Origin of the sequence: Janthinobacterium goodfellowi (genome assembly GCF_051380695.1) — a bacterium.
In the GTDB taxonomy this organism is placed as follows: Bacteria; Pseudomonadota; Gammaproteobacteria; order Burkholderiales; family Burkholderiaceae_D; genus Janthinobacterium.
The window spans coordinates 1644022-1741191 of record NZ_JBNYXN010000001.1 but is presented as its reverse complement, the minus strand read 5'-3'; the positions used below and the strand labels follow the sequence as shown (position 1 = coordinate 1741191).

Here is a 97170-nt window from a genome sequence, read left to right as displayed (position 1 = left end):
TTGCCTGCCACCCGTGATCGACAAGGACGTCTTGCTGATGACCGACGGCCACGCTGCCTATCGCGCCTTCGCGCGTGAAGCGGGCATCAGTCATCAGGCCGTCAACTTGCGTGCCGGCATCCGCGTGCAGGGCGCCGCCCACGTGCAGAACGTCAACGCGTATCACAGCCGCTTGCGCGGCTGGCTGCGCATCTTCCATGGCGTGGCCAGCCGTTATCTGCCGAATTACCTGGGGTGGCGCTGGATACTGGACGCCGGGCGCATCCGCTCCCCAGAAACATTATTGAAGGCAACGCTGGGCGAGTTCCCACATTTGACGGTGACATAGCCAACAACAATGCCCGGCGAACCGGGCATTGTTTGCTGCAGTAACTACCTAAAACATCAATGCGCGCTGGCGCCTGCCGCGCCGATGCCCGTTTCCGAACGCATTTGCTGCGCTTCGTAGCCTGCACGGTCGATGCGCGCGCGGGGGCTCTTGTCGAGCACCGAGAACAGCCAGATGCCGACGAAGCCCGCCGTCATCGAGAACAGCGCCGGCGAAGCGTACGGGAACAGCGCTTCGCCATGGCCGAGCACGTCGACCCACACGGACTTCGACACCACCGTCAGCGCCACGGCCGTGATCAAGCCCAGGAAGCCGCCGATGGTGGCGCCCCGCGTGGTGCAATCCTTCCACAGCACCGACATGAACAGCACGGGGAAGTTGGCCGAAGCGGCAATGGCGAAGGCCAGCGAGACCATGAAGGCGATATTCTGCTTTTCAAAGGCGATGCCCAGCACCACGGCGATAATGCCCAGCACGATCGTCGTCACGCGCGACACCTTCAATTCATTGGCGCCCGTGGCCTTGCCCTTCTTGATGACGGTGGCATACAGATCGTGCGACACGGCCGACGCACCCGACAGGGTCAAGCCCGCGACCACGGCCAGGATGGTGGCAAACGCGACCGCCGACATGAAGCCGAGGAAGACGTTGCCGCCCACGGCCTTGGCCAGGTGCACGGCCGCCATGTTGTTACCGCCCAGCAATTTACCGGCCGCATCCTTGAACTCGGGATTGGTGCTTACCAGCACGATGGCGCCAAAGCCGATGATGAAGGTCAGAATGTAGAAATAGGCGATCCAGGTGGTGGCCCAGAACACGGACTTGCGCGCTTCCTTGGCGCTTGGCACCGTGAAGAAACGCATCAGGATGTGCGGCAGGCCGGCCGTACCGAACATCAGCGCCATGCCGAACGAGATGGCCGAGATCGGGTCCTTGATGAAGGAACCGGGGCCCATGATGGCTTCCTTGGTGGCATGCACGTCCACCGACTTGGCGAACAGCGCTTCCGGGCTGAAGTTGAATTGCGCCAGCACGGCCACGGCCATGAAGGTGGCGCCGCCCAGCAGCATCACGGCCTTGATGATCTGTACCCAGGTGGTGGCCGTCATGCCGCCGAACAGCACGTAGATCATCATCAAGGTACCGACCAGCACGACGGCGATCCAGTATTCGAGGCCGAACAGCAGCTTGATCAGCTGGCCCGCGCCCACCATCTGGGCGATCAGGTAGAAGGCCACGACGACGAGGGTACCGGATGCCGAGAAAATGCGGATCGGTGCCTGCTTGAATCGGTAGGCGGCCACGTCGGCAAAGGTGTAGCGGCCCAGGTTGCGCAGGCGTTCGGCCATCAGGAAAGTGATGACGGGCCAGCCGACGAGAAAGCCGATGGCGTAGATCAGGCCATCGTAGCCGTTCAAAAAGACGGCGGCGGAAATGCCGAGAAACGATGCGGCCGACATATAGTCGCCCGCGATGGCCAGGCCGTTCTGAAAGCCCGTGATGCCGCCGCCGGCCGTGTAGAAATCGGAAGCCGACTTGGTCTTCTTGGCCGCCCATTTGGTGACGAACAGGGTGAAGATGACGAAGACGGCGAACATGATGATGGCCGTCCAGTTGGTGGGCTGCTTGACTGCCTGGCCCAGGTCGGCGCCGGCCGCCAGCACGCTGTTGCTGGCGCTCGCCAGCAAGGTCAGGGCTGCCAGGCAGGAAAATGTGCGTTGCATCGATGGGGCGCGATTCATGCCTGCACCCGTGCCTGGATGGCGCTGGTCAGGTCGTCGAATTGCTTGTTGGCGCGGCGCACGTAGATGCCCGTGATCACCACGGTAAACACGATGACGAACAGGCCGATCGGCATGCCCCAGGTCATCACGCCGGCGCCGGTTTTAGCGGCAAGAAATTCCTTGTCGAACGCGATCAGCAGGATGTAACCGTAGTACACCAGCATCATCAGGCCCGTCAGGGCCCAGCCGAAGCGCGAGCGCACCCGGACCAGCCGATGATAGTTGGGATCGCTCTTGAGTTTTTGTACCAGATCGTCATGCATGTGTTGCCTCCGTTATGTGAGCCTGCTCTTTTCTTGTCGAGCTTGCATTCACAATACGGCGCGAGGCTTACCCGCCCCTTACGGCGGCGTTTTTTTCTCGCAGGGACAACACACGGCAGGCAAGGTCAGTTCAGCGCGGCTGCCGGTCCGAAGAATTCATGGTGCGTCTGCTGTTCCGGCACGCCCAGTTCGCGCAGGTATTGCTTGACGGCCCGCATGAACGGCTGCGGCCCCAGGAAATAGGCATCGACGTCGCGCGAGGCGGGCAGCCAGTGACCGAGCCGCTCTTTATTGAGCAAGCCGATGGCGTCCGGGGCGTCTTGCTCGCCGTCATGTTCCGCGTAGCAGTAGTAGCGCTGCAGCTGCGGATGCTGCGCGGCCAGTGCATCGATCTGCGCGCGGAACGCATGCACGCCCTGGTGGCGCGCCGCGTGGATGAAATGCACGGGACGCGTGCCGCGCAGTGCCGCCGTCAGCATGGCCAGCGTGGGCGTGATGCCCACGCCGCCGCTGATCAGCACCAGCGGCTTGTCGCCATCCCTCAGCACGAAGTCGCCCGATGGCGGCGTCAGCTGGACGGTATCACCCGTCTGCACGTGGTCATGGAAGAAATTCGACACCTTGCCGCCCTCTTCGCGCTTGACGCTGATGCGGTAGGTCTGGCCATTGCTGGCGGCCGACAGCGAATACTGGCGGCGCATGGGCACGCCATCGACGGTGGCCAGCACGCCGATGTACTGGCCCGGCGCAAAGTCGAGCACGGGCTGGCCATCGGCGGGCGCCAGCAGGAAGGACGTGATCTCGCCGCTTTCCACCGTCTTGCTGCGCACGGTGAAGTCGCGCGCGCCGCTCCAGCCGCCCGGTGCGGCCGCCTGCGCCTTGTAGATGCGCCCTTCCTCGCCGGCCAAAATATCGGCCAGCTGGCCGTAGGCCGCGCCCCAGGCGTCGATGACGGCGTCGCTGGCCACCTCTTCGCCCAGCACTTCGCGGATCGCCTGCAGCAGGCTGGCGCCCACCAGCGGGTAGTGCTCGGCGCGGATCTGCAGGGCTACGTGCTTGTTGACGATGGTGGCCACCAGGTCGCCCAGCGCTTCCAGCTGGTCGATATGTTTGGCATACATCAGCACGCCATTCGCCAGCGCGCGCTGCTGGTCGCCGCTGTGCTGGTGCGCCTGGTTAAAGTACGGCAGCACTTCGGGATGATCGCGGAACAGGTTCTTGTAGAAATGGCGCGTCAGCGCTTCGCCGCCCTGCTCGAGGATGGGGACGGTGGCCGTGATGATGGCGCGTTGTTCTTGGGTCAGCATGTGGAATTCCTTTAGATAGATGAGCAGGTGGTTTTCAGGCCAGTGATTCAATGGCGGGATAAAGATCGTGATCCTCGCGCCGCATGCGCCGGAACAGCGCGTGCAGCACGGTATTGGCTTCGCTGCGGAAGGCGTCCGGTTCGGCAGCCAGGCGCACGGGCGTATTCCAGCGGCCCGCGAAATCGAGGTAGGCGCCGGCGATGCCGTGCATCTCGTTTTCATACTGGCGCCCCAGCCGGGCCACCGTGGCCACGCCGGACGCCTGCGCGGCCGGGTACAGGTAGCGCTGCTCGACGGCCAGGTGCAGCTTGATCAAGCCGCTCATGGCGACGATCTGTTCGGCGATGGCCTGCGCCTGGGCGGCGACACCGCCGCGCGCCAGCCGGCGCAAGTCGTCGATGGCGGCCAGGATGGCCAGGTGCTGCTGTTTGAATTTGTCGATATTCATGGCGTGTTTCTCTTGTTGAGTGTTCCCAGTGTAGCGGAATTCGCTTAAACATGCAAACTACATGCATCTTTAAAAGCGCCAATGTTTCCCACAGGAATGTACATCGACATGCGCCACTATGTGCGGCACAGAACACAAGCCACAATCGTGCTTGCCTATAATTTATTCATCACAGCGCGCATCCATTCACGGCCGCGCCGCACCCTCCACTTCAGCCAAGGATCAGCATGAAAATCAAAGCGGGCATGGGCCAGGCGCAGCAACTGGCCAGCATCATCAGCCAACACCACACGGAACTGCTGGACGGCTGGATGGCCGGCCTGATCGCCCGCCTGGTGCGGCGCGACAAGATCGCCGAAAACGAACTGCGCCAGCAGGCGTCGCAATTCCTGCCGCTGCTGGCGGGCGCGCTGGAAAGCGGCGACTCGTTCGACATCGAAGGCGGCGCCTGGGACGATACGCGCCAGCTGCTGGCGGAAATATCGCAATCGCGCGTGCGCCAGGGCTATTCGCCGATCGACACGGCCAGCTTCATGTTCTCCCTCAAGGAACCGCTGTTCGCCTACCTGCGCAAGCAAATCACGGCCCAGCCGGATCAGCTGGGCGACGCCATCGTCAGCACCAGCAAATTGTTCGACGAGCTGGGCCTGCTGACCATCGCCATCTACCAAAAGGCGCGCGAACAGGTGATATTGCGCCAGCAGCAGGAATTGCTGGAACTGTCCACGCCCGTGGTGCAGCTGTGGCAAAACGTGCTGGCCCTGCCCCTGATCGGCACCCTCGACAGCGCCCGCACGCAGGTGGTGATGGAAAGCCTGCTGCAAAAGATCGTCGACACGGGCGCCCTGATCGCCATCATCGACATCACGGGCGTGCCCACCGTCGACACCCTGGTGGCGCAGCACCTGCTGAAGACGATCGCCGCGGCGCGCCTGATGGGCGCCGACTGCATCATCAGCGGCATCCGCCCGCAGATCGCGCAAACCATCGTGCACCTCGGCGTCAACCTGGAAGACGTGATGACCAAGGCCACCCTGGCCGACGCCTTCGTCGTGGCCCTGAAACGCACGGGTTCCAGCATCACCTACCAGCAGCAACAACACTGAGGCGCCTATGGAAAGAATCCCCATTTTACGTATGGGCCGGCTGCTGCTGGTGACGATCCAGGTGGACATGCATGACCGCCTGGCGATGACCCTGCAGGACGACCTGACCACCCGCATCGTGACGGACCGCGCCACGGGCGTGCTGATCGACATTTCCGCGCTCGACATCGTCGACTCCTTCATCGGCCGCATGATCAGCAACACGGCGGCGATGGCGAAAATCCTCGACGCGCGCACCGTCGTCGTCGGCATGCAGCCGGCCGTCGCCATCACCCTGGTGGAACTGGGGCTGACCCTGGAAGGCGTGAGCACGGCGCTCAACGTGGAGCTGGGCATCAAGATGCTGGAACGGAGCGGCGCATGCGCATGACGGGGGCGCCGTGCTAGGCGCGCAGGCACAGGAGCGGGCGCAGGCGGGGGCGCAACAGCTGCAGCAGATCCTGCCCCTGCACAGCGACGAGGACGTCGTGCGCTTGCGCAAGCAGGTGCGCGACAGCATGGTCGCCATGGGGTTTGGCCTGATCGAACAGACCAAGATCATCACGGCGGCCAGCGAACTGGCGCGCAACACCCTGCGCTACGGCGGCGGCGGCGAGGCGCGCATCGCGCGCGTCAGCGATGGCGCGCGCCAGGGCCTGGAACTGCGCTTCGTCGACGCGGGGCCGGGCATCGACGATATTCCCCTGGCGCTGACCGATGGCTATACCAGCGGCGGCGGACTGGGACTGGGGCTGGGCGGCGCCAAGCGCCTGGCCGACGCATTTCACATCGACACGGCGCCCGGCGCGGGCACCACCGTCACCATCGCGAAATGGAAGCTGTTTTGAACCACCAGGAACCACAGCCTGACATTCTCAGGCAAAGAAGTTTTCCCATCGGCGAACCGAGCGAGATCGCCGCGGCCCGCCGCGCCGGCAACGAGCTGGCGCGCCGCATCGGCTTCGACGACGTGCGCACGGGCCAGCTGGCCATCATCATCAGCGAGGCGGCCACCAACATCGTCAAGCATGCGCAGCGCGGTGAAATCCTGCTGCGCAAGGTGCTGCGCGGCGGCACCAGCGGCATCGAAGTGCTGGCCATCGACAACGGTCCCGGCATGGCCAATGTGCGCCAGCACATGCAGGATGGCCATTCCACCACGGGCACCTACGGCGTGGGACTGGGCGCGATACGCCGCCTGGGCCAGGAATTCGACCTGTACACGGCGCCCGGCAAGGGCACGGTGCTGATGGTGGTGGTCTGGGGCCCCAACGCCAGCAGCGCCATTCCCGCCCATCCGAACTGGCGCATCGGCGCCGTGTGCCTGCCGGTGGCCTCGGAACAAGTGTGCGGCGACGCCTGGAACGTCGTGTGCGAAGGCCATGAACTGAGCCTGATGGTGGCCGATGGCCTGGGTCACGGCCCGCTGGCGGCGCGCGCGTCGGAGCGCGCCAGCGCGCTGCTGGAACACGACACGCCCGGCCTGCCGCCCCTGCCCACCCCCTTCATCGAACTGGCCCACGGCGCGCTGCGCACCACGCGCGGCGCGGCCATGGCGGTGGCGCACATCGACAGCGCGCGCCGCGAATTGCGCTATGCCGGCGTGGGCAACATCGCCGCCTGCGCCTTCGACGCGCAGCAGCGCCGGCATTTGCTGTCGCATAACGGCATCGTCGGCAGCAATCTGCGCAAGGTGCAGGAATTTTGCTATCCGTGGCAGCTGGGCGCGACCTTGATCATGCACTCGGACGGCTTGCACACGCGCTGGGACCTGGAACAGTATCCGGGCCTGGCGCAATGCCACCCCAGCCTGGTCGCCGCCGTGCTGTACCGCGATTTTGCGCGCGGGCGCGACGACGTCACGGTGGTGGTGCTGCGCGAGCATGAGGAATATCAGGCTGTAACGGCAGAAACAGCAGAAAGGACAGGTGGGGCATGACACAACGCATATTGACAGCCCATATCGGCAGTGAACTCGACGTGGTGGGCGCACGCCAGCGCGCGCGGCAGATCGCCGCCCTGTGCGGCTTCGGCGTGCAGGATCAGGTACGCATCGCCACGGCCGTGTCGGAACTGGCGCGCAACGTCTACAACTACGCGGGCAGCGGCAAGGTGCATTTCGCCATCGATGGCCAGACGGCGCCGCAGGTGCTCAGCATCCGCATCGAGGACCAGGGCCCCGGCATCGCGCAGCTCGACCGCATACTGGCCGGCACCTACCGCTCGCCCACGGGCATGGGCCTGGGCATTCTGGGCGCGCAGCGCCTGATGGACCGCTGCCATATCCACAGCGCGCCCGGCGACGGCACGCAGATCACGCTGCACAAGCTGTTCCCGCGCGACGCGCCCCTGCTCGACGGGCAAAGCATCGGCGCCCTGTCCGGCAGCCTGCAGGCGCTGCCCTCGGATATCACGCTGTCCGAGGTGCAGCAGCAGAACCGCGAACTGCTGAGCACCCTGGCCGAACTGAAGACGCGCCAGGACGATTTGCTGCAGCTGACGCGCGAGCTGGAAGACACCAACCGGGGCGTGGTGGCGCTGTTCGCGGAACTCGATGAAAAGGCCGACCACCTGCGCCGCGCCGACCAGATGAAATCGCGCTTCCTGTCGAACATGAGCCATGAATTCCGCACGCCGCTCAGCTCCATCCGCGCGCTGTCCAAGCTGCTGCTCGACCGCATCGACGGCGAACTGTCGGAGGAACAGGAAAAGCAGGTGCTGTTCATCCTGCAAAGCGCCGTCAGCCTGAGCGACCTGGTGAACGATCTGCTGGACCTGGCCAAGATCGAGGCGGGCAAGGTCGACGTGCACGCCAACAGCTTCCAGGTGGCCGACCTGTTCAGCGCCCTGCGCGGCATGCTGCGGCCGCTGCTGGTGTCCGATACGCTCACGCTCACCTTCATCGATCCCGATCCGGCACTGCACATCCATACGGATGAAGGCAAGCTGTCGCAAATCCTGCGCAACTTCATCTCCAACGCCCTCAAATTCACCGAGGCCGGCGCCATCATCGTCAGCGCCACGCCCTTGCCGGAGCAGGACGCCATCCGCTTTTCCGTCTCCGACACGGGCCTGGGCATCGATGCCGAGGACGTGCAGCTGATCTTCGAGGAATTCAGCCAGGTGGAAAACCACATGCAGCGCAAGGTCAAGGGCACGGGCCTGGGCCTGCCCCTGTGCCGCAACCTGGCCACCCTGCTCAATGGCACGGTGTCCGTGGACAGCACGCCGGGCCACGGTTCGCTGTTTTCCGTGGTCCTGCCCGCCAGCTACCATGCGCCCGAAGGCAGCCTGCCGCCGAGCGCGCCGGCCAACGACAATGGCAACGACCAGCGCATCGGCGTGCTGGTGGTGGAAGACAATCCGCCCGTGCGCCTGCTGTATGAAAAATTCTTGGCCGGCAGCGAGTTTCGCGTCGTCCCCGCGCGCAGCGTGCGCGAGGCGCAGGAACGCTGGGAACAACAGCGCCCGGCCGCCGTCATCCTCGACATCCTGCTGCACGGCGAAACGGCCTGGCACTGGCTGGCCGAGCTGAAAAACGACCCGCTGCGGCGCCAGGTACCCGTCATCGTCGCCACCGAGATCGACGACGTGCGCAAGGGCCTGGCCCTGGGCGCCGACGCCTATTACGTCAAGCCGCTGTCGCGCCAGCAATTGCTGGCGACCCTGCGCGCACTGATCGGCAACCAACATCACCGGCAAGAGCCGGTTCCGCCGCAAGGCACAACCACCTGGGACAATGCGCATGCTACCGGATAACAACAGCGATGCTCTGATCCTGAACGTCGATGACAGCGATGGCGCACGCTACGCCAAATCGCGCATCCTCAAACGCGCCGGCTTCAAGGTCATCGAAGCCTCGAACGGAGGCGACGCGCTGCTGCGCGCGCGCCAGGACCGCCCTAACCTGATCCTGCTCGACGTCAAGCTACCCGACATCAACGGCCTGGAAGTGTGCCGCCAACTGAAGGGCGGCGCCGAGACGAACACCATCCTGGTGCTGCAGACGTCGGCCTCGTGCATCGGCACGGCCGACAAGATCCGCGCCCTCGATGGCGGCGCCGACAATTACCTGGTCGAGCCGATCGAGGCCGATGAACTGATCGCCAACGTCAAGGCGCTGCTGCGCCTGGGCCGGGTCGAGCGCGCGCTGCGCGACGTGGACCGCCGCAAGGATGAATTCCTGGCCACCCTGGCGCACGAATTGCGCAATCCTCTGGGCCCCATCCGCACGGCGCTGGCCCTGTTGTGCAAGCTCGACCCCGTCGTGCCGGCCGCGCAGGACAATGCGCGCCGCACCATCGGCCGCCACACGGACCACCTGGTGCGCCTGGTGGACGACCTGCTCGACGTGTCGCGCATTTCGCAGGGCAAGATCTCGCTGCAATGGGAAAGCGTGAGCCTGGCCAGCGTCATCCGCAGCGCGCTGGAAACGAGTTCGCACAGCGTCGAGGCGCGCGGCCATGCGCTCGACGTGAACCTGCCCAAGGAAGAACTGTGGGTCTGCGGCGACGCCGTGCGCCTGTCGCAGATCGTCGCCAACCTGCTGCTCAACGCGGCCAAGTTCACGGCGCCGGGCGGGCGCATCGCCATTTCCGCCGCGCGCGAAGGCGACAACGTGCGCATCCGCCTGAGCGACAACGGCATCGGCATCGCCGCCGCCAGCATCGACAGCATCTTCGGCCTGTTCGAGCAAAGCGGCCATTCGCCCGACCGGGTGCAGGACGGACTGGGCATCGGCCTGTCGCTGGTGCGCAACCTGGTGACCTTGCACGGCGGCCAGGTCAGCGTGCACAGTCCCGGCGTGGGGCTGGGCAGCACCTTCGAAGTGATCCTGCCCCTCGACGCCAACGTGCCAGCACCCGCCGCCGCGCCGGCGCCCGAGGCGGCCAGCGGCGGCAGCCAGCGCATCCTCGTCGTCGACGACAACTGCGATGCGGCCGACACCCTGGCCGAACTGCTGGAAATGTACGGCCACACGGTGCGCACGGCCTACACGGGCGCGCAGGCGACCGAGCGCACGCTGGAATTCAAGCCCGACATCGTCTTTCTCGACATCGGCCTGCCCGACATGAGCGGCTACGACGTGGCCGGCAAACTGCGTCAGTTGCCGATACCGCAGCAATTCCAGCTCGTGGCGCTGACCGGCTATGGCCAGGAACACGACCGCCAGGCGGCCCTGCAGGCCGGGTTCAACGAGCACTTCGCCAAACCGGTCGATTTCGGCAAGCTGGCCATGCTGGGGCTGCAAATAACACCATGAACGCACCATGAGCGGGCTAGCCGGCTGCCGGTTGCCGAGGCGTCGGCTATAATCGGCGGCCGGCGATGGCGCCGCATCGCATCCGCCGCGCCGGGTCCCCCACCATTGGAACGATCACATGAAAACCCGCACGCCGCTGCTGCGCATCACCATGATACTGGGCGCCCTGCATGCCCTGCTGGGCTGGCTGCTGCTGCCTGCGCTGCCCATCGGCCTGGCCGGCTGGCTGCTGGGCGGCGCCGTCTTGCTGGCCTCGACCATGCTGATGCCGATGACCATCTTCGCCCGCGCCGTCACCAACGATGCGCGCCTGGCCGACCGTTTGAGCTGGGCCGGTTCGCTGTGCATGGGCTTTTTTTCCTCGCTGTTCGTGCTCACCATGCTGCGCGAACTGTTGATGCTGGTTCCCGCCACCCGCCCGCATGCCCAGGCCTCGGCCGTGGCGGCGCTAGCCCTGGCGCTGCTGGCCACCGTCGTCGGCTTCATCAACGCCCGCCGTGTGGCGCGCGTGCGCGAAGTGACGGTACCGATTACCGGCCTGCCGGCCGCCCTGCAGGGTTTTAGCATCGTGCAGCTGAGCGACATCCACGTGGGCGCCACCATCAAGCGCGCCTATGTGGACGCCATCGTCGCGCGCGCCAACGGCCTGCAGGCGGACGTCATCGCCATCACGGGCGACGTGGTCGACGGCACGGTGGCGCAACTGGGCAGCCATACGGCGCCGCTGGGCGAGCTGCGCGCGCGCCATGGCGTCTTCCTCGTCACGGGCAACCACGAATACTATTCGGGCGCCGCGCCGTGGGTGGCAGAATTTCGCCGCCTGGGCTTGCGCGTGCTGATGAACGAGCACACGGTGCTCGAACACGACGGCGCGCGCCTGGCGCTGGCCGGCGTCACCGATTTCAATGCCGGCGCCTTTGATCCGGCGCAGAAAAGCGACCCGCAAGCGGCCATCGCCGGCGCGCCAGCCGATATCCCCCGCATCCTGCTGGCGCACCAGCCGCGCAGCGCGCCCGAGGCCGAAGCGGCCGGCTACGACCTGCAGTTGTCCGGCCACACGCACGGGGGACAATTCTGGCCGTGGAATCTGTTCGTGCCGCTGCAGCAGCCCTACGTGGCGGGCCTGCACCGGCGCGGCCGCCTGTGGATTTACGTCAGCCGCGGCACGGGATACTGGGGGCCGCCGAAACGCATCGGCGCGCCGGCGGAGATTACGCGACTCAGGCTGGTGGCGGCGTAAGCTTCACTCTTCCCAGCTGGCCATCCACGCCTCGAAACGCGCCACCACGGCCGGCGGATTCAAGCGCGCCATCGCGCCTTCCACCGGCTCGCTGTCGCTGACCTCGAACAGCAGCACGCTCCCGTCGCGCTGCGCGCCCGTGCCGAAGTATCCCTCGGCATCGAGCTGCGCCAGCGCCGCGATGCAGGCGTCGAACACGCCGGTGCGGAAGGTCACGAATGCGACGTCGAACGGCAAGCCGCGGTGCGCCTGCAGCAGCAGGCGGTAGGCGCTGTCGAAGTAGGCGCCGCCCTCGTCAAAAGCCCACTCGGCCGGGTTCCACCGCATCTCTTCGCCGTATTCCGAGGCGGCCAGCGCTTCGCGGCTGTTCGCCATGGGGCCGATGGTCATGGCGCTGTCGTCGCTCACCAGCGCGAAAGCGTCGATGTGCTGGTCGCGATGCGCACGGCGCACGCAGTCAAAAGCCAGGCGCGCGGCGTCCGCCACCAGGCTTTGCAGCAGCGCGAAATCGAATGCGGCCGGGTCGATGACGCTTTCGCGCGCCAGCACGTAGCCGTCGGCCAGTGCCGCATGACAGTGGGCCGCGTACGCGGCATGCGCCTGCGCTTCGCTGGCGTAATCGTTGCGCGTCTCTTCGCCCCACGTCATGGCCGCGCCGGCGGCCGTCCACACGGTCGCGCCGAAGACGCGCGCTTCCCGGAAACGGTCCGGCTGATCGCCGTCAAAGGTGTAAAACAGGCTGTAACTGCTATGCATGGGAATTCTCTATCGCTTAATCGGGCCGTATCTGCGCGGCGAAATCGCGCTGGCGGAACTGCTCCAGCAAGAAATCGACGAAGACGCGCGTCTTCGCCGGCAGCAGCTTCTTGCTGGGATAGTACACGGACAGGGGGCCGGAATCGGCATGCCAGCCGGGCAGCAAGCGGATCAACGCGCCGCTGCGCAAATGGGCCAGCGCGTGCGGCATGGGCAGCAGCGCCACGCCGACGCCCAGGATGGCCGCCTGCGCCATCGCTTCCGGATCGTCGAAGATGGCGCGCGGCCGGCATTCGGCCACGCCTTCGCCGCCCGAACCGTCGCGCAATATCCAGCTGCGCAATCGGCCGCTGCCGGCCGAGCGGCGCGCCACGCCATCGAGCTGCGCCAGGTCCGAAGGATGGACGGGCATGGCTTTGCCGCGCATGAAGGCGGGAGACGCCGTGGCGACGACATGGGCGTGACCCAGTTCGCGCGCCACCACGCCGGGCGTGAGCTCGATGCCGCCGCCGATGGCGACATCGAATCCTTCGCCGATCAAGTCCACTTGCCGGTTGTCGAAATGGCAGTCGGGAATGACGCCCGGGTAGCGCGCGATGAAGTCACCCAGCAAGGGCACGACATAGCTGCGCCCGAACGACGGCGCCATGCTGATTTTCAGGATGCCGGCCGGCTGGCCGCCCTCTTCCGCCACGCCGGCGATCGCCTCGCGCAGGGTGGACAGGGCGCCGCCTATCTGCTGCAGGAAACGCTCGCCCCCTTCCGTCAGGGTCAGGCGGCGCGTGCTGCGCTGGAACAACCGCAGTCCCAGGCTCGCTTCCAGCCGCGCCACGTTCTTGCTGACGGCCGCCGGCGTCAGCCCCAGGCGGCGCGCGGCCGCCGAAAAGCTGCCCAGCTCGGCGGAGAGCACAAACGATTGCAAATGATTGAGGGCATCCATGCGCCTATTCTACCCGCCCAGCTGATACTTAGAGTTGAAAGTAATTGTAGCGATTCATGGCTAGCGCGCAGGCAATGAAAGGCAGATACTGAATTCCTCGACTCTTCCTTTAGAAAGCACATCATGCAAACCCAAGCCACCACCAGCACCTCTTTCCCACTGCAAGACAAAATCGCCTTTGTGACGGGCGGCTCGCGCGGCATCGGCGCGGCCATCGTGCGCCGCCTGGCCAGCCAGGGCGCCAATGTCGTCTTCACGTATCAAAGCTCGGCCGCCGAAGCGCAGGCGCTGGCGGCCAAGGTGGAAGCGGCTGGCGGCAAGGCGCTGGGCGTGCAAGCCGATGCGGCCGACGCCGCGGCCCTGACGGCCGCCATCGACAAGGTGGCGGCGCAGTTTGGCCGTGTGGACATCCTCGTCAACAACGCGGGCGTGTTTCTGCCCGGCGCCATCGATGATTTTTCGCTGGCGGACTTCGACAAGACGATTGCCGTCAACGTGCGCGCCGTGTTCGTGGCCATCAAGGCGGCCGTGGCGCACATGCAGACGGGCGGGCGCATCATCAATATCGGCAGCACGAATGCGCACCGCATGCCGTTCGGCGGCGCGGCCGCCTACGCCATGAGCAAATCGGCGCTGAGCGGCCTGACGCAAGGCCTGTCGCGCGACCTGGGGCCGCGCGGCATCACCATCAACAACGTGGAACCGGGCCCCGTCGCCACCGACATGAACCCGCCCACGGGCGACTTCGCCGACCTGATGCACGGCCTGATGGCACTGCCCCGCCACGGCACGGCCGATGAAATCGCCGGCATGGTGGCTTACCTGGCCAGCGACGAAGCGGCCTTCGTCACGGGCGCGGGGCTGAAGATCGACGGCGGTTTTGCCGCCTGATCCAGCCCGAACATCAGCGAACGGTGCGCCGCCACGCCCGCCATGGCGCCGTCGGCCACCGCGAACGCCACGCTGCCGGCCATCCGTCCCGCATCGCCGCAGCAAAAGACGCCGGGCACGCTGCTGGCCTTTAGCTCGTCGGTGCGCACGAACGGCCCCATGGCACCCTCTTCCAGCGCGCAGCCCAGCGTCACAGCCAGGGCACTGGCCAGGCGGGTGCGGGTGGCCACGAACAGGCCGGCCATCGCATGGCGGCTGCCGTCGGCCATGACCACGTCGGCCACGCCGTCGATCCGCGCCACGGGCGTGCGCACCACCGTCACGCCGCGCGCGGCCAGTTGCGCCAGCTGCGCCGCATCGGGTTCGAACGCGCCATTCAGGAAAAAAGTGACCGTGCCCCAGTCGGGCAGCATCAGCGCATGGTGCATCGACAGGGGACCCGTGGCCAGCACGCCGATGGCGCCCTGCTCCAGTTCATAACCGTGGCAATAGGGGCAGTGAAAGACGCTGGCGCCCCAGCGCTCGGACAAACCATCGACGGGCGGCAGCTCGTCGATCACGCCGGTGGCCAGCACCAGGCGGCGGCCGTGAACGACCTTGCCGTCCGCCAGGATCACGTCGAAGCCATCGCCATCGGGGCTGGCCGCCGCCTGCACGGCCGTGCCGTCCAGCCAGGTGACGGTGGCATACGCCAGCAGCTGCGCCTTGCCCTCGGCGGCGATGGCGGCCGTCCCGCTGCCGTCCTGGGTCAGGAAACCGTGGGAATGGCTGGCGTAGCGGTTGCGGCGCTGGCCGCCGTCGATCACCAGCACGCGGCGGCGGGCGCGCGCCAGTTGCGTGGCGGCGGACAGGCCGGCGTAGCTGCCGCCGACGATGATGACGTCAAAGATGTGCATGGGGTGCTCCTGGGTGGATGGCATATTGTTGGCTGAAACGGCCGGCCAGGTCGGCCAGGGTGACGGCGCCGAAGCGCCGGATCAGCAGCGCCTCGGCCTCGTCGAAGGCGCCGGCCAGCGACTGGTTGACCACCTGCTCCACCAGGCAGCCCGGCTGGTCGACGCGGTTGCCCATGGCGAAGATGGTGGGCGAACCCACGGCCACGTAGATGTCTTGCAGGGTCACCCTGTGCAGGTCGCAGACGATACGCCAGCCGCCGCCATGGCCCTTGACCGAGGCCACGTAGCCGCGCTCGCGCAAGCCGGCCATCACGCGCCGCACCAGCACGGGGTTGGTGTCCAGGCAGCCGGAAAGTTCCTCGGACGTCATCGGGCGTCCCGCGTGGGCCATGTGCAGCAGCACATGGAGGATCGATGATAGTTTGCTGTCGCGTCTCATGTAACTCATGATAGTACATAAGTTCCGCATATGCAAACGAGTTGCAATTATGAAGCAAAAAAAGGGCCAGACTTTCCAGTCTGGCCCCGGCCTTTGCTGCGGCTGGACGCTTACGCCGCCTTGCGACGGCGTCCCCGCCACCACAGCAGCAAGGCCAGCAGCACCAGCACGCCGACAATGATGCCGGCGCGGGCCAGGCCGATCAGGTTCGAGGCAGGACCGCCGTTGCGCAGGGTCGTCACCTGCTCCGCCGTCACCTTCACGTCAGGATTGCCGTACATCGTCTGCACGTAATTGCCGAGGGTGACGATCTGCTCGTCCGACAGGGTCTGGCGGAAGGCGGGCATCAAATGTCCCGCAGTATGATTACCCTTGCCATCCTGCCGCTCCACCCCATCGAGGATCGCCATCACCAGGTTGTTGCTGTTGCTGCGGCCCGTCGCCGAGTTGTGGAACAAGGGCGGCAAGCTGCCGTCGAAACTGCCCTCGCCCCTCGCCTGGTGGCAGCTGGCGCACTGCGCATCGTACAGCTGCGCACCCGACATCTTGTTCAAGTCCTGCGGCAGCGGCACGCCGCGGATGGCGGCCAGCTCGTCGCCCGCCTGGCCCCATTGCGTCACCGGTTTCGTATCCGCCTTGTCGCGGATGGCGGGTACGCTCTTGATGTAGTGCGCGATGGCGCTCAGGTCCGCGTCGCTCAGGTGCTTCAGGCTATGGTCGATGGCTTCGGCCATCGGTCCGGCAGCCTGCCCCCGGTGCGCGGTGCGGCCCGTGCGCAGGTAATCGACCAGGTCTTGCTGGCTCCAGCTGCCGATGCCGCTGTTGGCGTCCGAGGTGATGTTCGGCGCAAACCAGGTGCCCAGGTCGGCGCCGCCCAGCTCTTTCGACAGCTGCTCGGCCATCAGCGCGTTGCGCGGCGTGTGGCAGGTGCTGCAGTGGGCCAGCCCTTGCGCCAGGTAGGCGCCGCGGTTCCACTCCATGCTCTTGGCCGCATCGGCCACGAACGGCTTCTTGTCGAGGAAGAGCAGATTCCAGCCCGCCATCGACAGGCGGATGTTGAACGGGAACGGCAAGTCCGTCTGTGTTGCCGGCGCCGTGTCCACCGCCGCCACGCCATGCATGAAGTAGGCGTACAGGGCGGCCGTGTCGTCATCCGTCACCTTGGCGTAGGCCGTGTAGGGCATGGCCGGGTACAGGTGCGCGCCGTCGGCCCGCACGCCATGGCGCACGGCGTCGGAAAACTGCTCGAGCGTGTAGTTGCCGATGCCGTGCGTTGTCGACGGCGTGATGTTGGTGGCATAGACGGCCCCCAGCGGCGTGGCCAGGGCCAGGCCGCCCGCCATCGGCTTGCCGCCAGGGACGCTGTGGCAGGCGATGCAGTCGCCCGCCGTCGCCAGGTAGCGGCCACGTTCGATGGCCTGCACGTCGGCGCCAGGGGCGTTCGCCGCCAGCACGGGCAAGGCCAATGCCAGCAAGGCGGCGCCGGCCGCCATTCTGAAGGTCGACATCATGCTGTTCCTCCCTGTTGTTCGTCGAGGATATGCTTGACGGTGCGCAGTGCCACGGCCAGGCCGTTTTCCGTCGAATTGCAGGTGCCGGACGTGGGCAGCACGCCGGTGCTGCACAGGAACAGGTTGGCATGGTCGAAGGTGCGGCCCCACTGGTCGCACACGGCCTTGGCCGGATCGGAACCCATCGACAGGGTGCCGCAGATGTGCTGGTTGTTGGCGAACACGCCTTCCTTGCTGTGGCGCAGATTGGTGCCGCCCATCAGTTTGGCGATCTGCTCGAAATCCTGCTTCGAGCGCTCGTGGCCCCGTTTCGTGTACTCGTCGATCGCATAATGCGCCTGCGGCTTGGGGATGCCCATGGCATCTTTTTCGCTACTGAGCGCGATGCGGTTTTCCGGGTTCGGCAGCACTTCCAGCACGTTTTTCAGGCTCATTTCGCGCGCCGAGCGGAAACGCAGCTGCTGCTCGAATTCCGCGCCAAACACGCCCTTGCCGATCAACTCCCTGGTCGCGCCATCGACGCGCGAAATGTTCGTGAAATCCAGGCGGTATGGCGAATGCTGGCTGCGGAAGTCGCCGTCGCGCATGGTGTTGATGGAATTGGGGCTTTGCGGGCCCCGGCCCAGCCACAGGTCTTCATCGGCGTCGAAGGTGATCGAGGTGCTCGGGTGGTCCATCAGGTTGCGGCCCACCATGTCGCTGCTGTTGGCCAGGCCGTTCGGGTACTTGTCCGTGGCGGAAACGAGCAGCAAGCGGGGACTTTCGATGCCGTTGGCGGCCAGGATGAAGGTCCTGGCCGTGACCCGGTGACTTTTTTTATCCACGTCGTAGTACAGGGCGGCCGTGATGCGGCCCTGCGCGTCGTGTTCCAGCTTGTAGACATTGGCGTTGCAGACGATCCTGACGCCCGCGTCTTCCGCCTGCTGCGCGGCGATGCCGCCGTGGTATTGCGCGTCGATGGGGCAGATCGGCTGGCAGCTGTTGTTGCCGCAGCAGGCCGGGCGGCCATCGTAGCTGACGCTGTTGCGCGCCACCGTGTTGCCGACCACCTTGAACGACGGGTCGAGGCGCTCGCGGATGCGGCGCATGGCGTACGGCTCCGTCACGGCATCCATCGGGAATGGCTGCTTGCGCGGCGAACCCGTGTTCTCCGCGCCCGAGACGCCCATGATCTCTTCCGCTTCCTGGTAGAACGGCTCCAGGTCTTCATAGCTGATGGGCCAGTCGACGCCCACGCCATACAAGGTGTGGATGCGGAAGTCGTTCGGCACGTTGCGCCAGGCCTGCGCGGCCCAGTGCCACGAGGTGCCGCCGAACTGACGGATGTATTCGGCCGGATACGGGTACGGGCCCGCCTGCACCAGGTAGCCGTTATCCTTCGGCTGGTAGATCGGGTGCGGCGCCGTGGCCACCGACGGATAGGGCGACATCCAGTCGCTGCGGCGCGTCGTGTTGCGGAAACGGGCGACGATTTCGCCGCGCGACACGCGCGGGCCCGCTTCCAGGATCAGTACCGAGGCGCCGGCCAGCGCCAGTTTGCGCGCGGCCAGCGAGCCGATGATGCCGGAGCCGATGACGAGGTAATCGGCGGAGAGTTCTTCAGCCATGATGGCTCCTTAAATTGGTTTTCTGGCCCAGCTGCCGTAGGCGCCGTAGGAATACGTGGGGGGCTTGAGCACGTCGGCCACGACGGCCGCGTTCAGCGCCTGCTCGTAGGCGACGCAGACGGCCGCCTCGCCCGTGCCGACGATGCCCAGGTACCAGGCACTGGCGATCTGGCGCGGCAGGGCCGCCAGCGGCGACTGGGCCGGGTCGAGCGCATCGAGCGCTTCCTGCAGGCCGGCCGCCTGCAAGCCCTGCGCATTGATCAGGGCCAGCAGCGCGCGCACCTTGGCGGGGAAGGCGGCATCCTGCGCCACCAGCGCCTCATACAGGCGCCTGGCCAGCACGGGATCGAGCACCTGGCGCCCGACCAGCATGGCCGACACGCCCAGGAAGGCGCCCTGCTCCGCATTGGCGACCGGTTCGGCCAGCGCCCAGGGAATCAGCGCCGCGGCCGAAGCCGACAGCAAGCCGGCCAGCACCATGCGGCGGCCGGGATTCAGGGGGCCGCGGCCCTCCTTGTTGTGTGTAGCGTCCAATTGAAGCTCCCGTGAGTTCAGCAACCGTTCAGAAAGAATGCTTGAGACCGACCATCACCACCGTCTGGCCGCCGTTCGACGACGGCGTGCCGTTTTGCGAATCGCCGACCGAGGCGACGGCGTCGACGATGGCGCCGTTCTGGCCCAGGGTCTGGCCGCGCGCCAGCTGGCGCGCTTCGATCAGGTAGATCGCCGTGCGCTTGGACAGCGCGTAATTCTGTTCGAACGACAGCTGGCGGTAGCGCGCGCGGTCCGACACGCCGTTGGCGCGGCTGGCGAAGGTGTCGCTGTAGCCGGCGGACAGGAACCACTGCGGCGTCCACTGGTAGCTGGCGATCAGGCCGGCCGTGTTGAAGATGGCCGTGTCGCGGAACGTGGAATGGCTGCCCGCCTGGTATTGCACGTTGCTGGCGTTGGCGCCCACCATCCACTTGCCCATCGTGTAGCGCGCGCTGGCGGCGATGAACTCGATGCTGTCCGCCGAGGCGTAGCCCTGGTTGATGGCCGAGATGCCGAAGCTGGCCGAGGCCTTGTCGCTCCAGCCAGTACCGTTCTGGCCATTTTTCAGTTTCAGGTAGCCGAGCGCGAATTCGGCCGGCGAGGTGCTGTACTTGACGGCGGCGCTGAAGCTGCTGCCCGCGGCATTGCCGTCGGCCGCTTCGCCGAAGCCGTATTGCGCGCTCGCTTGCAGGCCGCGCCAGGCGGGCATGCTGTAGGTCACGGAATTGCTGATGCGCACGGTCGTATCGAGGCCGTCGATATCGCCCGGGTGCGCGCCGGTGGCGCCCGTCAAGACGTTGCTCGACGCCAGCGAACCGACGAGCAGGTAGTACGGCGTGTACTGGCGGCCCGCCGTCACGCTGCCGTAGGCTGCCGATTGCAGGCCCACGTAAGCCTGGCGGTTGAACAGGGCGCTGGCCGAACTTTGCGCGCCCGTATCGCTTTCAAAGCCGTTTTCCAGCAGGAACAGCGCCTTCAGGTCGCCGCCCAGGTCTTCCACGCCCTGGAAACCGATCTTGCTGGCGGACAAATTGCCGCTGCGCATATAGGTATTCGAATTGCCGCCCTGGTTGCTCGCGTACGCGGTGGCAGCGTCGACCACGCCATAGATGGTGACATTGCTTTGGGCGCAAACGTTTGCGCCGATAAGTGAAAAGGCGGCCAGCGCCGCAGCGCGCATGCATGTATGGTTCATTTTTTTCCTGACTTTCCTGTTTTATTGTACGCCCGGCAAGTACCGCCACCACGATGGCGGGTACAGGCTGTGGCGCCGCGTTGCCGCCCCATCAGCGATGGGGGTTCCGCTGTTCTTCTTGATCTGGATCAAGTGAGGCAAATTATACGCTTATTTACTCACATATAAGTGATTTACAGTAAGCCGTAGTCTTATAGCAAAACATTGATTGGTCTTATAGCAAAACTGACAGGTGCGCGGGCACAAGCCCGGCAGGCCGCGGCAATGTGCGGAACAGGCATGGCAAAAGCAGCGGCGGCGCGTGTCGAAAAACACGCGTCCGATGGATGCTCAGGCAAGGAAAAGTTCGGGGTTCAGCGCAGGATGGCGGGCGCCACCGGCAGGGTTTCGAGGGCAATAAACGCTTCCAGGGTGCGGCGCATGTCTTCGAACACCTGCTTGCCGTAGGCCGCTTCCAGGTGTTCATATTGCAAGTCGATCAGTTTACCCATCTGCAGCAGCAGGCTGGCGCCCGCTTCCGACAGGTGCACCTTGCGACGGCGCTGGTCGCCTTCGAACTTGCTGCGTCCGATCAGGCCGATCTCTTCCATGCGCGCCAGGATGCCGCTCATGCTGGGACTGGAAATCTGGCAGATCTCGCACAGCTCGCGCGGTTCCAGGGTGGGGCTTTCGTTGAGTGCGCGCATGATGCGCCACTGCTGCTCCGTCACGCCGAAGTGATTGAGGATGGGGCGGAAATGCTGGAGCAGGCTGTCGCGCGCCTTCAGCAGCAGTTGCGGCATGTTCGGATAACGGATCGGTAGCTGCAAGCGGAACTCCCTGAATGGCCGGCAAATGAGCGTCATTATACGGCCCGCCCAGGGCAAACGGCGGACTGGCAACGATGTATTTTTCGCTACGTCCGCCCTGCCCCACGCCCTTTTCCCTCCTCGTGCGCATGCCGCTGCACGGACCACAGCACGCCCGCCGTCAGCAGCAGCATGGCCGCCCACTCCAGCGGGCGCGGCATGCGCTGCGCGTAGACGAAGCCGTACAGCAGCGCGAACAGGGTCTCCGACAGGATCAGCTGGCCCGACAGGGTGACGGGCACCCGGCGCGACGCCAGGTTCCACAGGTAGTTGCCGATCACGGAAGCGCCCAGCGCCAGCAGCAGGCAGACGAGCCAGAAGCGGGGCCAGTCGCGCGCAGGACCGCCATCGAGGCCACCCGCGGGCTGCAGCGCCAGCATCACGGCGCCCACGATCAGCGCGATGACGCCGCTGGCCAGGCCATACAGCATGGCCCACTCCGCGGCGCTGACATGCGCATGGCGCTTGAGGAAGCGGGCGTTGTCGAGCGCATACCAGGTCCAGCACGCGAGCGCGCCGATGGCGCACAGCACGCCCGCCAGCCTGTGCGCCAGGCTGGCGCCGTCCGCGCCCGCGCCGCCTGCATGGCTGAAGATATCGACATTGATGCAGGCGATGCCCGCGGCCACCACCACCAGCGGCAGCGCCAGGCGGCGCAAGGGCGGCGCGCCGTGGTCCTTGTGGCCGAACAGCGTCACGCTCAGGGGCAGCAAACCAATGATCAGGGAGGTGGGCGCCACGCCGGCCAGTTTGACGCCATACGCCAGCAGCAGGTAATACACGACGTTGCCCGCCAGCGCCTGGCGCAGCATGGCCAGCCAGTCGCCGCGCCGCAGCCGGCGCAGCAGGGGCAAGAGGCGCGGCAGCATCAGGCCGGCCGCCAGCGCGCCGTAACAGAGGTAGCGGCCCACCATCAGCTCGGCCGGAGAAAAATCCGGCAGCAAGACGGGCACAATGAAAACGGCGCCCCAGAAGGCGCCGGCCAGCAAACCAGATACGATCCCACGCCACATGCAGCCACGCTCACGTCATTAATTCAGGGACGCCAGTATGGCATGCTGTGTGGGATGGCGTCAGCCCCTGGCTTTTCTCTGCCCGGGGATGAAGTGTTCGCGCACGGCCTTGGCCAGCAAGTCCGGCGGCAGCAAGCCCTGTCCCAGCAGGAAGTTGTTGAAGGCCAGGCGGTCGAATCGGTCTCCCAGCGCCAGTTCCGTTTCCGCGCGCAGCTGCAGGATGCGCGTATAGCCGTAGAAATAGCTGCCCGCCTGGCCCGGCATGTTGAAGGTGTAGCGGTCCAGCTCCTGGCGCGCCATCGGTTTCGACAGCATCACTTCATCCGTCAGGATGCGGCCCGCCTCTTCGCGCGTGACTTGTCCCAGATTCAGCATCGGATCGAGCATGGCGCGCGCCGCGCGCAGCATGCGGAACTGCAGCGCGATGAACTGGCCCTCGGCCGGCTCGTACGGGATCATCTCCGCTTCCGCGTACAGCGCCCAGCCTTCCACGTTGACGCTGTTGAACGCATACAGGCTGCGCGCCTGCGACACGCCCCGCTCCACCATGGCGCTGAACTGCAGTTCGTGGCCAGGGCGGCCTTCGTGCGCGCTCAGGGTCCAGGCCGCGCCAGCGAAGTTGAAATCGTCATACGCCTCGCCCTTGCCGCTGGCGGCCGGATTGCTGACGGGGAGGACGAACTGGCCGTGTTCTCCCGTATTGCCGATCAGCGGAGGCGGACGCATATGCGGCGCCGGCTGGGCTGCCGATTCGGCATCCGATGCCAGGCGCATGGTCATGGCGCGCGCGGGAATATCGACCACGCGCTGACGGGCGATGCGTTCCTCGAGCTGCGTATTGACGCCCTTGTAGTGCGCTTCGAGCTGCGCGTTGGGGATGGAATCGCTCTTCAGCGCGCGCAGCACCTGGCGGTAGTCGCTACCGTCGACGCCCTTCAAGGCCAGCCTGGCCGCCACCACGGGCGCCAGCGCCTGCATGGCGGCGCGCGTTTCCAGGTAGGCCACCTGCGCCCGTTCCACCAGCGCGCGCGGCTCGATGTCGATGCCCACCTGCTTCAGGCGAAACGCATACAGCTCGGGCGCCATGCGGAAATCCGTGCGCGACAAGGGCAGCACCACCTGCTTTTCCCATGCCGCATATTCGTTCAGCTGCTGCTCCATGGCGGCCAGCGCCGGTTCGGCGCCCGCGATGTGCATGTCGGCGAACAGCTTGCGGATGCCGGCGATATACGTGGGCACGTTTTCCAGCGACTGCGCCACCTGCAGGCGCACGGGACCGGCCAGGCCGGGCGTGCCGATTTTCTCCGTGAAGCGCGCCTTCGCCTGCTGCGTGATCGGCGTGCTGCCCGGGAACTGGCCCACATAGCGCTGCAGGCGCTCGAGCGCCTTGGCGCGGCGCGCGGCCGGACGCTGCTCCTGCAGCAGGCTTTGCATGCTGCCAAAGACCATCTGCGGCACATCGACCCACGGCAGGGTGTATCTGGCTTCCAGCTCGGTGCCGGCGATTTCCTGGTCGACGGCGCCGATCAGAATTTCCAGGTCCTGGCGTATGCGTTCGTCGCGTTCCAGTTCCAGCTTCTGCTGCAACTGCGCGCGCGCCTTCCGCAGGGCCGCCACCTGGCGCCCGGTGATGTCCGGCCCCAGGTCGGCGGCCAGGCCGTCGTACCGGGCAAGGCCCCTGTCGGAGGCATCTTCGGGCGAGAACTGCGCCTGCGCCGCCAGCACGATGGCCGCGTTGCGGTTGCTGGACTCGACCCAGGCGGACGACGCGCTGGCGGTGGCCGGGGCTGCGGGGCCAGCGGCCATGACGGGCATGGCCAACGCGGCTGCAAGCGCGGCGGCAAGCACGGTCTGGTGCAATTTCGGAGTGACGGACATCGGGGGATTCCTTCCTGAGGTGAGCGATGAGCGAAGCGGCGAGTATCGGCCAGCCTTGCATGCCTGTCAATTCAGGCCATTCAGGACCGGCAGATTCCACGGCGTGACGATCTGGATGGCGGACAGTGACGGCGATTGCGCCAGGGCCGGCAGCGCGCCCTGCGCCCGCAGGATTTCCTGGCAGGCGCGGCGCATGTCCTGGCCCAGGTCGTGGTGCAGCACTGCCTGGATGGCGCCCGACTTGAGCAGCGCCACATTGTCCGCATCGAGATCGTGGCCGATGAAGACCTGGCATGGGCGCCCCGCCCGGGAGAACGCCTGCACGATGGCGGCATTGCCGCCGCCGATCGAATACACGGCGGCGATGGCCGGATGATCTGCCAGGGCTTGGCGCACCAGCGCACCCGTGGCGCCGTCGATGCCGTGGCCCTCGCTCACTTCGACGATGGACAAGTGGCGGTGCCGTTCGCGCAGCGCGCGGCGAAAGCCGATCTCGCGCTCTTCCTCGCCATGAAAGCGGTTGCTGCTCAGGGTCACCAGCACCTGCTGTTTTTTCCGGCTGCCCAGCCACTGGCCGACCAGGCAGGCGGCCGTCTCGCCCGCCGCGCGGTTATCCATGCCCACGTAGCTGCGGCGCGCGGAACCTGGCAAGTCCGTCACCAGGGTCACCACGGGAATGCCGGCCGCCGCCAGCCGGTTCACCGCTTCCGCCACCGCTGGCAAGTCCGGTGCTTTCAGCAGCACGCCATGGCTGCCGTTCTTGCGGATGCGCTCGAGCAGGTCGACGATGCCGTCCACTTCCAGCGTTTCGTGCAGGTGGAAGCGCGAGCGCAGCACGGCCGGATGCAGCGACGGCAGCTCCGATTCGAGTGCCCGGCGCACGGCGTCCGTGAAGCGGCGCGGCGCCACCATCAGCACGTCGAGCATGAATTTTCTGCCGGCCAGGCCCACCTGCGTGCTTTGCCGCGCCAGTTCATCGAGCGCCTGCATCACGCGGCGCACGGTATTCGCATGCACGCCCCCGCGCTGCTTGATCACGCGGTCGACCGTGGCCACGCTGACGCCGGCCTGCAGCGCCACGACCTTGACGGGGAAAGGATGCGTCATGCCATATCCGATTCAGATTGATGGTTTTTTGATGGATTTCTTGATGAAAAATGCGCATTTTCATCCCTATACTGATTCTACAACTTAAACAACGGAGACACCGCATGCCCACCACGAACGTCGGCGCAGCACCGCCCGCCCCCTTCTGGCTCGCGCCGGAAAACTGCGACCTGCAGGATTTCATCCGCACCGTCAGCCAACGCACGGTGCCGGCCGACTATCCCCACGCCGCCGCGGTGGAAGAAAACATTCTCGTCTACGACGCCGACCGGGTGCGCGCGCTGGCCGGCAATCCGCTGGCGTTGCGCGCGCTGCAGGCCGAATGGGGCCAGGCGCTGATGGACGGTCCCGGCGTCATCGTGCTGCAACGCGCCGTCGCCGACATGGACACGCTGGAACAGGTAAGCGGCGTCTTTCGCGCGCTGATCGCCGAGCAGCATGCGAGCGGCCAGGCGGCCGGCGACCATTTCGCCAAGGCGGGAGCGAATGACCGCATCTGGAATGCCCAGCAAAAGCTGTGCCTGCGCGCGCCGGAAGCGTTCGCGCGCTATTACGCCAACCCCGTCTTCGCCTGGATAGCCGAGGCCTGGCTGGGTCCCGCCTACCAGATGACGGCGCAAGTCAATGTCGTCAACCCGGGCGGAGCGGCCCAGGCGCCGCACCGCGACTACCACCTGGGCTTCCAGAGCGCGGCCAGCTGCGCCGCCTACCCCGCGCCCGTGCACCAGATGTCGGCCCTCTTGACCTTGCAGGGCGCCGTCGCCCATTGCGACATGCCGCTCGCCTCCGGCCCCACCCTGTACCTGCCCGGGTCGCAGCGCTACCGGGCCGGTTTTCTCGCCTGGCAGCAGCGGCCGTTTCGCGACTATTTTGCGCAGCATTGCGTGCAGCTGCCCCTGTCCAAAGGCGATGCCGTGTTCTTCAACCCTGCCCTGTTCCATGCGGCCGGGCATAACCGCTCGCCCGACATCCGCCGCATGGCCAACCTGCTGCAAGTGTCGTCGCCGTTCGGGCGCGCCATGGAAGCGCTGGACCGCCGCGCCATGAGCGCCGCGCTGTATCCGGTGCTGCAGGCGCTGCGCGCGCAGGGTGCCCTCAATGACGCTGGCGTGCGCCACGCGGTGGCCGCCTGCGCCGAAGGCTATGCCTTCCCCAGCAACCTCGACCGCGACCAGCCCATAGGCGGCATGGCACCGCCCACGCAGCAGCAGATCATGCACGCAGCGCTGGCGCAGGACTGGCCCGCTGCCCGCTTCCTCGACGCGCTGGACAGCCACGCCTGGCGCCAGCAAGCCTGAATCCCTCACCGCGACACGAACGGAGTACCCGCATATGCAAGACATCCACATCGGCCTGATCGGTGCCGGCTACATGGGCAAGGCCCACACCATCGCCTACAAGGCCGTGCGCAGCATTTTTCACACGGCGCTGAATCCCGTGTGCGCCTGCATCGCCACCAGCAGCGAACAGAGTGCGGCGCGCAGCGCGCAGGAACTGCGGTGGCAGCGCTCCACGGGCGACTGGCGCGCGCTGATCAATGATCCCGCCATCGACGCCGTCATCGTCGCCACGCCGCCGGCCACGCACAAGGACATCGTGCTGGCGGCGCTGGCCCTGGGCAAACCCGTATTCTGCGAAAAGCCGCTGGGCATGACGGCCGCCGAATCCCTGATGCTGGCGCAGGCGGCGGAAAGCGCGGGCGTGGCCAACATGGTCGGCTATAACTACATCCGCACGCCCGCCAGCCAGCTGGCGCGGCACATCATCGAATCGGGAGAGATCGGCGAGATCATCCACGTCGCCGCCGAACACGTGGAAGACTACCTGCACGACCCGCGCGCCCCCGCTTCATGGCGCACGCGCGAAGCGACGGCAACGCGCGCCGGCGCGCTGGCCGACGTGGGTTCGCACCTGCTCAACCTGGCCCTGCGCCTGGGCGGCCCCGTCGACGCGCTGGTGGCCGACATGAATACCGTGCACGCGCAGCGGCAAGGCCCGCACGGCATGGAAGCGGTGGAAAACGACGACCAGGGGAATGTGATGCTGCGCTTTGCCAGCGGCGCGCTCGGCGCCCTGACCTTCAGCCGCGTGGCGGCCGGGCGCAAGATGGGCTACACCTACCGCATCACGGGCACCAAAGGCGCGATCGCCTTCGACCAGGAAGATCAGAATGCGCTGTGGCTGTACGACGCCGGCCGCTCCGCGCAGCGCCAGGGTTTCCAGCGCCTGCTGATGGGTCCCGCCCACCCCGACTACCTGGCATTTTCCCAGGGCGCGGGGCACGGCACGGGGTACAACGAGCAGATCGTCATCGAAGCGCGCGATTTTCTGCAGGCCATCGCCAGCGGCCAGCCGGTCTGGCCCACCTTCCGCGATGGCTACGAAGTCGACCGGCTGATCGATGCCGCGCTGCGCTCCATGCAGGAGCGCAGCTGGGTTACCGTGCGTTGACGGCCGGGACGGTTTAGTAGGCCAGCCCGTAGCCGAACTTGTACAGCGGATGGGCCGTGTCATACGGAACGTCCGATTTCTGCACCTGTACTTCGGCCATCGACGAGGGCAACTCGAACGGCAGCTTGCCTTGCGGCTTGGCCTTGCCCGTCAGGACATCGAACAGCGCGCCGTCGCTCACGCCGAAGTTGGCGACGATGGCGCTGGCCTTGTCCTGCACGTTGCCGAGGATGGCCGGACGGTCCAGGTACACGGTCACCACCGTCTTCGGCGCGTATTTCGCCGCGTTCTTGATCGCCTCGTAGTCGGCATTGCCATCGACGTAATCGAGGCGGCCCTCGTGCTGCATGCTGCCGAAGATGTAGTTCGGGTGCAGGGTTTCATACGGCGCGGCCACGCGCAGCAGGGCCACGTCCGCTTCCTGCGGCGTGGCGACCACCGTGTAGCCGTACTGTTTCGCCACGGCCGCATCGATGCCGTACAGGTAGACCTTCTTGACGGTGGCCGCCAACGGCAAGACCTTGTCCTTGTTTTCCAGCAAGACCAGCGAACGGCGCTGGGCATCCAGGCCCGCCTCGACGAATTCCGCCTTGCCCACCGTGCTGGCCGCCTTGGCCGCATCGACAAACGGATGCTCGAACAGGCCCTGCTTGAATTTCTGGATCAGGATGCGCCGCGCCGAGGCGTTGATGCGCGCTTCCGTCAGCTGGCCCCGCTGCACGGCTTGCGTCAGGTACGGCGCTTCCGTCACGCCGCCAAACTGGTCCATCCCCGCCGTGACGGCCTTCACGTAACGCTCGGCCTTGGTGGCGTCTTCCATGCCCCACGGCGTGCCGAAGCCGATGAAGGAAGGCGCGACGCCCGGCGCCGTGCCGTTGCGGCAGTTGGCGTCGCAGTCGGACGTGATGCCCCAGTCGGACAGGATCACGCCCTCGAAGCCGTATTTGCCGCGCAGCAAGTCCGTCAGCAAGGCCTTGCTGAAACCGGCTCCCACCTGCTCCAGCGTGATGCCGTCGACGGTGATATTGCCGTCTGGCATGGCATACGTGGGCATGACGGAAGCCGCCTTGGCCGTGAACGCCCCTTCGAACGGCTTGACGTGATAGGCAAAATTGTTGCCCGGGTAAGTCATGTAGCGGCCATAGTAATTGTGGCCATCGAAGCCCTCCTTCGTGGCGCCATAGCCGACCCAGTGCTTGACGACGGCCACCACGCTGCCATCATGCAAGCCCGTATTGCCGTCCTGGAAGCCCTCGATATAGTGCTGCACCATGCGCTTGGCCAGGTCCGCGTCTTCGCCAAAGGTGCCGTTGATGCGCGCCCAGCGCGGCTCGGTGGCCAGGTCCGCCTGCGGCGACAGCGCCTGCGTGATGCCGACGGCCAGGTATTCCTGGCGCGCGATGTCGCCGAAGCGGCGCACCAGCGCATCGTCGCCGATGGCGGCCAGGCCCAGGGTTTCCGGCCACTGCGAGAAACCCTTGGTGCCGGCGCTGGCGCCCACCGTGTACTGGAAATGGTGGCGCGGGTCCGTGCTGATCGACACCGGGATGCCGTGGCGCGAGGTTTCGCTCAGCGCCTGCACCTTGTTGTACTGGGCCGCCATATTGGCCGTGTCGCCCGCCATGCGGGTAATGAAAGTGTTGACGTACTGCTTGACGATCAGGTCTTGCAAGGCCGTCAAGTCATACGCACCGCCCTGGCCGATGCCGGAAGGGTCGGACACGGTGGGCGCCGTGCCGTGCATCATCAGGCCCGCCTTTTCGCCGAGGCTCATGCGCGACAGCAAGTCGTCGGCGCGCGCCTCGGCCGGCAGGCGCCAGTCTTCGTACGGGTCGATCTTGCCGTTGCGGTTCATATCCTTGAAGGTATAGCCGTCGACTTTCAACTGGGTGTAGGTGGTGGCGCCGAACACGGGCTGCGTGTATCCCTCGCTGCCGGTATCGTTGCCGCAGGCGGCCAGGGCAAGCGTGGCGACGCAGCCGGCGACCACGCGGGCCATCGGTTTCAAAGTGCAATTCATCATTATCTCCAAGACTGTTTTTGTAGGTATCAAGGCACGGCAGCAAGGCCGGCCGAAAACAATATAGCGTGAGAATGCGTGAGTTTCTTGACTGCGCAGCACGCGTTTTATACCCGCGAGAACAATTTTTGGTTAGATGGCACAACAACCAACAATCTCCTACAAAGTGCTAATATTTGTGAAAAATTACTACAACAAGCAAGATCAGCAGGAGACAGCCTTGCACAAACCCGATACGCGCACGGTTTCGAACCGCATCGCGCAGCAATGCGCGCGCGCCATGCAGGCCGACGGCCACGATCCCGCCGACTTTTTCCGCCAGACGGGCATCACGCCGGCGCAGCTGGACGAGCCGGGCGGCCGCATCAACGCCGAGCGGCACCGCCGCATGACGGCCTACGCCCAGCAGCTGCCGCAGCACCGCGGCCTGCTCGATCTCGACGTGACGCACTGGTTCGCGCATTACTCGGGCATCGCCCACGTCTGCTTCAACCGCCCCACCCTGCGCAGCGCGCTGCACGAGCTGCTGCACTTGCGGGGCCTGATCGGCGAATTCGACTTCATGCTGATGAGCGAAAATGGCACGCGCATCGAGATCGAATACCTGTCCGAATTCTGCCAGCTGGGGGGCGCCATGCAGGCGCTGGCCAATTTCCGCATGCTGTCGCTGGTCGCGCGCGCCTACGACGATGGCACACCCACCGCCTTCCATGCCGGCTTCCAGGGCAAGGCGCCGTGGTTCGCGCCGGCCATTTCCGAGTGCTTCGGCGCCGCCGCCACCTTCGGCCAGGCGCGCAATACCTTGACGTTCGACGCGCCTGCGCTGGACCGGCCCTTCGCCCAGTTCAACGCCATGCTGGCGCCGCACGCGCTGCGGCACGCGCAAGGGCAATTGCAGCAGTTGCAGGGGGCGCAGCTGTTTTCCGCCCGCGTGGAGCAGGCGATCATCGATTTGCTGGGCCGGCAAGGCGCAGGGGACGCCGACGGCACCGCGCTGCTACCGGCCCTGTGCGACGGCCTGGCGATGAACCGCTGGACCCTGCAGCGCCAGCTGCAACAGGAACAGACCTCGTTCCGCGCGCTGGAATTGCGCGCCAAGAGCCGCGAATCGCGCCGCCTGCTGCGCGAAACGAGCCTGAGCGTGGTGGAAATCAGCGAACGCCTGGGCTTTTCCTCGCAAAGCGCGTTCACCCGCTTTTTCAAGAACCAGTTCGAACTGCCGCCGGCGCGCTACCGGCAGGATGCCGCCGGAGCCTAGAGAAAGAGACAAGCAACAAGGAACAAGAAACAAGCAAACCGCCAAACCATGAAAGGCCCAAGTCAGGGAGACAGGCTCCCCGGGCCAAGCGGACCTGAAAAATGTCGAGGGCAAGGCGCAGCGACGCAGACAGTACGCCAGTACGGCAAGGAGCTGCAACGCCGCCATCGGCATTTTCTCAGGCCCGCGTCTCCGGCCCGCTGTTTTCAATCTTCACCACCCTTGCCTGCGGCCGTATTCTGAACCAGATCGCGTACATGGCCGGCAGGAACACCAAGGTCAGCACCGTGCCGGCAAACGTGCCGCCGATCAGGGTGTAGGCCAAGGTGCCCCAGAAGACCGAATGGGTCAGCGGGATAAAGGCCAGGATGGCCGCCAGGGCGGTAAGGATCACCGGCCTGGCGCGCTGCACGGTCGCTTCGACGACGGCATCGAAAGGCGCCAGCCCGGCCGCCTCGTTATGGTGGATCTGGCCGATCAGGATCAGCGTGTTGCGCATCAAAATGCCCGACAGTGCGATCAGGCCGACCAGCGCATTGATGCCGAACGGCTGCTGGAACAGGATCAGGGTGGGCACGACGCCGATCAAGCCCAGGGGACTGGTCAGGAAGACCATGACCATGGCCGACATCGAGCGCACCTGCAGAATAATCATCAGCAAGGTCAGCGCCAGCATGATGGGGAACAGCGGCAGCATGGCCTGCGTCGCCTTAGCCGATTCCTCGATCGAGCCGGCCTGCTCGATGCGGTAGCCGGCCGGCAGCTTGTCGATGACGGCTTGCAGCTGCGCCGTGATGGCGCCCGACACGTCGGGCGGTTGCATGCCGTCGGCGATGTCGCCGCGCACGGTGATCGTCGGCTGGCGGTCGCGCCGGCGCATCACGGGTTCCTCCCAGCGTACCTCGACCGTGCCCACCTGCGACAGCGCGATGCGCTCGCCGTTGGCGCCAGCCAGGGTGAGATCCGCGATACGGGCCGGGTCCAGGCGCATGTCGCCGGCCGCGCGCGCCACCACCTGCACCGTGCGGATATCTTCGCGCACGGCGGTGACGGGCACGCCGCTGAGCAGGAACTGCAGCTGCTGCGCCACGGCGCCCGAGCTCAGTCCCATGACCTGCAAGCGATCCTGCTGCAGGCTGAAATGCAGGGCGGGCGTGCGCGTGCCCCAGTCGGTATTGACGGTGCGCATCATGGGACTGGCCTGCATCACGCGCTGCACCTGGCCGGCGATGGTGCGCAGCACCTCGGGGTCCGGGCCGCTGACGCGGTAGGCGACGGGAAACGGCGAGTACGGGCCGAACACCAGCTGCGTGACGCGCACGCGCGCCTCCGGCGCCAGGCCGGCGGCAACGGCCACGCGCAAGCGCTGCTTGAGGCTGTCGCGCGCCTGCTGGCTGTCGGTGCGCACGACGATCTTGGCAAACGAAGGATCGGGCAATTCCGGCCCCATCGCCAGGTAAAAGCGCGGCGCGCCCTGGCCCACATAGGCCGTGACGATCTTCGCCTCGGGCTGGCGCGCCAGCCAGGCTTCCACTTTCGCCGCCGCGCCGCTGGTCTGCCCGATCGCGCTGCCGTAAGGCAGTTGCACTTCGATCAGCACTTCAGGACGGTCGGAGATGGGGAAAAACTGCTTCTTGACGATGGCCATGCCCAGCACGGCCAGCACGAACAGGCCGATGACGGTGGCGAACACCAGCCATTTGCGGGCGATCACGCGTCCCAGCAGGCGGCGAAAGCGGTGGTAACGCGGCGTGTCGTACAGCGCATCATGGCCGCCGGCGACCTTTTTCAGCTCGGGCAGGAGCTTGACACCCAGGTAAGGCGTAAACACCACCGCCACCACCCACGAGGCGATCAGGGCGATGCCGACGATCCAGAACATATTGCTGGTGTACTCGCCGGCGCTGGAGCGGGCAAAACCGTTCGGCATGAAGCCGACGGCCGTGACCAGGGTGCCGGCCAGCATGGGCGCGGCCGTATGGCTCCAGGCATAGGCGGAGGCAGCGATGCGACTATAGCCCTCCTCCATTTTCACGACCATCATTTCGATGGCGATGATGGCGTCGTCCACCAGCAGGCCAAGGCCCAGGATCAGGGAACCGAGGGTGATGCGGTCGAAATTCTTGCCTGTCGCGGCCATCACGATGAACACGACGGCCAGGGTCAGCGGCACGGCGGCGGCCACGACGATGCCGACGCGCCAGCCCATGCTGACAAAACAAACCAGCATCACCACCAGCAGCGCGGCGAGGAACTTGAGCATGAATTCATCGACAGCCGCGCCGATATTGACGGCCTGGTCGGTGACCCTGGTCAGGCTCATACCGAGCGGCATTTCAGTGCCAATGGCCGTCACCTCCCGCTCCAGCGCCTTGCCCAGGTCCAGGCCATTCCAGCCATCGCGCATGACCACGCCCAGCAGCAGCGCCGGCTCGCCGCCATTGCGCACCAGGAAGCTGGCCGGGTCCTCGTGGCCGCGGCGCACGGTAGCGATATCGGACAGGGCCAAGGTGCGCCCCTGCGCCACCACGGGCGTGTCACGGATCTTTTGCAGCGCGTCGAGCGCGCCGTCGAGGCGGATGAACACTTGCGGCCCCCGCGTCTGGACCGAACCGGCTGGCGTGAGCGCATTCTGGCCGTGCAACGCCACAAACACGTCCTGCGCCCTGACGCCCAGGGTGGCCAGGCGCTCCTGCGAAAACTCGACATAGATGCGTTCGGCCTGCTCGCCGATGATATTGACCTTCTTCACGCCCGGCACGTGCAGCAAGCGCTGGCGCAAGGTTTCCGCCTCGCGCACCAGCAGGCGCTGCGGCTCGCCCCGCGCCTTGAGCGCAAACAGGGCAAAGGTGACGTCCGCGTATTCGTCGTTGATCATGGGGCCGATGACGCCGGACGGGAGGTTGGCCGCCTCGTCGCCAGCCTTCTTGCGCGCCTGGTAGAACTCGGCCTGCACCTGGTCGGGCGGCGTGCTGTCGAGCAGGGTCAGGGTGGTAAACGCCAGGCCGGGCGTGGTATAGGTTTCGGCGCGCTCGTACCAGCGCAGCTCCTGCAGGCGCTTTTCGATCTTTTCCGCCACCTGGTCCTGCATTTCGCGCGCGCTGGCGCCTGGCCAGGCGGTGACGATGGTCATCACCTTGACCGTGAAGGCCGGGTCTTCCGCCCGTCCCAGCTTGAAGAAGGACAAGAGGCCGGCCAGCGATATCAGGCAGATCAGGAACAGGGTGACGGAACGCTCGCGCACGGCCAGCGCCGACAGGTTGAAGCCCGCGCTCATGGCCGCGCTCCCGCGCCCGCTTGCTCAAGCGCCACCTGCTCGCCGTCGCGCAGCAGGTGGGCGCCCAGCGCGACGATGCGTTCCCCGCTTTTCAGCTGGCCGCTGACGTCGGCACCGTCATCGTGCAGGCGCAGCACCTTGACGGGCCGCCAGGCCAGCCGCGCCGGCTCGCCCTGGATCAGCCACACGCCCGGCCCCTTGCCTCCGTCGTGCAGGGCCGCGAGCGGCACCCGTACGGCATCGCCGGCATCGGCGCTACCGGCGATGCGCACCGTGACGGTGGCGCCCAGCGGCGCGCCCGACAGCGCTGCATCGAGCACATAGCGCGCCTCGAAGGTGCGCGTTTGCCGGTCCGCGTTCTGCGACAACTGGCGCAAGGTGGCCGGCACGCTGGCACCCTGCCGGCCAAACAGCGTGGCCTGGGCGGTCGAACCGAGCGCCGGGCGCAAGGTTTCCGGCAGCTGGATCGCCGCTTCGCGCCGCCCGTCATGGGCCAGGCGCACGGCCGGCTGCCCGGCAGCGAGCACCTGGCCCGGTTCGGCCAGCGTGTCCGTCACGATGCCATCGGCATCGGCCAACAGCACCGCATAGCCCAGCGCATTGCGCGCCACGTCGGCCTGGGCCTCGGCGGCCTTGAGCTGGGCAGCCGAGGCGTCGGCCAGCGCCCTGACCTGGTCGTAGGCCGAGGCCGAGATGGCGCCGGTGCCGCGCAAGTCGCGGTAACGCGCTTCCTCGTCGGCCGTCTGGCGCGCGCGGGCGCGCTCGGCCGTGACCGCGTCCTGGCGTGCCTGGGCCAGCAATTGCAAGTCCTGCGCATCCAGGCGCATCAAGGCCTGGCCACGCCGCACGGCCTGGCCTGCATCGACCAGGCGCTCCTGCACCTTGCCGGCGACCCGGAAACCCAGTTCGCTTTGCACGCGTGGCGCGACCACGCCGGTAAAGCTACGCGCACCCGACTCGGCACCCTGCACCGTTACGGCGCGCACCAGCGGCATGGCGGTACGCGGATCGGCTTGCGCCTTGTCGCCGCAGGCAGTCAGGCCCAGAGAGAAGGCCAGGGGCAAGACGGAGATGACAGCAGATGAGGCAAGACGGCGCCAGCGCATAAGAATCCCATGAACGAATTGAACAGGGTTCTCATTCTGGTACTAGTGACCAAATAAGTCAACAGTCACAAGCCAGCATTGCGACTAGGGCGACAGGCTGCGCAACACCAGGCTGGACAATTGTGCCGGCGCCGTCTCGCTCGTCTCCAGGCTGTGCTGCAGCAACAAGGGATTGACGTAGGGACGCATCACCAGATAGATCGCGCTTGCCGTTTCATCGAGCGGCGTCTTGCGCTCGAAGTCGCCCGTCTTGCGGCCTTGCTGCAAGATATCCTGCAGCAGGGCGCCCATGGCCAGCTCATAGGCCTGCACCGTCGGCCAGCGCCCGGTCGCGGCCGAGGCGGCGATGTCGTACAGCTTGCGGTCCTGGAAGAACAGCCGCAGGCTGGCCTCGACGCTGGCCTTGAACATGCGCCGCAGCTTCTCTGGCGGCTGGCCGGCGGCATCCACGGCTGCCCTGACCTCGGCTTCGATCTGGCGCAGGCAGTTGCCGCAGATATGTTCGCCAATGGCTTGCTTGGACTCGAAGAACTTGTAGATATAGGCCTTGGAAAAGCCGATGGCCTTGGCCAGGTCGGAGACGGTGGTCTTTTCGTAGCCATACAGGCTGAAATATTCGGTGGCGGCGACGACGATCTGGTCGCGCACGTCGTGGCCGGCCGGGCCGCGCGCGGGCGACGACATTGTTGGCTGAAGTGTGGTGTGGTTCATGGCGACAGCTTAACGCGCCACGTCAAAATGCACAATCCGTGACCAAAATGTATTATAGTCACTCACTATTCTCTTTTTGACGAACAGGACGATCCCATGCCCATCCCGCCCCTTCCGCGCCTCCCCCTCATGCTGCTTGCCGCCGGTTTGGCCGCCGGCTGCACCGCCGGCGCCGATTACCACCGGCCCGCACTGCCGCAAGCGGCGCAGTATCTGCACCAGTCGGCAGTCGGCTTGCGTCAGGATGCCGATGCGGCCGAACTGCAGCAGTGGTGGACGGCGTTTGGCGATCCGCACCTGACCCGCCTGGTGACGCTGGCACTGGCGCAAAACCTCGACCTGGCGCAGGCGGCGGCCAGGGTCCAGCAGGCGCGCGCGGCGCTGGGCGCGGCCGACGCCGCCTTGCTGCCCTCCGCCAATCTCGATGGCCAGACCGCGCGCGCCTATCAATCGGTGCAGACGCCGCTGGGCAAGGTGCTCGATGCCACGCCCGGGTTCGCGCGCGCCGGCAGCGCGCACGAAGTTAACCTGGAAGCGTCGTGGGAACTCGACCTGTTCGGCGGCCTGCGCCGCGAACGCGAAGCGGCGCGCGCCGACTACGAGGCGACGGCAGCGGGATGGGCTGCAGCGCGGCTGGCCGTGGCGGCGCAGACGGCCGACTTGTACCTGACCATCCAGGGCCTGCAAACGCGGCGCGATCTGGCCCGCAAGCAGGTCGACACCCAGGCGGCGGCGCTGGACATCGCCGCGCTGTTATATGGCAAGGGGCTGGTGAACGAGCCGGTGCTGCGGCAGGCAGAGGCGGCACTGGCGCAGGCGCGCGCGGCCGTGCCGGGCCTGGAAACGGCGCGCGACGTGGCACTGCATGCGCTCGACGTGATGCTGGGCGCGGCGCCCGGCACCCATGGCCAGGAACTGCCCGCCAGCGGCATCATCGCGGTCGCGCCACGCATCACGGCCGGCGGTACGCCAGGCGACCTGCTGCGGCGCCGGCCCGACCTGATCGCCGCCGAGCGGCGCCTGGCCGCGGCGAGCGCGCGCACCGGCGCGCAAGTGGCCGAATATTATCCCAAGCTGAGTCTGGGCGCCCTGCTCGGCAGCACCACCGCCGGCGGCGCGCTGTTTGCCAGCGGATCCGGCCAGGCTGCGGGCGTACTCGGCATGCGCTGGCGCCTGTTCGATTTCGGCCGCATCGCTGCGCAGATCGATGCCGCCAAGGGCCAGGAAGCCGAGTTGCTGGCGGCCTACCGGCTCGCCGCGCTGCATGCCACGGAAGACGTGGAGAATGCCTGTTCGGCGCTGCTCGGCTACGAACAGCAGGCAGGCCTGCTGGCGCAAAGCGTCGATGCGCTGGAGCACGCGCGTGCCTCGGCGCTGGCGGCCTTTCAAAAAGGAGCGATCAGCCGCCACGATGTGCTGCAGGCCGACGCCCAGCTGTTGCGGGCCGAGGATGCGCGCGCGCAAGCGCAATCGGCCGCCGCACGCGCGGCAGTCGCCACTTACAAGGCGCTGGGCGGCGGCTGGCAGGCGCCTGCGCCTGCGTCCCTGGCGGCGCGCTAAAGTCGCGACAGCGCTCAGAAGAAGTGGCGCATCCCCGCCATCACGCCATGTTGCGTGCGCCCCGCGCCGACGGTGCCGCCCGCGTCCAGCGCCACGGCCGCCGCGCCATCATTGGCCATGCGGCCGATGGCGCCGTAGATGGCCGTGCGCCTGGACAGGTGATAGGTCAAACGCATGGTGGCCAGGGTCGCATCGTTCGGACTGTCCTGGACGGCCAGTCTGGCCACCTGGCCGTCCAGCACCAGCGCAGGGGCCAGCGGATAGGCGGCGCCCACATACAGCAACTGCGAGTCGACGGGTCCCGTGGCGGCGCGGATCGTGCGGTCGATCACGCCGCCGCCGATTTTCAGTTGATCAAACATCGCGTAGGCGCTGGCGATCACGCGGCGGTCGAAATTGCGGCTCGACGTGAGGCCGGCGGCCGCGCCCGCGTTGCCGTACAGGATGTCGTACGAGGCCGTGGCGCCATAGCGGCCCGTGTCGTAGCCGAGCAAGGCGGTGATCTGGCGGCAAGCCTTGGCATTGCCCGCCACTTCGCCCGCGCAGCCCGTGGCCGCCGGCCCGCCCGCCGCCGAACCATCGCGCCCCAGGCTATAGGTGGCGCCCACGGTCACATCGGAAAACGTGCCCAGGTAGCCGATGGCGTTGTCGCTGCGCGCATTCGGCAGGTACAGATCGAGGCTGCTGATGGAAAACAGCGCCGGGCCCATGATGTCGGACTTTTGCGTCGCCCAGAACGACATATTCATTTGCCGCCCCAGCATCACGCTGCCATAGCGGCCCTTCAGTCCCATCCACGACTGGCGGCCAAATAATCGCCCGCCCTGCCCCGCGATGCCCGTGTCGACGCCGAAGCCCGATTCCAGCGCGAAGATCGCCTGCAAGCCGCCGCCCAGGTCTTCCACGCCCTTCAAGCCGAAGCGCGACGGCAACGAACCCGTGAGTGTCGGCACCTTGACCATGCTGTCGCCGGCCGCATTGACATTGCTCGTGTAGGCCACGGAGCTGTCCAGCACGCCGTACAGGGTGACGCTGCCTTGCGCGTAGGCGCTGATGCACGTGCCGCAGGCGCACGCGCCCAGCAGCGCCACGGTGATGGCCTTGAGTTTTTTCATGCTTGTCTCCGTTTTTTGGTTTTGTATTGTTTTATTCGGCGTCTGGCTGTGCATCCGGGTGCGCCTGCCGGAACGCCGGCAGCGCCTCGCACTGCGCGACGATGCGGCGTATCGTCGGATACAAGGCCAGGTCGCACTGGAAGCGCAAGGCGTTGTACACCTGCGGCACCAGACAGCAGTCGGCCAGGGTCGGCGTGTCGCCATGGCAGAAGCGGCCCGTGTGCGCACTGCCCGCCAGCTCCGCTTCCAGCGCGGCCAGGCCCAGATGGGTCCAGTGCCGGTACCACGCGTTTTTCTGCTCCTGCGACAGGGTCAGGGGCCCCGTCAGGTAATTGAGGACGCGCAGGTTGTTGAGCGGATGGATGTCGCAGGCGCACACCATGGCCAGCTGGCGCACCCTGGCGCGGCCCAGGGCATCGGCGGGCAGCAGTTTTTGCCCCGCCTGCGTCTCGTCCAGGTACTCGATGATGGCCAGGGATTGCGTCAGCACGGCGCCATCATCCTCCAGCACGGGCAGCAGGTGCTGCGGGTTCAGGCTGGAAAACGCGGGCGTGAACTGCTCGCCGCCATTGCGGCTCAGGTGCACATAGGCCGTGTCGGCGTGCAGCTGTTTCAGGTTCAGCGCGATGCGCACGCGGTAGGACGCGGAGCTGCGGTAATAGCCATGCAATTTCATACGGTGCTCTCTTTCAGGGTGACGGGAACGGCGCCGGCGGCACTCCGGGCGCGCATCAGGCGTCCCATGGCCAGCAAGGCCAGGGACGCCAGCACGGCGGGAATGGCCAGCAAAAAGAAAATGGTTTCGTTATCGAGCTTCAGGGTCAGCATCAGGCCGCCGGCCATGGAACCGAGCACGGAGCCGCTGCGGCCCACGGCAGCCGCCCAGCTGACGCCCGTGGCGCGGCTCGACGTGGGGTAAAAGGCGGCGGCCAGCGCATTGGCGCCCACCTGCGAGCCGCTCACGCCAAAGCCCACGCCGAAGACGGCCAGCACCAGCAAGGCCAGGCTGCTGCCCGACAGGGCCACGACGACGATGCAGCCGGCGGCGGCCAGGTAGGCGATGCTCAGCACTTTATGGGGGCTGTGGCGGTCCATCCAGCGGCCCAGCAGGATGGCGCCGACCGTGCCGCCCACCTGGAACATCATCGTCACCAGCGACGCATTCGACAGGGACAGGCCATTGCCGTTCAGCAAAGTCGGCATCCAGCTCGACAGCAGATAAATGATCAATAAACTCATGAAAAACGTGGACCACAGCAGCAAGGTGCCGCCGATGACGCCGGGGCGGAACAGTTCCGCCATGGGCGAGCCGGCAAGCTTTTTGTCGCTGACGACCAGGCGCGGCAAGGCGGCCACGGTGGGCGCGATGCGGCGCATGATGGTCTGGCTACCGTCGCGGCCCTTGAGCACGAGCCAGCGCAGCGATTCGGGCAGCGCCAGCAGCAGCACGGGCACCAGCAGCAGCGGCAAGGCGCCGCCCAGCATCAGCACGCCGCGCCAGCCGATCAGGTGCAGCAGCTGCGCCGAGGCCAGGCCACCGAGCGCGGAACCGATGGTAAAGCCGCAGAACATCATGGTCACGAGGCCGGAACGGCGCTGCTGCGGGCAGTATTCGGACGTCATGGTCACCGATGTCGGCATGGCGCCGCCCAGGCCCAGGCCCGTCAAGAAGCGTAGCACCAGCAGCATCGTCAGATCCGTCGACCACGCCGACAGCAGGCTGGCCGCGCCGAAAAACGCCACGGAGACGATCAGCACGGGGCGGCGGCCGTAGCGGTCCGCCAGGGGGCCGAACAGGAAAGAGCCGGCCATCAGGCCAAACAGCCCGGCGCCGAACAGGGGCGCCAGCGCGGCGGGGGACAAAGCCCACTCGGCGCGGATAGCGGGCGCGATGAAGCCGATCGAGGCCGTGTCGAAGCCGTCGATGGCGACGATGAGGAAGCATAGCCAGAGGATCAGCTTCTGGTAGCGGGAAAACGGGTGGCTGTCGAGGAAGTGCTGGACGTCGGTGCCGGCGTGGGTAGTCATGGTCTTGTCTCCATTCTTATGCGTGATGGTGCTGTCGGGCTGCGCGATCTGTGCCGCGCTGGCCCGAGGTTTTTACTGCACGGCGACGGTGATCGGCGTCAGCCCGGCGATGCGCGCCTCCATGGTTTGTCCGCTGGTGACGGCGCCCACGCCTTCGGGCGTGCCCGTCATGATGATGTCGCCCGGCTGCAGCTCGAACAGGGTCGACAGGTTGGCGATGACTTCATTGACGGACCAGATCAGGTGCGTCAGGTCGCTCGTCTGCACGACCTTGCCGTCCACTTCCAGCACGATGGCGCCCGTGGTGATCTCGCCGCTGTCGGCTATCGGCGTGAGCGCGCCGATGGGCGCCGAATAGTCGAAGGCCTTGCCGATTTCCCAGGGCCGGCCCTGTTCGCGCATGCGCATCTGCAGGTCGCGCCGCGTCATGTCCAGGCCCACGCCGTAGCCGAAGATGTGCAAGGCTGCGTCTTCCGGGGCGATGTCCTTGCCGCCCTTGCCGATGGCGACCACCAGTTCGATTTCATGGTGGTAGTTCGACGTCTGCGCCGGGTATGGCACCGTGGCCGTCACGCCGGGCGGCACGGGCACGACGGACTTGTCGTCATTCGGCTTGCAAAAGAAGAATGGCGGTTCGCGGTCGGGATCGAAACCCATTTCGCGCGCATGGGCGGCGTAGTTGCGGCCCACGCAGTAGATGCGGCGCACGGGAAACTGCGCGTCCGTGCCGACGATGGGCAGGCCGGCGATGGCCTGGGGAGCGAAGATGAAGTTGGTCATGGTGAAATCCTGTGAAAAAATCAATCGGTCAAAAATTGCTCGCGCAGCACGCCCATCGCTTGCTGCACGGGGCGGTCGGAAAAACTGAACAGCACGACGTCGTCCTGCGGGCAGTCGAAGGAGACCAGGGCCCACGACGGCACGACGAAGGTGTCGCGCGGGGCGAAATCAAACACCTGCTCGCCTATCGCCACCTTGCCGTGGCCTTCGACGACGCTGTAGACGGTGCCGTCCGTGCTGCGCGCGCGCTTGCCCTTGAAACCCCTGGGCAGCAGCTGCATGAAGGTGGCCATGGTGGGCATGGGCGAGCCGCCCGTCAGCGGGTTCGTGTAGCGCAGCTTGTAGCCGTGCCAGTCGTCGAGGGCGTCCGTGCGCGACAGCAGGTCCAGCGCTTCACGCGAGCGGGCGTACGGGTAATTGAAGATGGGCGAGGTGGCGCCCGCGTGCAGGGGTTTTACCGGCGCCATGTTGTAGCCGTAGCGGGCCATGCTCTGGCCTTCCGGGCGCGTGACGACCTGGCTGTCTTCCGTATCGTTTTCCGCGAAGCCGGAATCGAAATAGCGCAGCATGGGAATGTCGAGGCCGTCGAGCCAGACGACAGGCTCGCAGACGCCATCCGCGCCCAGATTGCCGTGGTCATGCCAGGTCCACGACGGCGTGATGATGAAGTCGCCCGGGTGCATGGTGGTGCGCTCGCCCGCCACGGTCGTGTAGGCGCCCTGCCCGCTCACGACGAAACGCAGCGCGGACTGGCTGTGGCGGTGCGATGGCGCCACTTCGCCGGGCAGGATCAGCTGCAGGCCCGCGTACAGCGATTGCGTGATCGACGAGCGGCCCGGCAAGGCGGGGTTTTCCAGCACGAGGACCCTGCGCACGGCTTCGTGGGCCGTGATGACTTCGCCGGCGCGCGCCAGCTGCGGCGCGATATCGGCATAGCGCCACAGGGCCGCCGCATACGGCGCCGTCGGCTGCGGCGGCACCAGCGTGTGCAGGGATTGCCACAGCGGCGACAGGTGCATGCCGCTCAGGGCTTCATATAAAGCCTCGCGTTCGGGCGTTTGATGGGAAGTCATGCTGCCTCCTTCCCGGTGGTGGCCAGGCAGGTTTGCGCCGTCCAGCCATACAGCCAGGCCAGCGCCTCATAGAATTGCGCCGGCGTGCGGCCGCGCCACAGGTCGTTGCGCACCAGGCGCTCGACGCCCCTGGCGTGGTACAAGCGCCCCATTTCGCGCGCCGACAGCACCACGCGGGCCGTGCGGGCGATGCGCGAGGTCTGGTACAGCTGGAAGGCGGCAGCCATGTCGAAGTCGCAGGCGCGCACGGCCTCGCCCAGGGTCACGGCGTCTTCCAGCGCCATGCAGGCGCCCTGCGCCAGGTATTGCAGCATCGGGTGGGCCGAGTCGCCCAGCAGGGTCATGCGCCGCGTGCTCCAGTTAGCGGCGGGATCGCGGTCGGCCGTGCTCCAGCGGCGCCAAGTCGTCGGCTTGTGCAGCAGCTGGCGCGGCTGCGCGTGGACGCCGTCGAAATACGACAGCACTTCTTCCTTGCTGCCGTCCGTGACGCTCCACGCTTCCTGCTCGCGGCTGTGGAAGGTTACCACCAGGTTGTATTGCTCGCCATTGCGCAGCGGGTAGTGCACGAGGTGGCAGTTCGGCCCGGCCCAGACGACGGGCGCGTTCCAGCGCAGGTCGGCGGGCATGTCGGCGGCCGGCACCACGGCGCGGTACACCACGTGGCCGGAAACGCGCACCGCGTCGCCCACGATGCGCTCGCGGATGACGGACTTGATGCCGTCGCAGCCGATCAGCACATCGGCGCGGAAGCTGCGCCCTGCCGCATCGACCACGGTGACGCCGTCGGCGTCTTCCATGACGTCCGTCACCTGCGACGAGGTCACAAAGGTGATCAGGGGCGCGGTGCGCACCGCGTCGAGGATGGCGCCGTGGATATCGGCCCGGTGGATGACGGCGTAGGGGTTGGCGAAGCGCTCGCGGAAGGCCACGTCGACGACAAAGGTGCCCACTTCGGTGGCGTCGACGGCGTCCATCATCACCAGGCGTTCCGTGAACACGGCGCGGGCCCTGGTGCGTTCGCCCACGCCCAGCGCATCGAGCGCGGCGAAGGCGTTGGGCGCCAGCTGGATGCCGGCGCCGATCTCGCCCAGGGTGGACGCCTGTTCCAGCACGGTGACGGCCAGCCCCAGGCGCGACAGGGACAGGGCGGCGGCCATGCCGCCGATGCCGCCGCCGACGATCAGCACGGACGGCTTTTGCGTAGTTTCCATTTCTCTCCTCCAATTGATCTGTGTGCTTGCGCGAAGCACGTTTGCTGTGCTCTTGGTATGGCAAGCAGTGTGCCGACAGGTCAATATTTGGTAAAGCGATGGAATACAATAGCCACAATCACATTTTTAAATAATGGTGGAATCGCTATGTCGCGCTTCGATATCGAATTGCTGTTCATCTTTGACGAGATCTATAAAAGCCGCAACGTGACGCGCGCGGCGGAAAACCTGGGCTTGCCCCAGTCGACGGTGAGCATCGGCCTGGGCAAGCTGCGCACGCATTTTGGCGACCGCCTGTTCGCGCGTACCTCGAAAGGCATGGAGCCGACGCCGCGCGCGCAGAACGCCGTGCAGGACGTGCGCGCCGCGATCGCCGCCTGGCAGCACGCGCTGGCCGACCAGCCCGTGTTCGACCCGGCCGCCAGCACGCGCGAATTTGCCATCTGCATGACGGACATCAGCGAAATCGTGCTGCTGCCCACCCTGCTTAACCATTTGCAGCAGACGGGCCCCGGCATCACCCTGGACGTGTCGAAGATCGCCACCGACACGCCGGCGCGGCTGGAAGGCGGTGAAGTGGACCTGGCCGTCGGCTTCATGCCGCACCTGGAGTCGGGGTTTTATCAGCAAAAACTGTTCGACCAGCATTTTGTCTGCCTGGTGGCCAGCAGCCACCCGCGCATCCGCGACACGATTAGCGTGACACAGTTCCTGGCGGAGGGGCATATCGAAGTGAAAAGCTCGGGCACGGGACATTCCATCGTGGAAAAAGTACTGGCGGCGGCCGGCGTGCAGCGGCGCATCGTGCTGAAACTGCCCAGCTTCCTCGGTGTGTCGCGCATCGTCGCCGAAACCGAGTACATCGTCACGGTACCGTACCGCTACGCGCTGCAGATGCGGGACCACGAAGCGTTCCGCATCCTGCCCTTGCCCGTGGCGCTGCCCAGCTTTTCAGTCAAGCAGCACTGGCACGAGCGCTACCATCAGGATGCGTCGAACCGCTGGCTGCGCAAGACCATGGCGCAGCTGTTCGGGGCGGGCGACGCGACAGCGTTGCCTATTGGGTAATTTTTCCCCATACTGGCAAGCCTTGTCCTTACATTCCATTGATTGAACATGCTCATCAGCCTGCGCGCCGTCACGGCCGACAATTTTGACCTCATCAGCGAACTGCCGCTGTTGCCGCAGCAACGCGACTATCTGGCCAGCAACGACTATTCCATCGCCCAGGCCAGCTTTTACCCCGCCACCCTGCATACGCGCGCCGTGTATGGCGATGAGGAGGTGATCGGCTTCCTGATGTTCGTCTCGCCCGACGCCGACGACCCGCCCGGCCACTACCAGATCTGGCGCTTCATGATCGACCACCGGCGCCAGGGACAAGGCCATGGCCGCGCCGCCCTCGCCCTGGCGCTGGCGGAAATCCGCGCCCGCCCGGATGCGCGCAGCATCGAAATCTGCTACAAGCCCGGCAATGCCAACGCGAAACAGTTCTATGCCAGCATGGGTTTCGTGGAAAAAGGCATGGATGCCGATGGCTGCGACATGCTGGCCATCATTCAGCTGGCCTGACCGCCTGGCGTCGCGCCCGCATCGGCCCTGGCATCGAACGCCTGCCGCGCCGCATCGATGGCGTCGCGGTGGCCGTAGGCCCAGGCGCCCAGCGCGCTGATGGGAATCAATAGCGAACGCCCCAGGTCCGTCAGCGCATAGTCGACGCGCGGCGGCACGGTGGGAAACACGGTGCGCGTGACGAGACCGTCGCGCTCGAGGCCGCGCAGGGTCAAAGTCAGCATGCGCTGCGAGATGCCGCCGATCAGGCGGCGCATCTCGTTGAAGCGCTTGGTGCCATTGCCCAGCAACATCACCACCATCACGCTCCATTTGTCGCCCACGCGGGTCAGGATGTCCGTGATCGGGCGGCACGAGTCCGCCACGCCCGCATGGCCACCGTGGTCGCGCATGCGCTTTTCCAGTTCGGCCCCGCGCGCGGCCACCTCGCCAATAGTCACATCCGTGTGCCCCAGTGTGGAAAAAGTGCCTTCTTGTGCGTTCATTTGATAGTCACTATATTTAACTCGGTTACAAAAACATACCACCCGATCATACCATCCAAGAAGGCATATATGAACATCCTGCATATCGATTCCAGCGTCCTTGGCGAGCACTCCGTCAGCCGCCAGCTGACCGCCGCCATCGCCGCCCGCCTGCAAGCGGCCGCGCCCGGCGCCACCGTCCGTTACCGCGACCTGGCCGCCCAGCCCTTGCCGCAATTTACGGCCGCCCCCGGCGCCGCCGAGGGGGAAATCCTTGCCGCCGCGCTGGAGCAAGTACTGGCCGCCGACATCATCGTCATCGGCGCGCCCATGTACAACTTCGCCATCCCCAGCCAGCTCAAATCGTGGCTCGACGCGCTGGCCGTGCCCGGCAAGACCTTCCAGTACGGCGCCAGCGGCCCCGAAGGCTTGCTGGGAGCCAAGCGCGTGATCATCGCCTCGACGCGCGGCGGCTACTATGGCGCCGACACGCCGATGGCCGCCCTGGAACACCAGGAAAGCCATCTGCGCGCCTTCCTCGGCTTCCTCGGCATCACGCAGCTCGAGATCGTGCGCGCCGAAGGCGTCAAGGTGAGCGACGCCGCCAGGGCGCAGGCCTTGACGGCGGCCTTCGAGCAGATCGGCGCGCTGCAGGCGGCGTAGGTTCAGCTTGATTATCTGGCTGCGGCGGAAACTGTTTCGGCGCAGCCAGACTGGGCATGGCGGACAAGAAAGGGCAAACTACGCTAAGCTGCATCCGCCCCACCACTTTACAAGGACCACCATGACCCTGATCGTCGTCGCCACCATCGATGCCCAAGCCCAACATATCGACGCCGTGCGCGCCGCCCTGGAAGCCGTCGTGCCGCCCAGCCGCGCGGAAAGCGGCTGCCTGCGCTACGAACTGCACCTCGACAACAAGATTCCCACGCGCTTCATCATGCTGGAAGAATGGATGGACAAGGCAGCCCACACGGCGCATGAAGCGACGCCCCACTTCAAGACCCTGGTGGCCGCCGTGGGCGACAAGGTCGTCAAGATCGACATAGCGGAATTGAGCAAGCTGAAGTAATAACCGGCGCGCTGCGCAAGCGTGCCGCCATCTTGGCAAGTTGCCATCTATAATATGGCAACTTTTCTTTATGGCCATCATGACGACACTTTCCTCGATACGCGGCGCCGCAGCGGCAGCCGCCTTGACCCTTTGCACCGCCGCCTTCGCGCAAGCGCCCATGCCCAATCTCGTGGGCGAATACAATCTGCTCTCGTCGAAGACCGTGCCGCCCAGCAATTGGGGCTATTCCAAGGCCCGTGTGTCGATCAAGCAGCTCGATGACCATCACTTGCTGATCCTGCTCGCCTGCGAATGGAAACGCGAACCGAAGGCCGTCTGCGGCGACTATTTCTATGCCCAGTGGCGCGACGATGGCCTGTATCTGCAGGACATGAACACGTTTGCCATGCGCCTGTACTTCGATCCCGCCACGCGCAAGCTCACCATCATTTCGCGCGGCGCCGACGCCAAGCAAAGCGTGCGCCATGAGGTGTTCGGCACGACGACCGAGCCGCTGGTCGATACCGCCCTCGTGCGTCGCATGAAGCGCGAGCAATCGAATGCCGACAGCAAGGAAAACCGGCGCGTGTTCGGTCCCTACACCAAGTGGGACTACCAGGAAAACCGCATCGAATTCCAGCGCCAGGACTTGACGGCGCGATAATGCGGCGACTGATCCAGCCCATGCGGCGCCAGTTGCTGCGCCTCGCCGGCGCTCTGCTGTGCTCGCCCGTGCTTGCGCGCGCCGCCGACAACGAGCTGCCCCGCGCCGTACGCCAGCGCATCCTGGCCACCCTGGACTCCCCGCTGCCCAAGGTGCTCAATGTGCACCATCTGGCGCTGATACGGCGTTTCAGCATCGGCTGGTCGCCCGTGGAAAGCGGCGCGCCCATGCTCAATCCGGCCTACCCGCTGGGCACGGGCGACACCCTGGAACTGGCCATGCAAGCCATCGCCAGCAAGGATGCGGCGCTGGCCGCGCAACGGCTGATGGAAGCGGCGCAGCTGCTGCCCCACTTCGTGCAGATGGCGAATCTGAAACCAGGCAGCTATGCCAACGGCAAGGCGTCGTTCACGTTGACCACCCGGCACCTGCAACTGCTGCGCCAGCAGTCCTGGCTATCGCTGGAAATGCTGGGCATGGACGCGCCCGGGGATTACCTGGCCGAAGGCTACTGGCCTACCCCGTCCGTCGACGGCAAGCGGCCCTACGGCAATTTTACGAATTACCCCGTGGAAATGGCACAGGCGCTGGGCTTGCCCGTGCACCGCCAGGCCGATGGCAGCCTCGTCATCCGGCCCGCGCTGGAAGCGGAACTGGAAGCGCTGCACGGGCAAACCATGGCGGCGCTGCAAGTGTTCGTGCGGGAAGCGGGGCTGATGCGCAATACGCTGTAAAACACAGGCTGGAACCGGCGTCTGCCCTTGCCTCGTCAGACTGCCGCAGCGGCACTTTGGCCGCGCCAGCCATGCTTACTGGCCGCACGCATCGAGTCCCCTGTTCAAAAAACTGAATACGCCGTCGGCCTTTTTTATCAACCGGGTCATTTCAACCCAGCTGACCACGGCGCCGCCAGATTTTTTCCTTTTATGGTGCAAGCTATCCACGTGACCGGTACTGCTACCAATTGCGCGGACTTCGCAAAGAAGCAGACTCGAAGGCACCCCGTCCCTTGCCAGGTCCAGCCACTCTCCACCAAATTGTCTCCCGGCATCCGCATCAAATGGAAGGGGCGCCACCTGAATTGGAACGTAATATCCCTCTTGAAATTGACACTTCAACTTGTCACTTTCCGCATAAGTCAACGCGGCGTTTAAGGAAAGAAAGAGGTCTTTTACATTCTGTTCGCTTCTACTTTCCAGAAATACCAAGTAGGTAAGACCTGGATTGAGGGGATAGGTTTCCAGAGGCATGAAAAAACGCACATCAACATCCCTGCGGCCCTTCAATGCCTGCATGACCTTTGCCCGGTAAATAAATCCACAGGGCTTCCCATCCCCCGTCCCCTCCTGCGACACCGCCGTCACGGACACGACCTTCACCTTCGCAACCAGGGAGGCGCTTTTGACTACTTGACCTAGCGCAATATAGCCCGTTTTCGAGCCGGCTGGAATCAGCTCTTGCGCATGAGAAACACAGCAGCAAGCGAGAAGATAGCCAAACAGAACGTGCTTTATACCCACAATACATTCCTCCTCCACGAAGATATGTCATTTGTAGCGAATAGTCGACTGCGCCATGCCTTGCGCACCATTCCCCTCCAAGAAATGGAGCGCCATCGCGCATGCATCGTCAATTAATCCCTGCCGGTCGATTTTTTTGATTTGAAAAAGTAATAATCCCATTCAGGGCAGGATTGGATGAATGCACCAGCCTCCGCATCGCTCATCATTCTCGATTTCAGCAATCCCTGCATCAACTGCCGATTGCGTGACGAAGCCAGGTACACGGTATAAGAATGTCCCACTTCCAGGCCATCCAGGAAGCCGAATGTCAACACCGGTCCAGCCACCTTGCCTTTGATTGCCCTGAGAACCTTCGCTTCGTAGGTGACGCCGCAATTGCGCGAAGCATGGACCTGCGGCGACCTTTGCATTATCTCCACGTCATAGACGGCATCGGCATGCACAACTTTTTCGTTCGCCACCATGACCGATCTCGCCTCCACGCCAGAAGCAAGGAAGAGAGTCATCGATAGTAATACGTCCACTAATCTTCTCAATAACATCATCGCCCTTCCATCCTGGAGACAAAAAACCCGCCGCGCCGCGCGCGATAGCCTGAATCCGTCAATTCACATCATAAAACGGCGCCACCCCGTCAAAAGGAATGGTCTCCAGCATGCCGCCCGACGCCCTCAAAGCGGCAAGGCAGGCGCGCATGGCGTCGAGCAGAGACAGGCCGGCGGTCGTGACGTGGTCGCACGGCCACCGTGGACAGCAGGGAGTACAGCGCCACCGCGTAGCCAAGCTCAATGACGAGGCCGCCATGCCGTAAAGCAATCGTCACGATGGGACTTCCATGGCTGCGGCGCCTGTCCTTACGGAACCGGCTGCGGCACTGGCGCCGGCTGCGGCGCGGGGGCAGGAGCCGGCTCCGGCACCGCCTTGCCATGCGACTCCTGCCCGCCCTCTTCCACGGGCACGGCCAGCGGCGCCGGCGGCGCGCCTTCCTGCAGCAGATCGCCCGGCTCTTCCACCGGTTCATCCTGCGGTTCCTCGACGGGTTCCACATGGCGCAGCGGCGGCGGTGGCTTGCCGCCGGGGAAGATGGCGTCGCGCGCGATTTTGCCCGTGTCGAGCGCCGTCTTGAAGAAGTCGCCCACCACCAGCACGGCATTGTGGCCGCCCTGGCCCCAGTAGTTGCTGCGCATGGTGACGCGCGCATCGTTGAAACCCACCCACGCGCCGCCGACGAGTTCCGGGTGCATCAAAATAAACCAGCCGTCCGCATTGTTTTGCGTGGTGCCGCTCTTGCCGGCCACGTCGGAACGGATGCCGAAGCGGCTGCGGATGGCCGTGCCCGTGCCCCGGTCGATCACGCCGCGCATCATGTCCGTCAGGGTGGCGGCCGATTCGGCCTGCATGGCGCGCTTGGGCTTGTCTTCGCCGAAACGGGCGATGACCTTGCCCTCGCGGTCCGTGATGTGCGTGACGACGAACGGCAGACGGGCTTCGCCTTGCGCCGCGATGCTGGCGTAGGCGTTGACCATTTCCAATAAAGTGACGGGACTGGTGCCCAGCGCCAGCGACGGCACTTTTTCCAGCTTGCTGTCGCGGATGCCCAGCGCGCGCGCCAGCTTGATGATCGGCGGCAAGCCGACGTCTTGCATCACCTGCGCCGTGATCGTGTTTTTCGAGTAGACGAGACCGTCGCGCATGGTCATGTCGCGGCCCGTGGTGCCGCTCATGTCCGTCGGGCGCCATTTGGTGCCGTCGGCCGCCTTGATATCCATCACGGCATCGCGGTAGACGTGGTCAGGGCTCAGTCCCTTCTCCAGCGCCGCGCCATACACGATGGGCTTGAAGGTGGAACCGGGCTGGCGCGCCGCCTGCGACACGTGGTCGAATTGTTCGCGCGCGAAGTCGCGGCTGCCCACCCAGGCGCGCACGGCGCCCGTGGCCGGATCCATGGCCGCAAAGCCCGCTTCCAGCCGCGTCTTCGACTTGCGCAGGGCCGCCATGAAGGCGCGGTCGCCCTTCAGCTGCGCCAGCGCCTCGTCCGGCGTGCCGCCGGCCGCCGTCAGCTTGCGGTAGTCGCCCGACTCGCGCACGAAGGCGTCGAGCAGGGCCGGATGCGATTTCCAGAAATAATCGAAGGGCACGCTGCCGCCCTGCATGCCCGCGTACATGCCCGTCGAGGTGGACGACGGCACGCCCGCGCGGCTCCATTCCACGTCGGCGATTGCCTGCAAGGCATTCGCCTGGCGCTCGACGGCGCGCTCGGCCGCCTGCTGCAAGTCGTAGTCGAGCGTGGTGTGCACCACCAGCGCATCGAGTTCCAGGTTGTAGTCGTTCTCGTCGGCCCAGTCGATCAGCCATTTGCGCACATAGGCCGTGAAATGGCTGTCCGACTGCGCCCGCTCGCTCTGGCGCTCGAAATGCAGGCGCAGTGGTCGCTTGATCAACTGCTTGTAGCGCGCCTCGTCGATGACGTCGTGCTTGCGCATCTGGCCCAGCACCACGTTGCGCCGCTGCAGGGAGCGTTCGGGATTGCCGACGGGATTGTAGTAATTCGTGCCCTTGAGCATGCCGACCAGGGTGGCGCTTTCCAGGATATCGAGGCGCGATGCTGGCTTGTCAAAATACGTGCGGGCCGCCATTTCGATGCCGTAGGTGTTGTACAGGAAGGGAACCGTGTTCAGGTAAGCTTCCAGGATTTCCGTCTTGCTGTAGGTGGCCTCGATTTTCAGGGCCGTGATCAGTTCCTTCAACTTGCGGTTCAGGTTGCGCGAGCGGCCGATTTCCTCAGGGAACATATTGCGCGCCAGCTGCTGCGTGATGGTGGAACCGCCCTGGGGGTTGCCCCCCGCCGTATGCAAAATGGCGCCGGCCGTGCGGGTGAAATCGATGCCGTGGTGTTCGTAGAAACGGTGGTCTTCCGTGGAGATCAGCGCGCTGATCACGTTCGGCGAAATCTGTTTTAACGTGACCCGCTCCTGCAAGCCCTGGTCGAAGCGGGCCAGTTCCTTGCCATCGGCGCTGACCATGGTGGTCGGCGCGGCCGCGCGCGCCTGGCGCAAGTCGTGGATGCTCGGCGTCAGGGGAATCAGCAGCAGCATGTAGGCGATCGTCAGCGCCAGCAGGGCCAGGAACGACCAAAAGGCCAGCACCAGCGCGCGCCGCACGGGCGGCAAGGTCATCAGGTGCGCGTGGCCGCGCCGGTACAGCGCCACTGCCTTGATCCACGCCACTCCCGCCACGCGCGCTGCCTGCGCGCGCGCCCGTATGAACGCCTGCCGTGCTTTTTCCTGAAACTGCTCCATGCCTGATGCCATGCTTGTAACCTTGTCTGATGCCGGATTATCCGTTTCAGCAAGTATATAGGGCGGGCAACAAAGCGGGCCGGAATTTACGCCAGGCAAGCATCGAGGCGCGCCAAGGTGACGCCCACATACGCGCCCACGCAGCGCGCATCATGCGTCGTAAACGGGTTGTCCAGCTGCAGCAAGCCGCAATCGCAGACGACGGGATCGACCTGGGTGATGACGCCCAGCGCCAGATAGCGCCAGCCATCGAGGCGCACCAGGCGCTTTTCCCGGCCGGGATTGGCGCGGAAGATGGCGTCCCAGTCGTCAAGTTCGCTGGCCATGGGCCACAGTTCGAGCTGGACTTGCGTGCCGGCGGCCAGTTGCGCGCCGCCGAACTCGTCCATTACGTGCAGGCGCTGGCCGCCCGCCTCGATGACGGCTTCCAGGTAGTCTCCCTCGGTCGCGATAAAGGTGGCGGCGACGATGCTGGCCGTCACTTCTGCGCCTGCTCCAGCAGGGCCGGCAATTCTTTCAGCATCGCTGCGCGCGTGCGCAAGCCTGCGGACTGCTGGCCCTTTTGCTCGTCCTGCACCAGGCGCGCGAACACGATGCTGCGCTCGCCCTTGCTGGCCCAGCCCACGAACCAGCCGTAACCGCGCGCCTCGTCAAAGCTGCCATCGGCCTTGCGCGGGAAGGCGGCGCCCGTCTTGCCATGCACTTGCCAGCCGTCCACGTCGTCCAGGCGCGTCAACTTGTGCGTCGCCTGCATCGCCTGTTTCGTCACGGGCAGCTGGTAATTGACCAGCTTGCGCAAGAAGCCCAGCTGTTCCAGCGGCGAGATTTTCAGCGAAGAGCTGATCCACGAGCGCTCCAGGCCGTTGTCCTTGCCCGGGTCGCCGGAGACATCCGCATTGCCATAGCGCAAAGCCTTGGCGTATTTCTGGAAGCGCTCGGCGCCCAGCGCCTGCGTGATCTGCTGCGAATACCAGACGACCGAATACTGCATCCAGCGCGACGGGTCCGTATCCTGGCGCCACGCTTCGCCGCCCCAGTCCACATAGCCCTGGCGAAATGGCAGGCTGGGCTTATGCTCATCCTTGAGGAAGCCGGCGTCATAGCCCATCAGGCTGAGCGCGATCTTGAACGTGGAGGCGGGGGTGACGCGGTCGATGCAATTGCCCTCCTGCAGCAGGACGGCGCCTGTCCTGGCGTCGGCCATGGCGGTGCAGATGGTGGCGGCCTGGGCTTGCGAGGCGGCCAGGACGGCGCCTGTCAGGCCGAGGATGAACGGGAAGAATGCGCGGTATTTCATGGGCCTCCGGGGTTGGGGGAGAAGGACAAAGCGAAATTGTACCGGGCGGCGCGGCGCGATGCCAGCGCTGATGCAGTGCATGCGCGCTAGCGCCCCGCCGGCGCGCCCGGCTGGCGTTCCCGCTTCAAATGCTCCTCTTCCAGCTCGTCCATGCCCAGCTTTTCCTCGTCGATCAGCGCATGCTCGCGCCGCTCGCGCTCCAGCTCCTCTTCCAGGCTGTCTTCGCCAGGCTCCTGCGTGATTTTCTCCGGCATGCGGTCTTCCTCCACGGTGGTTGAGTGAAAAGCTCAGGCAAGCTGGCCCGCCTGCGCCACGGCATCGTGCGGATGCAGGCTTTCCATATGCCGTACGGTAACACGCGGCTGCGCATAATGTAGCGCCAGTGCCGCCTGCACGCGGCGTGCCGCGTCTTCCACGTACATCAGGTTAGCACCATTCAAGCGCGCAAACGCCTGTTCGTCCGCCCGCTTCACGGCCGTCTGCAAGGGCGTCGCCAGCGCCGCTTCCACCCGATCGATCAGGGGAAACAAGTCCAGCTCCGCCTGCTCCGTCAATGGCACGATCACCGTCGCCGTGCTGCTCTGGCTGTGCGGCGTGGCCAGGCTTGCATGTTCCTGCAGCCAGGCGTGCGCGGCCACGCCATCGATGCCGCCCGCACCGAACCGCGCCGCAAAGGCCTCGGCCAGCAATTGCCGCGCCAGCGCCGCCGAACAGGGACAGGTCGACGAGTAGCCGATCTCCACCGTCAGGGACAGGGCAAAGCCCTGCTGAGAAACACTGGCTTGCAGGCGCACGGGATACGATTTCCATCCCGCCAGCCCCGCCGTCAGCAGCGCCGGCTGGCGCCGCAGCACGGGAAAGGCCAGCGCGATGCGCGCCTGCGTGCTGCCGCAGTCGGCGTGACTGTCCACCATGCGCCGCAACAAGGCGGCCAGGGCGCCCGCATCGAGCGGCTGCGCGGCGGCAAACGCATCGAGCAGCAGATACAGGCGCGACATGTGGATGCCCTTCACGTGCGGATCGGGCAGATCGACTTGCACATCGGCCCACGCATGCACTTGCTGCGCCTGCCCGCCCTCTTCCAGCCACAGCGGCAAGGCGATGCCCTGCATGCCGACCCATTCCAATGGCAAGGGGTGGCCCAGATGGGGGCCGGCCGCCACGTCGGGCAGGGACAAAGAAAGGGAATCGCGCTTCATGTCATGGCTCCATATGCAAACAAGTTGCATATCATGGAGAAAAACAGTCACACTTGCAAGCATCTTGCATTAATGGGCATCAATGGCAGCTTAGCTGGCCTTGCGAAACGTCAGATTGATGCGCTGGGCGCCCAGCGCCGCATGTTCGCCCTCCTTCAGGGGCGCCACGCCGTGGAAGCGCAGGCGGTCGGCGCCGCCCCATACCACCACGTCGCCATGCAGCAGCGCGATGCGCGCCGCCTTGTCGCTGCGCTCGGCGCCGCCGAACAAAAAGGTGGCCGGCAAACCGAGCGAGACGGAAACGATGGGCGCCGTGAAATCGCATTCGTCGCGGTCCTGGTGCAGGGCCATGCGCGCGCCGGGCGCATAGCGGTTGACCAGGCAGGCGTCGGGAACAAAGCCCCGATAGCCGGCCGCCTGCGCCGCCTCCCGCGCCAGGCGCAGGAACACGGGCGGCATGGGCGGCCACGGTAGGCCGCTGGCCGGATCGAGCCGTGCATAGCGGTAGCCGCGCCCATCCGTGATCCAGCCCAGGGAGCCGCAATTACTCATGGCCACGGACATGCGCAAGCCTCCCGGCGTGGCCATGTGGCGCAGCGGCGCCGCCAGCACGATGGCGCCCAGCGCCGGCAGCAGCTCGGGCAGATACGGCAGCGCAAAACCGCGCAGCAGGACAGACGCGGACGAGCCCGGCACCAGCGGCGCGGGGCCGGCCGGAGCCTGGTCTTCATCGGCAAACAGGGACAGGTTCATGCCTCCTATTTTAGCCGCATTACACAAAAAGCCCCCATGGTGCGCTACAGTAGCGCTTCCAGCCACTACCACCCGCCTCCACGATGGATCATTACGCCGATTTGCTGCAAACCCTGGCGCAGCAGGAAGAATCCCTGCAATTCGAACGCTTCGACAACGACGCCGCGCTGGCCGTGGGCCTGTGGATCGTCGAGGAAGTGCGCAAGCGGGGCAAGGCCGTCACCGTCAACATCACGCGCAATGGCCAGGTCCTGTTCCACCACGCCATGACGGGCGCCACGGCGGACCAGGCGGACTGGATACGCCGCAAGAACAACACGGTGCAGCGCTTTTGCCGCAGCTCCTACTACATGGGCATCTCGTATAAAAGCCGCGGCAGCACCTTTGAAGACGTGAAATACCTCGACGACATCGAGTACGCGGGCCACGGCGGCGCGTTTCCCCTGCTGATACGGGGCGTGGGACTGGTCGGCACGGTCACCGTGTCCGGCCTGGCGCAGGCGGACGACCACGCGCTGGTGGTGGCCGCGCTGCAGGCGCAGTTGGACACGCAGCTGAATACATAGTCAGGCGTCCAGCGCCCGGCGCAAGGCGGCGCGCGCCAGCAAGCGCGTGGAATCGAGCGTCGGCAGCGGCGAATTGGCGTCACCGATGATCAGCGGGATTTCCGTGCAGCCGAGGATGACGGCATCGCAGCCCTGCTCGCGCAAGCCGGCGATGATGGCCTGGAAGCGCGCCACGCTGCCCGGTTTGACCACGCCCGGCACCAGCTCCTCCATGATGATGCGGTTGATTTCGCTGCGCTCGTCCTCGCCTGGGCGCACGCAATCGATGCCGCGCGCGGCCAGCCTGTCCGGGTACACGGCGCTGTCGACCAGCCAGCGCGTGCCCGTCAGGCCGACGCGCCGGTAACCGCGCGCGGCCGCCTCGCTGGCCACGACGTCGGCGATATGCAGCCAGGGCAGCGGCGAACTGGGCGCCATCAGCTCGAATGCCTGGTGGATGGTGTTGTCGGGGCAGATCAGGAAATCGGCGCCCGCCGCGGCCAGCCTGTGCGCCGACGCCAGCATCAGCTCTGCCACGCCGGCCAGATCGCCCCCGTTCAGGCAAGCCACATAGCGCGCCAGCGGCGGCGTATGCAGCGTCACTTCCGGATGTTCATACGCCCCCAGCGCATGCGCGCCCTCTTCGCAAATCGTGCGGTAGCACAGGGCCGCGCCTTCGGCCGAGCAGCCGACGATGCCGATATGTCGTGTCATGCGATCTTCCTTGTCAGTTAAATGCGCTGGCCGCCGTCGATGGGAATTTCCGCGCCCGTGATATACGAGGCGCGCTCGCTGCATAAAAATTCCACCAGATCCGCCACTTCGGCCGTCGTACCCAGGCGGCGCAGGGGGATTTGCGTGTCGACGATGTACGAGGTGCCCGGCGATAGGATCGCCGTGTCGATCTCGCCCGGCGCGATGGCGTTCACGCGCACGTTCAGCGGCGCCATGTCGTTGGCCATTTCGCGCGTCAGCGAGGCCAGCGCCGCCTTCGAGCTGGCGTAGGCGGCGCCGGCGAACGGGTGCACGCGGTAGCCGGCGATCGAGCACAGGTTCACCACGGAGCCGTGCGCATTCGACAGTTCCTGCGCAAAGCCGCGCGTCAGGGCCAGCGGCGCAAAGAAATTCGTGTTGTACATCTCCTGCCAGGTCTGCATGTCGGTGGTCAGCGAATTGACGCGCGAGCCGCCCGGCCCCTTCGGCGACACGCCCGCGTTGTTCACCAGCGCGTGCAATTTCGCGTCGCCCAGCATGGGACGCAGGGTAGCGACCATCTGCCCGATCTGGCTCAGGTCCGACAAATCCATGCACACATGCGTGTTGTGCTCGTGGCTGCGCGGGCAGCCGCCCGGAATCGGGCTGCGCGAGACGGTGATCACGCGCCAGCCCAGGCTGCGAAAGCGCTCGGCCACGGCGTGGCCGATGCCGCGGCTGGCGCCCGTGACGATGGCCGTTTTCTGTTCAATTTTCTGTTCAGTCTTGTGCGTGTTCTGCGTCATGTGCTTCCTTGTCTTGTTCTGTTGCGCCGGCGTGGATGCGCTCCTGGCGCATCACATACGCCAGCATCTGCGTGCCGCCGTCGAGGATGTCCTGTTCGATGGCGCGCCGCGCGGCCGCCCCGTCGCGCTGGCGCAGCGCGGCGATGATGGCGTGGTGGTGGCCGACGCGCATGTCGGGCGAAAAGCTGGCGTAGCCGGCTGCGATCAGGGGCGCCGTCTGCATCCACAGGTGGTCGACGAAGCGTTTTAACGTCGGCATGCCGGCCGCCTGTGCCAGACCCAGGTGAAACGCCTGGTTGCATTGCAGGGCCGCCGGCAGGTCGTGCCGTGCAATCGCCTCTTCGTTCGCCTGCAGCAGGCGTTCGAGGTCGGCCAGGGTGGCGTCGTCGATGCGCTGCGCCGCCTCGAACGCGCCCAGCCCTTCCAGTTCCAGGCGCAGCGCGCGGATTTCCAGGTAGCGCGCCACGCTGAGCACGGGCACGCGGAAGTCGCGCGGCGAGCGCAGCACCAGCGCCTCTTCCTGCACCAGTTGCAGCATGGCGTCGCGTACCGGCGTGACGCTGGTACCGAGCTGCAGCGCCAGCTCGCGGATGCGCAGCCGGTCGTTCGGCTGGTAGCGCCCGGCCGCCAGCGCCTCGCGCAGCATCGCGTACACGGACTTGCCCAGATTGACGTGCACCAGGCTGTCCAGCGGATGGTTCATGGGTGTTCTTCAACTGTGTCAAATTATGATGCATCATACATCAACAAGAAAAACAGTGTTTTTCCAGGCGTGCGCCGCAGACAGGAAGCGCCGTCAGCACGTACAATCAGCCGCCACCGTCTCGAAAGGAGCGCTCTTGAACTGGGATTATCCGCACGCCCACACCCTGCCCGTCACGCCCGAACCGGGCGACATCGACGGCTTGCAGCATACGAACAACGCCGTCTACGTGCGCTGGTGCGAGCATATCGCCTGGCACCACTCGGCCACCCTGGGGCTGGACCTCGACGATTACCGGCGCCTGGACCGGGCCATGGCGATACGCCGCGGCGAATACGACTACCTGCTGCCCACCAGGGCGGGAGAAGCGCTCACCCTGGCCACCTGGCTGTGCGCCAGCGACGGGCGTTCCAGCATGGAGCGGCGCTTCCAGCTGGTGCGCGACAGCGACGGCGCCACCGTCGTGCGCGGACGCTGGGACTTGATCTGCATCGAATTGAGCAGCGGCCGCGCGCGCCGCCTGCCGCCCGAGTTCCTGACCGCGTACGAACCGGCCATCGTCGCGGCTGCCGCGTAAAGCGTCGCCCGGGCCGCCGTTTTGCGCGCCGTTCGGCGAAGATGCGGGGCTTTTCTTGCGCCTCCGCAGTGCAGCATGCATTTCGCTCCTGCTTTGCCCGTGCATGCTTTAGAATCAGCGACCTCAGCCCCGTAAAAACAGGATAAAACATATGACGGCAGTCGGGAATACCGAACCACAAGAGCTCAAGCGCGGCCTGAAAAGCCGCCACATCCAGCTCATCGCCCTGGGCGGCGCCATCGGCACCGGCCTGTTTCTGGGCATCGCGCAAACCATCAAGATGGCCGGCCCCTCGGTGCTGCTCGGCTATGGCATCGCCGGCGTCATCGCCTTTTTGATCATGCGCCAGCTGGGCGAGATGGTGGTCGACGAACCCGTCGCCGGCTCCTTCAGCTATTTCGCCGACAAATACTGCGGCCACCTGCCCGGCTTCCTGTCGGGCTGGAACTACTGGGTGCTGTATGTGCTCGTCAGCATGGCCGAACTGACGGCCGTCGGCATCTACGTGCAGTATTGGTGGCCGGGCGTGCCGACCTGGGTCTCTGCACTGATCTTCTTTTGCGCGATCAACGCCATCAGTTTGCTCAATGTCAAAGCGTTTGGCGAGATGGAATTCTGGTTCGCCATCATCAAGGTGGTCGCCATCATCGGCATGATCGTCTTCGGCGCGTATCTGCTCGCTTCCGGCGACGCGGGGCCGCAGGCGTCGGTGGCCAACCTGTGGCAGCACGGCGGCTTCTTCCCGAATGGCTGGCAGGGGCTGGTGATGGCCATGGCCGTCATCATGTTCTCGTTCGGCGGCCTGGAGCTGGTAGGCATCACGGCGGCCGAGGCGGATGATCCGAGCACGACGATTCCGCGCGCCACCAACCAGGCCATCTACCGCATCCTGATTTTTTATATCGGCGCGCTCGGCATCCTGCTGTCGCTGTACCCGTGGCAAAACGTCGTCACCGGCGGCAGCCCTTTTGTCCTGATCTTCCATGCACTCGACAGCAACCTGGTGGCCACGGCCCTGAACGTGGTGGTGCTGACGGCGGCCCTGTCCGTCTACAACAGCGGCGTGTACTGCAACACGCGCATGCTGTTCGGCCTGGCCAAGCAAGGCAATGCGCCGCGCGCGCTGCTGCACCTGAACCGCCGCGGCGTGCCGCTGGTGGCGCTGGGCGTGTCCGCGCTGGCCACGGGCGCCTGCGTGGTGGTCAATTACTTCATGCCGGGCGAAGCGTTCGAAGTGCTGATGGGCCTTGTCGTGTCGGCGCTGATCATCAACTGGGCCATGATCAGCTGGATCCATTTGCGCTTCCGCGCGCAGAAGAAGGCCGAGGGCAAGACGACCCTGTTCCAGAGCCTGGGCTACCCGTTCACCAACTACCTGTGCCTGATGTTCCTGGCCGGCATCCTGGTGATCATGTACCTGACGCCGGGCCTGCGCATCTCCGTCTACCTGATTCCCGTGTGGCTCGCCGCGCTGGGCGTCGGCTACTGGATCAAGCAAAACAAGGCCAAGGCATAGACTGTTTTACGCCGCATCCAGCCAAGCAACAAGCAAACAAAAAAGCCCGTCTTCGCAGACGGGCTTTTTGCATTCGGCGCGGCCGTGTCTACGCGGCGGCGGTCCCGTCCTCTTCCGGCAGCACATCGGCTTGCCACAGGCTGATGGTCTGGCCCGCATACGATTGCAGCAGCACGTCGTCGCTCAACGTCTGCATCGCCTGCAGGCGCTGCTCCGCCTTCTTCTCGGGCGTCATGCCCACCTCGCCCGTCCGGTATGGTCCCAGCACGGGCAGCAAGTCGCGCAGCACGGAATAATTGCCTGGCGTGGTCTTGTCCGATTCCAGCTTGCCCAGGAAATACTTCATGACGTGCTCGGACTGATTGCCCTCCTGCCGCAAGCTCGCCTTCACCATCTTGCCATCCTTGTAGGCCACCTGCGCATCGCTGCTGGCCGTATCCTCGATCTGGTGATACGTATAGTTCTGCGAATCCGTGTTGGCCGTCAGGCGCAGCGGCACGCCGGGGACCAGCGTCTGATGGAAGCTGGCGCTCAGCTTCGATTGCTGCCGCTGCCTGATTGAGCGCTCGTCCTGGCTGGCGCCGGCCTGCTCCGTCTTTTGCGACACTTCGTAATTGAAGCCATCCTTTTCCGAGCTGCGCATGGGATTGCTGAATTTCACGGCCTGCGACACGGAGGCGCTGAAATCGGCCAGCCCCGTCAGGATGGACTTGTCCTCGGCCGCCAGGCGCCACTTGCCCGTCGCGGGCGTGTCCGTGGCCGCTTGCGGCGCGGCGGCATTGCTGTGCAAGGCCGTAAAACTATCCTTGAGCATGGCCACCAGGCCCGCGTCGCCATGGCCGCGCGATGCCGCCTGGTCGAACTGCTTCATGTAACTGTCCAGCGCCTTGGCCTGCTGCTGCTTGCTGCCCAGGGTATTGAGTTGGCTGGCGTCGACCTTCAGGTCCAGGCTGCCGGCCACGCCGCTGAAGCTGACCTTGCGCTGCGCGCCATCGGCCTGGAAATCCAGGGTCTGCACGCCGTCCATCTCGCCGCGCACCTTGACTTCCGCATGCAGCTTCACCGACTCCAGCACCTGCTGGTCGAACTGCATCAAGCCTTCCAGCTTGATTTTCGGCGTGCTCTGCCCCAGGCCGTCGATGGCTGCCTGGAAACCTTTCGCCAGGTCGCCCAGGGCGCTGGCTTCAGCGTCGCTGAGCTCGCCGCTGGTCGTCATGTTCACGGCCAGGCCGTCGCCCTGGCTGTCGAGCGACAGCTTGACTTCCACGCCGCTCTTGGTGGTGATGCTGAGGGCAACCCTGTCTTCGCCATTGCCATGCAGGCTGCCTGGCGCGATGCCGGACGCCGCATAGACATTCGGCGTGGTGCTCGGCGGCGGCTGCCGCATCGCCTGCGAGAAATTGTAGTTTCCCAGCTTGACCTGTCCCAGCATGGCCGCGCCCAGGCCGCTGAAGCGGCCGCCAAACGTATATGACGAGAAACTCTTCGTCATCGCCTCGCTCACCTTGTCGCGCGTCGCGCTTTCCCACACCATCGGCGGCTTCACGAGCGCGCCCGCGGCGGCGCTGCCGTTCACGCTCTCCGGGCTGAGGGCAACGATGGTGGACGGCGCGGACGCGGACGATGGCGCGGACGCATCCGAGCGGTTCCACGTGGCGGCGGAGGCCCGCGACGGGGCGCTGTTCCAGCTTGAAAGTGGAGAAATGGAGGTCATGGCGCTGTCACCTTGCAAGTGGCGGAAAGGGGCATCATAAAAGTTCGATATGGTTAGTTTTTTTGCAATCACATGGCGCCAGGCAAGCCTTGCGTCACGTTATCTGGCGTGGTGGCAAGTACTGCATGGCAATACTGCATTAACGGCAAGAAACAGCAAAGCATGAGCGTCGGGTAAATGAAACATTTTCATGCCGTCCACCTTGCTTGCCGCAACAAGTTGAATCGCTGCCGGGAATGTCCATTAGAATGCTTTTCTATGGAACACAAGATTCTGCACGCCCCGCTGGCCAGCTTTACCGACTTGTTGCTCGACGCCGTGTGCATGGTCGATGTGGAGGGACGCTTCGTCTTCGTCAGCACCGCTTGCGAGCGTATCTTCGGCTATACGCAGCAGGAAATGATCGGCAAGCTCATGCTCGACATGGTCGCCCCCGCCGACCGCGCCCGTACGCTGGCGGCCGCGCGCGCCATCATGGATGGCCATGCGCAGACGCACTTTGAAAACCGCTACCTGCGCAAGGATGGCAGCCTGGCCCACATCATGTGGTCGGCCCGCTGGTCCGCCGCCGACCAGTTGCGCGTGGCCGTGGCGCGCGATATCACCTTGCTGAAACAGGCGCAGGCAAAGCAGGCCGCGCTGTACGCCATTTCCGAAGCCATGCAGGCGACGCAGGACTTGCCCGCCTTGCTGCACCGCATCCAGCACATCATCGGAGAACACTTGCCGACGCGTAGCCTGACCTTGCTGCTGCAGGACGAACATGGCGCGCAGCCTTTGATGACCTGCCATGCCGGCGACAGCGCGCCCCAGCCGACGTCGCCCCTGGCCAGCCTGCTGTGCGACGAAGTCCTGCGCAGCGGCCGTCCCCTGCTGCTGCAGGCGGGACAACTGGCCGGCCTGCCGCCCGCGCTGCAAATGGCGGCCGGCGCCCTGTCGTCGTGCTGGCTGGCCGTGCCCCTGTATTCCTCGCTGGGCAGCATCGGCGCGCTGGCCTTGCAAGGCGAGCAGGATGCCGTCATCGGCACGGCGCAAGACCAGGATTTGCTGCAATTTGTCGCCAAGCAGCTAGCCATCGCCATCGAGCGCCGGCAGTTGCAGACGCAAATGCAGTTCATGGCCATGCACGACGAGCTGACCCGTTTGCCGAACCGCCGCCTGTTCCACGACCGCCTGCACACGGCATTCGCCCGCGCGCACCGCCAGGAAGGCCGGCTGTCGCTGCTGTTCCTGGACCTCGACAACTTCAAGCGCGTCAACGACGACCACGGCCATGCCTGTGGCGACCTGCTGCTGCAAACGGTGGCGAACCGCCTGCGCGATTGCATGCGCGAAACCGACACCCTGGCCAGGATGGGCGGCGATGAATTCGTCGTGCTTCTGGAAAGTAACGCCACGCCGGCGGACGTCAGCCTGATCGAGCAAAAGATCCATGCGGCCCTGGCCGCACCGGTGCACCTGGGCAACGGCCAACAGCTGCAGATCGCCGTCAGCATCGGCGTGGCCCACTATCCGGAAGATGGCGATACCATGCAACTGTTGCTGCGCCATGCGGATCGGGCCATGTATGCATCGAAAGTGCTTGCCGCGGCCTCGCGCTAGAGGAAGCCTCTCCTGGCGACAGTACCCCCATGCTATACTTTCCGGCGATGCTGAGACTCTTCAAAACATGGCTGATCCTGCTGCTGATCGCGGCGGTGCCGCTGCAGGCGGCGGCCGCCGGCGCCATGCGGACGTGCGCGCCGCGCGCGGCCTTGCCTGCCGCCGCGATGGCAGCGGCTTGCCAGCATCACGCTGCGCAGTCATCCGCCATCACGGACAGCGCCGGCACGCCGGAAGACAGCAAAACCCCTGCCAAGCATCCCGCATGCGGCGCCTGTTCCCTCTTTTGCCTGGGCGCCTTGATGCCGCCCGGCCTCGCCCTGCCTGCCGCGCCCGTCAACGGCGCGGAACATGCGGCCCTGACTACTGCGACCTTGCTGCCGGGATTCATTCCCGACGGCCCGCGCCGCCCCCCGCGGCCGCTTTCCGCATAAATTCCAAGCTCGCCCCAAGCAGGCCATCAACGTGGCCACGATTGAGTTTATTTATCTGAAAGCAACACATGATCAAACATTGCATGCTGCGCGGCGCCTTCGCCGCCATGTTGGGCTTGCCCACGTTCGCCATGGCGGCCCTGCCCGTCATTGAAGTCTACAAGAGCGCCTCGTGCGGCTGCTGTTCCGAATGGATCAAGCACCTGGAAGCGAACGGTTTTACCGTGCGCACGAAAAATGTCGAGATGCCGGCGCAATACCGCAAGCTGGCCGGCATTCCCGATGCGCTCGGCTCCTGCCACACGGGCCTCGTCAACGGCTACGCCATCGAAGGCCATGTGCCGGCCAGCGACATCAAGCAGCTGCTGCGCGAGAAACCCAAGGCGAAGGGCCTGGCCGTGCCGGCAATGCCGATGGGCTCGCCAGGCATGGAGGGACCGCGCAAGGATGCGTACGACGTCTTGCTGGTCAAGAATAATGGCAGCACCACGGTCTACAAGCACTACCAGTAAGATGCAGGGGAAATGAAAAACGCCGCCGGAATCGCTTCCGGCGGCGTTTTTTTTGTGTCAGGCAGTCAAGGACTTACTGCCTGTAGGACGGCATCAGATGGTGTCGAGCACGGCATTCAGGCTGGCGCTAGGACGCATGACCGCTTCCGTCTTCGCCGGATCTGGCAGGTAGTAGCCGCCGATATCCGTTTCCTTGCCCTGCACTGCTTTCAGCTCGGCAACGATCTTCTCTTCGTTGTCGGCCAGGGCTTTCGCCACTGGCGCGAAGTGCGCCGCCAGTTCCGCGTCGTCCTTCTGCGCTGCCAGGGCTTGCGCCCAATACATGGCCAGGTAGAAATGGCTGCCGCGGTTGTCCAGTTCGCCGGTGCGTGGCGATGGCGACTTGTTGTTGTCCAGCAGCTTGCCGGTGGCTTCGTCGAGGGTTTTCGCGAGGATCTTGGCCTTCGCATTGCCCGTCTTGATGCCCATGTCTTCCAGCGACACGGCCAGGGCCAGGAACTCGCCCAGCGAATCCCAGCGCAGATGGTTTTCTTCCACCAGCTGCTTGACGTGTTTCGGTGCCGAACCGCCGGCGCCCGTTTCGTACATGCCGCCACCGGCCATCAGCGGCACGATCGACAGCATCTTGGCGGACGTGCCCAGTTCCAGGATCGGGAACAGATCGGTCAGGTAGTCGCGCAGGATGTTGCCGGTCACCGAGATGGTGTCCAGGCCGCGGAACGCGCGTTCCAGGGTGTAGCGCATAGCGCGCGTCTGCGACATGATCTGGATGTCCAGGCCCTTGGTGTCGTGATCCTTCAGGTAAACCTGTACCTTCTTGATGACTTCGTTCTCGTGCGGACGGTAGGAATCGAGCCAGAACACGGCAGGCATGCCCGAGTTGCGCGCACGGGTGACGGCCAGCTTGACCCAGTCGCGGATCGGTGCGTCCTTGACCTGGCACATGCGCCAGATATCGCCCTCTTCCACCGTTTGCGTCAGCAGCACTTCGCCCGTTTCCAGGTCGGTGATGTTGGCCGTGCCGCCTTCAGGCACTTCAAACGTCTTGTCGTGCGAACCGTATTCTTCCGCTTGCTGCGCCATCAGGCCCACGTTCGGCACGGTGCCCATGGTCTTCGGATCGAAGTTGCCATGCCATTTGCAGAAACCGATCATTTCCTGGTAAATGCGCGCGAAAGTCGATTCCGGCATGACTGCCTTGACGTCTTTCGGACGGCCATCGGCGCCCCACATCTTGCCGCCGATACGGATCATGGCGGGCATCGACGCGTCGACGATGATGTCGTTCGGCGAGTGGAAGTTGGTGATGCCCTTGGCCGAATCGACCATGGCCAGTTCCGGACGATTCGCGTGGCAGGCGTGCAAATCTTTCAATACTTCATCTTTTTGCGACGCTGGCAGGGTCTCGATCTTGTCGTACAGGTTGCTCATGCCATTGTTGACATTGACGCCCAGCTTGTCGAACAGTTCCGCGTGCTTGGCGAACGCGTCCTTGTAGAAAATGCGCACGCAGTGGCCGAAGACGATCGGGTGCGACACTTTCATCATGGTGGCCTTGACGTGCAGCGAGAACATCACGCCCGTCTTGAAGGCGTCGTCGATTTCCTTCTCGTAGAACTCCAGCAGCGCTTTCTTGCTCATGAACATGCTGTCGATGATTTCGCCCGCTTGCAGGGAAACCTTCGGTTTCAGCACGATGGTCTTGCCCGAAGCCGTGACCAGTTCCATCTTGACATCGCGCGCCTTTTCCAGGGTCAGCGATTTTTCGCCATGGTAAAAGTCGCCATGGTGCATGTGCGAAACGTGGGTTTGCGATGCCTGGCTCCACTCGCCCATCGAATGCGGGTGCTTGCGTGCATACTCCTTGACGGCCTTCGGTGCGCGGCGGTCGGAATTGCCTTCACGCAGGACCGGATTGACCGAGCTGCCGATGCATTTGCCGTAGCGGGCCTTCAAGGCTTTTTCTTCTTCGGTCTTCGCATCTTCCGGATAGTCGGGCAGCTTGTAACCACGGCCTTGCAATTCGCGCACGCAAGCGATCAACTGGCCTTGCGAGGCGCTGATGTTCGGCAGTTTGATGATGTTGGTGTCCGGATTCTGGGTCAATTTGCCCAGTTCAGCCAGGGTATTCGGGACTTTTTGCGCGTCCGTCAGGAATTCGGGAAATTCAGCCAGTACACGTGCCGCCACCGAAATATCGCTGGAGACGACGTCCACGCCGGCCGGCGCGGTGAATTTTTTGATAATCGGCAGCAGGGAATACGTCGCGAGCAGCGGCGCCTCGTCAGTCAGCGTGTAGATGATTTTGGATTTTTGTGTTGCCATGTTCATTCCCTTGTATGCGGTGATGCCTGGTGGTTAACTTTCTTCATTCCAAACACAGGACGGTTAGCCTTGCTTTGGACGGCTAGTGTGCCGGCGGTGACGCCGTGCTTGCCCACCACGTATTTTAGACTGTCCTGCCGCTGTTTGTGTATCCGATGGCGACGAATCTTATATAAGACAGCAAATATCTGAAGCAGACGGAGGAATAGGACGGTTTTAGACGGGAAAGTGGCGCAAGCGAGCCAGTGCCGCATGTATTCACCAATGGAAACAAATATACAAATACAAATATATTTGAGCAAATCGGGTCGCGTTCACGCGTTTTGACGATCCCGCGCACGTTCGTCAACGCCAGGCTATAAAGGTGTAGCAACTGTTTGGACAAGCCCGGCCTCGAGTGCCACACTGATATCCAGCGCTGCGCGCTGCAACTCTGGCAAGAACTTGCGCTGGGCCTCCGCCAGACTAACCGCACGGCTCAGGTACACCACGTTCAGGCTGCCCCGCACACTGCCGTTGGCAAACACGGGAACCGCCAGCGCCCCGATCTTCGCTTGCGCCGCCCAGTCACCGCTGTTGCCGCCGTATCCTTCATCGCGTACCCGTTTGATCAGCGCGCGCACCAGCGCCACATTTCTTGCCATAGTCTGCTGTTCTTCGCCGCCGGCGCCTGCGCGCAGCAGTTCCAGGATTTCTTCCCGCTCTACCTCGGCGCAGTTCGCGAAGTAAGCCCTGCCAGCGGCAGTCAATAACATGGGCAAGCGCCGCCCGACCATTGCGCGGTGAAAGGAAAGTGGACTGAATCGATGCGTGGTTTCGCGGATGATCATGGCGTCGCCGTCCGGCGTGGTAAGGTCCGACGGCCAGGTTATCCGTTGCAGCAAGCGCCCCATGATCGGCGGCGCCACCGTTGCGATACGCTCGGCATCGGTAAAGCCTTCACTCAGCGCACGTACCGACAACGTCAGGCGGAAGCTGTCGTCGGAGCGGCTCCTGCGCACGTACCCCTCCTCCATCAGCGTTTCGAGCAGGCGTCGCACTGTGGTCCGGTGCAGCCCTGTCAGATCGGCGAGCTGCTGGCTGGTCGCGCGTCCGCCTTCCATCGAGTTCAACGCCTTGAGCACCTGCAGGCCGCGCGCCAGTCCCTGTACGCTGGTATAAACAGTCAAGAAAAATCCCTTTAGAATCAGTGATGTGCATAATATGCACAAGTTGTACATATTATTGAGCAAGTTATCCCCTACGCCTAGACTGCATGCAGAACGCGATCTACAGAACGCGCAAATCATTCAGGAGACGATGATGGATAATGCCAGCAATATGGCGATCGACAACGATCGCCACCCCAACGATACGCAATTCATCGAGACCGACGTCGCCATCATCGGCGCCGGACCGGTCGGATTGATGATTGCAAACATCCTCGGCTTGCAAGGCGTCCGCGTGACGCTGATTGAAAAGCTCGGTGAAATCATCGATTATCCGCGCGCCATCGGACTCGATGACGAGGCCTTGCGCGTATTTCAATCGGTTGGACTGGCGGATGAGCTACTGCCCCATACTACACCCAATCACTGGATGCGTTTCACGTTGCGCGGCCAGTGCTTCGCATCGATCGAGCCACGCAGTGATGAGTTCGGCTGGCCACGCCGCAACGCTTTCATTCAACCGCTGGCTGACGGCATTCTGTACCAAGGATTGAACCGTTTTGCGCACGTGGACAGGCTGCTCGGCCACAACGTCGAGCGCTTCAGCCAGGATACGAGCGGCGTCACCATCGAGCTTAGCGATGCAAATGGCGCGCGCAAGACCGCCCGCGCCGGCTACCTGGTGGGTGCCGATGGCGGCAACAGCTTTGTGCGGCGCACGCTCAACCTGCCGTTCGAAGGCCGCACCAAGCCCAATCAGTGGATTGTCATCGATGTGCGCAATGATCCGATCGGCTCACCGCACGTCTACCTGCATTGCGACGCCAAGCGTCCCTACGTGTCGGCAGCGCTGCCGCATGGCATCCGCCGTTTCGAATTTATGGTGATGCCAGGCGAAACGGAAGAAGAGTTGTCGAAGCCCCATAATCTGGCGGCGCTGATGCGCAACGTCGTGGCCGAACCCGACAAGGTGGACTATATCCGCAAGCGCGTCTACACGCACAACGCGCGGCTGGCGTCCACCTTCCGCGTGCAACGCATACTGCTGGCTGGCGACGCCGCCCATGTCATGCCGGTGTGGCAGGGCCAGGGCTACAACAGCGGCATCCGCGACGCGAGCAATCTGGGCTGGAAGCTGGCAGCGGTCGTCAAGGGGCAGGCGCATGGCGCCCTCCTCGATACCTACACGATGGAACGCCGTGCGCATGTCCGCTCGATGATCCACCTGTCGGAGGTGGCGGGCGACATCTTTGCCCCGACCAGCCGCCTGGGCTCATGGGTGCGCGACCGTTTTGTCGGCACCTTCAACACCCTGCCTTCGCTTAAGCGCTATGTGGTTGAGATGCGCTTCAAGCCGATGCCACGCTACGAAGAAGGTGCGGTCCTGTCGCCAGCGCGTGCGCGCCGTGACGGCATGCTGGCGCGGATACTGGACAGGATGGGCCATACCGCGCCAGGCCGGCTGCTGGGCTTGATGAGCGAAAAACGCGAGTCCGCCATTGGCCGCATGGTATATGGCCGCGATCCCTGTGCGGCGACGCCCGTCGGTCGCATGTTCATTCAACCGCTGGTGCGGCAAGAAGACAAGAGCATCGTGCGCTTCGACGACGCCATTGGCAACCGTTTCGCCATCATTGGCTGGGGCGCCGACCCGACCTTCGGCTTGACATCGGAGGCGCGTGCCATCTGGGCCGCGCTCGGCGGCTGCTTTGTCATCGCCAAGCCCGATACGCAGATGCGTTTCCACGACGACGTGCCCGCCGGTGTGATCGCCATCGGCGATATCGACGGTCGCCTGAAGGATTGGTTTGCTGACGTGCCGGAGTCGGTCGTCCTGTTGCGGCCGGACCGCTTTGTCGCGGCAATGTGCGCACCGCAACTGGTGTCCGATACGGTCGTGCGTCTGGGGCGGCAGTTATCGATGCAGCCTGTAGCGGCGCCGTACCCGCAGCGCGATGCCGAGGTTCCGTGCCCCATGGCGGCCGGCTTGCGCTCCACTGCAGCGGAGGCATGATATGGCGACCATCCATCTTGAATGCATGTCACACTCGCCTCTGCATGGCTACCACGACCCGGCACCCGACATAGTCGAGGAAGTCGAGCGCATGCAAGCGGCGGCGCGTGCCCGGGTCGCCGCCTTCGATCCTGAGCTGGTGATCATATTTGCCCCCGATCATTACAACGGTTTCTTCTACGAGGTCATGCCGCAATTTTGCATCGGCGTGCAAGCCACGGCCATCGGCGATTTCAACAGCCCTGCCGGACCGCTGCCGGTCGATGGCGAGGCGGCGCTCGCCCTGGCGCAGGCCGCATTGGCCAACGATATCGACATCGCCGTTTCCTACCGCATGCAAGTCGACCATGGCTGCGCGCAAGCGCTCGACGTGCTGACCGGTGGCATAGACCGTTATCCAGTGGTGCCGGTCTTCATCAATTCCGTCGCGCCGCCGATGGCGACATGCCGTCGCGCCCGCCTGCTGGGCGATGCCATCGGCCGTTACCTCGCCGGCATGGACCGCCGCGTGCTGCTGATTGGTTCGGGTGGCATTTCGCACGAACCGCCGGTGCCGGAAATCGTCGGCGCGGACGCAGTTGTGGCCGAGCGATTGATCGCCGGCCGCAATCCCACGCCCGCATCGCGCGACGCCCGCCAGGCCCGCACCGTCGCCGCGGCACAAGCCTTCGCCGCAGGAGATAGCCGCTTGCATCCGCTCAATCCGGCGTGGGACCGCGCCTTCCTCGACGTGCTGCAGCGTGGAGAAATCACTGCGGTTGACGGCTACACGAATGCGGCGATCGCGCGCGAAGGCGGCAAGTCCGCACATGAAATCCGCACCTGGGTGGCGGCATTCGGCGCCTTGGCGGCAAGCGGCCCGTACCAGGCTTGCATCGACTATTACCGCCCGATTCCCGAGTGGATCGCCGGCTTTGGCGCCATGCATGCGCGCGCACTCTAACCAAGGAAACCACCATGTCTGACCAAGCACTCATCGAGTTGCTCGCCGCTCGCTTGCGGCAAGCCGAACAAACCCGCGCACCGATAGACCCGGTACGCGCCGAGCTGGCGCACGGCGACGCCATGCTGGCCTACGCCGTGCAGCAGGCCAACGTCCGGGCGCGCAGCGCCCAGGGTGAACGCATCGTCGGCAGAAAGATCGGCCTGACCTCGGCCGCCGTACAGCGGCAACTGGGCGTCGACCAACCCGACTTCGGCACGCTGTTCGCGGCCATGGCCTATGGCGACAACCAGCCCATGGCGCTGTCGTCGCTGATCCAACCCAAGGTGGAAGCGGAAATCGCCTTGGTGCTGCAACGCGACCTGACCGCCGACAAGCATACCTACGCTGACATTATCGGCGCGACCGCCTATGCCGTGGCCGCGATTGAAGTGGTGGACAGCCGGGTGCGCAACTGGGACATCCGCTTTGCCGATACGGTCGCCGACAACGCATCGAGCGCGCTGTTCGTGCTGGGCAGCCGTCCTGTGCCGCTGCGCGAACTCGATCTGACGGCCTGCGCGATGACGTTGTCCCAGGGCGACGAAGTGCTGTCGCGCGGCACCGGCGCGGCCTGTCTGGGCAATCCGCTCAACGCCGCTGTCTGGCTGGCGGACCGCATGGTGCAGCTGGGCACGCCGTTGCGCGCCGGCGACATCGTGCTGACCGGCGCGCTTGGCCCCATGGTCGCGGTCACGCAGCCGGGCATCTACACCGTACAGATCGACGGACTGGGCAGCGTGCGCGCCGCCTTCAGCGCTTAATTCACCCTCACGGAGACACCATGACATACGACGATACCAATACGCCGCGGCCTGGCAAACGCAAGGCTGCCATCATCGGATCCGGCAACATCGGCACCGACCTGATGATCAAGATCATGCGCCACAGCCAGCATCTGGAGGTGGCGGCGATGGTCGGCATCGATCCGGCCTCGGACGGCCTGGCGCGCGCGGCGCGCCTGGGCGTAGCCACCACGCACGAAGGCGTCGAGGGACTGGCGCGTTTGCCGGTATTCGACGAGATCGAATTCGTGTTCGACGCCACCTCGGCCGGCGCCCACGTCACAAACGATGCCTTCCTGCGCCAGCTCAAGCCCGGCATCCGCCTGATCGACCTGACACCGGCCGCCATCGGCCCATACTGCGTGCCGGTCGTCAACCTGGATGCCCATCTGGAAGCGCTCAATGTCAACATGGTTACCTGCGGCGGCCAGGCAACAATACCGATGGTGGCGGCCGTAAGCCGTGTGGCGAAGGTGCATTACGCGGAAATCATCGCCTCGATCAGCAGTAAATCGGCCGGACCGGGTACCCGCGCCAATATCGACGAATTCACCGAGACCACCTCGAAAGCGATCGAAGTGGTCGGCGGCGCAGCCAAAGGCAAGGCCATCATCGTGCTGAATCCGGCGGAACCGCCGCTGATGATGCGCGACACCATCTACGTGCTTTCCGACGTCGCCGACCGCGCACGCATCGAGGCATCCATCGCCGAAATGGCGGCCGCCGTGCACGCCTATGTGCCTGGCTACCATCTGAAGCAGCAGGTGCAGTTCGATGAGATCCCGGCCGATGCACCGCTCAATATTCCGGGCCTGGGCCTGCTCAGCGGACTGAAGACCACGATCTTCGTCGAGGTGGAAGGCGCAGCCCACTACCTGCCGGCCTATGCGGGCAACCTGGATATCATGACCTCGGCCGCCCTCGCGACCGCCGAGCGTATGGCAGCAAAGATGCTCACGGCACAACGATAAGGCGGAACAATATGACTAAGAAACTCTACATCTCGGACGTGACGCTGCGCGATGGCATGCATGCGATCCGCCACCAGTATTCGATCCAGAACGTGCAGGACATTGCCCGCGCCCTCGACAAGGCCGGCGTGGACAGCATCGAGGTAGCCCACGGCGATGGCCTGCAAGGCTCCAGCTTCAACTACGGCTTCGGCCGGCACAGCGACCTGGAATGGATCGAAGCGGTAGCCGACGTGGTGCAGCATGCCGCCATCGCCACCCTGCTGCTGCCCGGTATCGGCACGATCCACGACCTGAAGGATGCCTACAACGCTGGCGCGCGCACCGTGCGCGTCGCCACCCACTGCACCGAAGCGGATATCTCGCAACAGCATATCGCCCATGCACGCGAACTGGGCATGGACACGGTCGGCTTCCTGATGATGAGCCACATGATCACACCAGCGCAACTGGCCATCCAGGCGAAGAAGATGGAAAGCTACGGCGCCACCTGTGTGTACGTGGTGGATTCGGGTGGCGCGATGAATATGAATGACATCCGCGAGCGCTTCGATGCACTCAAGGGCACGCTGGATCCCGCTACGCAGACCGGCATGCATGCCCATCACAACCTCAGCCTGGGCGTGGCCAATTCGATCGCGGCGGTGGAAGCCGGTTGCGACCGTATCGACGCCAGTCTGGCCGGCATGGGTGCGGGCGCTGGCAATGCGCCGCTGGAAGTGTTCATCGCCGCCGCCGAGCGCCTGGGCTGGAACCATGGCACCGATCTCTATACCTTGCTCGATGCGGCAGACGACATCGTGCGTCCCCTGCAGGACCGGCCGGTGCGCGTAGATCGTGAAACGCTGGCGCTCGGTTATGCGGGCGTCTATTCAAGCTTTTTGCGCCACGCCGAAACGGCGGCCGGCAAATATAACCTGAAAACGATCGATATCCTGGTCGAACTGGGCAAGCGTCGCATGGTCGGCGGCCAGGAGGACATGATCGTCGATGTGGCACTGGATCTGAAGAAACGCATGGAGTCCGCTGCGCAGTAAATTTCATTGATTTTCACCGTAGCGTAGCGCCAACAAGAGCGTCGCTCATCACAACCAGGAGACCTGTATGAAATCGTTAAATGACCAGCGCCTGCCCTCAGGAGGCGTGCTTACTATTGCACTATGTTTCGTCGTCGCGTTGCTCGAGGGGCTGGACCTGCAATCGACCGGCGTGGCGGCACCGCGCATGGCGCGCGAACTGATGTTGGCGAAAGACCAGCTGGGGTGGGCGTTCAGCATCGGGGCGCTGGGCTTGCTGCCCGGTGCGGCGATCGGCGGCAGGCTGGCGGACCGGCTCGGCCGCAAACCTGTGCTCATGCTGTCGGTCGCCCTCTTCGGCATTTTCTCCATGGCCACCACAATGGCATGGGATTTGAACAGCCTGCTCGCGGCGCGCTTTTTGACAGGACTGGGTGTAGGCGCCGCCATGCCAAACCTGGTAGCGCTGTGCTCCGAAGCGGCACCGCCAGAACGACGTGGGGCGGCGGTCGGCGCCATGTATTGCGGGATGCCGTTTGGCGCGGCACTGGCGGCCGTGATCGGCATCGCCAGTCCCGGGGATCATGACTGGCGCCATATCTTTTACATCGGCAGTATCGGGCCGCTGCTAACGCTGCCGCTGCTGGCACTATTCCTGCGCGAGTCCAACCGTTTTGAAACGCTGGCGCGCCAGGCCAGCGCCAGCGTTTCCGTCAGCATCAGTAACGCGCTGTGGCGGGAAGGCCGCGCCGGCACCACGCTGGCCCTGTGGTGCAGCTATCTGGGCACCCTGGTCGTGTTGTACTTCCTGATGAACTGGTTGCCCTCGATGGTCCTCAATCGCGGCCTGACGCCCGTGCAAGCCGGTGTGGTGCAGATGATGTTCAATATTGGCGGCGGTGTCGGCGCGGTGACGATCGCCAGCTTCACGGACCGCCTGGGCCGGAGGTCCACGCTGATCGGCACCTATATCGGCATCGCGCTGGCCCTGTGCGCACTTGCCGGCGCCACCGGCGGCACGTCGATGGCGCTGGGCGGCCTTCTGGCCGGCCTGTTTCTGGTGGGGGCGCAATCGGTGCTGTATGCGCTTGCCGGGGCCGCCTACCCCACGCACATCCGGGGTACCGGCGTTGGCGCGGCGATCGCCGTTGGCCGCGTAGGCTCGATGGTTGGCCCGCTGCTCGCCGGCCAACTGCTGGCGCTGGGACAAAGCCCTGCCACGCTGGTCATGGCCAGCATCCCTCTTATCGTCATCGCGGCAATCAGCGCGCTCGTGCTGGTCTCCAATTTCCCGCGCGAGGCGCTGCCGGCGTCGCGCGTTTTCAACAATAAGTCCATCTGAACAAAGGAAGCACTATGACGACGAATCAAACCAACAGTGACGTTACCAGCAAATTCGCGAATGTCATCGAAGGCGGCACCGAACTGCGTCTTCACTACAACGTCGCCGGCGACGGTGCCCAGGTCGTGGTGATGCTGCACGGCTCGGGTCCCGGCGCCAGCGGCTGGGCCAATTTCAACGCCAATGTCCAGGCGTTTGTCGATGCCGGCTACCGCGTGATCCTGCCCGACTTTCCAGGCTGGGGTCAAAGCGACACGGTGGTATGCACCGGCTCGCGCTCGGACCTCAACGCGCGCGTCCTGAAGAGCCTGCTCGACCAGCTGGACGTGCAAAGCGCTGATCTGATCGGCAATTCCATGGGCGGCCACAGTGCGGTGGCCTTCACGCTGGCGTATCCCGAGCGCGTCGGAAAGCTGGTGCTGATGGGCGGCGGCACGGGTGGACCGAGCCAGTTCGTGCCCATGCCAACCGAAGGCATCAAGCTGTTGCAGGGCCTGTACCGGGAACCGACACTCGACAATCTGAAGAAGATGCTCAACGTTTTCGTGTATGACGCGGGCAGCATGACGGAAGAATTGATGCAAACGCGACTGGCGAACATCGTGGCCCGCCAGGATCACCTGGAGAGCTTCGTCAAGAGCAGCGCGGCCAACCCGAAACAGTTTCCGGACTACGGCCATCGCCTGCATGAAATCAAGTCCGCCGCCTTGATTATATGGGGTCGCGATGACCGTTTCGTGCCGCTCGATGTCGGCCTGCGTCTGGCCGCCGGCTTGCCCAATGCCGACATGCATATTTTCGGCCGCTGCGGACACTGGGCACAATGGGAGCATGCCGAAAAATTCAACCGGATGGTGTTGGAGTTTTTCGCGCGCTAATGGCGGCATCGCTATAAAATACTCAAACAAGAAGTTAATCAGACATCATGTATTGCCCTGCCGGACCTCAAGCAACGCGGGTCAAGCTGGAGGCTCCGGAGCCCCCCCCCCGGACGCAGAGCCGCAATTGAAAAGATCGATGTTGAATCCGGGCGCTGCTTTATTGAGTTCGAGTGGCGACCCGGCGTCCTTGATGCATTGATTCAGTTCCTGTCGTACTGGAGCACGAATGTCAGCAACAGCGTGTCGGTAATAGGCGGCCTGATCTGTCGAAGAATTTGACAGCCGCCACAGCAACTGCTGCTTCCCCACCTCAATGTTCTTTATGAATCAAGAACTTGCGCCTCTTGGCCCTGTTCTTGCTCTGGCACGTGTGCAGACAAAACCTGCCTGCGAGGCCTGTCTTTCCCCTACTCGCAGCACTTTGAAAGAGGACGTCATGAAAACCTTTGCTCGAACAATTGCGGCGGCATGCGCGCGCTGCCTCTGCTACGGCGGCACCGCGCTGGCCGCCGCCAGCCTGCTGATGGCGGCGCCGGCCGCTGACGCGGCATCGGCCCGCACCGACCTGCTGAGCGGTGCCGGCAACGGCTGGCTGGCCAGTCCCAACGGCGTCAGCGGCTGGATCCCCGCCTATGGGCCCTATCCCAATCCCCACACCATGCCCAATCCCTTCCTGAATGCGCTGGGGATACATGCCAAGCTGATGTGGTACTGGCCCGGCCCCGGCGTTCCCGAGGCCGGCAGTCCGCCGACCACCGCATATTTCCGCCACCAGCTTCACCTGGAGCCGGAAAATGGGATGAAACCGCAAATCGTCGCGCTGGTGGCGGCGGACGACGAGATGACCCTGACGGTCAATGGCATTCCAGTCGGCACTTACCAGTTGTCTGCACATATGATGCCCAACGGTCAGCCTGCGGCCGTGGCGATCGACATGACGCCAGCACTGCGGCTCGGCGACAACCAGATCGATATCCGGGCGACCGACAGTGGGGTGTATCACTGGGTCTTTTTTGACAGCTACAACATCAATGCATCACCAGAACAGGTACTGGTGCAACGAGCGCCGGCCCAGATCAGCCTGGTCGGCGACAAGGATGACTTCCATCCCGGCGACCTGGCCGACACGACGCCCAAGTCGCAGCATGTGCTCGACATGCAGGACAAGCTCGTGGCGGCACCCGCCATCGACCTGGACCAGCCTGCACGGAACCAGTCGGTGGGACTGACGCATGAGATCGCTGTACCGGAAGGCGCCATCATCACCTCGGCCACCGTCAAACTGCATGTCAAGATGACGGGCGACATCGTCGACAATGACGTCATCCTTTTTAACCAGAGTAATGTTCCCGACCAGGGGCAATCGAGCAGGGTCATCGCCCTGCACGACCTGCTGGGCTTTCCGCCACAAGCGGGCGCTACCTACGATCTGGTATAGAACCTGGCGAAGACGCCGCTGCGCAACTTTACCGCCGATAGCGTGACCGGACAGCCCGACCTGGTGGCCAACCTCCTGCCCATGCTGGCAAGTGACAAACACCTGGACGTGCTGCTGGCGGACGACACCATGGTCGACTACTCGGAACTGAGCATCACCTACACCAGCGTCAGCGCCGCGCCGGGCGACCTGAATAACGATGGCGCAATCAACCGCGACGACCTGAACATCTTGCTGCTGAGCCTGAACACCCTGGCATCGGGTCCGAATGACCCGCGCGACCTCGACCATGACGGCCGCATCACCGCGCTCGACGTGCGCAAACTGGTGGCAAGCTGCAGCCAACCCCTGTGCATGTAGGCAGGTACATCCATACCGGCCCGACCTGGCCGGATCATTCCATTCGCGGGAGATTCATCATGAAGAAGCTATGTATTGCAGCAATGCTGTGGTTGGCGTGCCTGAGCTGGGCACCACTGGCGCAAGCGCTGCAACTGACCCTGGTGCCGCGCGGCAGCTATCAGATCGCACCGGGCGGCATGCTGCTCGTCGACCTGAACATCGCCGGCCTGCAATCGGGCGGCCTGAGCACGGAGCTTGGCGCCTTTCATCTGGACCTGTATTACGATCCGGACCTGCTGTTTTACCTGCCAGGCGCGCCATCGGGCTGGGGCACGGCGCTCGGCCAGACGGACGGCGGCGCCCAGGCGCTGGCCTTTGCCGACGCCAGTACGCCAGGCCTGCTGCACCTGGACGAAGTGTCGCTGCTGGACGGCCTGACGCTGGGCCAGCTGCAAGGCGACGGTTTCCGCCTGGCTACGCTGGCCTTCCAGGTGATGATGCCGCCCCTGCCCGCGCCGGCCAACACCATCCTGTTCGCCAACGACATCCTGCTCGGTGATGCTGCCGGCAACGTGATTCCTGTGGCCCTGGACCAGATACCCATCCTGATATTGCAGGTCGATGCACCAGGTACCCTGGCGCTGCTGGGCCTGGGAATGGCGGCGCTGGCCTGGCAACGGCGCCGGCCCCGCCTGCAGCCTGGGTGCGCCTGAGTGTGGGGGCCAGCTGTCACCGGGCGCCAAGGCGCATGCTGGCCTGCAAATGCCGCAGCAAGGCGCACCACGCCAGGGTCGCCAAGGCCACCAGGCAGGACAGCAGCAGCGAGGCGGCATCGGGCACGGCAAAGGCAAACAGCCGCCGCAGCGCGGGCGTGCCCAGCACCAACAGCAGCAGCAAGACGGCCGCCGCCGCGATCGAGCCCGCATACGGATTCCTGCCATCCGGACGGGTCCTGTCCACGCCCGCCGGACGGCGATTAACGTGGATCAATACCAGGTTGGACAAGGTCAGGGCAATGAACACGGCGGCCCGGGTCGCCTCCTCGGACTGGCCCGCGCCCCGCACGGACGAGAACAGGGCCAGCAGCAGTGCCAGCAGTCCGGCACCCTGCAGCACGCCGCGCAGCACGATGGCACTATCGAACAGGCGCTGAGCCGTCGCTCTGGGCGGCTGGCGCATGGTTCCCGCTTCCATCGGCTCGGTCTCGAAGACGATGGAACAGGCCGGATCGATGATGAGCTGCAGGAACAAGATGTGAACGGGCAACAGCAGCAGCGGCCAGCCCAGCAGCACAGGCAGGATCGACAGGCCCGCGATCGGCACGTGCACGGCGACGATGAAGACAATGGCCTTGCGCAGGTTGGCGAACAGGCGACGCCCGTGCCGCACGGCCGCCAGCAGCGAGGAAAAATCATCCTTGAGCAAGACCAGCGCGGCCGCCTCGCGCGCCACGTCCGTGCCGCGCGCGCCCATGGCCACGCCGATGTGCGCCGCCTTCAGCGCGGGCGCGTCGTTGACGCCGTCGCCCGTCATGGCGACGATGTCGCCGCGCGCGCGCAAGGCTTGCACCAGGCGCAGCTTTTGCGCCGGCGCGATGCGGCAGCATACGCTCGCCCCGGCCAGGCGCTCCTGCAGCGCGGCATCGTCCATGCCGTCGAGTTCGCCGCCCGTCAGTGGCGCGCCCTGCGTGGGGATGCCCGCCTGGCGCGCGATCGACAGGGCCGTGGCAGGATGGTCGCCCGTGATCATCACCACGCGCATGCCGGCCTCGCGGCATTGCGCCACCGCCGCTGGCACTTCGGCGCGCACGGGGTCTTCCAGCGCCAGCAGGCCGAGGAAAGCGAAATCGAAATCGTGCTGGTCCGACGGCAGCGACGGCGCGGCGAAGGTGGCGCAGGCGACGCCGATCACGCGCATGCCGCTGTCGGCCAGGACTGCCACCTGCGCCGCGATGCGCGCGCCGTGCGCGGGCGCCAGGTGGCACAGGTCCATGATGGCTTCCGGCGCGCCCTTGGCGGCGATCACGTAGTCTTGCCGGCTGGGCGAGCGCCATACGCGCGACATGGCCAGCATCTGGCGCGACAGCGGATAGTCGTCAACCAGCATCCAGTCGCCATGCAGGTGTTCCGTGTTCGCCAGCAGCCGCGCGCCGGCCGTGCCGATGGCCGCCTCCATGGGATCGAAGGCTTGCCGGTGGCTGGCCAGCACGGCATATTCGAGCAGGCCGTGCAGCGCTTCCGGCAAGGGCGGTTCCGGCGCCTGGCCACACGCGTAAGCGGCCTCTTCCGACCACAGGCGGCGCAGCTGCATGCGGTTGCTGGTCAGGGTGCCCGTCTTGTCGACGCACAGCACCGTCGTCGCCCCCAGGAGTTCGATGGCCGGCATGCTGCGCGCCAGCACGTGCTCGCGCCCCAGGCGCCAGGCGCCCAGTCCCAGGAACAGCGTCAGGATCACCGGCAATTCCTCGGGCAGCAGGGCCATGGCCAGAGTCAGCCCGGCCAGCAAGCCGCGCAGCGCGTCACCGCGCAGCCACCAGTAGGCCAGCCCGAGCGCCGCCGCCAGGCCCAGCGCGCCGATGGCGACAGCGCGCACGACGCGCCGCGTTTCCTGCTGAACCGGCGTCAGCTCCCCGCCCTGCGCGGCCAGCGCGGCGCCGATGCGCCCCAGGGCGCTGCGCGCGCCCGTGGCCGTCACGCTGCCGCTGGCCGTGCCCTGCGTAATCAGGGTGCCCGCGTACACGCAGTCCGGCACCAGCTTGACGACCGGCACCGACTCGCCCGTCAGCATCGATTCATCGGCCATCAGGTTCGACGCCGTCAGCAGGGCGATGTCGGCCGGCACGCGGTCGCCTTCGGCCAGCAGGACCAGGTCGCCGCGCACCAGCTCGCGCCCGGCGATGCGCGCCTGGCACCCGTCGCGTATCACCAGCGCGCGGGGGCTGGACAAATCGCGCAAGGCGGACAGCGAACGTTCCGTGCGCTGCCGCTGGACATAGCTGATGCCGATGACGAGCACCACGAAGCCCAGCAGCATGGCCGCTTCCTGGCGGTCGCCCAGCAGCAGATAGATGGCGCCGCACGCCAGCAGCAGCAAAAACATCGGCTCGCGGACGATCTCGGCCAGCAGGCGCCAGTAGCCCAGCGGGCGCGCCGCCGGCAGTTCGTTCGGACCATCGGCGGCAAGGCGCGCCGCTGCCTCGGCGGTCGTCCATCCGTTGGACTGCGGGCGCTGCGGCGGCATGGTCATCCTCCTGTCAAGGGCATGCCTACATCAGGGCATGCGGCTGGCGCAAGGCTAACATGAATTGCCGCCGCAGCGCACCCTGCGCCCGCCCCCTCAGCGCCCGACGATTTTCCCGCCAATCGCCGCACACATGATGTAGATCAGATGCGGGGCGCGGGCGCCTTGCTACGCTGGCAGTCATTCCTCGGAAGGGAGCGGCCATGTACAAGACGATCGTGGTACACGTGGACGGCGCGCCGCAGGCGCGCGAGCGCATCGCGCTGGCAGGGCTGGTCGCCCAGGGCCAACAGGCCCATCTGGTCGGCGCCGCGACCGCGCCGCCGGGTCAGCCCGAGGCCAGGCGCCCCGCGCAGGAAGCGCTGAAACGCTTCGAGACGCAGGCGCGCGGCTTCGACGTCTCGTATGAAACCCGTCTGGGCGAGCAGGAGGCTGCGGCGAACCTGGCACTGCAGGCGCGCTATGCCGACCTGGTCGTGCTCAGCCAGAGCAGGCCGGACAGCGGCATGGCGCAGCAGCCGGCGCCGCTGCCGGAACAAGTGGCGCTGCAGGCGGGCCGGCCCGTGCTGATCCTGCCGCACATCGGCACTTTTGCCCACCTGGACCGGCATGCGCTGGTGGCCTGGGATGGCAGCCGCGCCGCCACGCGCGCCATCGGCGATGCGCTGCCGCTGCTGCGCGCCAGCAAGCTCGTCACCGTCGCCGTCTTCAATCCGGAGCGCGAACATGGCGTGCACGGTGCCCAGCCCGGCGCCGACATCGCGCTGTACCTGGCGCGCCACGGCATCCAAGTGGCAGTGCAGCGGCAAACCACCTCGCCCGAGCAGCCGGTGGGCGAGGCATTGCTGTCCCTGGCGGCAAATCTGCAGGCCGACCTGTTCGTCATGGGAGCGTATGGCCATGCGCGCTGGAACGAAATCCTGCTGGGCGGCGTCACGCGCACCCTGCTGGGTTCCATGACCTTGCCCGTACTGATGTCACACTAGGCGGAAAATATGCTGGACACTACTGCCATGTCCGGCACGCCATTTTCCCTGCAGGGCAAGCGTGGCCTGATCCTCGGCCTGGCCAATGCGCACAGCATCGCTTATGGCTGCGCCTGCAGTACTCAGGCGCTGGGCGCCAGCCTGGTGCTATCGTGCGCGGACGAACGCGCCCTGCCCTACGCCCGCCCGCCTGCCCACAGCCTGAACATCCCCCTGCTGACCTGCGACGTGCAGCAGGACGGTGCGCTGGCGCAACTAGTGCACGCCGCGGCGGCACGCCTGGGCGGCCTCGATTTCGTCATCCATTCCATCGCCTGGGCCCCACTGGCCGACCTGCACGGGCGTGTCACGGACAGCAGCGTGGACGGCTTCCTGCGCGCCATGGACATCTCCTGCCATTCGTTCGCGCGGCTGGCCCGGCTATGCGAGGCGCACATGCCCGCTGGCGGCAGCCTGCTGACCATGAGCTACCTGGGCGCGGAAGTAGCCATGCCGCAATACGGCCTCATGGGTCCCGTGAAGGCGGCACTTGAATCGCTGGTGCGCTACCTGGCATGCGAACTGGGGCCGCGCAACATCCGCGTGCACGCGCTCTCGCCCGGCCCCGTGCCGACCCGCGCCGCATCCGGCCTCAAGGATTTTGATGCACTGCTGGAGCGCACCCGCCGCGATGCCCCGCTGCGGCGGCTCGTCACGCTGGCCGAGATCGGCCAGCTGGCCGCCTTCCTGGCCAGCAACGCCGCATCGGGCATGAGCGGCCAGACCATCTATGTCGATGGCGGCTACCATGCCGTGGCGGACCGGGCATGAGCGATGCGCCGCCATCCGCCTTGCCGGACCTCCTCGTCAACGTTCCGTACGACGCGCTGCGGGTGGGCCAGACGGCCGAACAGAGCCGCACCCTAGGCCGTGACGACATCGCCGCGTTCGCCGCCGTGTCCGGGTACATTAAACCACTACAACCTGCATGTCTGTGCGCGGCAGCCGACTGATAAGCTTCGCTGTAGTACCAAGTCTTAGCGTCTTCAACGGTCGGGAAAGAGAACAAGACAACGCCTTCCGGCGTTTCCCCTTCGAACACTTCCAAACGACCGTAAGCGGCGAGCATCTCGATGGGTATACTGGTCAACGTGGCGGGGACCTTTTCGGCATATATGTCCATTTCGCGTTGATCCAGCGTCTTTTCCCGAATAAAAATAACGTAGGCAGTCATGGTGGATCCTTGATCAATGAGGTTGCGTTGCGGTGCAGTTGATGGTCAGTGCATGATCACCACCTTGCCGAATACGTCGCGTGCCATCAGTCGTTCGAAGGCGAGCTTCGCATCGTCGAATGCGAAACTGCTGTCGATGACCGGACGGATGCTGTGCTCTGAAATAAATCGCACCAAATCTTCAAGGTCTTGGCGGCTGCCCACCGCAATGCTCTGGTAGCGCGCCTGGCTCATGAACATGGGGAGGACTTCAACTGTTCCTTGAAAGCCTGCCACTGCACCGACCATCGATACTTGCCCGCCCAGGGCGATGGCCTTGATCGATTGCTCAAATGTTCCTGCGCCACCGACTTCCACGATGCGGTTCGCACCGCTTCCATCTGTCAGCTTGCGTATCAGTTCAGACCACGCGGGCTGTTCCTTGTAGTTGATTGTTGCATCCGCGCCCAGCGCTTTGAGTTGCTCGGCCTTTGCGTCGCTGGACGTCGTGGCAATCACCCTGGCCCCCATCGCTTTTGCCAGTTGGACGGCAAACAGCGACACGCCGCCGGTTCCCAGGGTGACGACGGTTTCGCTTGCCTTCAAGCCTTTGAGGGCAGACCATGCGGTAAGGCCGGCGCAGGGCAACGTAGCAGCTGCTTCGAAATCGAGGCTGTCTGGAATCAAGATCAACCCGTCTGCGGCCACCGCGCGATAGTCGGCCAGCCAACCGTCAACATTGCCTGCGTACTGCGAGTACTTCCCGGTGAAAGGGCCGTCGATCCATTCCGGGAAGAATGCGTTGGTCACCCGGTCGCCTGCTTTGAAGCGGGTGACACCCTCTCCTACCGCGACAACTTCTCCAGCGCCGTCCGAGAGCGGGATACGGCCTGCCGTATTGGGAACGGGGTAATTTCCTTCCAGGATGATCACGTCCCGATAGTTCACTGACGAAGCGCGCACATGCACAAGAACCTCACCTGGTGCTGGCGTGGGAATGGGCAGCGACCGAACGGAAAGACCTGCAACGCCGATTGCGTTGTCTATGCCGAAGGCGCGGGATTGTTTGGATTTCGTATTCATAAAAACTCCTTGATGTTGAAGTCTTTATCTTGCGCCAGGTGAACGCTCTTGAGAATCCGCTCTCCACTGCTTATACTGTGTAGATGAACTACACAATTGGTCGAGGCGACCTGGACGGCGTGGTCGTGTTCCTGGCAGTGGCCGAGGAGCGCGGTTTCCGCGCAGCTGCCAGGCGTCTGGGCATTACTCCGTCTGCCGTCAGTCAAGCGATCCGCGCTTTTGAAGCCCGCGTTGGCGTGACGCTCTTGGCCCGAACGACGCGCAGCGTCGGCTTGACCGAGGCGGGAGAACGGCTGTTGCTGCAAGTTCGCCCCGCAGCGCAGCAGTTGCTACATGGAATTGAATCGGCGCGCAGTCTCGGCCATTCGGTGACAGGCTTGTTGCGCATCAGTGCTCCAAGGGCAAGTATCCAGGTTTTGACTGAGCGATTTGTTGCGGGATTCCTTGCCGCACATCCACAGCTGCAACTGGAGCTCGTCGGCGACGATCGGATGGTAGACATCGTCACCGAGGGATGTGACGCTGGTGTGCGTCCTCGTTCGATCATTCATGGGGACATGGTGGCGGTGCCTCTGACGCCTGGCGAACCGCAAGTGGTGGTGGGTTCACCTGGATTGCTGGCACGTTACGGGCGTCCAGCAACACCGGACGATCTCCGAAACATTCCCTGTATCATCTTCAAACAGGCAGACATCGTGCTGGACGACTGGGCATTCAGTATCGATGGAGCGGCAGTTAGCGTGCATGTGCGCGGCCCCCTGATCCTCGACGAAGTCCCTGCCTGTATTCACGCTGCGGAGCAAGGCGTGGGCCTCTTCAGGCTTCCCCGCTCCATGGTGGCCCGCAACATTTATGCTGGGACACTGGAAGTTGTTCTCAGCAGCTTTTCGACGACGTTTTCCGGATTGACGCTTTACTATCCCAGCCGAAGCCAAGCTCTTCCAAAACTGCGCGCTTTTGTCGATTACGTACTGGCCAACAAAGTCTGATACGGCAGCTGGGCGTATCATAGGTAAGCTGCCGAAGACGGTAAGCGGCCAGTGGCAGACGGTCAAAGAAATGATCTGTATGTGCAGCGCCTCGGACACACCCGTTCAGACGCAGCCTGATCTGACGATCAGCTCCCTGGCTTACTCCTTGTGACGAATAGCATCGATAACAATCCGAAGTGCCCTCGATTCGTGGCGGCGGCTGGGATAGTACGCATGGAGGCCAGGAAACCTTCCACACCAGTCGCTCATGACGCTGATTAATCGGCCTTCCCGTATATGTCTCGCCACCAGGTCTTCCGTGACGAACGCCAGGCCATTGCCGCTCAAGGCCGCTTGCACCATCGGCACGGCGCTGGTAAACACGGCCTGCCCGCTCACCCGCGCTTCCACGTTGCGTCCATCATGTTGCAGCTCCCACGCGTAGATGCCGCCACTGCCTGCGAGCCGCAGCGTGATGCAGTTGTGCTTCATCAGGTCTTGCAAATTGGCGGGTTGCGCATGCCAGGAGAAGTAGGCAGGCGAGCCAACGATCATGGTAGGAATGTCGGGCGTGAGCCGCACGGCAATCATGTCCTCCGACACTTGATCTCCATAGCGCACTCCGATGTCATAACGGTCCGCCGCAATATCGATCAGCTTGTAATCTGACTGAATCTCGATATTCAGGTCAGGATAATGAGGCAGCACTGGTGCCAGCCTTGGCCACAGCAGGGTATCAATCACATGGTCGATGGCGGTGATGCGCACTGTTCCCGCCGGCTTGCCATTCAAATCGCTGACAGCGGCGATTTCGGCATGGACCTCATCCAGCCGCGGCGCGACATTGGCCAGCAGGCGCTCGCCTGCTTCGGTCGGCGAAACACTCCTGGTCGTACGATTGAGCAGCCGCACACCCAGCCGGGCTTCCAGATCCCGAATGATGTGACTGAGTGTGGACTGGGACATGCCCAGCTTGATGGCCGCACGAGTGAAACTGCGTTGGCGGGCGACCTCGAAAAATATAAGAATATCAATAATATTATCTCTGGCCATTTGAATAATTCCTGAAACCGGCTGTTAAGGGTATCCCGTCGTGGGGCTTGGCAAGGGATGATACCAAGTGGAATGTGTGATTTTTAATATAAATATACAGAACATTCATGGCTGCTACCCATATACCTGTTCGAGATTTCGGTGCGCAGGTGCGTTAAGCGCGACGTACGATGCACGTCCACACCTACAACGTGCCCCATACCTAACGAACTGGAGAAGCAGACATGACCATAGATGATGTAGCACGCCGTGATTTCCTGAAGACTGCTGGCACCGGCATGGCCGTGCTGGGCAGCCTTTCCGTTGCCGCTAGTCCAGTTTTCGCCGCCGATAACAGGCCCGTGCCGGACATGTCCAACAACGCTGACAACTTCTACAGAAGCGCGACAGTCACTGCGCGCAAGGTCAGTTTCAACAACCAGTACCAGATGCAGGTCGTCGGCGATCTGTTCACGCCCAAGGATCTCAACCGCAATGCCGGGCATCCCGCGATCATCATCGGCCACCCGATGGGCGCGGTAAAGGAGCAAAGCTCGAATCTGTACGCGCAGAAACTGGCCGAGCAGGGTTTCGTCACCCTGGCCATCGATCAGTCGTTCTGGGGCGAAAGCGCCGGCCAGCCACGCAATACCGTAGCGCCGGACATCTACGCCGAAGCCTTCAGCGCGGCGGTGGACTATCTGGGCACCCAGCCTTTCGTCGACAGGGAACGGATCGGCGTTCTCGGCATTTGCGGCAGCGGCAGTTTCGTCATCAGTGCCGCCAAGATCGATCCGCGCATGAAGGCCATTGCCACTGTCAGCATGTACGATATGGGCGCCGCCAACCGCAATGCACTGCACCATTCGCAGACGCTGGAGCAACGCAAGCAGATCATTGCCGAGGCGGCGCAACAGCGCTACGTGGAATTTACCGGTGGCGCCATCAAGTACACCGGCGGAACCGTGCACAAACTCAATGGCAATACGCATCCGATCCAGCGCGAGTTCTACGACTTTTATCGCACCGAGCGCGGCGAGTTCACCCCGGCAGGGTCGTCGCGCGAACTGACGACGCACCCGACGCAGGTCAGCAACGTCAAGTTCATGAACTTTTACCCGTTCAACGACATCGAGACGATTTCGCCGCGTCCCATGCTGTTTATCACGGGCGACCAGGCGCATTCCCGGGAATTCAGCGAAGAGGCTTTCCGGCTTTCGGCCCGGCCCAAGGAACTGGTGATCGTGCCAGGCGCCGGGCACGTGGATCTGTATGACCGGGTGAAACTCATCCCCTGGGAGAAGTTGAACGCATTTTTCCACAAGAATCTGGCATAGGCCCATACCATGACAGCACCAATAAGCAGCACGATCCCGGATAGCGTGCAGGGGCACGCTGACGCCGGTACGCAGGCGGCCATGTGGGGCGGAGTCTTCGCCATGACGCTGTGCGTTTTCGCGCTGATCGCCTCGGAGTTCATGCCCGTCAGCCTGTTGACGCCCATGGCCAGGGATCTCCGGGTCAGCGAAGGCATGGCGGGACAGGGAATTGCCATTTCCGGCGCGTTTGCAGTGCTCACCAGCCTGTCGATTTCCGCCATGGCTGGCAGCATGAATCGCAAGATGCTCCTGCTGGGGCTGACCGCACTGATGGCCGCCTCAGGGGCCGTTGTCGCGATGGCGCCGAACTATTTTCTGTACATGCTGGGACGTGCGCTGATCGGCGTGGTGGTTGGCGGATTCTGGTCCCTGTCGGCGGCCACCGCGATGCGCCTTGTGCCCTCCCATCAGGTGCCGCGTGCCTTGGCCATCTTCAATGGCGGCAATGCGCTGGCGACCGTCGTCGCCGCCCCCCTCGGCAGTTATCTCGGTTCCGTCGTCGGATGGCGTGGCGCTTTCTTTTGCCTGGTGCCAGTGGCGCTGATTGCCTTTGTCTGGCAGTGGATCAGCCTGCCTTCCATGCCCCCCCAAACTGCCTCGGCGGATTCCCGCAACGCCTTCAGACTGCTTCGGGATCCGAAGGTGGCCCTGGGCATGCTCGCTGTCAGCACGTTTTTCATGGGTCAGTTTGCCTTGTTCACCTATTTGCGGCCATTCCTTGAAAGCGTGACCCGGGTAGGCATATCCACCTTGTCGCTGATTCTGCTGGCAATTGGCGTTGGCGGCTTTATCGGCACCACCGTCATCAGCAAGTTCCTGAAGTGGAATTTCTCCCGGACACTGGTTACCATTCCCATCCTGATGGCATTGATCGCGGTGGCGCTTACCCTCTTTGGCAGCAAGGTCGCTGCCGTGGCGGCACTGCTGGGCATCTGGGGCATTGTCGCGACCGCCGCGCCGGTAGGCTGGTGGTCCTGGCTGGCAATAACGCTGCCCCGGGATGCAGAGGCGGGTGGCGGGCTGATGGTGGCCGTCGTGCAACTCGCCATCGCCCTGGGTTCCACGATCGGCGGTCTGCTGTTCGACAGGAGTGGATACCAGAGCACGTTCATCGCCAGCGCGGCCGTACTGTTGCTGGCAGCCTTCCTGACCTCGCGTGCGCTAGCGCTGCGGGCAAGCTGATCCATGCACCGGAGCAAGCAATGACTGCGCGCAAGCCAGCGGTTTGTAACGGCGCACGGCATCCAGTGGCCGGCAAGAGCGAACGCCGCCTATCCGATCAAGCCTTTGCCGAGCCGCTGCCGCTGGATATGGCCGAACTCAACGCGCAGCGTCAATGATCATTCCGCCATCGGGCGTGAGGCTGTAGCCGGTGATGAACTGAGCATCCTTGCTGGCGAGGAACAGAACCACCGGTGCGACGTCCTCCTGCGGCGAGCCATGGCGGGCGAGTGCATTGGCAGGCGGCGGCACATCGGCTGCGCCCCAGGTGTCGGCGATCGGCAAGACGTTGTTCACGGTGATCTTGTCGGCGCCCCACTCGCGCGCAGCGGATCGCGTCAGCGCGCGCACGGCTTCCTTGGCCATGTTATAGGGGGCATAAGCCACCATGCCGAGGACACCCGCCAACGAGGCGAGGTTAATGACGCGACCTTCACCGCTGGCTTTGAGATGGGGATAGCAAGCTTGCATCGTCCGCAGGTAAGCGATTGGCCCCATCTCAAAATTACGTTGCAGCTGCTCAATCGAGAGAGCGAGCACCGACGACGAAACCGCAGATGGATCGAAGGCATTGTTGACGAGAATGTCGATACGGCCCCAGGTATCGGCCACCTGATCCACTGCAGCCTTGATTTGATCGCCATCGCTAACGTCGCAACGAACGCCGATGGCCGTGCCGCCTGCCGCTTCGATGTCGGCCACGACGGCATCAATATTCGCCTGCGTCACCGAGAGCACCGCCACTTTTGCGCCTTCTGCCGCGAACAGTTTGGCGGTGGCACGTCCGATACCGCGACCGGCACCGAAGATGATGGCTACTTTGTTATTGAGTCGATACATGTTCGTTTCCATTAGAGTCGTTTCCATTAGTTGAGAGGGGTTTGGATCGCCGTCACGGCTGGTGCGTACGGCGAAGCAATGTCACGAGCGGCATTTTGTGTCGCGAAGGACGCCGCCAGGAGGATGAGGCCAACGGCCGCAGGAATGGCGCCTTTGGGTTTGCGCACGCCCAGATGTGCCAAACCGGACAAGACCAGGTGATAGAAGATGCCGGCATAGGCGAGATCACTGAGCGCGACGTTGAAGCGCCACAGAATGGCGGCAGGTCCGAGTATCTTCACTACGATCATGAAGGGTACGAGGTGCGAGGACGCGTAGCCTAACTCCGCCTGCGCTTGCCTGACAAAGGCGCCCTTGGCGATGTACATGAAGGCAGATGCGAAATAGAGCAGCGACAGCAGTGCAGTGCTGATCCAATATGTGTAGGTAAGAGCCATGGGTTTTTTTGCTATTCAGCGTAAGAGTTGGACATGCAGCCAGACTATCGACTAATATGAATGCCCACAAGTAGGATGAAAAAATGGGGCTTAGTATGGAAAAGCAGACTAATGGAGAGATGCAGCTGAATATGCACGAGGAAATGCGACGCGCCTTTTCCTTGCTTTCAGGCAAGTGGAAACTGGAAATCATGTGGCTGCTCAATCAGCGCCTGTACCGCTTCGGAGAATTGCGCAAGGCCATTCCAGGCATCACTCAGCACATGCTGACGGCGCAACTGCGCGAGCTGGAGGCGGACGGTCTGGTGTCGCGCACGGTGTTTGCGGAAGTGCCGCCACGGGTCGAATACGAAATCACGGAAAAAGCCCGTGGGCTCGGCCCGACGATGGCAGCGCTCATGGCTTGGTGGAGTGAGTATGGGCAAAGCGTGCCAGTCAGGCCGGCCATGCGTGGCCGCACAGCGCGGGCGCCAAGTGCAAAGACGCCGTGATGATAGCGAACATGCCGCTCTTTGTTGCCCGATTTCATCCTGGCTTCTGAATTGGCAACGCTTTATGACTCAACGCTGAACGGCCTCCCTCCTCTTACTTTGCGAGCATCCCGTGTTGGAGAGTTGCAGGTACGTCCGATTGGGTACGGACTATGCACCAGGGCCGTCGATGCGAGCGTTAATCGCATAGGCCGAGAAGCGACGTGCATTAGCTGATCTAGCATCATCTTCCGCCGAAGCTTGCGCCCGCGGAGCGACCAATGTGACACGAACGCCAAACTGGCGCAATTCATGATCCAGCGTTTCTGACAGCCCCTCCACCGCATGCCTGGAGGCAGAATAGCCAGCCGGCAGCTTGTCGATTATAGGCTGAAGCTGCCTTGTAATAGCACTGGACACGTCCGGGGGCTGCAAGCCATCGGCGATGGCGCCGCGCACGGTGATGGTCGACGTGCGGTCGCGTCGCCGGTTGATCGGTTCTTCAGCGCGCACGTCGACCTTGCCTAGCATTTCGGTGATCGTGAGTAGCAAGCGTCGTGGTGTCATTCACCTCATTCCCTGCGGTTGGCGCATCACAGGCATCTTTACTGGCCGCTAAGCTTCGTAGACTATCCTGTAGAGATTGCCTTTGCGTTGGATGTGCGCGAAGCCGAGTTCGCCAAGGTGCATGCCGGCGATGAGGATGTTGTCCGAGCTGACCACATCCAGCAGTTTTGAACGTGTTTTGGCCGAAAGCAGCGGATCTTGGTCGAATGCGATGGATACGTCGGGACGCGCAATCTGGATTTGAGGGAAATGAACAATATCCCCCCAGATCAACAGGCTACGATCAGCGGATTCGATGCGATAACCAGAATGCCCTGCGGTATGCCCTAGTAGTGGCATGGCACTAATACCTGGGAGAACTTCATTATCGGTAAACAGGCGCATCTTCTCCCGATACTGGTCAAACACCTTCCGAACAAACAGAAAGTTTCCGCGAGCGCGCTCACTGGCTCGGCTGAGATTGCTATCGTCTTCCCAGAAAGAAACCTCATGCTGGTGGATCACTAACTCCGCATCGGGAAAGGCTGCTTCTCCTGACGAATCAAGCAGCCCCCCGACATGATCGGGATGTGCATGCGTCAGAAGAATCGTATCAATGTCGGAGGGTTGTATACCAGCAAGTGCAAGATTCACTTTCAGCTTGCCGCCCCATTGCTTGAATCCCCCTGCCCCTGCATCAATCAAAATTGTACGGCCCCGGCCGCGAACCAAATAGCAGTTGATATGAATGGAAGAGGGGTCGTTCACACCTGCGTCTTGCTGCAACTTTGACGCATCCAACAAATCGATATTGGAGAGTAAATCGAGACTGGCGGAAAGGTATCCGTCACTGATGGCCGTGATCGAAAACTCTCCAATCTGTTGGCTTGGAAATTGTATGTGATCCATTGACGTATTCCTCACTAATATTCAGTTGCGTGCATGAATGGCCGGGGCCGCGTAGCCAAAGCAACGGATGCGTGCAGTAAGGCCGGTATTTCCTTTGATGATGCCATCCAGTTTTTCCATAAAGAAATCCATGACGGGTTTCGTCCTGAACGGTTCAAGGCGGTATTTGATTTCTGCATATGCCTGATGATTCCCCCGGCCATGACGGACAGCAACATAGATGATGTGTACATTCGCCAGCGCAGCTTGAAGCATCCCTGTGCAAAGTTGGGTGCATTGATCGGTGAGTTCCGCCAGATTTCCATCTGACGGCATCTTTTCGCTTGGTATGAAAATCGTAACGTTGGGCATTTGGCTCTACCGCGAGATTTGGAGAGCGATGTCACTGCCACTCGTCAATTGGCCGGTCATAGGCGCATACAGATGGACGCCCTTCGGAAGATGTTCCATGCCGAGGTCAATGGTCCGCCCCATCTTCGCCATCCATCGATGTTCAGGGAACCTCTCCAATTCGACAGCTTGCATCCGGTAAGGAATGAGGCCCATTTCGATGAGCGGCTCAGGGCCGACTGTACTCGTCACCAGAAGTTCGTCTTGACCGATGGCAGGTGCGCGGTCAAGGCCGCCATAGAGATTGCGGTGCCAGTCGCTGATGTGCTGCTGCCAGCGCGCGAAATTGCCGCCGCCTTTCCGGCGATACTCATCTCCATGAAGTACGTCGAGATCGTCGATCGTATGCATGGCGAGGTAGACAGGGCATCCGGCGCTCAAGGCTTTGAAGCGCTGCGAGGTGTGGAACCCGCTCACTGAAATGAGTGCGGGCAGTTTTTCCAGACTGTAGAAATGATTCCACTCTGCTTCACTGGCTGGATCGGCAAAGCTGCATTCGACTGTATAAATCATAAGATCATTTGTGACCGGCAGCGTTGCGCGCCGGCGTTGATTGTTGATGTTTAGTCATTATGCGACCTGAATTTCGCCGTATAAATCGATTTTTTGGTATGCTTCCATGATTAAAAATCAAGGTGAGTCATTGCCTTGCTCTGTATCAGGAACTCTCATGCGCAGGAAGATCCCCAGCAACGCTGCACTGATGGCATTCGAGGCCGCCGCCCGCCATGGCAGTTTCGCCCGAGCGGCGGCGGAGTTGTCACTGACGGAAGGGGCCATCAGCCGTCAGATTGGCCGACTGGAAGCCTTTCTCGGCGTGATGTTGTTTGAGCGAGTCGGAAATCGCGTCCGGCTATTGCCCAACGGGGAGCGCTATGCGGCGCAAGTGCGCGAGTCGCTCGACCGGCTGGAACGAGACAGCCAGTACCTGATGGGACAGCCAGTCGATGGTGCTAGCCTCGACATAGCCGTCATCCCGACTTTCGCGATGCGGTGGCTCATTCCTCGCTTGTCACAATTCCAGCAGAAGCATCCGAACATCACTGTGCATCTTGCCGAACGCATGGACCCCTTCGTCCTTGCCGGCAGCGGGTTCGATGCCGCAATCCATTTCGAGCATCCGGCCTGGACGGGAATGAGGACTTACCACCTTTTGGATGAGGTGTTGGTTCCGATTTGCCATCCAGAGATTCTGACAGGAGACGAAGGCACAACCGTACTGGATAACCTGCCGCGCCTGCACCGGCGACAGAACCCCGAGGCTTGGCAACGCTACTCAGAAGAGACTGGAATCCCTCTGACCAATCCAGCGATTGGTGCACGCTACGATCTTCATGCGATGTTGATCGAAGCTGCGTTGGCTGGCCTCGGTGTCGCGTTAGTACCGCGCCTCTACGTTGAAACCGAACTTGCTCAAGGACGGTTGGTCGCTCCATGGCCAGAGGGGAAAGCAATTTCCAAATCCTTCTGTCTTGTCCTTCCTGAGTCGGTCGGATTAAGCGGGGAGCCAATAAAAGCGTTTGCTCAATGGATACTAGACGAAGCCAGGAAACCATCATCGACACGACATTGATCGCAGCACCATCGTCAACCAGGAAGCAAGGAGGCCAAGCGTGATACTGGGAAGGGTAAAGCCAGAGCCATCTTGAGCCTCGCCTTGATGTGCTGGACTGAATCGCCAAGCCGAACTCGAGCCACATGCCCGAACACATCGAATGCCTCAAAGTCTGGCAGGTGCTTGACCAACCTGTTGGCATCGAACGGCAGATACGCCAAAACCGCTTGCGCAAGATCGCCAGCGAAGGTGGCCAGATGACTCCCGCTGACCTGGCTGGTCGCGCTGGCCATCGAAAGCATGGCCTTTTCGATTTTCAGCAGCTGGCGTTCGGTCACGCATAACTCGCCTAGCCTGCGGCCCGGATCAAGCCGCAGGCCCAGTTCGGCCAGCCAGCGCAGCTGGGCCATGCAACTCGCGCCCGAGAAAGAAATTCTCGCAAAAGCTCAGCTCGGTCACATGGTTGAGCGTCTGATGGATGATCGCCAGGCCCAGCGCCTGCGTCGAACGGGGCCCGGACAGCTGCGCCGGCACCCCGGCCAGCACCACCTCGCCCTCGTCCTGGCGCTAGACGCTGTTCAAAATCTTCATCAGTGTCGACTTGCCGGCGACAACGGTGTCGGCGACGGCGCTCATTGTGGCCCCGGCACGCCCTTGCGTAGCAGGATGTTGCCGTACTTGCGACGCTCGCCGGTGACGACGATGGCGAAGGCGGCGCGCGAGCGCGCCAGAAACTCCTGGCGGGCAATGTGGGCGATCGCCGGCGTGCCCGGCCAGCAGCGGTCGATGGCGGCGCGGAAGTCGCGCTCCAGTTCCGGGTCGCAGCGGTCATGCGCTTCGGGCTGCATCATCGCCACCGGCGCGGCGACGTAGTCGTCCAGGCACAGCAGCGGCAGCACGCCTGCCAGCAGCTCGGCCGCCGTGCTGCCGTCGCAGCGGATCACCAGGTCGTTGTTGCTGTGGCCCGGATAGTAGGCATCGACCACGGCAATCTCGTCGCCGTGGCCCATGCGCGCCAGGGCGTAGAGCAGCTCGGGGCTGACGCAGGGATGAATTCCAACAAGCATGTTTGTCTCCCTTATTCGCCGCTGGCGGTTTTTTTCATGTCGAAGTAGACGGCGACGATGATGATGCCACCCTTGATCACCAGCTGGAAGTAGGAGTCGACGCCGAGGAAGGTCATGCCGTAGTTGATGATCCCCAGCGTCAGCACGCCCAGCACCATGCCGCCGGCGGTGCCGATGCCGCCGCTTTGCGAGACGCTGCCGATGGTCACGGCGGCGATGGCGTCGAGCTCCATGCCCCGTCCGGTGAGGGCGTTGGCCAGGCCGAGCCGGCTCGACAGCAATACGCCGGCGATGCCGTACAGGACGCCCGCGTACAGATACACCATCACTAGTTCCCGCTTGACGTTGATGCCCGATACCCGCGCTGCGGCAGGGTTGCCGCCGATGGCGTATAGGCTGGCGCCCTGGCGCGTGTGGGCCAGCATCAGGTACACGGCGGCGGCGGCCAGCAACGCGAACAGCGCCAGGTGGGGTATGCCGAACAGGGCGCCCTGGCCAATCTCCTTGTAGGCGTCCGTCAGGCTGCCGACCACGTTGGCACGGGTGTAAATCAATTGACAGCCGAAGGCCACCGACATCGTGCCCAGCGTGGCGATGAAGGGCGGGATGCGCGCCAGCGCCACCAGCAGGCCGTTGAGCAGGCCGAAGGCGGCGCCGGTCAGCACGCCGGCCAGCACAGGCAACCACAGCGGGAACACGACGCCCGGATACAGCGCGGCGGCGTAGTCGCTGTTCTGGGCGAACGAGGCGGCCACGCTGCTGACCAGACACACCACCGCGCCGATGGACAGGTCGATGCCGCGGGTGATGATGATCATGCCCACCCCCAGCGCGGCAAGGGCGCGCACCGACTCGGCCACGGCCAGGTTCTTGATCGATTCCGGCGACAGCGAGGCACCGTCGGTGAGCAGCGCCAGCGCCGTGGCCAGCACGACAAAGGTCAGCAGGTTGGTGCGCGCGCGCAGGTACGCGAGCAGGCGGCGGCCCGGTGCCGGCGCCGGGGTGGGACGGGGCGTGGGCGCGCCGGGGGTGGCGGCCTCGTCGGCCACCTTGGTCAGGGTGTTCATGCTAGATTGTCTCCGTTTTTGGTGTGGGACGGCGCGGGGCGGCGCCGGCGTCAGCGGTATTGCGTGGCCAGGCGCATGATCTCGTGCTGGCTGGCGTGGGCGCGTTCAAGAGTGCCGGTGTGGCGGCCCTCGCACAGCACCATGACGCGGTGCGACATGGCGATCAGCTCGGGCATTTCGGACGACACCATGATGATCGACTTGCCTTGCCGCGCCAGCTCGGCCATGACCGAGTAGATCTCGAACTTGGCGCCGACGTCGATACCGCGGGTAGGTTCATCCATGATCAGGATGTCCGGATCGGTCATCAGCCAGCGCGCGATCAGCACCTTTTGCTGATTGCCGCCCGACAGGCTGCCGATCGGCGTCTCCATCGACGCGCTGCGGGTGCCGAGCTGGCGGTTCAGCCGCGCCGCCTCGGCGCCAGCACGGGCGTGCTGCAGCGTGCGCCAGCGGCCCATATAGCGCCCCAGCGAGCAGATCACCGTGTTGCGGGTGATCGACAACTGCGGGAAGATGCCAGAGCCGCGGCGGTCCTCGGTGACCAGGCCCATGCGTCGGACGATGGCCTCGCGGCTGCTGCCGATGCGCACCGCCCTGCCGTCGATCTCGATGCTGCCGGAGGCCACCCGGCGCAGGCCGAACAGGGCCTCGACGAACTCGCTGCGGCCGGCGCCGATCAGGCCGCCGA

General features: G+C 64.4%; 97 protein-coding genes and 2 pseudogenes (1 of these 99 only partly in view). 44 read left to right on the top strand and 55 right to left on the bottom strand.

Annotated elements, in window-relative coordinates; all coding sequences use genetic code 11:
- Nucleotides 1–328, top strand: a 328-nt coding sequence (locus tag ACQ4WQ_RS07875; RefSeq protein WP_436495923.1) for an IS1595 family transposase, incomplete at its 5' end; no start/stop codon positions are given.
- Nucleotides 329–384: 56 nt separating this feature from the next.
- Here ACQ4WQ_RS07875 and ACQ4WQ_RS07870 read toward each other — a convergent pair.
- The 4 genes from ACQ4WQ_RS07870 to ACQ4WQ_RS07855 all read right to left on the bottom strand — a co-directional run bounded on the left by ACQ4WQ_RS07870 (nt 385) and on the right by ACQ4WQ_RS07855 (nt 4130).
- Nucleotides 385–2052: a cation acetate symporter gene (locus ACQ4WQ_RS07870; RefSeq protein WP_436495988.1), complete on the bottom strand. Its 1668-nt coding sequence runs from the start codon at nt 2050–2052 to the stop codon at nt 385–387.
- 14 nt (nt 2053–2066) lie between these two features.
- Nucleotides 2067–2375 carry a DUF485 domain-containing protein gene (locus ACQ4WQ_RS07865; protein ID WP_326457161.1) on the bottom strand — a complete coding sequence of 103 codons (309 nt, stop codon included), beginning with the start codon at nt 2373–2375 and terminating at the stop codon, nt 2067–2069.
- A gap of 125 nt (nt 2376–2500) precedes the next feature.
- Complete coding sequence (hmpA, locus tag ACQ4WQ_RS07860) at nt 2501–3682, bottom strand: NO-inducible flavohemoprotein (RefSeq protein WP_436495921.1); 1182 nt, start codon at nt 3680–3682, stop codon at nt 2501–2503.
- 34 nt (nt 3683–3716) lie between these two features.
- Nucleotides 3717–4130, bottom strand: a complete 414-nt coding sequence (locus ACQ4WQ_RS07855) for a hemerythrin domain-containing protein (RefSeq protein ID WP_436495919.1) — start codon at nt 4128–4130, stop codon at nt 3717–3719.
- A 227-nt stretch (nt 4131–4357) separates the two neighbouring features.
- On the opposite strand from ACQ4WQ_RS07855, the gene ACQ4WQ_RS07850 reads away from it, so the two are divergent.
- The 7 genes from ACQ4WQ_RS07850 (at nt 4358) to ACQ4WQ_RS07820 (ending at nt 11718) form a co-directional block, all read left to right on the top strand.
- A complete protein-coding gene (locus tag ACQ4WQ_RS07850) occupies nt 4358–5236 on the top strand; it encodes an STAS domain-containing protein (protein WP_436495917.1) in 879 nt (292 codons plus the stop codon).
- A gap of 7 nt (nt 5237–5243) precedes the next feature.
- The gene (locus ACQ4WQ_RS07845) at nt 5244–5606 is read left to right on the top strand and encodes an STAS domain-containing protein (RefSeq protein ID WP_070218473.1); all 363 of its coding nucleotides are present in this window, start codon (nt 5244–5246) and stop codon (nt 5604–5606) included.
- A 10-nt stretch (nt 5607–5616) separates the two neighbouring features.
- Nucleotides 5617–6063, top strand: a complete 447-nt coding sequence (locus tag ACQ4WQ_RS07840) for an ATP-binding protein (RefSeq protein WP_326457164.1) — start codon at nt 5617–5619, stop codon at nt 6061–6063.
- The gene (locus ACQ4WQ_RS07835; RefSeq protein WP_436495914.1) at nt 6060–7154 is read left to right on the top strand and encodes an ATP-binding SpoIIE family protein phosphatase; all 1095 of its coding nucleotides are present in this window, start codon (nt 6060–6062) and stop codon (nt 7152–7154) included. Before ACQ4WQ_RS07840 ends, ACQ4WQ_RS07835 begins: the two co-directional genes overlap by 4 nt.
- Nucleotides 7151–8974, top strand: coding sequence for an ATP-binding protein (locus ACQ4WQ_RS07830; protein WP_326457166.1), 1824 nt, complete (start codon nt 7151–7153; stop codon nt 8972–8974). Before ACQ4WQ_RS07835 ends, ACQ4WQ_RS07830 begins: the two co-directional genes overlap by 4 nt.
- Nucleotides 8961–10478, top strand: a complete 1518-nt coding sequence (locus tag ACQ4WQ_RS07825; protein ID WP_436495911.1) for an ATP-binding response regulator — start codon at nt 8961–8963, stop codon at nt 10476–10478. Before ACQ4WQ_RS07830 ends, ACQ4WQ_RS07825 begins: the two co-directional genes overlap by 14 nt.
- Before the next feature lie 118 nt (nt 10479–10596).
- Nucleotides 10597–11718, top strand: coding sequence for a metallophosphoesterase (locus ACQ4WQ_RS07820; RefSeq protein ID WP_436495909.1), 1122 nt, complete (start codon nt 10597–10599; stop codon nt 11716–11718).
- 3 nt (nt 11719–11721) lie between these two features.
- On the opposite strand, the gene ACQ4WQ_RS07815 is transcribed toward ACQ4WQ_RS07820, so the two are convergent.
- Nucleotides 11722–12474 (bottom strand): DUF4303 domain-containing protein, encoded by a 753-nt coding sequence (locus ACQ4WQ_RS07815; protein WP_436495907.1) that lies wholly within the window; start codon nt 12472–12474, stop codon nt 11722–11724.
- Between the two features lie 16 nt (nt 12475–12490).
- A complete protein-coding gene (locus ACQ4WQ_RS07810) occupies nt 12491–13414 on the bottom strand; it encodes a LysR family transcriptional regulator (RefSeq protein ID WP_436495905.1) in 924 nt (307 codons plus the stop codon).
- Between the two features lie 123 nt (nt 13415–13537).
- On the opposite strand from ACQ4WQ_RS07810, the gene ACQ4WQ_RS07805 reads away from it, so the two are divergent.
- Nucleotides 13538–14305: an SDR family oxidoreductase gene (locus tag ACQ4WQ_RS07805; RefSeq protein WP_436495903.1), complete on the top strand. Its 768-nt coding sequence runs from the start codon at nt 13538–13540 to the stop codon at nt 14303–14305.
- Here the strand turns inward: ACQ4WQ_RS07805 and ACQ4WQ_RS07800 are convergent.
- The 10 genes from ACQ4WQ_RS07800 to ACQ4WQ_RS07755 all read right to left on the bottom strand — a co-directional run bounded on the left by ACQ4WQ_RS07800 (nt 14233) and on the right by ACQ4WQ_RS07755 (nt 25333).
- The gene (locus ACQ4WQ_RS07800; protein WP_436495901.1) at nt 14233–15201 is read right to left on the bottom strand and encodes an NAD(P)/FAD-dependent oxidoreductase; all 969 of its coding nucleotides are present in this window, start codon (nt 15199–15201) and stop codon (nt 14233–14235) included. The two genes, ACQ4WQ_RS07805 and ACQ4WQ_RS07800, sit on opposite strands and share 73 nt — an antisense overlap.
- A complete protein-coding gene (locus ACQ4WQ_RS07795) occupies nt 15188–15640 on the bottom strand; it encodes an RrF2 family transcriptional regulator (RefSeq protein WP_436495986.1) in 453 nt (150 codons plus the stop codon). Before ACQ4WQ_RS07795 ends, ACQ4WQ_RS07800 begins: the two co-directional genes overlap by 14 nt.
- 110 nt (nt 15641–15750) lie before the next feature.
- Complete coding sequence (locus ACQ4WQ_RS07790) at nt 15751–17151, bottom strand: c-type cytochrome (protein WP_436495899.1); 1401 nt, start codon at nt 17149–17151, stop codon at nt 15751–15753.
- Nucleotides 17148–18758: a GMC family oxidoreductase gene (locus ACQ4WQ_RS07785; RefSeq protein ID WP_436495897.1), complete on the bottom strand. Its 1611-nt coding sequence runs from the start codon at nt 18756–18758 to the stop codon at nt 17148–17150. The genes ACQ4WQ_RS07790 and ACQ4WQ_RS07785 overlap by 4 nt, the downstream gene beginning before the upstream one ends.
- Nucleotides 18759–18767: 9 nt before the next feature.
- On the bottom strand, nt 18768–19292 hold the full coding sequence (locus ACQ4WQ_RS07780) for a sugar dehydrogenase complex small subunit (RefSeq protein WP_436495895.1): 525 nt from the start codon (nt 19290–19292) through the stop codon (nt 18768–18770).
- A gap of 28 nt (nt 19293–19320) precedes the next feature.
- Nucleotides 19321–20487 (bottom strand): porin, encoded by a 1167-nt coding sequence (locus ACQ4WQ_RS07775; protein WP_436495893.1) that lies wholly within the window; start codon nt 20485–20487, stop codon nt 19321–19323.
- A gap of 353 nt (nt 20488–20840) precedes the next feature.
- The gene (hpaR, locus tag ACQ4WQ_RS07770) at nt 20841–21296 is read right to left on the bottom strand and encodes a homoprotocatechuate degradation operon regulator HpaR (protein ID WP_251348489.1); all 456 of its coding nucleotides are present in this window, start codon (nt 21294–21296) and stop codon (nt 20841–20843) included.
- Between the two features lie 86 nt (nt 21297–21382).
- A complete protein-coding gene (locus ACQ4WQ_RS07765; RefSeq protein ID WP_436495891.1) occupies nt 21383–22348 on the bottom strand; it encodes a DMT family transporter in 966 nt (321 codons plus the stop codon).
- Nucleotides 22349–22408: 60 nt separating this feature from the next.
- Nucleotides 22409–24226 (bottom strand): DUF885 domain-containing protein, encoded by a 1818-nt coding sequence (locus tag ACQ4WQ_RS07760; RefSeq protein ID WP_436495889.1) that lies wholly within the window; start codon nt 24224–24226, stop codon nt 22409–22411.
- A 66-nt stretch (nt 24227–24292) separates the two neighbouring features.
- Nucleotides 24293–25333: a LacI family DNA-binding transcriptional regulator gene (locus ACQ4WQ_RS07755; RefSeq protein ID WP_436495887.1), complete on the bottom strand. Its 1041-nt coding sequence runs from the start codon at nt 25331–25333 to the stop codon at nt 24293–24295.
- Between the two features lie 104 nt (nt 25334–25437).
- Between ACQ4WQ_RS07755 and ACQ4WQ_RS07750 the strand changes: the two genes are divergently transcribed.
- On the top strand, nt 25438–26631 hold the full coding sequence (locus tag ACQ4WQ_RS07750) for a phytanoyl-CoA dioxygenase family protein (protein ID WP_436495885.1): 1194 nt from the start codon (nt 25438–25440) through the stop codon (nt 26629–26631).
- Between the two features lie 34 nt (nt 26632–26665).
- The gene (locus ACQ4WQ_RS07745) at nt 26666–27784 is read left to right on the top strand and encodes a Gfo/Idh/MocA family protein (protein WP_436495883.1); all 1119 of its coding nucleotides are present in this window, start codon (nt 26666–26668) and stop codon (nt 27782–27784) included.
- Nucleotides 27785–27797: 13 nt separating this feature from the next.
- Here ACQ4WQ_RS07745 and ACQ4WQ_RS07740 read toward each other — a convergent pair whose 3' ends face one another.
- Nucleotides 27798–29807 (bottom strand): glycoside hydrolase family 3 protein, encoded by a 2010-nt coding sequence (locus tag ACQ4WQ_RS07740; protein WP_436495881.1) that lies wholly within the window; start codon nt 29805–29807, stop codon nt 27798–27800.
- Nucleotides 29808–30024: 217 nt separating this feature from the next.
- On the opposite strand from ACQ4WQ_RS07740, the gene ACQ4WQ_RS07735 reads away from it, so the two are divergent.
- Nucleotides 30025–31062 (top strand): helix-turn-helix transcriptional regulator, encoded by a 1038-nt coding sequence (locus ACQ4WQ_RS07735; RefSeq protein WP_436495879.1) that lies wholly within the window; start codon nt 30025–30027, stop codon nt 31060–31062.
- Nucleotides 31063–31240: 178 nt separating this feature from the next.
- On the opposite strand, the gene ACQ4WQ_RS07730 is transcribed toward ACQ4WQ_RS07735, so the two are convergent.
- From ACQ4WQ_RS07730 to ACQ4WQ_RS07720, 3 genes are all read right to left on the bottom strand, one after another.
- On the bottom strand, nt 31241–34339 hold the full coding sequence (locus ACQ4WQ_RS07730) for an efflux RND transporter permease subunit (protein WP_436495877.1): 3099 nt from the start codon (nt 34337–34339) through the stop codon (nt 31241–31243).
- On the bottom strand, nt 34336–35445 hold the full coding sequence (locus tag ACQ4WQ_RS07725) for an efflux RND transporter periplasmic adaptor subunit (RefSeq protein WP_436495875.1): 1110 nt from the start codon (nt 35443–35445) through the stop codon (nt 34336–34338). The genes ACQ4WQ_RS07730 and ACQ4WQ_RS07725 overlap by 4 nt, the downstream gene beginning before the upstream one ends.
- Before the next feature lie 84 nt (nt 35446–35529).
- Nucleotides 35530–36156 (bottom strand): TetR/AcrR family transcriptional regulator, encoded by a 627-nt coding sequence (locus ACQ4WQ_RS07720; protein ID WP_436495873.1) that lies wholly within the window; start codon nt 36154–36156, stop codon nt 35530–35532.
- 96 nt (nt 36157–36252) lie between these two features.
- Between ACQ4WQ_RS07720 and ACQ4WQ_RS07715 the strand changes: the two genes are divergently transcribed.
- Entirely contained in the window at nt 36253–37716 is a 1464-nt protein-coding gene (locus ACQ4WQ_RS07715) for an efflux transporter outer membrane subunit (protein ID WP_436495871.1), read from the top strand.
- 14 nt (nt 37717–37730) lie between these two features.
- Here the strand turns inward: ACQ4WQ_RS07715 and ACQ4WQ_RS07710 are convergent, their stop codons facing one another.
- From ACQ4WQ_RS07710 to ACQ4WQ_RS07685, 6 genes are all read right to left on the bottom strand, one after another.
- Entirely contained in the window at nt 37731–38831 is a 1101-nt protein-coding gene (locus tag ACQ4WQ_RS07710) for a porin (RefSeq protein WP_436495869.1), read from the bottom strand.
- A 31-nt stretch (nt 38832–38862) separates the two neighbouring features.
- Nucleotides 38863–39507: a maleylacetoacetate isomerase gene (gene maiA / locus ACQ4WQ_RS07705; protein ID WP_436495867.1), complete on the bottom strand. Its 645-nt coding sequence runs from the start codon at nt 39505–39507 to the stop codon at nt 38863–38865.
- Complete coding sequence (locus tag ACQ4WQ_RS07700; RefSeq protein WP_436495865.1) at nt 39504–40859, bottom strand: MFS transporter; 1356 nt, start codon at nt 40857–40859, stop codon at nt 39504–39506. Before ACQ4WQ_RS07700 ends, maiA begins: the two co-directional genes overlap by 4 nt.
- A gap of 72 nt (nt 40860–40931) precedes the next feature.
- A complete protein-coding gene (locus ACQ4WQ_RS07695; protein ID WP_436495863.1) occupies nt 40932–41639 on the bottom strand; it encodes a fumarylacetoacetate hydrolase family protein in 708 nt (235 codons plus the stop codon).
- Between the two features lie 20 nt (nt 41640–41659).
- Nucleotides 41660–42712, bottom strand: a complete 1053-nt coding sequence (gene gtdA, locus ACQ4WQ_RS07690; RefSeq protein ID WP_436495861.1) for a gentisate 1,2-dioxygenase — start codon at nt 42710–42712, stop codon at nt 41660–41662.
- Nucleotides 42709–43923 (bottom strand): 3-hydroxybenzoate 6-monooxygenase, encoded by a 1215-nt coding sequence (locus ACQ4WQ_RS07685; RefSeq protein WP_436495859.1) that lies wholly within the window; start codon nt 43921–43923, stop codon nt 42709–42711. Before ACQ4WQ_RS07685 ends, gtdA begins: the two co-directional genes overlap by 4 nt.
- Nucleotides 43924–44070: 147 nt before the next feature.
- Here ACQ4WQ_RS07685 and ACQ4WQ_RS07680 point away from each other — a divergent pair, with 147 nt between their 5' ends.
- A complete protein-coding gene (locus ACQ4WQ_RS07680; protein ID WP_436495857.1) occupies nt 44071–44991 on the top strand; it encodes a LysR family transcriptional regulator in 921 nt (306 codons plus the stop codon).
- A 48-nt stretch (nt 44992–45039) separates the two neighbouring features.
- Nucleotides 45040–45495, top strand: a complete 456-nt coding sequence (locus ACQ4WQ_RS07675) for a GNAT family N-acetyltransferase (protein WP_436495855.1) — start codon at nt 45040–45042, stop codon at nt 45493–45495.
- Here ACQ4WQ_RS07675 and ACQ4WQ_RS07670 read toward each other — a convergent pair.
- Complete coding sequence (locus ACQ4WQ_RS07670; protein WP_436495984.1) at nt 45483–45887, bottom strand: winged helix-turn-helix transcriptional regulator; 405 nt, start codon at nt 45885–45887, stop codon at nt 45483–45485. The genes ACQ4WQ_RS07675 and ACQ4WQ_RS07670 overlap by 13 nt on opposite strands.
- Before the next feature lie 162 nt (nt 45888–46049).
- Here ACQ4WQ_RS07670 and ACQ4WQ_RS07665 point away from each other — a divergent pair, with 162 nt between their 5' ends.
- The 4 genes from ACQ4WQ_RS07665 to ACQ4WQ_RS07650 all read left to right on the top strand — a co-directional run bounded on the left by ACQ4WQ_RS07665 (nt 46050) and on the right by ACQ4WQ_RS07650 (nt 48411).
- Entirely contained in the window at nt 46050–46622 is a 573-nt protein-coding gene (locus ACQ4WQ_RS07665) for an FMN-dependent NADH-azoreductase (protein ID WP_326458343.1), read from the top strand.
- Between the two features lie 121 nt (nt 46623–46743).
- Nucleotides 46744–47031 (top strand): putative quinol monooxygenase, encoded by a 288-nt coding sequence (locus tag ACQ4WQ_RS07660; RefSeq protein ID WP_436495853.1) that lies wholly within the window; start codon nt 46744–46746, stop codon nt 47029–47031.
- Between the two features lie 79 nt (nt 47032–47110).
- Nucleotides 47111–47677 (top strand): hypothetical protein, encoded by a 567-nt coding sequence (locus tag ACQ4WQ_RS07655; protein WP_436495851.1) that lies wholly within the window; start codon nt 47111–47113, stop codon nt 47675–47677.
- Complete coding sequence (locus ACQ4WQ_RS07650; protein WP_436495849.1) at nt 47677–48411, top strand: hypothetical protein; 735 nt, start codon at nt 47677–47679, stop codon at nt 48409–48411. The genes ACQ4WQ_RS07655 and ACQ4WQ_RS07650 overlap by 1 nt, the downstream gene beginning before the upstream one ends.
- A gap of 75 nt (nt 48412–48486) precedes the next feature.
- Here the strand turns inward: ACQ4WQ_RS07650 and ACQ4WQ_RS07645 are convergent, their stop codons facing one another.
- The 8 genes from ACQ4WQ_RS07645 to alkB form a co-directional block, all read right to left on the bottom strand.
- Nucleotides 48487–49197 carry a hypothetical protein gene (locus ACQ4WQ_RS07645; RefSeq protein ID WP_436495847.1) on the bottom strand — a complete coding sequence of 237 codons (711 nt, stop codon included), beginning with the start codon at nt 49195–49197 and terminating at the stop codon, nt 48487–48489.
- A 113-nt stretch (nt 49198–49310) separates the two neighbouring features.
- Entirely contained in the window at nt 49311–49745 is a 435-nt protein-coding gene (locus ACQ4WQ_RS07640; RefSeq protein WP_436495845.1) for a hypothetical protein, read from the bottom strand.
- 309 nt (nt 49746–50054) lie between these two features.
- Nucleotides 50055–52511, bottom strand: a complete 2457-nt coding sequence (locus ACQ4WQ_RS07635) for a penicillin-binding protein 1A (protein ID WP_436495843.1) — start codon at nt 52509–52511, stop codon at nt 50055–50057.
- Nucleotides 52512–52585: 74 nt separating this feature from the next.
- Nucleotides 52586–52981, bottom strand: coding sequence for a hypothetical protein (locus ACQ4WQ_RS07630; protein ID WP_436495841.1), 396 nt, complete (start codon nt 52979–52981; stop codon nt 52586–52588).
- Entirely contained in the window at nt 52978–53796 is an 819-nt protein-coding gene (gene blaOXA, locus ACQ4WQ_RS07625) for a class D beta-lactamase (protein WP_436495839.1), read from the bottom strand. Before blaOXA ends, ACQ4WQ_RS07630 begins: the two co-directional genes overlap by 4 nt.
- An 86-nt stretch (nt 53797–53882) precedes the next feature.
- Nucleotides 53883–54050, bottom strand: a complete 168-nt coding sequence (locus ACQ4WQ_RS07620; protein WP_326457117.1) for a hypothetical protein — start codon at nt 54048–54050, stop codon at nt 53883–53885.
- Nucleotides 54051–54083: 33 nt separating this feature from the next.
- Entirely contained in the window at nt 54084–54995 is a 912-nt protein-coding gene (gene folE2, locus ACQ4WQ_RS07615; RefSeq protein ID WP_436495837.1) for a GTP cyclohydrolase FolE2, read from the bottom strand.
- 90 nt (nt 54996–55085) lie between these two features.
- Nucleotides 55086–55748: a DNA oxidative demethylase AlkB gene (gene alkB, locus ACQ4WQ_RS07610; RefSeq protein ID WP_436495835.1), complete on the bottom strand. Its 663-nt coding sequence runs from the start codon at nt 55746–55748 to the stop codon at nt 55086–55088.
- A gap of 83 nt (nt 55749–55831) precedes the next feature.
- Here alkB and ACQ4WQ_RS07605 point away from each other — a divergent pair, with 83 nt between their 5' ends.
- On the top strand, nt 55832–56314 hold the full coding sequence (locus tag ACQ4WQ_RS07605; RefSeq protein ID WP_326457123.1) for a heme-degrading domain-containing protein: 483 nt from the start codon (nt 55832–55834) through the stop codon (nt 56312–56314).
- Here ACQ4WQ_RS07605 and ACQ4WQ_RS07600 read toward each other — a convergent pair whose 3' ends face one another.
- From ACQ4WQ_RS07600 to ACQ4WQ_RS07590, 3 genes are read right to left on the bottom strand one after another with little or no spacing between them, the layout of a single operon-like run.
- Nucleotides 56315–57007: an aspartate/glutamate racemase family protein gene (locus tag ACQ4WQ_RS07600; protein WP_436495833.1), complete on the bottom strand. Its 693-nt coding sequence runs from the start codon at nt 57005–57007 to the stop codon at nt 56315–56317. It lies immediately after the preceding gene.
- 17 nt (nt 57008–57024) lie between these two features.
- Entirely contained in the window at nt 57025–57792 is a 768-nt protein-coding gene (locus ACQ4WQ_RS07595; RefSeq protein ID WP_436495831.1) for an SDR family NAD(P)-dependent oxidoreductase, read from the bottom strand.
- Nucleotides 57767–58495: a GntR family transcriptional regulator gene (locus tag ACQ4WQ_RS07590; protein ID WP_436495829.1), complete on the bottom strand. Its 729-nt coding sequence runs from the start codon at nt 58493–58495 to the stop codon at nt 57767–57769. The genes ACQ4WQ_RS07595 and ACQ4WQ_RS07590 overlap by 26 nt, the downstream gene beginning before the upstream one ends.
- A gap of 136 nt (nt 58496–58631) precedes the next feature.
- Between ACQ4WQ_RS07590 and ACQ4WQ_RS07585 the strand changes: the two genes are divergently transcribed.
- Nucleotides 58632–59072: an acyl-CoA thioesterase gene (locus tag ACQ4WQ_RS07585; protein WP_436495827.1), complete on the top strand. Its 441-nt coding sequence runs from the start codon at nt 58632–58634 to the stop codon at nt 59070–59072.
- A gap of 151 nt (nt 59073–59223) precedes the next feature.
- A complete protein-coding gene (locus tag ACQ4WQ_RS07580) occupies nt 59224–60588 on the top strand; it encodes an amino acid permease (RefSeq protein ID WP_436495825.1) in 1365 nt (454 codons plus the stop codon).
- A gap of 88 nt (nt 60589–60676) precedes the next feature.
- Here the strand turns inward: ACQ4WQ_RS07580 and ACQ4WQ_RS07575 are convergent, their stop codons facing one another.
- Nucleotides 60677–62302 carry a hypothetical protein gene (locus ACQ4WQ_RS07575; protein WP_436495823.1) on the bottom strand — a complete coding sequence of 542 codons (1626 nt, stop codon included), beginning with the start codon at nt 62300–62302 and terminating at the stop codon, nt 60677–60679.
- Nucleotides 62303–62560: 258 nt separating this feature from the next.
- Between ACQ4WQ_RS07575 and ACQ4WQ_RS07570 the strand changes: the two genes are divergently transcribed.
- The 3 genes from ACQ4WQ_RS07570 to ACQ4WQ_RS07560 all read left to right on the top strand — a co-directional run bounded on the left by ACQ4WQ_RS07570 (nt 62561) and on the right by ACQ4WQ_RS07560 (nt 64850).
- Nucleotides 62561–63904 (top strand): diguanylate cyclase domain-containing protein, encoded by a 1344-nt coding sequence (locus ACQ4WQ_RS07570; protein WP_436495821.1) that lies wholly within the window; start codon nt 62561–62563, stop codon nt 63902–63904.
- Between the two features lie 47 nt (nt 63905–63951).
- A complete protein-coding gene (locus tag ACQ4WQ_RS07565; protein WP_436495819.1) occupies nt 63952–64338 on the top strand; it encodes a hypothetical protein in 387 nt (128 codons plus the stop codon).
- A 68-nt stretch (nt 64339–64406) separates the two neighbouring features.
- Entirely contained in the window at nt 64407–64850 is a 444-nt protein-coding gene (locus ACQ4WQ_RS07560; protein WP_436495817.1) for a DUF411 domain-containing protein, read from the top strand.
- A 93-nt stretch (nt 64851–64943) separates the two neighbouring features.
- Here ACQ4WQ_RS07560 and ACQ4WQ_RS07555 read toward each other — a convergent pair whose 3' ends face one another.
- Entirely contained in the window at nt 64944–67175 is a 2232-nt protein-coding gene (locus ACQ4WQ_RS07555) for an NADP-dependent isocitrate dehydrogenase (RefSeq protein WP_326459141.1), read from the bottom strand.
- 356 nt (nt 67176–67531) lie between these two features.
- Nucleotides 67532–68344 carry a DNA-binding transcriptional regulator gene (locus tag ACQ4WQ_RS07550; RefSeq protein WP_436495815.1) on the bottom strand — a complete coding sequence of 271 codons (813 nt, stop codon included), beginning with the start codon at nt 68342–68344 and terminating at the stop codon, nt 67532–67534.
- Nucleotides 68345–68495: 151 nt separating this feature from the next.
- Here ACQ4WQ_RS07550 and ACQ4WQ_RS07545 point away from each other — a divergent pair, with 151 nt between their 5' ends.
- From ACQ4WQ_RS07545 to ACQ4WQ_RS07500, 10 genes are all read left to right on the top strand, one after another.
- Nucleotides 68496–70337: a bifunctional 3-(3-hydroxy-phenyl)propionate/3-hydroxycinnamic acid hydroxylase gene (locus ACQ4WQ_RS07545; protein WP_436495982.1), complete on the top strand. Its 1842-nt coding sequence runs from the start codon at nt 68496–68498 to the stop codon at nt 70335–70337.
- Between the two features lies 1 nt (nt 70338).
- Complete coding sequence (locus tag ACQ4WQ_RS07540) at nt 70339–71280, top strand: 3-carboxyethylcatechol 2,3-dioxygenase (protein ID WP_326459143.1); 942 nt, start codon at nt 70339–70341, stop codon at nt 71278–71280.
- Nucleotides 71281–71294: 14 nt separating this feature from the next.
- Nucleotides 71295–72083 (top strand): 2-keto-4-pentenoate hydratase, encoded by a 789-nt coding sequence (gene mhpD, locus ACQ4WQ_RS07535; protein ID WP_436495813.1) that lies wholly within the window; start codon nt 71295–71297, stop codon nt 72081–72083.
- 20 nt (nt 72084–72103) lie between these two features.
- Nucleotides 72104–73075: an acetaldehyde dehydrogenase (acetylating) gene (locus tag ACQ4WQ_RS07530; protein ID WP_436495811.1), complete on the top strand. Its 972-nt coding sequence runs from the start codon at nt 72104–72106 to the stop codon at nt 73073–73075.
- A gap of 11 nt (nt 73076–73086) precedes the next feature.
- Nucleotides 73087–74112 (top strand): 4-hydroxy-2-oxovalerate aldolase, encoded by a 1026-nt coding sequence (dmpG, locus tag ACQ4WQ_RS07525; RefSeq protein ID WP_326459146.1) that lies wholly within the window; start codon nt 73087–73089, stop codon nt 74110–74112.
- Between the two features lie 67 nt (nt 74113–74179).
- Nucleotides 74180–75433, top strand: coding sequence for a 3-(3-hydroxy-phenyl)propionate transporter MhpT (gene mhpT / locus ACQ4WQ_RS07520; RefSeq protein WP_436495809.1), 1254 nt, complete (start codon nt 74180–74182; stop codon nt 75431–75433).
- Between the two features lie 14 nt (nt 75434–75447).
- Nucleotides 75448–76311 carry an alpha/beta fold hydrolase gene (locus ACQ4WQ_RS07515; protein ID WP_436495807.1) on the top strand — a complete coding sequence of 288 codons (864 nt, stop codon included), beginning with the start codon at nt 75448–75450 and terminating at the stop codon, nt 76309–76311.
- 439 nt (nt 76312–76750) lie between these two features.
- Nucleotides 76751–77752: a hypothetical protein gene (locus tag ACQ4WQ_RS07510; RefSeq protein WP_436495805.1), complete on the top strand. Its 1002-nt coding sequence runs from the start codon at nt 76751–76753 to the stop codon at nt 77750–77752.
- A 42-nt stretch (nt 77753–77794) separates the two neighbouring features.
- Nucleotides 77795–78112, top strand: coding sequence for a dockerin type I domain-containing protein (locus tag ACQ4WQ_RS07505; RefSeq protein ID WP_436495803.1), 318 nt, complete (start codon nt 77795–77797; stop codon nt 78110–78112).
- A gap of 59 nt (nt 78113–78171) precedes the next feature.
- Nucleotides 78172–78807 (top strand): PEP-CTERM sorting domain-containing protein, encoded by a 636-nt coding sequence (locus ACQ4WQ_RS07500; protein ID WP_436495801.1) that lies wholly within the window; start codon nt 78172–78174, stop codon nt 78805–78807.
- 16 nt (nt 78808–78823) lie between these two features.
- On the opposite strand, the gene ACQ4WQ_RS07495 is transcribed toward ACQ4WQ_RS07500, so the two are convergent.
- Nucleotides 78824–81334, bottom strand: a complete 2511-nt coding sequence (locus ACQ4WQ_RS07495; RefSeq protein ID WP_436495799.1) for a cation-translocating P-type ATPase — start codon at nt 81332–81334, stop codon at nt 78824–78826.
- 203 nt (nt 81335–81537) lie between these two features.
- On the opposite strand from ACQ4WQ_RS07495, the gene ACQ4WQ_RS07490 reads away from it, so the two are divergent.
- Genes ACQ4WQ_RS07490 through ACQ4WQ_RS07480 form a run of 3 tightly spaced genes read left to right on the top strand, consistent with a single transcriptional unit; the run spans nt 81538 to nt 83312 of the window.
- A complete protein-coding gene (locus ACQ4WQ_RS07490) occupies nt 81538–82320 on the top strand; it encodes a universal stress protein (protein ID WP_436495797.1) in 783 nt (260 codons plus the stop codon).
- Between the two features lie 9 nt (nt 82321–82329).
- Entirely contained in the window at nt 82330–83130 is an 801-nt protein-coding gene (fabI, locus tag ACQ4WQ_RS07485) for an enoyl-ACP reductase FabI (protein ID WP_436495795.1), read from the top strand.
- Nucleotides 83127–83312, top strand: coding sequence for a hypothetical protein (locus tag ACQ4WQ_RS07480; RefSeq protein ID WP_436495990.1), 186 nt, complete (start codon nt 83127–83129; stop codon nt 83310–83312). The genes fabI and ACQ4WQ_RS07480 overlap by 4 nt, the downstream gene beginning before the upstream one ends.
- A 29-nt stretch (nt 83313–83341) precedes the next feature.
- On the opposite strand, the pseudogene ACQ4WQ_RS07475 reads toward ACQ4WQ_RS07480, so the two are convergent.
- Nucleotides 83342–83482, bottom strand: a pseudogene (locus ACQ4WQ_RS07475) (DUF1330 domain-containing protein); the annotation flags it as partial.
- A gap of 96 nt (nt 83483–83578) precedes the next feature.
- Nucleotides 83579–84595, bottom strand: a complete 1017-nt coding sequence (locus ACQ4WQ_RS07470) for a zinc-dependent alcohol dehydrogenase family protein (protein ID WP_436495793.1) — start codon at nt 84593–84595, stop codon at nt 83579–83581.
- A gap of 83 nt (nt 84596–84678) precedes the next feature.
- Between ACQ4WQ_RS07470 and ACQ4WQ_RS07465 the strand changes: the two genes are divergently transcribed.
- Nucleotides 84679–85584, top strand: a complete 906-nt coding sequence (locus tag ACQ4WQ_RS07465) for a LysR family transcriptional regulator (protein ID WP_436495791.1) — start codon at nt 84679–84681, stop codon at nt 85582–85584.
- A gap of 141 nt (nt 85585–85725) precedes the next feature.
- Here the strand turns inward: ACQ4WQ_RS07465 and ACQ4WQ_RS07460 are convergent, their stop codons facing one another.
- Nucleotides 85726–86619: a LysR family transcriptional regulator gene (locus ACQ4WQ_RS07460; protein ID WP_436495789.1), complete on the bottom strand. Its 894-nt coding sequence runs from the start codon at nt 86617–86619 to the stop codon at nt 85726–85728.
- Between the two features lie 224 nt (nt 86620–86843).
- Between ACQ4WQ_RS07460 and ACQ4WQ_RS07455 the strand changes: the two genes are divergently transcribed.
- Genes ACQ4WQ_RS07455 through ACQ4WQ_RS07445 form a run of 3 tightly spaced genes read left to right on the top strand, consistent with a single transcriptional unit; the run spans nt 86844 to nt 89317 of the window.
- A complete protein-coding gene (locus tag ACQ4WQ_RS07455; protein ID WP_436495787.1) occupies nt 86844–87935 on the top strand; it encodes an alpha/beta hydrolase in 1092 nt (363 codons plus the stop codon).
- A 9-nt stretch (nt 87936–87944) separates the two neighbouring features.
- Complete coding sequence (locus tag ACQ4WQ_RS07450) at nt 87945–89159, top strand: MFS transporter (protein ID WP_436495785.1); 1215 nt, start codon at nt 87945–87947, stop codon at nt 89157–89159.
- 20 nt (nt 89160–89179) lie between these two features.
- Nucleotides 89180–89317, top strand: coding sequence for a hypothetical protein (locus tag ACQ4WQ_RS07445; RefSeq protein ID WP_436495783.1), 138 nt, complete (start codon nt 89180–89182; stop codon nt 89315–89317).
- Here ACQ4WQ_RS07445 and ACQ4WQ_RS07440 read toward each other — a convergent pair.
- Both ACQ4WQ_RS07440 and ACQ4WQ_RS07435 read right to left on the bottom strand, forming a co-directional pair.
- The gene (locus tag ACQ4WQ_RS07440; protein ID WP_436495781.1) at nt 89298–90050 is read right to left on the bottom strand and encodes an SDR family NAD(P)-dependent oxidoreductase; all 753 of its coding nucleotides are present in this window, start codon (nt 90048–90050) and stop codon (nt 89298–89300) included. The two genes, ACQ4WQ_RS07445 and ACQ4WQ_RS07440, sit on opposite strands and share 20 nt — an antisense overlap.
- A 14-nt stretch (nt 90051–90064) precedes the next feature.
- Nucleotides 90065–90475 (bottom strand): DoxX family protein, encoded by a 411-nt coding sequence (locus ACQ4WQ_RS07435; protein WP_436495779.1) that lies wholly within the window; start codon nt 90473–90475, stop codon nt 90065–90067.
- 95 nt (nt 90476–90570) lie between these two features.
- On the opposite strand from ACQ4WQ_RS07435, the gene ACQ4WQ_RS07430 reads away from it, so the two are divergent.
- Nucleotides 90571–90966: a winged helix-turn-helix transcriptional regulator gene (locus tag ACQ4WQ_RS07430; RefSeq protein ID WP_436495777.1), complete on the top strand. Its 396-nt coding sequence runs from the start codon at nt 90571–90573 to the stop codon at nt 90964–90966.
- Nucleotides 90967–91215: 249 nt separating this feature from the next.
- On the opposite strand, the pseudogene ACQ4WQ_RS07425 reads toward ACQ4WQ_RS07430, so the two are convergent.
- The 4 genes and pseudogenes from ACQ4WQ_RS07425 to ACQ4WQ_RS07410 form a co-directional block, all read right to left on the bottom strand.
- A pseudogene (locus ACQ4WQ_RS07425) lies at nt 91216–91308 on the bottom strand (SDR family NAD(P)-dependent oxidoreductase); the annotation flags it as partial.
- 252 nt (nt 91309–91560) lie between these two features.
- The gene (locus ACQ4WQ_RS07420) at nt 91561–92400 is read right to left on the bottom strand and encodes an MBL fold metallo-hydrolase (protein WP_436495775.1); all 840 of its coding nucleotides are present in this window, start codon (nt 92398–92400) and stop codon (nt 91561–91563) included.
- Nucleotides 92401–92421: 21 nt separating this feature from the next.
- Nucleotides 92422–92751 (bottom strand): hypothetical protein, encoded by a 330-nt coding sequence (locus ACQ4WQ_RS07415; protein ID WP_436495773.1) that lies wholly within the window; start codon nt 92749–92751, stop codon nt 92422–92424.
- 6 nt (nt 92752–92757) lie between these two features.
- Complete coding sequence (locus ACQ4WQ_RS07410) at nt 92758–93303, bottom strand: sugar ABC transporter (protein WP_436495771.1); 546 nt, start codon at nt 93301–93303, stop codon at nt 92758–92760.
- A gap of 157 nt (nt 93304–93460) precedes the next feature.
- Here ACQ4WQ_RS07410 and ACQ4WQ_RS07405 point away from each other — a divergent pair, with 157 nt between their 5' ends.
- Nucleotides 93461–94363 carry a LysR substrate-binding domain-containing protein gene (locus ACQ4WQ_RS07405; RefSeq protein ID WP_436495769.1) on the top strand — a complete coding sequence of 301 codons (903 nt, stop codon included), beginning with the start codon at nt 93461–93463 and terminating at the stop codon, nt 94361–94363.
- A 14-nt stretch (nt 94364–94377) separates the two neighbouring features.
- On the opposite strand, the gene ACQ4WQ_RS07400 is transcribed toward ACQ4WQ_RS07405, so the two are convergent.
- From ACQ4WQ_RS07400 to ACQ4WQ_RS07385, 4 genes are all read right to left on the bottom strand, one after another.
- Nucleotides 94378–94755, bottom strand: a complete 378-nt coding sequence (locus ACQ4WQ_RS07400; RefSeq protein ID WP_436495767.1) for a hypothetical protein — start codon at nt 94753–94755, stop codon at nt 94378–94380.
- A gap of 222 nt (nt 94756–94977) precedes the next feature.
- Entirely contained in the window at nt 94978–95412 is a 435-nt protein-coding gene (locus tag ACQ4WQ_RS07395) for an RbsD/FucU family protein (protein ID WP_131687877.1), read from the bottom strand.
- Nucleotides 95413–95423: 11 nt separating this feature from the next.
- A complete protein-coding gene (locus ACQ4WQ_RS07390; protein ID WP_436495765.1) occupies nt 95424–96479 on the bottom strand; it encodes an ABC transporter permease in 1056 nt (351 codons plus the stop codon).
- A gap of 50 nt (nt 96480–96529) precedes the next feature.
- A protein-coding gene (locus ACQ4WQ_RS07385) for a sugar ABC transporter ATP-binding protein (protein WP_436495763.1) crosses the window boundary here: on the bottom strand, nt 96530–97170 show its 3' portion. It continues 874 nt past the right edge of the window; 641 of the gene's 1515 nt are visible here — the last part of the coding sequence; its start codon lies beyond the right edge, outside the window; it ends in the stop codon at nt 96530–96532.

Excerpts from the sequence above, each read along its gene's own strand:
- ACQ4WQ_RS07870 (WP_436495988.1), bottom strand. The coding sequence starts at position 2,052 with ATGCAACGCACATTTTCCTGCCTGGCAGCCCTGACCTTGCTGGCGAGC.
- ACQ4WQ_RS07865 (WP_326457161.1), bottom strand. The coding sequence starts at position 2,375 with ATGCATGACGATCTGGTACAAAAACTCAAGAGCGATCCCAACTATCAT.
- hmpA (WP_436495921.1), bottom strand. The coding sequence starts at position 3,682 with ATGCTGACCCAAGAACAACGCGCCATCATCACGGCCACCGTCCCCATC.
- ACQ4WQ_RS07855 (WP_436495919.1), bottom strand. The coding sequence starts at position 4,130 with ATGAATATCGACAAATTCAAACAGCAGCACCTGGCCATCCTGGCCGCC.
- ACQ4WQ_RS07850 (WP_436495917.1), top strand. The coding sequence starts at position 4,358 with ATGAAAATCAAAGCGGGCATGGGCCAGGCGCAGCAACTGGCCAGCATC.
- ACQ4WQ_RS07845 (WP_070218473.1), top strand. The coding sequence starts at position 5,244 with ATGGAAAGAATCCCCATTTTACGTATGGGCCGGCTGCTGCTGGTGACG.
- ACQ4WQ_RS07830 (WP_326457166.1), top strand. The coding sequence starts at position 7,151 with ATGACACAACGCATATTGACAGCCCATATCGGCAGTGAACTCGACGTG.
- ACQ4WQ_RS07825 (WP_436495911.1), top strand. The coding sequence starts at position 8,961 with ATGCTACCGGATAACAACAGCGATGCTCTGATCCTGAACGTCGATGAC.
- ACQ4WQ_RS07820 (WP_436495909.1), top strand. The coding sequence starts at position 10,597 with ATGAAAACCCGCACGCCGCTGCTGCGCATCACCATGATACTGGGCGCC.
- ACQ4WQ_RS07815 (WP_436495907.1), bottom strand. The coding sequence starts at position 12,474 with ATGCATAGCAGTTACAGCCTGTTTTACACCTTTGACGGCGATCAGCCG.
- ACQ4WQ_RS07810 (WP_436495905.1), bottom strand. The coding sequence starts at position 13,414 with ATGGATGCCCTCAATCATTTGCAATCGTTTGTGCTCTCCGCCGAGCTG.
- ACQ4WQ_RS07805 (WP_436495903.1), top strand. The coding sequence starts at position 13,538 with ATGCAAACCCAAGCCACCACCAGCACCTCTTTCCCACTGCAAGACAAA.
- ACQ4WQ_RS07800 (WP_436495901.1), bottom strand. The coding sequence starts at position 15,201 with ATGCACATCTTTGACGTCATCATCGTCGGCGGCAGCTACGCCGGCCTG.
- ACQ4WQ_RS07795 (WP_436495986.1), bottom strand. The coding sequence starts at position 15,640 with ATGAGACGCGACAGCAAACTATCATCGATCCTCCATGTGCTGCTGCAC.
- ACQ4WQ_RS07790 (WP_436495899.1), bottom strand. The coding sequence starts at position 17,151 with ATGATGTCGACCTTCAGAATGGCGGCCGGCGCCGCCTTGCTGGCATTG.
- ACQ4WQ_RS07785 (WP_436495897.1), bottom strand. The coding sequence starts at position 18,758 with ATGGCTGAAGAACTCTCCGCCGATTACCTCGTCATCGGCTCCGGCATC.
- ACQ4WQ_RS07775 (WP_436495893.1), bottom strand. The coding sequence starts at position 20,487 with ATGAACCATACATGCATGCGCGCTGCGGCGCTGGCCGCCTTTTCACTT.
- ACQ4WQ_RS07765 (WP_436495891.1), bottom strand. The coding sequence starts at position 22,348 with ATGTGGCGTGGGATCGTATCTGGTTTGCTGGCCGGCGCCTTCTGGGGC.
- ACQ4WQ_RS07760 (WP_436495889.1), bottom strand. The coding sequence starts at position 24,226 with ATGTCCGTCACTCCGAAATTGCACCAGACCGTGCTTGCCGCCGCGCTT.
- ACQ4WQ_RS07755 (WP_436495887.1), bottom strand. The coding sequence starts at position 25,333 with ATGACGCATCCTTTCCCCGTCAAGGTCGTGGCGCTGCAGGCCGGCGTC.
- ACQ4WQ_RS07750 (WP_436495885.1), top strand. The coding sequence starts at position 25,438 with ATGCCCACCACGAACGTCGGCGCAGCACCGCCCGCCCCCTTCTGGCTC.
- ACQ4WQ_RS07745 (WP_436495883.1), top strand. The coding sequence starts at position 26,666 with ATGCAAGACATCCACATCGGCCTGATCGGTGCCGGCTACATGGGCAAG.
- ACQ4WQ_RS07740 (WP_436495881.1), bottom strand. The coding sequence starts at position 29,807 with ATGATGAATTGCACTTTGAAACCGATGGCCCGCGTGGTCGCCGGCTGC.
- ACQ4WQ_RS07730 (WP_436495877.1), bottom strand. The coding sequence starts at position 34,339 with ATGAGCGCGGGCTTCAACCTGTCGGCGCTGGCCGTGCGCGAGCGTTCC.
- ACQ4WQ_RS07725 (WP_436495875.1), bottom strand. The coding sequence starts at position 35,445 with ATGCGCTGGCGCCGTCTTGCCTCATCTGCTGTCATCTCCGTCTTGCCC.
- ACQ4WQ_RS07720 (WP_436495873.1), bottom strand. The coding sequence starts at position 36,156 with ATGAACCACACCACACTTCAGCCAACAATGTCGTCGCCCGCGCGCGGC.
- ACQ4WQ_RS07715 (WP_436495871.1), top strand. The coding sequence starts at position 36,253 with ATGCCCATCCCGCCCCTTCCGCGCCTCCCCCTCATGCTGCTTGCCGCC.
- ACQ4WQ_RS07710 (WP_436495869.1), bottom strand. The coding sequence starts at position 38,831 with ATGAAAAAACTCAAGGCCATCACCGTGGCGCTGCTGGGCGCGTGCGCC.
- maiA (WP_436495867.1), bottom strand. The coding sequence starts at position 39,507 with ATGAAATTGCATGGCTATTACCGCAGCTCCGCGTCCTACCGCGTGCGC.
- ACQ4WQ_RS07700 (WP_436495865.1), bottom strand. The coding sequence starts at position 40,859 with ATGACTACCCACGCCGGCACCGACGTCCAGCACTTCCTCGACAGCCAC.
- ACQ4WQ_RS07695 (WP_436495863.1), bottom strand. The coding sequence starts at position 41,639 with ATGACCAACTTCATCTTCGCTCCCCAGGCCATCGCCGGCCTGCCCATC.
- gtdA (WP_436495861.1), bottom strand. The coding sequence starts at position 42,712 with ATGACTTCCCATCAAACGCCCGAACGCGAGGCTTTATATGAAGCCCTG.
- ACQ4WQ_RS07685 (WP_436495859.1), bottom strand. The coding sequence starts at position 43,923 with ATGGAAACTACGCAAAAGCCGTCCGTGCTGATCGTCGGCGGCGGCATC.
- ACQ4WQ_RS07680 (WP_436495857.1), top strand. The coding sequence starts at position 44,071 with ATGTCGCGCTTCGATATCGAATTGCTGTTCATCTTTGACGAGATCTAT.
- ACQ4WQ_RS07675 (WP_436495855.1), top strand. The coding sequence starts at position 45,040 with ATGCTCATCAGCCTGCGCGCCGTCACGGCCGACAATTTTGACCTCATC.
- ACQ4WQ_RS07670 (WP_436495984.1), bottom strand. The coding sequence starts at position 45,887 with ATGCGCGACCACGGTGGCCATGCGGGCGTGGCGGACTCGTGCCGCCCG.
- ACQ4WQ_RS07665 (WP_326458343.1), top strand. The coding sequence starts at position 46,050 with ATGAACATCCTGCATATCGATTCCAGCGTCCTTGGCGAGCACTCCGTC.
- ACQ4WQ_RS07660 (WP_436495853.1), top strand. The coding sequence starts at position 46,744 with ATGACCCTGATCGTCGTCGCCACCATCGATGCCCAAGCCCAACATATC.
- ACQ4WQ_RS07655 (WP_436495851.1), top strand. The coding sequence starts at position 47,111 with ATGACGACACTTTCCTCGATACGCGGCGCCGCAGCGGCAGCCGCCTTG.
- ACQ4WQ_RS07650 (WP_436495849.1), top strand. The coding sequence starts at position 47,677 with ATGCGGCGACTGATCCAGCCCATGCGGCGCCAGTTGCTGCGCCTCGCC.
- ACQ4WQ_RS07640 (WP_436495845.1), bottom strand. The coding sequence starts at position 49,745 with ATGATGTTATTGAGAAGATTAGTGGACGTATTACTATCGATGACTCTC.
- ACQ4WQ_RS07635 (WP_436495843.1), bottom strand. The coding sequence starts at position 52,511 with ATGGCATCAGGCATGGAGCAGTTTCAGGAAAAAGCACGGCAGGCGTTC.
- blaOXA (WP_436495839.1), bottom strand. The coding sequence starts at position 53,796 with ATGAAATACCGCGCATTCTTCCCGTTCATCCTCGGCCTGACAGGCGCC.
- ACQ4WQ_RS07620 (WP_326457117.1), bottom strand. The coding sequence starts at position 54,050 with ATGCCGGAGAAAATCACGCAGGAGCCTGGCGAAGACAGCCTGGAAGAG.
- folE2 (WP_436495837.1), bottom strand. The coding sequence starts at position 54,995 with ATGAAGCGCGATTCCCTTTCTTTGTCCCTGCCCGACGTGGCGGCCGGC.
- alkB (WP_436495835.1), bottom strand. The coding sequence starts at position 55,748 with ATGAACCTGTCCCTGTTTGCCGATGAAGACCAGGCTCCGGCCGGCCCC.
- ACQ4WQ_RS07605 (WP_326457123.1), top strand. The coding sequence starts at position 55,832 with ATGGATCATTACGCCGATTTGCTGCAAACCCTGGCGCAGCAGGAAGAA.
- ACQ4WQ_RS07600 (WP_436495833.1), bottom strand. The coding sequence starts at position 57,007 with ATGACACGACATATCGGCATCGTCGGCTGCTCGGCCGAAGGCGCGGCC.
- ACQ4WQ_RS07595 (WP_436495831.1), bottom strand. The coding sequence starts at position 57,792 with ATGACGCAGAACACGCACAAGACTGAACAGAAAATTGAACAGAAAACG.
- ACQ4WQ_RS07590 (WP_436495829.1), bottom strand. The coding sequence starts at position 58,495 with ATGAACCATCCGCTGGACAGCCTGGTGCACGTCAATCTGGGCAAGTCC.
- ACQ4WQ_RS07580 (WP_436495825.1), top strand. The coding sequence starts at position 59,224 with ATGACGGCAGTCGGGAATACCGAACCACAAGAGCTCAAGCGCGGCCTG.
- ACQ4WQ_RS07575 (WP_436495823.1), bottom strand. The coding sequence starts at position 62,302 with ATGACCTCCATTTCTCCACTTTCAAGCTGGAACAGCGCCCCGTCGCGG.
- ACQ4WQ_RS07570 (WP_436495821.1), top strand. The coding sequence starts at position 62,561 with ATGGAACACAAGATTCTGCACGCCCCGCTGGCCAGCTTTACCGACTTG.
- ACQ4WQ_RS07565 (WP_436495819.1), top strand. The coding sequence starts at position 63,952 with ATGCTGAGACTCTTCAAAACATGGCTGATCCTGCTGCTGATCGCGGCG.
- ACQ4WQ_RS07560 (WP_436495817.1), top strand. The coding sequence starts at position 64,407 with ATGATCAAACATTGCATGCTGCGCGGCGCCTTCGCCGCCATGTTGGGC.
- ACQ4WQ_RS07555 (WP_326459141.1), bottom strand. The coding sequence starts at position 67,175 with ATGGCAACACAAAAATCCAAAATCATCTACACGCTGACTGACGAGGCG.
- ACQ4WQ_RS07545 (WP_436495982.1), top strand. The coding sequence starts at position 68,496 with ATGGCGATCGACAACGATCGCCACCCCAACGATACGCAATTCATCGAG.
- ACQ4WQ_RS07540 (WP_326459143.1), top strand. The coding sequence starts at position 70,339 with ATGGCGACCATCCATCTTGAATGCATGTCACACTCGCCTCTGCATGGC.
- mhpD (WP_436495813.1), top strand. The coding sequence starts at position 71,295 with ATGTCTGACCAAGCACTCATCGAGTTGCTCGCCGCTCGCTTGCGGCAA.
- ACQ4WQ_RS07530 (WP_436495811.1), top strand. The coding sequence starts at position 72,104 with ATGACATACGACGATACCAATACGCCGCGGCCTGGCAAACGCAAGGCT.
- dmpG (WP_326459146.1), top strand. The coding sequence starts at position 73,087 with ATGACTAAGAAACTCTACATCTCGGACGTGACGCTGCGCGATGGCATG.
- mhpT (WP_436495809.1), top strand. The coding sequence starts at position 74,180 with ATGAAATCGTTAAATGACCAGCGCCTGCCCTCAGGAGGCGTGCTTACT.
- ACQ4WQ_RS07515 (WP_436495807.1), top strand. The coding sequence starts at position 75,448 with ATGACGACGAATCAAACCAACAGTGACGTTACCAGCAAATTCGCGAAT.
- ACQ4WQ_RS07510 (WP_436495805.1), top strand. The coding sequence starts at position 76,751 with ATGAAAACCTTTGCTCGAACAATTGCGGCGGCATGCGCGCGCTGCCTC.
- ACQ4WQ_RS07500 (WP_436495801.1), top strand. The coding sequence starts at position 78,172 with ATGAAGAAGCTATGTATTGCAGCAATGCTGTGGTTGGCGTGCCTGAGC.
- ACQ4WQ_RS07495 (WP_436495799.1), bottom strand. The coding sequence starts at position 81,334 with ATGCCGCCGCAGCGCCCGCAGTCCAACGGATGGACGACCGCCGAGGCA.
- ACQ4WQ_RS07490 (WP_436495797.1), top strand. The coding sequence starts at position 81,538 with ATGTACAAGACGATCGTGGTACACGTGGACGGCGCGCCGCAGGCGCGC.
- fabI (WP_436495795.1), top strand. The coding sequence starts at position 82,330 with ATGCTGGACACTACTGCCATGTCCGGCACGCCATTTTCCCTGCAGGGC.
- ACQ4WQ_RS07480 (WP_436495990.1), top strand. The coding sequence starts at position 83,127 with ATGAGCGATGCGCCGCCATCCGCCTTGCCGGACCTCCTCGTCAACGTT.
- ACQ4WQ_RS07470 (WP_436495793.1), bottom strand. The coding sequence starts at position 84,595 with ATGAATACGAAATCCAAACAATCCCGCGCCTTCGGCATAGACAACGCA.
- ACQ4WQ_RS07465 (WP_436495791.1), top strand. The coding sequence starts at position 84,679 with ATGAACTACACAATTGGTCGAGGCGACCTGGACGGCGTGGTCGTGTTC.
- ACQ4WQ_RS07460 (WP_436495789.1), bottom strand. The coding sequence starts at position 86,619 with ATGGCCAGAGATAATATTATTGATATTCTTATATTTTTCGAGGTCGCC.
- ACQ4WQ_RS07455 (WP_436495787.1), top strand. The coding sequence starts at position 86,844 with ATGACCATAGATGATGTAGCACGCCGTGATTTCCTGAAGACTGCTGGC.
- ACQ4WQ_RS07450 (WP_436495785.1), top strand. The coding sequence starts at position 87,945 with ATGACAGCACCAATAAGCAGCACGATCCCGGATAGCGTGCAGGGGCAC.
- ACQ4WQ_RS07445 (WP_436495783.1), top strand. The coding sequence starts at position 89,180 with ATGACTGCGCGCAAGCCAGCGGTTTGTAACGGCGCACGGCATCCAGTG.
- ACQ4WQ_RS07440 (WP_436495781.1), bottom strand. The coding sequence starts at position 90,050 with ATGGAAACGAACATGTATCGACTCAATAACAAAGTAGCCATCATCTTC.
- ACQ4WQ_RS07435 (WP_436495779.1), bottom strand. The coding sequence starts at position 90,475 with ATGGCTCTTACCTACACATATTGGATCAGCACTGCACTGCTGTCGCTG.
- ACQ4WQ_RS07430 (WP_436495777.1), top strand. The coding sequence starts at position 90,571 with ATGGAAAAGCAGACTAATGGAGAGATGCAGCTGAATATGCACGAGGAA.
- ACQ4WQ_RS07420 (WP_436495775.1), bottom strand. The coding sequence starts at position 92,400 with ATGGATCACATACAATTTCCAAGCCAACAGATTGGAGAGTTTTCGATC.
- ACQ4WQ_RS07415 (WP_436495773.1), bottom strand. The coding sequence starts at position 92,751 with ATGCCCAACGTTACGATTTTCATACCAAGCGAAAAGATGCCGTCAGAT.
- ACQ4WQ_RS07410 (WP_436495771.1), bottom strand. The coding sequence starts at position 93,303 with ATGATTTATACAGTCGAATGCAGCTTTGCCGATCCAGCCAGTGAAGCA.
- ACQ4WQ_RS07405 (WP_436495769.1), top strand. The coding sequence starts at position 93,461 with ATGCGCAGGAAGATCCCCAGCAACGCTGCACTGATGGCATTCGAGGCC.
- ACQ4WQ_RS07400 (WP_436495767.1), bottom strand. The coding sequence starts at position 94,755 with ATGGCCCAGCTGCGCTGGCTGGCCGAACTGGGCCTGCGGCTTGATCCG.
- ACQ4WQ_RS07395 (WP_131687877.1), bottom strand. The coding sequence starts at position 95,412 with ATGCTTGTTGGAATTCATCCCTGCGTCAGCCCCGAGCTGCTCTACGCC.
- ACQ4WQ_RS07390 (WP_436495765.1), bottom strand. The coding sequence starts at position 96,479 with ATGAACACCCTGACCAAGGTGGCCGACGAGGCCGCCACCCCCGGCGCG.